80 protein-coding genes and 1 pseudogene are annotated in these 91647 nt (G+C 70.0%); 46 read left to right on the top strand and 35 right to left on the bottom strand.

Features of this window, described 5'->3' with window-relative positions:
• Positions 1 to 61: 61 nt before the first annotated feature.
• Both AW273_RS20385 and AW273_RS37970 read right to left on the bottom strand, forming a co-directional pair.
• Positions 62 to 1177, bottom strand: a complete 1116-nt coding sequence (locus AW273_RS20385; protein ID WP_062350105.1) for a PP2C family protein-serine/threonine phosphatase — start codon at positions 1175 to 1177, stop codon at positions 62 to 64.
• A gap of 130 nt (positions 1178 to 1307) precedes the next feature.
• Positions 1308 to 2867, bottom strand: coding sequence for a trypsin-like serine peptidase (locus AW273_RS37970; RefSeq protein WP_063910035.1), 1560 nt, complete (start codon positions 2865 to 2867; stop codon positions 1308 to 1310).
• Positions 2868 to 3171: 304 nt separating this feature from the next.
• Between AW273_RS37970 and AW273_RS20375 the strand changes: the two genes are divergently transcribed.
• Positions 3172 to 3597 (top strand): ATP-binding protein, encoded by a 426-nt coding sequence (locus AW273_RS20375; RefSeq protein WP_157555973.1) that lies wholly within the window; start codon positions 3172 to 3174, stop codon positions 3595 to 3597.
• 75 nt (positions 3598 to 3672) lie between these two features.
• Here the strand turns inward: AW273_RS20375 and AW273_RS20370 are convergent, their stop codons facing one another.
• A complete protein-coding gene (locus tag AW273_RS20370) occupies positions 3673 to 4179 on the bottom strand; it encodes a shikimate kinase (RefSeq protein ID WP_062350100.1) in 507 nt (168 codons plus the stop codon).
• 90 nt (positions 4180 to 4269) lie between these two features.
• Between AW273_RS20370 and AW273_RS20365 the strand changes: the two genes are divergently transcribed.
• Positions 4270 to 4533 (top strand): DUF6458 family protein, encoded by a 264-nt coding sequence (locus tag AW273_RS20365; protein WP_062350098.1) that lies wholly within the window; start codon positions 4270 to 4272, stop codon positions 4531 to 4533.
• Between the two features lie 147 nt (positions 4534 to 4680).
• On the opposite strand, the gene AW273_RS20360 is transcribed toward AW273_RS20365, so the two are convergent.
• Entirely contained in the window at positions 4681 to 5187 is a 507-nt protein-coding gene (locus AW273_RS20360) for an RICIN domain-containing protein (RefSeq protein WP_083949888.1), read from the bottom strand.
• A gap of 175 nt (positions 5188 to 5362) precedes the next feature.
• On the opposite strand from AW273_RS20360, the gene AW273_RS20355 reads away from it, so the two are divergent.
• A complete protein-coding gene (locus tag AW273_RS20355; RefSeq protein WP_062350093.1) occupies positions 5363 to 5887 on the top strand; it encodes a hypothetical protein in 525 nt (174 codons plus the stop codon).
• Between the two features lie 131 nt (positions 5888 to 6018).
• Here the strand turns inward: AW273_RS20355 and AW273_RS20350 are convergent, their stop codons facing one another.
• Both AW273_RS20350 and AW273_RS20345 read right to left on the bottom strand, forming a co-directional pair.
• Positions 6019 to 6285, bottom strand: a complete 267-nt coding sequence (locus AW273_RS20350; RefSeq protein WP_062350091.1) for a hypothetical protein — start codon at positions 6283 to 6285, stop codon at positions 6019 to 6021.
• A 30-nt stretch (positions 6286 to 6315) separates the two neighbouring features.
• The gene (locus tag AW273_RS20345; protein WP_198168253.1) at positions 6316 to 7620 is read right to left on the bottom strand and encodes a PfkB family carbohydrate kinase; all 1305 of its coding nucleotides are present in this window, start codon (positions 7618 to 7620) and stop codon (positions 6316 to 6318) included.
• 130 nt (positions 7621 to 7750) lie between these two features.
• Between AW273_RS20345 and AW273_RS20340 the strand changes: the two genes are divergently transcribed.
• Complete coding sequence (locus AW273_RS20340) at positions 7751 to 8758, top strand: glycosyltransferase family 9 protein (protein ID WP_062350080.1); 1008 nt, start codon at positions 7751 to 7753, stop codon at positions 8756 to 8758.
• On the opposite strand, the gene AW273_RS20335 is transcribed toward AW273_RS20340, so the two are convergent.
• A complete protein-coding gene (locus AW273_RS20335) occupies positions 8748 to 9671 on the bottom strand; it encodes a glycosyltransferase family 9 protein (protein WP_062350078.1) in 924 nt (307 codons plus the stop codon). The genes AW273_RS20340 and AW273_RS20335 overlap by 11 nt on opposite strands.
• On the bottom strand, positions 9668 to 10864 hold the full coding sequence (locus AW273_RS20330; RefSeq protein ID WP_062350075.1) for a glycosyltransferase: 1197 nt from the start codon (positions 10862 to 10864) through the stop codon (positions 9668 to 9670). The genes AW273_RS20335 and AW273_RS20330 overlap by 4 nt, the downstream gene beginning before the upstream one ends.
• A 275-nt stretch (positions 10865 to 11139) precedes the next feature.
• Between AW273_RS20330 and AW273_RS20325 the strand changes: the two genes are divergently transcribed.
• Together AW273_RS20325 and AW273_RS20320 are read left to right on the top strand one after the other, a co-directional pair.
• Positions 11140 to 11385 carry a BON domain-containing protein gene (locus tag AW273_RS20325; protein ID WP_062350073.1) on the top strand — a complete coding sequence of 82 codons (246 nt, stop codon included), beginning with the start codon at positions 11140 to 11142 and terminating at the stop codon, positions 11383 to 11385.
• Positions 11382 to 12101, top strand: a complete 720-nt coding sequence (locus AW273_RS20320; protein ID WP_198168252.1) for a metallophosphoesterase family protein — start codon at positions 11382 to 11384, stop codon at positions 12099 to 12101. Before AW273_RS20325 ends, AW273_RS20320 begins: the two co-directional genes overlap by 4 nt.
• 54 nt (positions 12102 to 12155) lie before the next feature.
• Here AW273_RS20320 and AW273_RS37965 read toward each other — a convergent pair whose 3' ends face one another.
• Complete coding sequence (locus AW273_RS37965) at positions 12156 to 12305, bottom strand: GPGG-motif small membrane protein (RefSeq protein ID WP_169807523.1); 150 nt, start codon at positions 12303 to 12305, stop codon at positions 12156 to 12158.
• Positions 12306 to 12367: 62 nt separating this feature from the next.
• Between AW273_RS37965 and AW273_RS20310 the strand changes: the two genes are divergently transcribed.
• Entirely contained in the window at positions 12368 to 13315 is a 948-nt protein-coding gene (locus AW273_RS20310) for a TIGR03557 family F420-dependent LLM class oxidoreductase (RefSeq protein WP_062350071.1), read from the top strand.
• Here AW273_RS20310 and AW273_RS20305 read toward each other — a convergent pair.
• Both AW273_RS20305 and AW273_RS20300 read right to left on the bottom strand, forming a co-directional pair.
• Complete coding sequence (locus tag AW273_RS20305) at positions 13282 to 13788, bottom strand: DUF6328 family protein (RefSeq protein WP_062350069.1); 507 nt, start codon at positions 13786 to 13788, stop codon at positions 13282 to 13284. The two genes, AW273_RS20310 and AW273_RS20305, sit on opposite strands and share 34 nt — an antisense overlap.
• Positions 13785 to 14279, bottom strand: coding sequence for a DUF1360 domain-containing protein (locus tag AW273_RS20300; RefSeq protein WP_062350067.1), 495 nt, complete (start codon positions 14277 to 14279; stop codon positions 13785 to 13787). Before AW273_RS20300 ends, AW273_RS20305 begins: the two co-directional genes overlap by 4 nt.
• A gap of 58 nt (positions 14280 to 14337) precedes the next feature.
• Here AW273_RS20300 and AW273_RS20295 point away from each other — a divergent pair, with 58 nt between their 5' ends.
• Positions 14338 to 14934 carry a nucleotidyltransferase family protein gene (locus tag AW273_RS20295; RefSeq protein WP_062350065.1) on the top strand — a complete coding sequence of 199 codons (597 nt, stop codon included), beginning with the start codon at positions 14338 to 14340 and terminating at the stop codon, positions 14932 to 14934.
• Between the two features lie 47 nt (positions 14935 to 14981).
• Here the strand turns inward: AW273_RS20295 and AW273_RS20290 are convergent, their stop codons facing one another.
• Both AW273_RS20290 and AW273_RS20285 read right to left on the bottom strand, forming a co-directional pair.
• The gene (locus AW273_RS20290; RefSeq protein WP_062350063.1) at positions 14982 to 15242 is read right to left on the bottom strand and encodes a ribosome maturation factor RimM; all 261 of its coding nucleotides are present in this window, start codon (positions 15240 to 15242) and stop codon (positions 14982 to 14984) included.
• A gap of 9 nt (positions 15243 to 15251) precedes the next feature.
• On the bottom strand, positions 15252 to 16142 hold the full coding sequence (locus tag AW273_RS20285) for an NADP-dependent oxidoreductase (protein WP_369409075.1): 891 nt from the start codon (positions 16140 to 16142) through the stop codon (positions 15252 to 15254).
• Between the two features lie 54 nt (positions 16143 to 16196).
• On the opposite strand from AW273_RS20285, the gene soxR reads away from it, so the two are divergent.
• Together soxR and AW273_RS20275 are read left to right on the top strand one after the other, a co-directional pair.
• A complete protein-coding gene (gene soxR, locus AW273_RS20280) occupies positions 16197 to 16637 on the top strand; it encodes a redox-sensitive transcriptional activator SoxR (protein WP_062350134.1) in 441 nt (146 codons plus the stop codon).
• Positions 16638 to 16706: 69 nt separating this feature from the next.
• Complete coding sequence (locus tag AW273_RS20275) at positions 16707 to 17930, top strand: cytochrome P450 family protein (protein WP_062350060.1); 1224 nt, start codon at positions 16707 to 16709, stop codon at positions 17928 to 17930.
• Here AW273_RS20275 and AW273_RS20270 read toward each other — a convergent pair.
• A complete protein-coding gene (locus AW273_RS20270; RefSeq protein ID WP_157555969.1) occupies positions 17898 to 18311 on the bottom strand; it encodes a hypothetical protein in 414 nt (137 codons plus the stop codon). The genes AW273_RS20275 and AW273_RS20270 overlap by 33 nt on opposite strands.
• Positions 18312 to 18358: 47 nt before the next feature.
• Positions 18359 to 19786 (bottom strand): alpha/beta hydrolase, encoded by a 1428-nt coding sequence (locus AW273_RS20265; protein WP_062350057.1) that lies wholly within the window; start codon positions 19784 to 19786, stop codon positions 18359 to 18361.
• A gap of 161 nt (positions 19787 to 19947) precedes the next feature.
• Here AW273_RS20265 and AW273_RS20260 point away from each other — a divergent pair, with 161 nt between their 5' ends.
• A complete protein-coding gene (locus AW273_RS20260) occupies positions 19948 to 20679 on the top strand; it encodes a hypothetical protein (RefSeq protein WP_062350055.1) in 732 nt (243 codons plus the stop codon).
• Here the strand turns inward: AW273_RS20260 and AW273_RS20255 are convergent.
• From AW273_RS20255 to AW273_RS20245, 3 genes are read right to left on the bottom strand one after another with little or no spacing between them, the layout of a single operon-like run.
• Positions 20576 to 21160 carry a hypothetical protein gene (locus AW273_RS20255; RefSeq protein WP_062350053.1) on the bottom strand — a complete coding sequence of 195 codons (585 nt, stop codon included), beginning with the start codon at positions 21158 to 21160 and terminating at the stop codon, positions 20576 to 20578. The two genes, AW273_RS20260 and AW273_RS20255, sit on opposite strands and share 104 nt — an antisense overlap.
• A complete protein-coding gene (locus tag AW273_RS20250; protein WP_062350051.1) occupies positions 21157 to 21858 on the bottom strand; it encodes a helix-turn-helix domain-containing protein in 702 nt (233 codons plus the stop codon). Before AW273_RS20250 ends, AW273_RS20255 begins: the two co-directional genes overlap by 4 nt.
• Positions 21859 to 21881: 23 nt before the next feature.
• Positions 21882 to 22352 (bottom strand): Lrp/AsnC family transcriptional regulator, encoded by a 471-nt coding sequence (locus AW273_RS20245; protein ID WP_198168251.1) that lies wholly within the window; start codon positions 22350 to 22352, stop codon positions 21882 to 21884.
• A gap of 104 nt (positions 22353 to 22456) precedes the next feature.
• On the opposite strand from AW273_RS20245, the gene AW273_RS20240 reads away from it, so the two are divergent.
• Complete coding sequence (locus tag AW273_RS20240; protein WP_232327515.1) at positions 22457 to 22858, top strand: DUF2000 domain-containing protein; 402 nt, start codon at positions 22457 to 22459, stop codon at positions 22856 to 22858.
• Here AW273_RS20240 and AW273_RS20235 read toward each other — a convergent pair.
• From AW273_RS20235 to AW273_RS20215, 5 genes are all read right to left on the bottom strand, one after another.
• Positions 22855 to 24012, bottom strand: a complete 1158-nt coding sequence (locus AW273_RS20235; protein WP_062350045.1) for an alginate lyase family protein — start codon at positions 24010 to 24012, stop codon at positions 22855 to 22857. The two genes, AW273_RS20240 and AW273_RS20235, sit on opposite strands and share 4 nt — an antisense overlap.
• A gap of 198 nt (positions 24013 to 24210) precedes the next feature.
• Positions 24211 to 24705 (bottom strand): FBP domain-containing protein, encoded by a 495-nt coding sequence (locus AW273_RS20230; RefSeq protein WP_062350043.1) that lies wholly within the window; start codon positions 24703 to 24705, stop codon positions 24211 to 24213.
• Positions 24706 to 24748: 43 nt separating this feature from the next.
• The gene (locus AW273_RS20225; protein WP_062350041.1) at positions 24749 to 25156 is read right to left on the bottom strand and encodes a hypothetical protein; all 408 of its coding nucleotides are present in this window, start codon (positions 25154 to 25156) and stop codon (positions 24749 to 24751) included.
• Positions 25153 to 25797, bottom strand: a complete 645-nt coding sequence (locus tag AW273_RS20220) for a response regulator (RefSeq protein ID WP_062341250.1) — start codon at positions 25795 to 25797, stop codon at positions 25153 to 25155. Before AW273_RS20220 ends, AW273_RS20225 begins: the two co-directional genes overlap by 4 nt.
• Entirely contained in the window at positions 25788 to 27032 is a 1245-nt protein-coding gene (locus AW273_RS20215) for a sensor histidine kinase (RefSeq protein WP_062350038.1), read from the bottom strand. The genes AW273_RS20220 and AW273_RS20215 overlap by 10 nt, the downstream gene beginning before the upstream one ends.
• A gap of 128 nt (positions 27033 to 27160) precedes the next feature.
• Between AW273_RS20215 and AW273_RS36400 the strand changes: the two genes are divergently transcribed.
• Positions 27161 to 27685, top strand: coding sequence for an STAS domain-containing protein (locus AW273_RS36400; protein WP_062350036.1), 525 nt, complete (start codon positions 27161 to 27163; stop codon positions 27683 to 27685).
• 188 nt (positions 27686 to 27873) lie between these two features.
• On the opposite strand, the gene AW273_RS20205 is transcribed toward AW273_RS36400, so the two are convergent.
• Positions 27874 to 28752, bottom strand: a complete 879-nt coding sequence (locus AW273_RS20205) for an alpha/beta hydrolase family protein (protein WP_083949884.1) — start codon at positions 28750 to 28752, stop codon at positions 27874 to 27876.
• A gap of 240 nt (positions 28753 to 28992) precedes the next feature.
• Between AW273_RS20205 and AW273_RS20200 the strand changes: the two genes are divergently transcribed.
• Both AW273_RS20200 and AW273_RS20195 read left to right on the top strand, forming a co-directional pair.
• On the top strand, positions 28993 to 31107 hold the full coding sequence (locus tag AW273_RS20200) for a HelD family protein (protein WP_232327514.1): 2115 nt from the start codon (positions 28993 to 28995) through the stop codon (positions 31105 to 31107).
• A 32-nt stretch (positions 31108 to 31139) separates the two neighbouring features.
• Positions 31140 to 32447 carry a lanthionine synthetase LanC family protein gene (locus AW273_RS20195; RefSeq protein ID WP_062350033.1) on the top strand — a complete coding sequence of 436 codons (1308 nt, stop codon included), beginning with the start codon at positions 31140 to 31142 and terminating at the stop codon, positions 32445 to 32447.
• 66 nt (positions 32448 to 32513) lie between these two features.
• Here AW273_RS20195 and AW273_RS20190 read toward each other — a convergent pair whose 3' ends face one another.
• Positions 32514 to 35375, bottom strand: coding sequence for a galactose-binding domain-containing protein (locus AW273_RS20190; protein WP_062350031.1), 2862 nt, complete (start codon positions 35373 to 35375; stop codon positions 32514 to 32516).
• Positions 35376 to 35940: 565 nt separating this feature from the next.
• Between AW273_RS20190 and AW273_RS20185 the strand changes: the two genes are divergently transcribed.
• From AW273_RS20185 to AW273_RS20155, 7 genes are all read left to right on the top strand, one after another.
• Positions 35941 to 36945 (top strand): LacI family DNA-binding transcriptional regulator, encoded by a 1005-nt coding sequence (locus AW273_RS20185; RefSeq protein WP_062350028.1) that lies wholly within the window; start codon positions 35941 to 35943, stop codon positions 36943 to 36945.
• Positions 36946 to 37417: 472 nt separating this feature from the next.
• The gene (locus tag AW273_RS20180) at positions 37418 to 38803 is read left to right on the top strand and encodes an ABC transporter substrate-binding protein (protein WP_062350027.1); all 1386 of its coding nucleotides are present in this window, start codon (positions 37418 to 37420) and stop codon (positions 38801 to 38803) included.
• A 68-nt stretch (positions 38804 to 38871) separates the two neighbouring features.
• Entirely contained in the window at positions 38872 to 39795 is a 924-nt protein-coding gene (locus tag AW273_RS20175) for a carbohydrate ABC transporter permease (RefSeq protein WP_062350025.1), read from the top strand.
• Between the two features lie 28 nt (positions 39796 to 39823).
• Positions 39824 to 40798, top strand: coding sequence for a carbohydrate ABC transporter permease (locus tag AW273_RS20170; protein WP_083949881.1), 975 nt, complete (start codon positions 39824 to 39826; stop codon positions 40796 to 40798).
• A 44-nt stretch (positions 40799 to 40842) separates the two neighbouring features.
• On the top strand, positions 40843 to 42378 hold the full coding sequence (locus AW273_RS20165; protein WP_062350023.1) for a glycoside hydrolase family 13 protein: 1536 nt from the start codon (positions 40843 to 40845) through the stop codon (positions 42376 to 42378).
• Positions 42379 to 42441: 63 nt separating this feature from the next.
• Complete coding sequence (locus AW273_RS20160) at positions 42442 to 43359, top strand: ABC transporter ATP-binding protein (protein WP_062350021.1); 918 nt, start codon at positions 42442 to 42444, stop codon at positions 43357 to 43359.
• 34 nt (positions 43360 to 43393) lie between these two features.
• Positions 43394 to 43612, top strand: coding sequence for a hypothetical protein (locus AW273_RS20155; RefSeq protein WP_062350018.1), 219 nt, complete (start codon positions 43394 to 43396; stop codon positions 43610 to 43612).
• Between the two features lie 217 nt (positions 43613 to 43829).
• Here the strand turns inward: AW273_RS20155 and AW273_RS20150 are convergent, their stop codons facing one another.
• The 3 genes from AW273_RS20150 to AW273_RS35805 all read right to left on the bottom strand — a co-directional run bounded on the left by AW273_RS20150 (position 43830) and on the right by AW273_RS35805 (position 52781).
• Entirely contained in the window at positions 43830 to 44444 is a 615-nt protein-coding gene (locus AW273_RS20150; protein WP_157555967.1) for a hypothetical protein, read from the bottom strand.
• A gap of 39 nt (positions 44445 to 44483) precedes the next feature.
• Positions 44484 to 49253, bottom strand: coding sequence for an Ig-like domain-containing protein (locus AW273_RS20145; protein WP_157555965.1), 4770 nt, complete (start codon positions 49251 to 49253; stop codon positions 44484 to 44486).
• A gap of 495 nt (positions 49254 to 49748) precedes the next feature.
• Positions 49749 to 52781: an AMP-binding protein gene (locus AW273_RS35805; protein ID WP_063910034.1), complete on the bottom strand. Its 3033-nt coding sequence runs from the start codon at positions 52779 to 52781 to the stop codon at positions 49749 to 49751.
• 134 nt (positions 52782 to 52915) lie between these two features.
• On the opposite strand from AW273_RS35805, the gene AW273_RS20135 reads away from it, so the two are divergent.
• From AW273_RS20135 to AW273_RS20090, 10 genes are all read left to right on the top strand, one after another.
• The gene (locus tag AW273_RS20135; RefSeq protein WP_062350012.1) at positions 52916 to 55963 is read left to right on the top strand and encodes a non-ribosomal peptide synthetase; all 3048 of its coding nucleotides are present in this window, start codon (positions 52916 to 52918) and stop codon (positions 55961 to 55963) included.
• The gene (locus AW273_RS20130) at positions 55960 to 58878 is read left to right on the top strand and encodes a non-ribosomal peptide synthetase (protein WP_062350009.1); all 2919 of its coding nucleotides are present in this window, start codon (positions 55960 to 55962) and stop codon (positions 58876 to 58878) included. The genes AW273_RS20135 and AW273_RS20130 overlap by 4 nt, the downstream gene beginning before the upstream one ends.
• Positions 58878 to 60164: an FAD-dependent oxidoreductase gene (locus AW273_RS20125; protein ID WP_062350007.1), complete on the top strand. Its 1287-nt coding sequence runs from the start codon at positions 58878 to 58880 to the stop codon at positions 60162 to 60164. Before AW273_RS20130 ends, AW273_RS20125 begins: the two co-directional genes overlap by 1 nt.
• Positions 60161 to 60808, top strand: a complete 648-nt coding sequence (locus AW273_RS20120; RefSeq protein WP_062350005.1) for a DUF6875 domain-containing protein — start codon at positions 60161 to 60163, stop codon at positions 60806 to 60808. The genes AW273_RS20125 and AW273_RS20120 overlap by 4 nt, the downstream gene beginning before the upstream one ends.
• Positions 60805 to 64851 carry a non-ribosomal peptide synthetase gene (locus AW273_RS37960; protein ID WP_198168250.1) on the top strand — a complete coding sequence of 1349 codons (4047 nt, stop codon included), beginning with the start codon at positions 60805 to 60807 and terminating at the stop codon, positions 64849 to 64851. The genes AW273_RS20120 and AW273_RS37960 overlap by 4 nt, the downstream gene beginning before the upstream one ends.
• Positions 64836 to 66140 (top strand): MFS transporter, encoded by a 1305-nt coding sequence (locus AW273_RS20110; protein ID WP_062350001.1) that lies wholly within the window; start codon positions 64836 to 64838, stop codon positions 66138 to 66140. Before AW273_RS37960 ends, AW273_RS20110 begins: the two co-directional genes overlap by 16 nt.
• 10 nt (positions 66141 to 66150) lie before the next feature.
• Positions 66151 to 67056: a methyltransferase gene (locus tag AW273_RS20105; protein ID WP_062349999.1), complete on the top strand. Its 906-nt coding sequence runs from the start codon at positions 66151 to 66153 to the stop codon at positions 67054 to 67056.
• On the top strand, positions 67053 to 67226 hold the full coding sequence (locus AW273_RS20100; RefSeq protein ID WP_062341273.1) for an MbtH family protein: 174 nt from the start codon (positions 67053 to 67055) through the stop codon (positions 67224 to 67226). Before AW273_RS20105 ends, AW273_RS20100 begins: the two co-directional genes overlap by 4 nt.
• A 349-nt stretch (positions 67227 to 67575) precedes the next feature.
• Complete coding sequence (locus tag AW273_RS20095) at positions 67576 to 68787, top strand: AAA family ATPase (protein WP_062349996.1); 1212 nt, start codon at positions 67576 to 67578, stop codon at positions 68785 to 68787.
• 49 nt (positions 68788 to 68836) lie between these two features.
• On the top strand, positions 68837 to 69418 hold the full coding sequence (locus tag AW273_RS20090; protein WP_198168249.1) for an RloB family protein: 582 nt from the start codon (positions 68837 to 68839) through the stop codon (positions 69416 to 69418).
• A gap of 18 nt (positions 69419 to 69436) precedes the next feature.
• Here AW273_RS20090 and AW273_RS20085 read toward each other — a convergent pair whose 3' ends face one another.
• Positions 69437 to 70174 (bottom strand): endonuclease/exonuclease/phosphatase family protein, encoded by a 738-nt coding sequence (locus AW273_RS20085; RefSeq protein ID WP_062349992.1) that lies wholly within the window; start codon positions 70172 to 70174, stop codon positions 69437 to 69439.
• Between the two features lie 226 nt (positions 70175 to 70400).
• On the opposite strand from AW273_RS20085, the gene AW273_RS20080 reads away from it, so the two are divergent.
• The 5 genes from AW273_RS20080 (at position 70401) to AW273_RS20060 (ending at position 74189) form a co-directional block, all read left to right on the top strand.
• Positions 70401 to 71036, top strand: coding sequence for a GntR family transcriptional regulator (locus AW273_RS20080; protein ID WP_198168248.1), 636 nt, complete (start codon positions 70401 to 70403; stop codon positions 71034 to 71036).
• Between the two features lie 117 nt (positions 71037 to 71153).
• Positions 71154 to 71813: a cysteine hydrolase family protein gene (locus AW273_RS20075; RefSeq protein ID WP_062349990.1), complete on the top strand. Its 660-nt coding sequence runs from the start codon at positions 71154 to 71156 to the stop codon at positions 71811 to 71813.
• Positions 71813 to 73360: a hypothetical protein gene (locus tag AW273_RS20070; RefSeq protein WP_062349988.1), complete on the top strand. Its 1548-nt coding sequence runs from the start codon at positions 71813 to 71815 to the stop codon at positions 73358 to 73360. Before AW273_RS20075 ends, AW273_RS20070 begins: the two co-directional genes overlap by 1 nt.
• A 149-nt stretch (positions 73361 to 73509) precedes the next feature.
• Positions 73510 to 73782, top strand: a complete 273-nt coding sequence (locus AW273_RS20065) for a type II toxin-antitoxin system Phd/YefM family antitoxin (protein ID WP_062349986.1) — start codon at positions 73510 to 73512, stop codon at positions 73780 to 73782.
• Positions 73779 to 74189, top strand: coding sequence for a type II toxin-antitoxin system VapC family toxin (locus AW273_RS20060; protein WP_062349984.1), 411 nt, complete (start codon positions 73779 to 73781; stop codon positions 74187 to 74189). The genes AW273_RS20065 and AW273_RS20060 overlap by 4 nt, the downstream gene beginning before the upstream one ends.
• A 56-nt stretch (positions 74190 to 74245) precedes the next feature.
• Here AW273_RS20060 and AW273_RS20055 read toward each other — a convergent pair whose 3' ends face one another.
• A complete protein-coding gene (locus AW273_RS20055; RefSeq protein WP_062349982.1) occupies positions 74246 to 75052 on the bottom strand; it encodes a DUF1206 domain-containing protein in 807 nt (268 codons plus the stop codon).
• 561 nt (positions 75053 to 75613) lie between these two features.
• On the opposite strand from AW273_RS20055, the pseudogene AW273_RS20050 reads away from it, so the two are divergent.
• Positions 75614 to 76015 (top strand): annotated as a pseudogene (locus AW273_RS20050) (hypothetical protein); the annotation flags it as partial.
• A gap of 924 nt (positions 76016 to 76939) precedes the next feature.
• Here the strand turns inward: AW273_RS20050 and secA2 are convergent.
• Entirely contained in the window at positions 76940 to 79174 is a 2235-nt protein-coding gene (secA2, locus tag AW273_RS20040) for an accessory Sec system translocase SecA2 (RefSeq protein ID WP_062349978.1), read from the bottom strand.
• Between the two features lie 145 nt (positions 79175 to 79319).
• On the opposite strand from secA2, the gene AW273_RS20035 reads away from it, so the two are divergent.
• Positions 79320 to 80894, top strand: coding sequence for a phytoene desaturase family protein (locus tag AW273_RS20035; protein ID WP_062349976.1), 1575 nt, complete (start codon positions 79320 to 79322; stop codon positions 80892 to 80894).
• A 45-nt stretch (positions 80895 to 80939) separates the two neighbouring features.
• Positions 80940 to 81800, top strand: a complete 861-nt coding sequence (locus AW273_RS20030) for a DMT family transporter (RefSeq protein ID WP_062350126.1) — start codon at positions 80940 to 80942, stop codon at positions 81798 to 81800.
• On the opposite strand, the gene AW273_RS20025 is transcribed toward AW273_RS20030, so the two are convergent.
• Positions 81790 to 82899 (bottom strand): FAD-dependent monooxygenase, encoded by a 1110-nt coding sequence (locus AW273_RS20025; protein WP_062349974.1) that lies wholly within the window; start codon positions 82897 to 82899, stop codon positions 81790 to 81792. The genes AW273_RS20030 and AW273_RS20025 overlap by 11 nt on opposite strands.
• Before the next feature lie 58 nt (positions 82900 to 82957).
• Between AW273_RS20025 and AW273_RS20020 the strand changes: the two genes are divergently transcribed.
• Positions 82958 to 83542, top strand: coding sequence for a TetR/AcrR family transcriptional regulator (locus tag AW273_RS20020; protein WP_062349972.1), 585 nt, complete (start codon positions 82958 to 82960; stop codon positions 83540 to 83542).
• Here the strand turns inward: AW273_RS20020 and AW273_RS20015 are convergent.
• Positions 83520 to 84095 carry a YdeI/OmpD-associated family protein gene (locus AW273_RS20015; protein ID WP_062349970.1) on the bottom strand — a complete coding sequence of 192 codons (576 nt, stop codon included), beginning with the start codon at positions 84093 to 84095 and terminating at the stop codon, positions 83520 to 83522. The genes AW273_RS20020 and AW273_RS20015 overlap by 23 nt on opposite strands.
• Before the next feature lie 156 nt (positions 84096 to 84251).
• Here AW273_RS20015 and AW273_RS20010 point away from each other — a divergent pair, with 156 nt between their 5' ends.
• The 4 genes from AW273_RS20010 (at position 84252) to AW273_RS19995 (ending at position 88778) form a co-directional block, all read left to right on the top strand.
• The gene (locus AW273_RS20010) at positions 84252 to 85196 is read left to right on the top strand and encodes a phosphotransferase family protein (protein WP_062349968.1); all 945 of its coding nucleotides are present in this window, start codon (positions 84252 to 84254) and stop codon (positions 85194 to 85196) included.
• A gap of 3 nt (positions 85197 to 85199) precedes the next feature.
• A complete protein-coding gene (locus AW273_RS20005; RefSeq protein WP_062349967.1) occupies positions 85200 to 86393 on the top strand; it encodes an acyl-CoA dehydrogenase family protein in 1194 nt (397 codons plus the stop codon).
• Between the two features lie 73 nt (positions 86394 to 86466).
• The gene (locus tag AW273_RS20000; protein WP_198168256.1) at positions 86467 to 87636 is read left to right on the top strand and encodes an acyl-CoA dehydrogenase family protein; all 1170 of its coding nucleotides are present in this window, start codon (positions 86467 to 86469) and stop codon (positions 87634 to 87636) included.
• Entirely contained in the window at positions 87633 to 88778 is a 1146-nt protein-coding gene (locus AW273_RS19995; RefSeq protein ID WP_062349963.1) for an acyl-CoA dehydrogenase family protein, read from the top strand. Before AW273_RS20000 ends, AW273_RS19995 begins: the two co-directional genes overlap by 4 nt.
• 26 nt (positions 88779 to 88804) lie before the next feature.
• On the opposite strand, the gene AW273_RS19990 is transcribed toward AW273_RS19995, so the two are convergent.
• A complete protein-coding gene (locus AW273_RS19990; protein ID WP_062349961.1) occupies positions 88805 to 89404 on the bottom strand; it encodes a TetR/AcrR family transcriptional regulator in 600 nt (199 codons plus the stop codon).
• Between the two features lie 164 nt (positions 89405 to 89568).
• Between AW273_RS19990 and AW273_RS19985 the strand changes: the two genes are divergently transcribed.
• Positions 89569 to 90336, top strand: coding sequence for a nuclease-related domain-containing protein (locus tag AW273_RS19985; RefSeq protein ID WP_062349959.1), 768 nt, complete (start codon positions 89569 to 89571; stop codon positions 90334 to 90336).
• Here AW273_RS19985 and AW273_RS19980 read toward each other — a convergent pair.
• A complete protein-coding gene (locus tag AW273_RS19980) occupies positions 90292 to 91482 on the bottom strand; it encodes a low temperature requirement protein A (protein ID WP_062349958.1) in 1191 nt (396 codons plus the stop codon). The two genes, AW273_RS19985 and AW273_RS19980, sit on opposite strands and share 45 nt — an antisense overlap.
• Positions 91483 to 91647: the final 165 nt, after the last annotated feature.

Genomic DNA, 91647 nt, shown 5'->3' with positions numbered 1-91647 from the left:
GCTAGCCCCGAACGTCGTGGTCCCGCCGAGGTTGGGGGTCCTCCTCGGCGGGACCACGGCCCTACAGATCGAGACCGGGTTCCCGGCAGCGCATCAGCAGCATGGCCGCGTCGTCGGTCGGCGGGCCGTCGATGTGCGCGATCAGGTCGCGGCGCAGGGACTCCAGCGCCGCCTCCGGGTCGTCCTCCTTGAGCAGCGGAACCCGGTCGGCCAGCGGATAGAAGCGGCCCAGGGCGTCGCGGGCCTCGATGACACCGTCGGTGTAGAAGAGGATCTGGTCGCCCGGTTCGAAGGTGATCGAGTAAGGCGCCGGCCCCTCGGGCCCCAGGACCGCCAGCCCCAGCGGGGGCACGTGGTCGTCGGGGTCGGCGAACTCGATCTCCCCGCCCGCCCTGACCACCAGCGGCGCGGGGTGGCCGTAGTTGAGGAGCGTCATGGTCGTCTCCTCGATGCTGAACTCCGCCAGCACGGCGGTGACGAACTCCTCACCGGAAAGACGCCGGTTGAGCGCCTTCTCCAGCCGGGCGCTGACCCCTTCGAGGTCCTTCTCGTCGTGGGCCGCCTCACGGAAGGCCCCCAGGACCAGCGCGGCCGTCTCGACCGCCTCCAGGCCCTTGCCCTGGACGTCGCCCACGATGACCCTGACGCCGGTGGGGGCGGTGACGACCTCGTACAGATCACCGCCGATGTGCGCCTCGGCCATGGCCGAGGTGTAGGAGACGGCCACGCGCATGTGCCCGGCCCGCCGCGGCACCGGCCGCAGCAGCACCCGCTGCGCGACCTCGGCCACCGACCTGACCTGGGCCAGTTCCTGTTCCCTGCGGCGGCGGCCGACCGTCGCCAGGGCGCTCGCCGCCGTCACTCCGGCGATCGAGCCCATGGTGATGTACGCCCGGCGCAACTCAAGCTGGTTGTAGGCCGCCAGCCCCACCGCCAGCACCAGCGCGGTCACCCCGACGAGCATGGTCCGCCGGATGCCGCCGGTGAGCGAGGCGAAGGCCGGGCCGACCGCGAGCAGGGGCAGGAACCCGATCTCAGGGCCCGTGCTCAGATCGAGCACCGACACGAGGAGCATCATCAGGAACGGCAACACCGCCAGAGCGAGCGCCGTGCGGGCCCCGGCCGCCCGGCGCCGCCCCTTGCCCGGACGGAACGTTCCGGTGAGGCGCAACGGCATCCGGCGAATCCCCTCTAATCCCGTCTGGTACGCGCTTGCGACCATACTTCACGATCCCGCCTGGGATGCGAAGTCACAAAAACGAGAGGCGCCCGCATCCCCCTGGATACGGGCGCCTCTTTGAAGGTGGCTAGAGGATCGAGCCGGACCAGACGTTGGCCGCCTGCTTGTAGACGCCGTAGGTCTCGCCGTCGAAGTAGGCCGAGACCGAGGTGTCGATGCGCTTGTTGCCGTCACGGTCGGAGACCGCGATGGTCACGCCGTTCAGGTAGCCGAGGCGGCGGGTGTTCTTGTAGCCGGCCAGCCACGAGGAGCCGATGGCGCCCTGGCCGGTGAACGACGACTTGATGCCGACGAGCTCGTCACCCTTGATCGCCGACGCCTTGGCGGCGAAGGTCTTCCCGTACGACCACTTCAGGGTGTTGCCGGAGAAGACGCGGTTGCCGTCGGGGTGGGCGCCGCTCGGGTAGCCGAACACGTAGTGGGCCTTGCCGAGCTTCTGGTTGTAGGCCAGGCCCTGGCCGCCGACGTTGTCGCCGAGGCGGCCGACGTTCTCGAGGCCGCGGACGATGTAGTGGTCCTTGAAGTAGGCCTCCGGCACGGAGGTCTTCACCCACTTCTTCACGAACCATTCCTTCTTGAAGAACTGGTTCTGCTCGGTCTTGCGCAGCACACCCTTGAAGGCGGTGTCGGCCTTCAGCTTGTTGTAGGTGGCCTCGTCGATCGGGTATTCCTTGCCCGAGTCGGGCCCGCACCACGTCGGGCACTTCTCGCCGTTCTTCATGGCGTTGGTGCCGTTGGGGGCGGCGTTGTAGGCGGCCTGGGTGACCGACTCGGTGGTCAGCTTCACGCCGTCGACGCCGTCGGTGTAGTACTTCTCGGCCTCGGCCTGGGTGAACGACGCCTTCGGCGGGTCGACCGGAGCGGTCACGGGCGCGAGGGTCTTCTTCCAGTAGGGGCCGCCCTCGGTGTACTTGGCCTCGAACTCCTCTTTGGTGACCACCTCGGAGAGGATCTTCTTCTGACCCTTCCACTTGTCGTAGGTCTTCTTGTCGACCTCTTTGTCACCCGTGAGCTTGACGCCGTTGTAGACGGTGACGAACGCGTAGTTGCGGTCGCCGTCCTCGTAGACGTCGAAGTCGTAGTGGGTGTAGGCGGTCTTGCCGACGTAGATGCCCCAGGGGGTCTTGCCCTGGTAGTAGCCGGGCACGAAGACCCAGTTGTTCAGGACGGGCTTGTTGCTGACCGTGTCGTACACACACTGGCCGGCGGTCGCCACGAGGTTGCGGTACTTCGACTGCAGCGAGGTGCCCGAGCACCAGTGGGGCTTGCCGTCGGCGCCCATGAAGAAGACCTTGCCGCTCGTGCGGGGCAGGTTCACGTTCTTCGAGGTGGAGGTCGACTTCTTCTCGTCGCCGATCGCGGGGACGGTGCCCGCCTTGGTGTCGGCGGTGGGGCCGCCCGTGGACACGTGCTTGGCCGCGACCGTCGTCTCGACGTTGTAGGGGGTCGCGTCCTGCAGCTGCGCCTTGTCCCAGAAGTAGGCGATGGCCTGCGCCTCGCTGGAACCGGCCAGCACCTCCTTCTCGATGTACTGGGGGGCGGCTGCGGCGGGGCTCGCGACCAGCGCTGCGGCCAGCAGTCCGATGGATCCGGCGAAGGTGCTGCCGATGGTGAGGGTGCGCTGCACTGCGGGGTCTCCCTTGCTCTGCCGTGGGACGTCACTCGCGCCCCATCCGTCAGTAAATGGATTGGCAAGGACGTTACATGTGACGATTCGGATAGAACCCCCAGGTCGTTATAACTGTGACCCAGATCACATTATTTTCCGGGAACCGGATTCGATTGGACGCCGTCCAATTCGCCTGTCCAGCGGTAGATCGTCGCGGCATGTAACAAGTTCGACGCCCCTGGTTCACATGAGAGGCGGGGTGTCGTACCGTGGTATGTAAGTGGGAGCGCTCCCAACTTGGACGGTGAAGGAGGACGCGGGCATGAGTGTCCCTTTCGCCGTCACGGCGCTCGACGGGCTCGACGACTTCGAGACCTGGTCGGCCGAATGTCTCCTCCCGGCCGTCGGCGCCAGCGTCGCCGAGGCCCGCCGGCTGGTCCGGCGTGAACTGACCAGCCGGGGCTGCGCCTCCTTCGTCGACGATTGCCAGCTCATCGTCAGCGAGCTCGTCACCAACGCCGTCCGCCACGCCGGTACCGCCTTCGCGCTCCGGCTGCGCGGCACCCGCGAATGGGTCTACGGCGAGGTCTTCGACACCGGCGCCACCCCGCCCCGCCCGCGCGAACCGCGCCCCGACGCCACCGACGGCCGCGGTCTGCTGATCGTGGGCACGCTGGCCGCGTCGTGGGGCTTCGCGCCGGGCGCGCGCGGCGGCAAGATCGTCTGGTTCGTGCTGGGAGATTCCTAGTTACGGCTCCGCCCACCCCGGCACCGCCCGCCGCCCCCGGCCCGCGCCGCATCCGGCGCCGCCCGGCCGCGCGGGCTAGCCGCGGAACGCCGCCAGCACTCCCGTCGTGATCTCGTGGGGGGTCAGCGTCGCGTCGGCCACGTGGTCGGCGACCTCCAGGAACTTCCGCCGCCGCTTGTCCCGCTGCGTCTTCAGCATGTGCACCAGGTCGGGCTCGAAGTGCGGCCGGTGGCTGCCCGAGGCCATCCGTTCGGCCAGCACCTCCGGCGGCCCGTCCAGGAAGACCACGAACGACGAGGTCAACGCGTCGCGGGCGGCGGGGTCCTCGACCGTGCTTGCGGCGGCGGCCACGACCACGGCGGGCCGGGCGGCCACGGCGTCGAGCAGGACGTCGGTCTCGCGGTCGTGCAGCACGTCGGTGCCGACGGTCTCGTTCATGCGGGCGGCCGTCTGCCCGTAGCGGGCCTCCAGGTCGCCGTCGCTGTCGCGCATCTCGCGGCCGAGCGCCTCGGCGACCAGGCGCGCGACCGTGCTCTTGCCGGCGCCCATCAAGCCCATGATCACGACGGGGGTCTCGTTCATGACGGGCATTCTGCCCGCGTGGTGCGGTTTTGCTCCCCCCGCGTTTGAGATTCGCTCACGGGATAGTGCACCGGTCGAAGGAGGAACGCCATGACCATCGCCGGAAGCATCATCCTGATCATGTTGGGCGCCATTCTCACCTGGGCGGTCGAATTCACCCTCGCGGGGCTCGACATCCAGGTCATCGGGGTCATCCTCATGGTGGGCGGCCTGGCGGGGCTGCTGTTCGGCCTCTACCGGCTGAGCGCCGTCCGCCGCGCGTCCACCACCGTGACCCCGGTGGCCCCCGTGGACGAGGTGCACACCACCCAGCGTCGCGTCTACGAGGAACGCCGCTACGACGACCCCATCTGAGCCACCCCGAAACACGAGGAGCCGGACGTCCCGAGGCCTTCAGGCCTCCGACCCGGCTCCTTCGTGTCATGGGCTTCGTGTCATGGCCGGGAACGAGGGCCGCGACCGGGTCGCCCGGCCCGGCCCTCGATCATCGGCCGCTCCGGATCAGGCCAGAGTGTCCTTGACCTTGATCTGGCCGGCGTCGATCACGAACTTCTGGTTGGGGTGGTCGAGGCAGGTCCACAGGCGGACCTTGGAGTTGTTGGCCCGGCTGTTGGTGGTGTCGAGGCAGACCTCCCTGGCGGTGCCGATGGTGTCCTTGACCTTGATCTGGCCGGCGTCGATCACGAACTTCTGGTTGGGGTGGTCGAGGCAGGTCCACAGGCGGACCTTGGAGTTGTTGGCCCGGCTGTTGGTGGTGTCGAGGCAGACCTCCCTGGCGGTGCCGATGGTGTCCTTGACCTTGATCTGCCCGGCGTCGATCACGAACCGCTGGTTGGCGTGGTCGAGGCACGCCCACAGGCGGACCTCGGTGTTGTTCGCCCGGCTGTTCGTGGTGTCGACGCAGACGGGGCCGGCGACCTGGGCGGAAGCCGAGACGGGGAGGGCGACGCCCGCGCTGACGGTGGTGGCCAGGACGACGCCGGACAACATGCGGCGAATAGAAGACATGGTTCGCTTCCTTCGGAGAGGGTCGATCAGAGCATGATCACCATTCCTCACTTGAAGTAGTAGATCAAGCACTCAACGTGACTGTGTCAAAGAGCCCTTCCGTTACGGCTCCGCCTCGTCAAAGCCCGCGCGTGGCCATGGGTCTCCGCGGCCGGGCCGCGATGACGATGAGGCCATGCGTTCACTCCTGTGGTCCGCCGTCGCCCTGGCCGCCGGCCTCGCCCTCACACCGCTCCAGCCGGCCGCCGCCGACGACATCGGCGGCGTCAGTTGTCTGGCCGGCAACCTGCACCTGCGGTACACTCCCGGGCTGACGTTCACCGAGAAGACCATCCGCGTGCGGGGCACCGGCGACCTGAGCTCCTGCCAGTCGGCCAGGCATCCGCGGATCACCGGGGGAGTCGTCCGGGTCAGGGCCACCGTGACGGGCAAGTGCCCGGGGCCGATCGACCCCGCCTCGGCCAAGGTCACGATCACCTGGAACGACGGCAGCCGGTCGACGATCACGGAGTCGGCCTTCAGCCGCGTGGGCAAGGCCCTCCAGGTCGAGGGAGACGTCGCCGCCGGGGCCTTCAAGGGCGGGGTCGCCCACGCCGACGGCCGGGCCACCGGCAACTTCATCGCGGCGGCCGCAGCCTGCCTGACCGGCGGGTTCACCCGCAGCTCGGTCGTGGTCGAGCGATTCTCGATCACCGCCTGAGAGCCGGGCCGTGAAACCGGCTCGTGGGACCCGGCTCGTGGGACCCGGCTCGTGAAACCGGGCCGAGTAACCGGGCCGGGAAAAGCCGAGGGCCGGGACGCGACGTCCCGGCCCGGTCCCTCCCCGGCCGGTCAGCCGGCCTCGGCGCGCGGGCCGCCGCCCAGCGAGCGCTGGCGGCGGGTCGCGACGTACATGTCGACGCCGATGCCGACCGCGGCCACGATGCCGATGATCATCAGCCACCACACGCCGCTGAGGCCGGCGATCACCGCCACGGCGATCGCGATCACCAGGCCGAAGGACCCGAGCCTGACGTGGACGACGTCGCGCGGCGTCGCCGGCACCATGGGCTTGCCCCGGGCGTCGACCTGTTCTTCGGTCTTTCTCGGCTCTGTCATGATTTATCCCCTACCCTCCGATTTCGTGCGTTATCGCCGTTCGACGACGTGGACCTCGCCGCCGAGCTCCCGCACCAGGCGGGCCTCCGGCAGCAGGTCGGGGTGGCCGCCGCCGCCCTTGACGTAGACGTCGGGGCGGATGAGCTTCAGCAGGGACGCCGGGGTGTCGTCCTCGATCAGCGTGATGTAGTCGACCGAGCCCAGCCCGGCCAGCACGGCCGCCCGGTCCTCGGCGGTGTTGACCACCCGGTCGGGGGCCTTCCTGCGGGCGGCGCTGCGGTCGTCCCGCACCCCCACGACCAGCACGTCGCCGAACCGGCGGGCCTGCTCCAGGCAGGTCACGTGACCGGGGTGCAGGACGTCGAAGCAGCCGTCGGTGAAGACGATGCGGCGGCCCTGCTCCCGTTCGACGGCGACCCGTTCGGCCAGGACCTTGGCCGGCATTGCCGGGCGCGGGCGGCCCAGCTCGGCGAGCAGGTCGGCCGCGTCGCAGACCGCCGTGCCGGGGCGGCGGGAGACGACGTCGGCCCCCGCCTGGGCCAGGTCGGCGGCGGTCGCCGGATCGGCCCCAGCGGCCAGGGCCAGCGCGAAGACCGCGGTGAAGGTGTCGCCGGCCCCCGCGCCCACGAGGTCGCCGGAGGCCGGTCTGGTCCGGTAGGGCGGGCGGCCCTCCCGGTGGACGACCGCGCCGTCGCCCTCGTCGGAGACCACTATGGGGGCGCAGTCGTCCGCGAGGAGGTCGCAGGCGTCATGCCTGGCCAGCACGGCGGCCGGTCCGGCGTCGCGCCAGAGTTCGGGGTCGTAGGCGTCCACGACCAGCATCGGCAGGTCCGAGAGGGCCCGGCGGACCTCCTCGGTGCAGACGCCCGCGCCCGAGTCGCAGACGATGACCACGTGGGCCACGTCGGCCAGCTCGCGGATCTGGGCGACCAGTTCGCCCTCGACCTGAGGGGAGATGGGGGAACGGTCCTCCTCGTCGTACCGTGCCACGATCTGCCCGCCCGACATGACCCGCCGCTTCACGGCGGTCCGGCGGCTGCGGGTGACGATGGGCCCGTCCACCTCGTGGCGAAGGAGGGCTCCGATAAGCGCCGTCCCCGCGGGGTCGGCGCCGGCGACGCCGACCAGGTGCACGCGGGCACCGAGCGCGGCGAGATTGGCGGCGGTGTTGGCCGCGCCCCCGGGGGCGTGCTCGATCTGCTCGACGCTGACCACCGGCACCGGCGCCTCCTGCGCCATCCGGCTGGCCTGGCCCTGGAGCCACGAGTCGAGCATCACGTCCCCGACGACCACGGCCGTGAGGCCGGGGAAGCGGCGCACTGTCTCTTCCGTCATGGGCATCTCTGCTGCCCGGGGGCGTGCGGGGAAAACCGCAGCGTGTTTGCTCATGGACCCCTCGGGTAACCGGGCCGGGGTACCGAAACCGAACCGATCGAAGCGAATCTGCCGCAAAGAAGGTCCTGCGATGAACCTCATCGTCGAGAGCGTCGAGCGGATCGCCGTTCTGCGGGCCACGGCCCTGGGTGACCTGCTGCTGATCCTCCCCGCCGTGGAGGCGCTGCGCCGTGCCTATCCCGCCGCGAGAATCACCCTGCTCGGCCGGGAGTGGCAGGTGCCGTTCCTGCGCGGCCGTCCCGGCCCGGTCGACGACGTCGTGCCCGTGCCGCCCATGGAGGAGTCACCGGGCGCGCCGCCGGAACTCGTCGGCCGCTTCGACCTGGCACTCCAGATGCACGGCGACGGGCACCACGCCAACGCCTTCGTCAACGGCCTGGGCGCCCGGGTGACCGCCGGGCTGCGCGGCGACGACGCCCAGCCGCTCGACCGCTGGGTGCCCTACGTCCCCTACCAGCACGAGACCCTGCGGTTCCTGGAGGTGGCGGGCCTGGTCGGGGCGAGCGCCGACGACGTCGAGCCGCGCATGCGGGTGACCCGCGACGACTACGCCGAGTTGCGGTCGGTCCTGGGGGAGCTCCCGCGCGGCCTCATCGCGGTGCACCCGGGGGGCCGCGACGCCCGCCGCCGCTGGCCCGCCTCCTGTTTCGCCGAGGCCGCCGCCCGGCTGGGGCGACCGGTCGCGGTGACCGGCGGGGAGCACGAACGCGACCTGGTGGAGAAGGTCGCCGCGCTGATCCCCCGGTCGATCCCGGTCGTCGGCGCGTTGTCGGCGGGCGGCCTGGCGGCCCTCTACACGGCCTGCGACGTGGTGATCGCCAACGACAGCGGCCCCCGGCGGCTGGCCGCCGCGACGGGCACGCCGACCGTCGGGGTCTACTGGTGCGGCGACCTGATCAACGCCGGACCGCTCACCCGCAGCCACCACCGCCCCCTCATCTCGTGGACGACGGCCTGCCCGACCTGCGGAGGGGTGGGCCTCCGCGAACCGGGCGGCTGCGACCACCCGGTGTCGTGGCTGACCGACGTGGGCGCGGAGGCGGTCGCCGCCCAGGCCGGCGAACTGCTCAGCGCCTGACCAGGCCGTCGTTCAGGACCGCCGAAGCGGCCCTCAGCACGTCCGCGGTGGTCACGCTCGCCGGGTCGGCGCCATCGCGCAGGGCCTGATGGCGGGGCCGTTCCCGTGGCGGGCCCCAGCGCTCGGGCCGCTCCGGGCCGAAGATCGTCACCGACGGGGTGCCGTAGGCCGTCGCGAGCTGGGACACCCCCGTGTCGGAGCTGATCACCAGCCGCGCCCCGGCCACGACCGCGCACAACTCCCGCAGCGACGTCCGGCCCGCCAGCACGATCTGCGGCGGCAGCACCGCCTGCGTCGCCACCAGCAGCGCCAGCGGGCGCTCCTTGCGCGAACCGGTCACGACGACCGGCAGGTCCTCTCCGGCCATCGCCCGCGCCACCTCGGCGAACCGTTCCGGCGGCCAGCGCCGCGACAGGCCCGTCCCGCCCGGGTGGATCACCACCGCGCCGGCCGCCGGGCTCGGTGTCATCGGCGGGGGCAGCAGCAGGTCGCGGGGGTCGGCCTTCAGGCCGTACCACTCGACCAGGCGGCACCAGCGCCGCGTCTCGTGCTCGTCGTCGTCCCACTTCGGCCCGGGGGGATAGGCCTCCTCCGCGTACGCCCACAACCTCCGGGGCCGCAGGTCGGCCAGCAACTCCGTGGACCTCGGCCCCCGGCCGTGCAGGTTCACCGCGATCTCGGGGAAGAAGGGCAGGTCGGAGCCGCGGTCGGTGAGCCCCGGCCACATGATCGGCTCCAGGCCGTACGCCGGGATGAGCCGGTCGACCACCCCGGTCAGGGCGGCCAGTTCGCTCAGCTCCGGCGGGCAGGCCAGGGCGATCCTGATGCCACTGCGGCGCAGGGCGCGCAGGGCCGGCACGGCCGTCAGCAGATGGCCGATGCCCTGCGCGCGCAGCACGAGTGCGGTCGTCATGCGGTCGCCCCCAACCGGACGCCGACCTCTCGATAGGCGGCGACCGTCTCCGTCGCGATCCTGTTCCAGCCGTAACGCGCCCTGGCCCGGTCGGCCCCGGCGATGCCGAACGCGCTCATCCGCACCGGGTCGGCCAGCAACCGCTGCACCGCCCTGGCCAGCGCGCTGGGCCGGCGCGGCGGCACCAGCACGCCGGTGATCCCGTTGACCACGGTCTCCTTCTGGCCCCCCACGCACGACGCGACCACCGGCACCCCGCAGGCCATCGCCTCAAGCGCGACCATGCCGAAGGGCTCGTACCAGGGCACGCTGACGACGGCGGCGGCCGAGCGCATCAGCGCGGGCACGTCCTGACGGCCGACCTGGCCGGTGAAGGTGACCCGGTCGGCCACCCCGTTCCGCTGGGCCAGCCAGCGCAGCCGGGTCACCTCGGGGTCGTGGTGCAGCGAGTGGGCGGGCGGCCCGCCGGCCACCACGAGCTCCACGCCCTTGATCCCGCGGAGCGCCTCGATGATCGTCGCCACGCCCTTGCGGGGCACCAGGCGGCTGATCGACACCAGCCGGGGCCGGGCCGTGGCCGGTGCCGGGACGTGCGGGTTGAACCGGGCCAGGTCGACGCCGCACGGCACGACCCGGGCCCGCCGCCGGCTGATCCCCATCCGGCGCAGTTCGTCGACCTCGTCGGTGCAGGTCGCGACGATGGCGTCGGCCTCGCGGCCGATCCGGGTCTCGGCCTCGATCCGGTCGGCCGGGCTGGTGTCCTCGGCGCCCTGGTGCCGCCGCTTGACCGAGCCGAGCGCGTGGTAGGTGTGCAGGACCGGGATCCCGAGGTCCCGGGCCGCGCCGAGGGCGGCCAGGCCGCTCATCCAGAAGTGGCTGTGCACCACGTCGGGCCGGTCGAACAACCACTGCTCCCGCAGCCACTTCGCGAAGTGCGGCACCCACGGGAGGATGTCGTCCTTCGGGATCTTCCTGGCCGGACCGGCCGGCACGTGGACGACGGTGACGCGGGGCGCGATCCGCACCCTCTCGGGCGCCTTCTCGTCGTCGCGGCGGGTGTAGACGACGACCTCGTGACCGAGTGCCGCGACCGCTCTGGCCAGGGCGTCCACGTGGACGTTCTGGCCTCCGGCGTCAGTGGTGCCGACGCAGGCGAGCGGGCTGGCGTGCTCCGAGATCATGGCGATCTTCATGGGGTTACCTCCGGGAACGGCTGGTCCCGCTCGCGGGCGGGATCGCGAGCGAACGGGTGGCCCGAGTCCGGGGTCACGGGAGCCGGGAGGAGAGCACGCCGGTTAGACGCGGCGAAATGGGGGGAATGTGCGGTGAGCAAGGGACCTCCGGGACGGCATGCGTCAGCGAGGGAGGTGCCTGCTTCCTAGGCACAAGATTGCCTCCACTTTAACCTATGAAGCCGTCCAGCAAACATCCTGTTTCGCCGGAAAAGCGGCGGGCAGGCGTTTTCTCTATGGACACACCGCAATATGTGGCCGCCCGCGTGCAGCAAGCCATCGCGGAGGACGGCCGGACGAACGAACTCGGCATCCGGGTCGACGTGCGCGGAGACCAGGTCTTCCTGCGGGGTCAGGTGACCGGTGACGACCAGCGTCATCTGCTGACCGAGGTGGCCCGGGAGGCCGCCCCGGGCCTGACCGTCCACAACGAGGTGACCTGCGTGGAGGTCCGTGACCCCGGGGAGGAGGAGCAACTGTGAGCATCCGTGTCGCGGCCGTCGCCGACATCCACCTGGGAGAGGCCCAGCGGGGCGGCTACCGGCCCCACCTGGAGGGCATCGAGGAGCGAGCCGACGTCCTGCTGGTCGGCGGCGACCTGACCCGTCACGGCACCCTCGACGAAGGCAAGATCGTCGCGGAGGAGTTCCGCGGCCTGCCGGTGCCCGTCGTCTTCGTGCTGGGCAACCACGACTACCACTCCGACGCCGAGCAGGAGATCGTCGCCGTGCTGCGGGAGGCCGGCGGGATCGTCCTCGACGACAGCGCCGAGACGATCCTCGGCGGGCGGCTCGGCGTCGCCGGGGGCAAGGGCTTCGGCGGTGGCTTCGCCGGCAAGTCGGCCAGCGAGTTCGGGGAGCCCGAGACCAAGGCGTTCGTCCGGCACACGCGGGAGATCGCCGACCGGTGGCGCATCGCGCTGAAGAGCCTCGACACCGAATACCGGGTCGTGCTCAGCCACTATTCGCCGGTCAAGGAGACGCTGGCCGGGGAGCCGCCGGAGATCTACCCCTTCCTCGGCAGCTATCTGCTCGCCGAGGCGGTCGACGCGGAGGGCGCCGACCTGATCGTCCACGGCCACGCCCACGCGGGCACCGAGAAGGGCATGACCCCGGGCGGCATCCGGGTCAGGAACGTGGCGCTGCCGGTGCTGAGCCGGGCCTACGCCACCTACTGCCTCGGTGCGGAAGAGTGTTAGAACACGTGATGGCGGCCGGACGTTCCGGCCGCCATCGTCGTGTTTTCATGATCGCTATACGTTGAAGATACTGACGCCGCCGGGCCCCACGAGGAACCCGAGGACGATGAGGACGATCCCCCAGAGGATGTCCCGGCGAGCGAGGATCACGTAGATCCCGGCGATGACGAGTACGACCGCGATGATCCAGAGCAAAGTAGCCATGAAGCTCGACTGCCCTCCCGAAGCGGTCATTAACGCCAGGGAACATGGGCAGGGGAGATTTCATGACACGTTTTGGTTACTTCCTCAGTTCCGAAGAGCACAGCCCGAAAGAGCTGGTCAGACAGGCCGTGCTCGCCGAACAGGCGGGGTTCGAGGGCCTGTGGATCTCCGACCATTTCCACCCCTGGATCGACGAGCAGGGCGAGAGCTCCTTCGTCTGGTCGGTGATCGGCGCGCTCTCCCAGGTGGTCTCCCTGCCGGTGACGACGGCGGTGACCTGTCCGCTGGTCCGTATCCATCCGGCGATCGTGGCGCAGGCCGCGGCGACCGCGCAGGTCCTGCTCGACGGCCGCTTCCACCTCGGTGTCGGCACGGGCGAAGCCCTCAACGAGCACATCTTCGGCGACCCGTGGCCCCCGTCCGGCGACCGGCAGCGCATGCTGGAGGAGGCCGTGGGGATCATCCGCGAACTGTGGGAGGGCGGCCTGGTCACCCATCACGGCGAGTTCTACGACGTCGAGAACGCGCGGCTCTACACGCTGCCCGACGAGCCACCGCCCGTCTACGTCTCGGGCTTCGGCCCCGGCTCGGCGGAGCTCGCGGGCCGGATCGGCGACGGGTTCGTGTCGGTGATGCCGGACGCGGAACTGCTGGAGGCGTACCGGAAGGCCGGGGGCGCGGGGAAGCCGGCGCAGGCGGGCCTGAAGGTCTGCTGGGGCACCGACGAGGAGGACGCCCGCCGGCTGGCCCACCGCCTGTGGCCCACCGAGGGCATCCAGGGGGAGGCCAACCAGCTCCTTCCGCTGCCGCGCCACTTCGAGCAGCTCGCCACGCTGGTCCGGCCCGACGACCTGACCCTGCCGGCCGGTCCCGATCCCGAGGTGCACATCGCCGCGATCCAGCAGTTCGTCGACGCCGGATACGACGAGATCTACATCTCCCAGATCGGGCCCGAGCAGGAGGGCTTCTTCGAGTTCTACGAGTCGGCGGTCCTGCCGCGGTTCCGCTGAAGGGTCACCAGCGGCTGCACGAACCACAACCAGGAGCTGAGTGACACCACTCCGGCCGCGATCAGAATGGCCGGGGTGGCGCCCAGGTAGACCTCGACGACCAGCCCGGTCGAGCAGGTCATCGACACCGCCAGGGCGATCCCCCCGACCACCGCCAGCTCGTTGGCCCGGTGGAGCATGATCTCCTTCAGCCCCGACCGGAACAGGATCCGGTTCTGCACCGCGGGGGCCAGCAGGCAGATCGAGGCCACCGCCGCCGACACCAGGGCGGCGTAGAAGAGCCACTTGCCGAACTCGTCGACCCGGCTGAACCCGGCGGAGAAGGGGAGCGTGAGCAGGAACGCGAACAGCACCTGCACCCCGGTCGACTGGACCCGCAGGCCCTGGAGGAGTTCGTTCAGCTCACGGTCGACCCGTTCCTTGGGGTTCTCCTCGGGGTTGGTCAACAGGATCCTGGGCTCTTGTTCCGTCATTTCGCCACCTTGATCATTTTTGCGTACGCGAGCTGTAACCAGTCGGACACCGCCACCGCCGTCATCGTCGCGCCCACCAGGCGGGTCACCCGGGGGGCGAAGACCATTCCGGCCGCGTAGCCGGTCGCGATCCACTGGGCCAGGCAGAACGGGCAGCTCAGGAGCTCGCCCACGGCGTGGCGGTGACCGTCGCCGCGGACCTCCTCCTTCAGTTCGGAGGGCCCGGAGACCCCGACGTACCGCGTGAAGGGCGCCCTGAGCGGGCTGGTGACGGTGTCCTTCGCGATCGTGCGGGACAGGCGGTGGGTGGCCGCCGACATCAGGGCGAGGTCCATGGGCGTCACCCGGTCGGGGGCCGCGTGCCCGGTGAGCCTTCCGGCGGCCAGGAGGGCGGCGACGGCGGTGCCGTACACACCGAGGACCCTGGCGTAAGAAGCCAAGGGGCGCTCCTTGGAGTACGCGTCGTTGATCTCTCTGAGGGTCTCGGTCATGGCGCGACGTAGTACCCCGGATTGTTTGGGTCGAACGTTCCGGGGCAAACGGTGCGGCGTGGGTAGTCACAGTCACGAGGTAACCGACGCCATCCTGGACACGCTGAAGCGGGCGGGGTCCGGTCTCAAAGAGGTGGGCGTGCGCTTCGCCCTGGCCGGCGGCTGCGGCGGGTATGCGAGGGGAGCGGCCCCCTCACTCCACGACGTCGACTTCGCGCTGGTCGAAGAGGACGTCCCGTTGGCACTGAAGACGCTGGGGAACCTGGGCTTCCGGACCGAACGCCCACCGGAGGACTGGCTGGTCAAGGCCTTCGACGAAGAGGGCGTGCTGGTCGACCTGATCTTCCAGTTGGCCGACCGGCCCGTCACCCCCGAGATGATCGGGCGCGCCACGATGATCAACACCGCGGCGCTGAGCCTGCCGGTGCTGGAGGCGACCGACCTGGTGATCTCGTGGATCCTGCCGCTGTCGGAGCACAGTTGCGACTACTCGGGCCTGCTGCCGACCGTGCGGGCGATGCGGGAGCAGGTCGACTGGGACCGCGTGGCCGGGGTGGTCGAGTCGTCGCCCTACGCCTCGACGTTCCTGGTGCTGCTGGAACGCCTCGGAGTGATCGAGAAGCCGTCCCCGGTGCGGGTCGAACGCTGGCCGTGAACGACGGAAGGCCCCGCCCCATCGATGGGGCGGGGCCTTCGTCCTTTTCAGGGGGCCATGTTGAAGTCGGGCGCGTCGCTGATCTCCTTCCGGGTCCGGTCGACGTAGATCTTCCGATGCGACGCGTCGACCTGCGTGATCACGCCGGCGGGCAGCATGACCCGGTGTCCGAAGATCCACGGTCCGGTGTCGACGACGAGGTGGCCCTCGCCGATCTCGCCGCTGACGGCGTCGACGGTTCCGATCCGGCCGTCGACGGCCTCGACCTGACAGCCGATGAGGTTCACGGTGAGTGCGTTTCCGTCCATCGGCCTCCCCTACCCGACAATCAGCACGACCTTCCCCCGCCCGTGCCCCGATTCCACGTCGGCGTGCGCCTTCCAGGCCTCTTCGAGCGGGTACGCCGCCCTGACGGTCACCCGCAGTTCGCCGTGGGCGACCAGGTCGAGCAGCTCGGCGAGTCTGGCCTGGTTCCGGTCGCTGCCGATCCACAGGCAGCCGAGCTCCCTGGCGAGCTCCCAGTCGACGATCGAGCCGATCCGCGACCGGTCGGCGACGAGCTCCACGTCGGTGCGCAGGTTCCCGCGTCCGGCCGCGTCGAGCACGGCGTCGAACGGCCCGGCCTCCCTGAGCCGGTCGGGCTCCCCGTCGCCGTACACGACCGGGACCGCCCCGAGGCCGCGCAGATGGTCCTGGTTGGCGGCGCTCGCCGTGCCGACGACCCGGACGCCCCTCCGCACGGCGAGCTGCGTGATCATCGTCCCCACCCCGCCGGCCGCGCCGTGCACGAGCAGGGTCTCGCCCTTCCGGACGTCCAGGCGTTCCAGGGCGGTGTGCGCCGTCTGGCCCGAGGCCGACAGCGCCCCCGCCTCGGCCCAGCCGACCCCTTCGGGCTTCGGCACGATCTGCGTCTCCGGGACCACCACGTACTCCGCGTAGCACCGCATCACCCGGAACCCGGCGACCTCCTCGCCGGTGCCCTCGACGACCCCCGCGAACTCGTTGCCGGGCACGACGGGGAACTCCGCCGGCGGCGCCCCCGGCGGCAGCCACCCCGACCGCACCGCCACGTCGGCCGGCTGCACCCCGGCCGCCCGCACCCGGACCAGCACCTCACCCGGCCCCGGCTCCGGCCGGGGCACCGCCACGATCCGAAGCCGATCCGCCGCCCCGAACTCGGCCACTCCGGCCGCCCGCATCATTGCCATGGGTAGAGTCCACTTCATCAAGCGCACTTGACGTCAACGGGGAGACGCAGGGTGATCGATCCCGACGCGGTCTGGCTCCGGCCCGGCCAGGTCGCCGAACGCGCCGGTGTGGCCGTCTCGGCCCTCCACTACTACGAGAGCCTCGGCCTCATCCAGAGCCGCCGCACGGCAGGCAACCGGCGGGAATACCGCCGCGACGTGCTGCGGGTGATCGCCTTCATCCGGGTGGCCCAGCGGGTCGGCGTCTCCCTGGAGCGCATCAAGGAGGCCCTCGACCGCCTCCCGGCCGATGGTCTGCCCGGCAAGCGCGACTGGGCCAGGATCAGCCGCGAGTGGCACGACGACCTGACCAGGCGCATCGAGGAGCTGACCGCCCTGCGCGACAACTTCTCCAACTGCATCGGCTGCGGCTGCCTGTCTCTGGTGTCGTGCCCCTACTCGAACCCCGGCGACGTCCTCGGCCGGAAAGGTCCCGGTCCGCACCGTTTCCCGTAAAAGCTCGGCCCGATCGGCGTCGCGGCCGGGCCGGCGGGCCATGACTACGGGTGGGGAAAGGAGCCTCGCGTGTCCCATGGTCTGCCCGAGCTCGGTGACGACTACCTGCGGGATCCTCACAGCGCCTACCACGCGCTCCGCGCCGAGGGGCCGGTCGTCCAGGTCGTGATGCCCAACGGGATCCGCATGTGGCTGATCACCCGCTACGACGACGCCCGCGAGGCGCTGGCCGATCCCCGCCTCCGCAAGGACGCCGCCACCCTCCGCGAAGCCCTCCAGCGCGCCGTCACCACGCCGGACGCCCGCGTCCAGCCCGCCGAGCTGGCCTCGCACATGCTCAACAGCGACCCGCCCGACCACACCCGGCTGCGGCGGCTGGTCAGCAAGGCGTTCACGCCCCGGGCGGTCGAACGGCTCCGGCCCCGCGTCGAGGAGATCGCCGCCGGGCTGCTCGACCGGATGGACGGCGACGTCGACCTGATCGACGTCTTCGCCTATCCGCTGCCGATGACGGTCATCTGCGAGCTCCTCGGGGTGCCCGAGCGCGACCGCGACGACCTGCGGGCGCACCTGCGGGGCCTGCTGGAGCGGCCCTTCCGCGCCGGAGACGACCCCACCGAGCGCGACCGCCGCATCGCGGGCCTGGTCGAGCGGTTCTCGGCGCTCATCGAGGAGAAGCGGGCCGCGCCGGGCGACGACATCCTGACCGGGCTGGTGCAGGCCCGCGACCATGAGGACAAGCTCGACGACGTCGAGCTCGTCTCGACCTGCTTCCTGCTGTTCCTGGCCGGGCACGAGACCACGGTCAACCTGATCGGCAACGCCGTCCTCGCCCTGCTCACCCACCCCGACCAGCGGATCGAACTGCTCAAGGACCCCGACGTGATCGACAGTGCGGTCGAGGAGTTCCTCCGGTACGACGGCCCGCTCAACTTCGCGCCGCAGCGGGTGACCGGGGAGGAGGTCACGATCGCCGGGGTGACCATCCCGAAGGGCGAGCTGGTCGCGGTGGCCCTCTCGGCGGCAGACCGCGACCCGGCGGAGTTCCCCCAGCCCGACCGGCTCGACCTCACCCGCGACGACGGCCCCCACCTGGCCTTCGGGCACGGCATCCACTACTGCCTGGGGGCGCCGCTGGCCCGGCTGGAGGCGCGGATCGCACTGTCGCGGCTGTTCGAGCGGTTCCCGGAGATGAGCCTGGCCGTGCCGGCGGAGGAGCTCCGATGGCGGCCGCTGCCGCTTCTGCGCGCCCTCGACCGGCTACCGGTACGACTCCGGCCAGACGCAGGGTGAGGTCGCGGCCAGATAGATGTGGTCGCCGGAACCCCAGGTCAGCGCGAGGATGAACTTGTCGGGCTCGGTGAGCCCGCTGAGGTCGGGGTTGTCGGGCTGGGCGTTCCTGGCGATGACCTGGAAACCCTGCTCCTTCCAGTAGTCGGCGACCTGGCGGGAGACCACCATGTGCTGGTTGCGGTCGACGCCCCGCAGCCAGTAGGCGCGGCTGACCACGATCTTCTGCAGCGACTCGCTCTTGTCGAGGCAGGCGGTCGGGGTCACCGACACCGGGATGAGTTCGAGCTGGGGCTGCGGCGTCAGCGCCCCGGCCGTGTCGCGGACCAGCTTCTCCACCCGGTCGGTCGCCCGGTTCTGGGTCAGTTCTTCGTCGTCCGACATGCCACATCCCGTGAGCGTGAGAAGGAACCAGAACACGAGGGCGGTCTTCATCGGGGCCTCGATCCGTTGACGATGGTGGCCACGTCGCGGAGGGCGGCCGACTCCGGCCGCCAGTCACCGTCGCCCTGTTCGAGGAGGATCACGTCGTCGGCCAGCCCGTCGCGCCCGGCCAGGGCCCGGTGCACGGTCAGCGCGCCGTCGCCGTGCCCGATCAGCACGCTCCTGGCCGTATCCGACGGCATGTGCGCGGCCCGCAGGCCCAGGCAGAACGCGGTCAGCGCGCGGCCGCCGAGGTCGGCGTCGCGATCGGGGGCGAAGGCGCCGAAGTCGACCAGCGGGGCGCCGTAGCCGTCCCAGGTGACGCAGGCGACCGGGGTGCCGGCCATGGTCGAGGCCTGCCGCCACAGGAGCTGCGCGCGGGTGACACTGGTCGTCGCGTCGGCGAGGCCGGTGTTCAGGCCGTGGACGAAGATCACCGTGGTCTGCGCGGTGTCGGGGTCACCCCACGAGACGGTCAGCCGTCCCTGGCCCGCGACGTCGAAGCCGAGCAGCATCGGGTCGGGGTAGCCGGGCACCGGCGCCGTCACCGATTTGATCTTCTCCAGGCGTTTGAGCTGGATGTTCACCCGGTCCCAGCTCCGCGGCAGGTCGCGGTCGGACTGCCACATCACCGACGCGCCGAGCCGGTGGAGCTCGTGGGTGAGCAGCCCGTGCTCGACCCGGAGGAACTCCCGGTTGGCGGAGTCGCGCACCACCGCCGGGAGGCCGTGCAGACCGCCGAAGGCGGGCAGGCCCAGGGAGGCCGCCCGGACCACCGGACGTTGCAGCGTCCACCACGAGTTGATCCGGGCCCCGAGACCGGGGGAGGCCCAGCGGTGCTGGAGGCCCAGCAGGGCGTCGACGGCCGCCGGATCACCGGCGGTGACCCTGGTGAGCAGCGGTTCGGCGCCGCCCTCGTCGCCGGCGTGGGCGCCGAACACGCCGTAGGCGGCCAGGGCGGCGGACAGGGTCTCGCCCGGGGGCAGTTCGACCAGCCGGGCGCGGATGTCCCTGGCCTGTTCGCCCGACCAGAACGCGATGTCGGCGATGACCCGGGCCGGGCGGTCGGACACCCCGGCCGCCGACAACTCCCGGGCCAGGAACACGGCGATCTCCTCCAGGTCTTGGGAGGCCGCGCACAATTCACCGGCGAGGGTCGGCAGCACATTCCGGGAGAAACCCGAGAACATGCCCTTCGGCCGGGAGAGCTCGGGTTTTCCGGCCGCGAGTTCGGGCGTACCGGAAAAAAGGGAAATCGATTCGGAGAGGGCCGTGTGGAGGGTGGTGCGTTGCTCGACGAGCAGTTCGGCGAATGCCGAGGCGCCACCGCCGGTCCAGGCGATGGCGTGCACCAGGCGGGTCGCCTGATCGAGTGCCGTGTGGTGCTCGGCGGCGATGGCGGTGACCCGTTCGAGGGAGGCAGTCTGGTCCACCATGACCGAGACAGGATCGCAGTCCGCTTTGCTCCTGGTCAGGCGCTTGTCGCTTCACCCACATTCATCCGAATAATCCGCGCTAAGATCGTCGCTTTGCGACCTGAAAACGGATGAATGACATGTCGAAATCGTTAGTTGCGGCAATTGTCGGCATTTATGGCGTGCTGCTGGCCTACTTCGCGATCACCGGCGAGGTCCGGGCGCTGCACGCCGTCGCGACGCTGAACGGCTGGTGGGACGACGACGCCGGAGGCTGGGCGCTGGTCCCCGGCCTGGCGGTGATCGGCGGCTTCCAGGCGTGGCTGCTCTGGGTGGTGCTGCGCATGCCGCCGCTGACGGTGCACCGAGGGCTGCGGCAGGCCCTCATCGCGAAGGCGTTGTGCGACACCGTCCTGCGGACGGTGCTGATGGAACTGCCAGAGCTCCTGGTCATGCTCGTGTACCTCCTCCTGATCGCCGTCATCACGATCCTGCTGCCGGGGGTGTTCGCGGAGTGGCCCGTTCCCGCGCGGAACGTGGTGGCGGCCCTCGGCCTGATCGGGCTGCTCATGTCCCCGCCCCTGGGGGTCGTGCTGATCGTCTGGTGGGGGCTGATGCTGACGCTCCAGTTCTCCGACGGGCGATGGAGCACCGCCACTCTGGTGGCGGGCCTGGTCGCCGCGGGAACGCACCTGGCGGGGCTGGTCGTGCCGATGCCGCCGGAGCTTCTCGTCGGCGGCGACCCTCACTGGGCGGCCTACGAGGTCCTGCTCGACGCCTCGGTCGTGGCCGACGCGCTCTGGATGGTGCTCACCGCCCGGGAGCTGACGACGCTCTCCCCGCTGGAACCGGTGGTGACTCCGCATAGAAGTCGATCACTCGCACCGAGGCCCGCCTTCCGAGCGGCCGCGTGACGGTGATCGGTTCGCGCAGGGTGACGCGGGTGTTGGTCTGCGATCCGACCGGCACGATCAGCCGATCGCCGTCGACCTTGAGCGACGAGTCGTAGCCGCGGACCGTGCCGGTGCTCTCGATCAGCTCGGTCGGCACGCGCACGTCGAGGTAGTGGCCGAGCCGGACGCGGAGCTCGGCGTCGCTCACCACATGGGGCCTGACCACGCCCGACGCGATCATGCCGGCCACCATGACCGACCCGTAGACGCCCAGGGCCAGCAGCGGGGTGCGCACCACCTCGGGCACGCCCAGCCCCCGCAGCAGCAGCTCCACGCCGACCGTCTCGACGACCTGGATGACGAGGAAGACCGTGAGGAGCATGTTCTGCGCCTTCGCGTACGGCACCGCCACCGCCCCGGCCGGCACGTCCGGCCGCCTCAGCAGCCACCGGCCGACCGACGCGAGCCCGTCGACCTCGAACCGCAACAGCCGCACGATCATCGTTTCCGCTCCCTCGACGCGTTCATGACCTGGTGGAACACCGCCGCCTGGGCGGGGGAGACCTCGACGCCGAGTTCGTCGAGCCAGCGTTCGCCGGCCTCCTCGCCGAGCCCGCCGAGCATCGACTCGGGCAGCAGGCCCGCGAGGTCGGCGGCCAGCGCGGCCACCCGGGGGTCGTCGGGCGCGGCGTCGTGGAGGGCGTCGAGGCGGGCGTAGAGGCCGGCCGCGCCCTCGACCATCGGGCCCAGTTCGGCCAGCACGTCGGGCGGAAGCAGCGACATCATCTCCCGGTCGAACTTCGCGAAGCCCTCGCCGGGCAGGGCACGCAGCACGTCGGCCATTTCCGGAGAGACCACCTCGTCGGCGCTCAGATCACCCTCGATCGCCAGCAACACGGACAGGCGCGCTCGTTTCGCCGCGAGAGCCTGCTGCTCGCGGGCCAGGTCGGCGTCGAGCTCCAGCAGGACCTCGCGCAGCTCCCGGCCCTCGTCGTCGGCCAGCACGTCGCGGATCTCGTCGAGCGACAGGCCGAGCTCGGCCAGCCGCCGGATGCGGGCCAGCACGACGGCGTCGCGCAGCCGGTAGTCGCGGTAGCCGTTGGCCCGCCTCGTGGGCTCGGCCAGCAGGCCCATGTGGTGGTAGTGCCGGATGGCCCGGGTGGACACCCCGGCGATCTCGGCGAGTTCCCCGATCCGCATGCCTCCGATTAGAAACGTTGCCGCTACGTCATGGTCAACAGGGGCGTGATCGCGGTCGGCGCCGAGTGCTGGAAGACGACCAGGGTCCGGAAGCTGACCACCTCCTTGCGCTTGGCCAGGTGGTCGATGAGGAAGCCGTGCAGCCGCTCGTTGTCCTGGACGGCCACCCGGATCAGGAAGTCGTCGCCGCCCGCCACGACCAGGACCTCCAGGACCTCGGGCCGGGGCGCGGCCCAGTCGTGGAAGTTGTTGATGACGGTCCGGCTCAGCGGCCTGACCTGCGCCGCGATGATCGCCTGCACGCTCCGGCCGATCTTCGACAGGTCGAGCTGGGCGTGGTAGCCGGTGATGACGCCGCGTTCGTGCAGGCCGCGCACCCGCTCCAGGCAGGTCGAGGCGGCGATGCCGACCCGCCGGGCCAGTTCGCGGTTGGACTGCCGTGCGTCGAGCTGCAATTGGGCGATGATCGCCGAATCTATGTCGTCCAAATCCATGAATCGCACCCTAGCGCCGATCAAACGTTCGGTCGGAGGGCTAGACCGCCAGGTGAATGTCTAGAGTCATCGGGGTCGACCACGCGATTGAACGGAGTCAGCCGGTGCAGACCAAACTCGTCATGGTTCTCCGCGACGACCTTCCCGCGGGCCTGGCCGTGAACGCGGCCGCCGTGCTGGCCCTCAGCCTCGGCGACGCGCTGACCGGCTGGCTCGGCTCCGACGGCAAGGACGCCGACGGGAACGTCCACCCCGGCCTCAACACCCATCCGGTGCCGGTCCTGACCGCCTCCGGCGGCACGCTGCGCGAGCTCCACGACGCCGCGCCCGAGGAGGTGCGGGTGGTGGGCTTCACCGAGGTCGCCCGGCGGGCCCGCGAGTACGGCGAGTACCTGCGGACCCTGGCGGAGACCCCGGCGGCGGAGATCGACTACGTCGGCCTGGTCGTCTTCGGGCCGAAGGCGCCGGTCACGAAGCTGACCCGGCGCCTGGCCCTGATGCGTTAGTTCGGGTTCCTCGCGTGGGTCAGCGTCTCCCACGCCACGAACAGGTAGTTCGTGCCGGCCGGGCGCTGTCGCTCGGTCAGGGTCTGGGTGTTGGTCATCGCGATGCCCATGCGGGTGTTCAGCGCGTTGAAGCCGACCTCGGTGACCGGGCCGAGGCCCAGGTTGAGGGAGCCGCCGCACAACCACGAGGGGACGGCGGTGCCGAGCTGGTATTTGGCGTGGAAGCCCAGCGCGTGCCGGAGCCGGTCGGCGAGCTCGGGATAGAGGTCCTGGCCCTGGATGCGGCTGGTCTCGGCGACGTGGGAGATCGCGCTGACGCCGTAGCCGGTGTGGGTGAAGTCGCGGCAGGTCTCCTGGCTGAGGCCGTCGACGAAGGTGGTCTGGCCGTGCCAGAAGTTCACCAGCTCGCCGTAGGTGTCGACGTTCCCCACCGGCGGATACTTCGGCTGGGGGCCGTCGGCGGCGACGTACAGGAAGGCCGCCGCGCGGGCCCGGAAGCGGGCGACGGCGCGGTCGTAGACGGTCTTGTCCTCCAGGAAGACGGCGATGCCGATGGCCGCCTCCATCATCGACAACTCCCAGTTGCCGTTGCTGGACGACCCGTTGACCACCTCGGGCAGGTAGACGTCGCGCAGCATGGTCGCGAACCGCTGCACGTTGGGCCAGCCGCCGGTGTAGGTGTACCTGATGATCTCCGCGGCCCTCGGCCACGTGGAGGCCGCCCAGGCCGACTGGAGCGGGGCGTTGCTGTTGGTGTGGTCGCGCAGCACGGCCGACCAGGCGTCCATGATCGAGATGGCCTTGGTCGCGTAGCGCGCGTCACCGGTGATGTACCAGCGCAGTGCCAGCGTGTACGCGGCCAGCGCGTCCTGCCGCTCGTCGGTGCACCCGATGTTCGGGTTGGAGTAGGAGCCGCACTCCACGACCGCGCGGGGCGTCGGGTTGCGGGTCAGCGAGGCGAACGGCGAGGCCGCCATCTGGTCGAACGCGGCCTTCCACGGCTGGGCGTTCGCCGCGACCCGGCCTTTGACGAAGTCGAGCTGGGCCCGGCTGACCATGACCCCCGGGTGGGCGAACACGGCGGGCGCGGCCTGGGCGGGCGTGGCGACGAGGGTGGACAAGAGCACCAGAAGTGCGCATAACGAGCGTGCCATCGGCGGACTCCGGACAGAAGGAGACGGGTGGGACGAGCGCTCTTGAGCGCTCATCAAACACAGTCCTGACAGTCCGGGTCAATATGGTTAGGAAAGTTTCCTAAGAAATTGGGCGCATGAGAAGGCCCCGGGAGGCGTCATGCCTGCCCGGGGCCGGGTTGGAAGCGGGGCGTCCGCTTGCTCATCGTGGTCCCCTCCCTAGGCGAGCACCTTCGCGACGAAGTCGTCGAGGTTCAGCACCAACCGGGCGATCCGGTCCTCCAGCGACAGCGTCTCGGAGCCCGACAACCGGTCGGTGGCCTTACGGCCCCGGATGTAGAGCGAGCACGCCAGGTCGGAGCACAGATAGGCGCCGACCGTGTTGCCCTGCCGCCCGGCCGCCCCGACGCGGGGCGCCACGAAGAGCGCCACGCCGGTGCCCCCGTGGGAGGTCACGCAGACCGAGCAGACGGTCGTCTTGACGACACTGCGCTTGACGCCCTGCGGGAAGCGCATGACGATGCCCGTCAGCCTCCCGTTGTGCTCGGCGACCAGATAGCCCCGCTCGGGGGACTGCTGGTCGCGCCAGCCGAGGAAGTCGAGCGACTCCCATTCGAGCTCACGCAGGTCGCGCGGGAGGTTGAGGCGGGAGGCCTCACCCTTGGAACAGTTCACGAACGAGGAGCGGATCTCTCGTTCTACCAGCGGAATCACCCGGTGACGCTACCCCGCCCCGCGGGGTGTTTCACCTGATTTTTCACCGCCGGACCACCTCGGTGTGCTCGGGCAGGGTGATCCGGTAGCTGACCGAGCAGCCCAGGCAGGCGCCGGAGTCGATGGTCAGGGTCTGGCCATCCCACGACTGCGACAGGTCGGGCCGGTCACGCGCCCACGTGGTCTCGCGCTCGATGATCACCCGGTCGCCCGTGCCGTGCTGGATGTGGATCGGGACGCCGGGGCCGCTGTGGTCGACCAGCACGAACTGCCGCGTGTAGAGGAGGTATTCGTCGCGCACGGTCTCGGTCGTCTGGCTGTCGACCAGCGCCGTCGGCACACCCGGCTCGTCGAGCGCGGCCGTGGCGAAGCCCGCCGCGCCGAGCACCAGGATCGCGGTGGTCAGGAAGCCGCCGGCGACCCGCCAGCGCAGCCGCGTCGCCGCCTTCATGAGACCCTCAGGAAGCGGAGCACGGCCAGCACGCGCCGGTGGTCTTTGTCGTCGCCGGACAGGTCGAGCTTGGCGAAGATGTTGTTGATGTGCTTGCCCACGGCGCTCTCCGAGACAGACAGTGCCTCGGCGATGCCGGTGTTGGAGCGGCCCTCGGCGATCAAGGCCAGCACCTCCTTCTCTCGGCGGGTCAGACGGTCGAGCGGGTCGCTGTGGCGGCGGACCAGGAGCTGGGCGACGACCTCGGGGTCGAGGGCGGTGCCGCCCGTCGCGACCCGGCGCAGCGCGTCGAGGAACTCGGGCACGTCGGCCACCCGGTCTTTCAGCAGGTAGCCGACCCCGGTGGTGGTCGTGGAGAGCAGGGTGGCGGCGTAGCGCTCCTCGACGTACTGCGAGAGCACCACGATCGACAGGCCGGGCCACTGCCGCCGCAGCACCAGGGCGGCGCGCAGCCCCTCGTCGGTGTGGGACGGCGGCATGCGCACGTCGGTCACGACCAGGTCGGGCCGGTGCTCCTCGGCGGCGCGCAGCAGCCCTTCGGCGTCTTCGACGGCCGCCACGACCTCCATGCCGGCCGACCGGAGCACCCAGACGAGGCCCTCGCGGAGCAGCACCGAGTCTTCGGCGAGCACTACCCGCACGGCAGATCGGCCCTGATCGTCGTCGGCCCGCCCTCGGGGCTGAGGATCGTGATCACCCCGTCGACCGAACCGGCCCGCTGGATCAGGCCGCGCAGGCCCGAGCCTTCGGCGGGGTCGGCGCCGCCCCGGCCGTCATCGAGCACCTCGACGATCAGCCGGTCGCCCTCTCGCCGCACGGTCACGAACGCCTCGTGGGCCTGGGCGTGTTTGGCGACGTTGGTCAGCGCCTCGGAGACCACGAAGAACGCCACCGCCTCGATCGTCGGCGACGGCCGCCGCACGACGTCGACCGTCAGCCGGACCGGCACCGGCGACCGCGCGGCCACCCCCGACAGCGCCGCGTCGAGGCCCTGCTCGTCGAGCACCGCCGGATGGAGCCCGCGCACGAGGTCGCGCAGTTCCTTCAGCGCCAGCTTCGCCTCGTCGTGGGCCTGCGCGATCACCTGCCTGGCCGGCTCGGGCAGGTCGGTGAGGGTGGTGCGGGCCATGCCGAGGTTCATCGCCAGCCACACCAGCCGGCGCTGGGCGCCGTCGTGGAGGTCGCGCTCCATCCGGCGCCGCTCGGCGTCGGCCGCGTCGATCACCTCGGCGCGGCTCTCGCGCAGGCTCTCGACCCGCTCGGTCAGCACGTCGGCGGCGCTCGGGCCCAGCAGCGAAACGGCGGCCACCTCGTCGACCGAGCAGATCAGCCGGGCCGCCCAGGGCCCGGCCACCGCCAGCGCCGCCGCGAGCGCCAGCATCAGCCAGCCCTTGCCCTCGACGGTGCCCGGGTCGGTCCAGTAGTTGATCGCCACCGTGAGCGAGGCCAGCGCCCCCGACCAGGCCGCGATCACGGCGAACAGCCCGACCCCGGTGATGAGGGGGGCGAGCAGGTGGTAGGCGAGCTGCCGCCAGGTGCGGGGGTCGCGGATCTCGGCGTAGAGGAACCTGATGGGGTTCCTGGTGCTCGGCCTGCGCCGGGCGGCCGGGATCTCGACGGACAGGAACGCCGCGAAGCGCCCGCGCTGCAGCCCGGTCAGCCGCGGCAGCAGCCAGAACATCAGCGGCAGCGCGACGAGCGGGACCACGATCGTCCAGATGAAGATGATCGAGACGGCGGCCAGGCCGCCGATCAGGGCCAGCGCCAGCAGCGCGACCGGCGCCCCGGTCACCACGTGTGCGGTGCGCAGCCAGGCCGGGGCGGCCCAGTGAGACCGCAACCGGTCCCAGGGGGTGAGCGTCTGGGTGAGGGCCATGGGGACAACCGTAGAGACCGGGCGGGGGTGGTCACCATCCACGAGGGACCCGGGAAAAAGGTGGTGCTGGCACCACCCCCGCGCCGCCGATGTGGCGGGCGTAGGGGATGAGTGAAAGAGTGGGGAATGTGGAGGATCATCGTCGTGCCGCCGAGCGTGTCCGTCAGGACCAGCGGCAGCGCGCCGCTCACCCGGCCGAACGCCGCTACGCCGCCGCCTATCATCTGGCGCACCTGGCGGAGTGGCGCGGCGGGGTCGACCTCCGCGAGGCCGCCCGGGCCGTTCTGGAGAGAGAGCGTGAATTGACGGCGGAAGACGACGGCGAGCCCGGTCTGTCGGGCCGCACCTTCCAGGTGACCACCCACCGTCGTGAGGGCGACGTGGTCATCGTGGTCCAGGGCGAGATCGACGCCCTGGCCGAACCGGCGTTCCACGACTACGTCCGGGAGCGTTCCGGCGAGCGGGTGGTCTTCGACCTCGCGGGCCTGACCTTCATCGACAGCGGGGGCCTCCAGGTCCTCCTCGACGCCCACCGCCGGGGACCGGCCGCCTACTGCGCCCTGACCCCGCGGGTGGCCCGCCTGTTCGACCTCCTCGGCCTGCGAACCCGGCTGAAGGTCTACGACTCCGTCGACGAGGCCTTCGCCCGGTAGCGTCGCGCGTCCTGCTCCGGCAGGCCCTCGTAGGCGCGCGGCACGACGTTCCCCACCGGAGCCGCATCGGATCACGTCACAGGCATGCGAGCCGGGCGCGTCCGCCGCAGCCCGATCGCGCAGTTCCGGCGCGAAAGGGAAAGGCCCCGTGACCGCCGTCACGAGGCCTCTCCGGCCGGTCACACCGGTCACACCGGGCAGGTGCTGCGGTACTCCTCGATCGCCAGGCCGCTCGGGCCGGGGCAGATGAACTGGCTGTAGCGGGTGTCCTCGTCGACCCAGCGCTTGAGCCAGGCGACGAACTGCTTGGCGAACGGGGTGTTGGTGGTCTGGGGGAAGAAGTGGCTGGCGCCGTTCAGCTCCAGGTACGCCTTCTCCGTCTGCGTGATGCTGTTGTAGAACGGGCTGGCGTGCGTCGTCGGGGAGGCGACGCTGTCGCTCTCGCCCGCCACGATCAGGGTGGGGACACGGACCGAACCCCAGGTCTTGTCGGTGTTCCACGGCGCGATCGGCACGGCGGCCTTCAGTGACGGCCGGTCTTCGGCGGCGTGGAGGGTGCCGCCGCCGCCCATCGAGTGGCCGGCGACCGCGAGGCGGTTGCGGTCGATGCGGCTGCGTACCGTCGTGGAGCTGCTGTTGACCAGGTAGTCGAGGGCGGCCAGGAGCTGGTTGCCGCGGCTTGAGGGCTGGTCGAGGGTCGAGTTGGTCTCGATGCCGATGACGACGAAGCCGTGCGAGGCGATGCGCGGGCCTAACCACTCCAGGCTCGACCACCGGGCGGTGTAGCCGGGGGAGATGGCGATCGCGCCGAAGGTGCCCTGGCTGGTGTCGGTCGGGTAGTAGATCGTGCCGCCGCCGAAGCCGGAGACGAGCGACGAGACGCTCGTGGTGGCGACGGAGAACGGGCCGCGCGAGGCCTCCAGGATCGTGTCGGTGGGGTTCGGGCCGCGCTCGAACCCGGCGGCCTGCGCCGAGGGGGCGAAGGTGACGGCGGTCCCGGTCGCCAGGGTGAACGCGAGGGCGGCGGTGGCGACGCGGGACAGTCGGGAGGAGAAGTGGGGTCGCAAGGGGGTGTCTCCCGGTTCTCGGAAGAGCCGCTGGTGTTGCGGGCACGTTTCCGGCTCCGCACGACGGCCCTGTCGGAATTGCTGACTGCGCCATAGTCAGGAGCGAACCGGGGGTGGCGCATCGGCGAAATCACCGGTCGGGCGACGCCGGATGCGCACAAAGAAAAAGGAGCTATCCTGGTGAGTTGCGGCCCCAGGCTGCGCAAATCACATAGCTCCGTTGGAGAGGATAGCACTCGCGTGGCCAATCGTCAAGTGCTCGAATTGGAGCAGAGTCGGATCACCGAGCTCTACGACCGGCTCGACACCGTCCGGCGCCGGACGGCCGAGGCGCTCAGGGCCGAATACGCCAAGGGCACGTCGGGCGGCACCCACCAGGCGCGGGTCGAGCGCGAGGTGTCGGCCAAGGAGCACGCCCGGCGGCTGGCGCAGCTCAACGCGGTCGAGCGCGGCCTGTGCTTCGGGCGCATCGACGACGTCCTGGAGGAGACCCTCTACATCGGCCGCGTCGGCCTGCGCAACGACGACCACGAGACGATCCTGGTCGACTGGCGGGCCCCCGCCGCCCGGCCCTTCTACGCCGCCACCCCCTCCTTCCCCGGCACTCTGGTGCGCCGCCGCCACCTGCGGACCAGGGGCCGCACGGTGGTCGGCGTCGACGACGAGGTCTTCGACCTCGACCGTGAAGACGTCGACGGCGGCTTCGTCGGCGAGGCCGCCCTGCTGGCGGCACTCCGGCGCCGGCGCACCGGCCGGATGGGCGACGTCGTGGCCACCATCCAGACCGAGCAGGACCGGGTGATCCGGTCGGGCCTCCACGGCACCCTCGTCGTCGAGGGCGGCCCCGGCACCGGCAAGACCGTCGCCGCCCTCCACCGCGCCGCCTATCTCCTGTACGCCTACCGCGAGACCCTCGAACGCCGGGGTGTCCTGGTCGTCGGCCCCAACACGACCTTCCTGCGCTACATCAGCCAGGTGCTGCCCTCGCTGGGCGAGACCGACGTGGTGCTGGCCGGCGTCGGCGACCTGTTCCCCGGCGTCACCGCCACGGCCGACGACGAGCCGTTCCAGGCCGTCATCAAGGGCGACCTCGGCATGGTGGATGCGGTCGCGCGGGCGGTGGCCGACCGGCAGCGGGTGCCCGAGGGCGACCTGGAGATCCACGTCGACGGGATGGACCTGGTGGTCCCGCACCACCTCTGCGTCCAGGCCCGCGACCGGGCCCGCAGGTCGGGCCGTCCTCACAACGTGGCCCGCAAGCTGATGGTCCTCGACCTGCTGCGCGCGCTGGCGATCGACGAGACGGCCAAACTCGACCGGCCCGCCGACGACGACGAACTGGCGTACATCAGGAAGGTCCTCTGGCACGAACCCCCGGTCAGGGCGGCGATCGACGCCCTGTGGCCGGTCGTCAGCCCGCAGGAGCTCGTGCGCGGGATGCTCGGCAAGTCGCCCGGCGATCCGTGGACGACCGGTGACGTCCCCCTGCTCGACGAGGCCGCCGAACTGCTCGGCGACGAGCCGGGCCCGGCCCGGCACGACGACGACCGGGCGGAGCAGGAGCTGTTCGCCCGCGAGGTGCTCACCGTCACCGGGGTCGAGGAGGTCGAGGCGGCGCTGCTGGCCGACTGGAACGCCACCCCGGGCGAGGAGGTCACCACCGCCCAGCGGGCCGAGCGCGACCGCAAGTGGGTCTACGGCCATGTGATCGTGGACGAGGCCCAGGAGCTCTCCGCGATGGCCTGGCGCATGATCATGCGGCGCATCCCGACCCGCTCGATGACCATCGTCGGCGACATCGGCCAGACCGGCTCCCCGGCCGGCGCGACGAGCTGGGGCGAGATGCTCGACCAGTACGTCTCCTGGCGCGGGGAGCGCCTCACGGTCAACTACCGCACCCCCAAGGACGTCATGGACGCCGCCGCCGAGGTACTGAAGGAGGTCGCCCCCGACCAGGAACCCCCGATTTCGGTACGGCCCCCCGAGGGGCCGCCGCGGGTGGTCCGGACCTCCCCGGCCGGGCTGAACGACGTGCTCAGGGCGGAGATCGCCGCCGCGGCCGACGACCTGCTCGCCGACGGGGAGGGCCGCCTGGCGATCATCACGTCCGGTGAACGCCATGCGGAAGTCGCGTCGCTGGTCCCGGAAGCCGTTACGCTCGATCCGCTGGACTCCCCGGTGGCGCTGCTGACCGTGACGACCTCAAAAGGGCTCGAATTCGACGGCGTCATCGTGTTGTGGCCCGAGGAACTGGCCGGTCGCGACCTCTACGTGGCGATGACCAGGGCGACCCGCCGCCTGGTGCTGATCCATGAGCGAGAACTGCCGCCACCGCTCGCGGGACTCGCTAAATAAGACTATCCTTGTAGGAAATACCGGGAGGCGACATGGGGCGGACGGAAGCCGACACGCCGGTCACCGCGGCGATCCACGCCGCCCGGTGGATCCGCGAAGCCGCCGTCGACGACGACCACGGCCACCACTGGCTCGCCAACCCCGACCCCGGCGGACGCTCCGCCAACGCCGGCCACTCCGCCGGCCTCTATTCGGGCGCCGCCGGGATCGTCCTGTTCTACCTGGAACTGGCCGCCGCGACCGGCGACCAGTCCTACCTCGACGACGCCCTCGCCGGGGCCGACCACCTGGTCACCGTCTCGGGCACGATCACCGACCCGACCTTCTACCACGGCCTGATGGGCCTGGTCTTCGCGCTCACCGAGTCCTACTGGGCCACCGGCGACGCCACCCACCAGGTGGCGGCCGAGCGCATCGCCGAGCGGGTGCTCGCCGCGCAGCGGCCGTCCAGAGAGGGCCTGACCTGGACCGGCGACGTGTCGCAGCGCGGCGACGGCGGCATCGCCCTCGGCCTGCTCCACATCGCCGGCATGCTCGGCCGCGACGACCTCGAAGAGGTCGCCATCATGACCGGCCGCACCATCGCCGGCCAGGTCGTGCCCGGCCACCAGTTCGGCGGCGAGGGCCGCGACCTCCCGGTCGACGCGGTGACGCCCGGTTTCCTCTCCGGCACGGCCGGATCGGGCTTCCTGATGGCCCGCCTCTACGGCGTGACCGGCGACGGCATGTTCCTCGCGGCGGCCCGCCGGGCGGCCGACTTCGTCCGGATGGTCAGCTCCGTCAGCGACAAGTGCGCCCTGGTGCCCCACCACGTGCCCCACGCGCGGGCGCTCAACTACCTGGGCTTCTGCTCCGGCTCGGCCGGGGTGGCCCGGCTGTTCCACGAGCTCCACCGGGTGACCGGCGACCCCGGCGACCTCGACTGGGTCGAGCGCCTGGCCCGCGGCGTCATCAACAGCGGCGTCCCCGAGCGCCGCAGCGAGGGCTACTGGAACGTGGCATGCCAGTGTTGCGGCTCGGCCGGGCTGATCGAGTTCTTCGTCGGCCTGTGGGCGGCGACGGGCACCCGCGAATACCTCGACGTGGCGGGCGAACTGGGCGACGACCTGATCGAGCGGGCCACCCGCGACGACGGGCGGGGGATGCGCTGGTACCAGGCCTACCGGCGGCTGCGGCCCCACGAGATCACGGCCGACACGGGCTACATGGTGGGGGCGGCGGGCATCGGCGCGGCGCTGCTGCATCTCGCCGCCGCGCGCGAGGGACGGGACGCCCGGCGGGTGATCCTGCTGCCGGACAACCCGTTCCCGGCGATCCCGGTCCCGGCCGACTCCCTCTAGACACGCGTTGACGCCCGGGGGGAGGGGCGTCCTCCCTCCTCCCGGGCGCCGGTCACGTGGTCCGAGCTACGAGCCGTACACCTCGAACTCGGACAGTTGCGCCGCCGGCCAGCCGGTGTTGCCGGTGACGTTCAGGCGCAGGTAGCGCTGACTGCTCGCGGTGAACGTGATGGTCACCGTGTTGCCGCTCGCCGGGTTGAAGACCCGGCCGGCCGAGGCCGAGAGCGTGGTCCACGTCGAGTTGTCCTGCGAGCCCAGGACCGACAGGGTCTGGGTGCGGGTCGCCCAGGCCGTCGCGGGGGGCAGCTTCAGGACGACCCGGCCGACCGAGCGGTTCTGGCCGAGGTCGACGGTGATCGTCTGGGGGAAGGCGTTGTTGGTGCTCTCCCAGTAGCTGTCGGCGTTGCCGTCGACCGCGTTGCCGGGGCCGTAGTTCTGGGCGACGCCACTGGCGGTGGCCGGGCGGCCCTGCGCCAGGTTCCCCGTCGGCTGCGGCGAGGAGGAGGGTGACGGGGAGGGCGACGGTGACGGGTTCGAGCCCGGGGTGCCGTAGACCTCGACCGCCGAGAGCTGCGCGGCCGGCCAGCCGGTGTTGCCCGTCACGACGACACGCAGGTGGCGGACGGTCGCGGGGGTGGTGTTGATGGACACCGTGTTCCCCGTGGCCGGGTTGAAGGTGCGCCCCGCCGAAGCGGAGAGCGTCGTCCACGACGAGTTGTCGGTCGAGCCCTCGACGGCGATGGTCTGGGTGCGGGTGTTCCAGGCCGTCGCGGGCGGCAGCTTCAGGTCCACACGCTGGACGTTGACCGGTGCGCACAGGTCGACGGTCAGCGTCTGCGGGAAGGTGTTGTTGGTGCTCTCCCAGTACGTGTCGGCGTTCCCGTCGACCGCGTTCTGCGGCGTGAACGACTGGTTCTGGCTGGTCGCCGTGGCCGTCTTGTGCCGCGCCAGGTCACCGGTGCCGGGGTCGCAGGCCGGCGGGCTGGGGGAGGGCGACGGGCTGGTGGGGGGAGACGGGCTGGGCGAGGGGCTGGGGTTGCCCCCGCCGCCGCCCGGATAGATGTAGTTCGGGTTCGGCCAGGTCCCGGTGCAGGTCGTGCTGCTCGGGGACCAGCCCGAGTTGCCGCCCAGGTCGGTCGCCACGAACGAGCCGCCCACGCAGTTGTGGATCGCCGTCCCGGCGCCGAGGTAGGACGCGCGCACGTTCTCGAACGTCGTCCGGGCGCCGGACTGGGCCTGGATCATGTACGTGCCGGTGCCGGCGATGTTGACGTTCTTGAAGTTGACGGTCTGGGTGCTGCCCTCGATGAAGTGGATGGCGGCGTACGAGCTGTCGATGATGTCGGTGTCGGTCACGTTGATCGTGGCGTTGACCGGCTCGTTGAGGCCGGAGAACCAGATCGCGCCGACGCCGAAGCGCCAGTTGTAGTCGTTGTTGCCGGTCCGGATCAGGGTGTTCCTGGCCACCGTGTGGGTGCCCGCGACCGCGGTGCCCTGGCCGGAGTTCACGCCCGGATAGCGGTTGGCGATGTGGATGCCGCCGCCGTTGGTCAGCGTGTCGGAGACCACGTTGTCGGTGATCTTTATGTCGCGGCCGCCGTAGGTGACGATGTTGTTGGCCAGGATCGGCGCGATCACCGTGTTGAAGCTGAAGGTGTTGTTGACGTTGGCCATCCGGTCGGGCCACATGGCCAGGCCGTCGTCGCCGCTGTTGCGGACGAAGGTGTTGGTCACCGTCGAGTTGGTCACGCCGGTGTGGAAGTTCACGCCGTCGGCGATCTGGTCGACGATCCTGCTGTTGCGGATGACGAAGTTGTTCATGGGGCCGTCCATCCAGGCCCCGACCTTCGTGTTCTCCATCCAGACGTTGTCGATGACCGAGTCGGTCATCGCGCCGCCGAAGGCGTTCACCTGGTCGTCGTCCACCCGTTCGCGGATGTCGCCGTGGATGTGCAGGTCGCGGACGACCACGTTGCGGCTGGGGCCGCCGGCCTCGTGGGGGCGGATGCCGCCCTGGTAGCCGCCGCCGGTGACGTACTTGCCGTAGATGCCGACCGCGCGGTTGCGCTGGGTCGGGTGGCGGCCGGTCAGCTTGGTGTGCCAGGGGCCGGCGCCGCGCAGCGTGACCCCGTCGACCACGACGTGGTCCCAGAGGGTGTACGTGCCCTCGGGGACGTACACCTCCTTGCCCTGGGCCCGGCCCGCGTCGACCGCCGCCTGGAAGGCCGCGGTGGAGTCGGTCGACGAGTTGCGGGCGGCGCCGAACTCGTCGACCGACAGCGAGCCGGCCGGCCTCTGGATCGCCGCGGGGGCGACCTCGAAGTCGGCCACGTCCACCGTGATGGGGGTGTTCGACTGGGCCTGGACGCGGATCTTCGTGCCGGCCTGGTAGGTCTGGCCGAGAAGGGTCTGGGTCTCGTCGTAGAAGTGGTGGGGGTTGGTGTCACCCGGGTTGTTGTTGAACGGGTAGCCGCCGTAGAACCAGCTGTACACCGAGGTCAGGGAGATGTCCTTGAGCTTGGCGCCGCCGACGCGGATGTCGGCGTTGATCGTCTGGCCCTGGCCGCCGTTCGCGTCGGGGATGCTGTAGCGCACCGTCATCGCGTTGGCGGGCTTGGTCAGGGTGAACTCGACGTACTCGCCCGGCGAGTCGATCGTCACGGCCCGGCGGCCGGAGGCCTCGGAGGGGAGCGTCGTGTAGATGCGGCTGGGCCCGATGACGGTGCCGTTGTGGGCGACGTCCTCGGCCTCGAACTCGGTGAACGGGACGGTCGCGCCGCGGCCCGGGACGCCCCACACGGAGTCGGCCGAGGCGGCCGCGGCGGCGGTGCCGGAGAGACTGGGGACGGCCACCACGCCCGCCGCGATCAGGGCGGCACTCGCGAGGGCGGCGGACAGACGACGTGATCGGATTACCGATTCAGGCATCGGCGGACCCTTCTGTCAGGTGCGGGCCCGCGCCGCCGCCGGGGGGTCGGCGGGTGACACGGGCCTGAGGGGTGCTCGCCACCTCCGTCGCGATCGGTGGTGTCGAGATGAGCACACCATAGGATGGCCAACAGAAGTCCGCAATATTTCAACTTGATTTCGCAAAAGCACTCGTCGGGTGACGTCTGACAGGACCTGACCTCTGTGGTCATGCGGTCAGGGCTGCCCCACGTGCCCGTGTTTGCTCTCCGACGAGACCGCTGAGCTGGTCTTTTGGGGTCTCGGGCGGGTCCGGTACGCAAAATTTCGCCCGGCCGGTCAAAGGCCGGAGGTGTGTAACGTTCATGTGTCCCAGAGCCGGTGTAAAGAACACGTAAGCGCGCGTATCTCCTCGCAAACGATCGTTTTCCGGTCACCACCTGGCGTGTTGGTCGACGGGAGGGGATTCCATGATCGTGACCCGAGGTGTGGAAAACGCTCTCATGGCGAGTTGGCATCGGCGGAATGCAAGCAGGTTGCGTTCCTTGGGCGTATGATTTGCGCTGTGACACGTCGACTTGCAGAAGTGGCGAAGAAAGTCGGAGTCAGCGAGGCGACCGTCAGCCGAGTGCTGAACGGCAAGCCGGGCGTCTCCGACGCGACCCGCGCGGCCGTGCTGACCGCCCTTGACGTCCTCGGCTACGAGCGCCCGACGCAGCTCCGGGGAGAGCGCGCCCGCTTGGTCGGCCTGGTCCTGCCCGAACTGGGCAACCCCATATTCCCGGCCCTGGCCGAGGTCGTCGGCGGCGCCCTGGCGCAGCGCGGCTTCACCCCGGTGTTGTGCACCCGCACGGCGGGCGGGCTCTCCGAGGCCGACTACGTCGAGATGCTCCTGGAGCAGCAGGTCTCCGGAGTGGTCTTCGCGGGCGGTCACTACATGGAGGCCGACGCCCCCCACGAGCACTACCTCCGGCTGCTCGACATCGGCCTGCCGGTCGTCCTGGTGAACGCCGCGAGCGACAACCTCGACTTCCCGCGCGTCTCCACCGACGACGCGGTCGCGGTGGAACAGGCCTTCAGTCACCTGGTCTCGCTCGGCCACGAGCGGCTGGGCATAGTGCTGGGCCCCGACGACCACATCCCCTCGCGCCGCAAGCTGGCGGCGATCAACGCGGCGGCCGAGAAGGCCGGCCTCGCCGAGATCGCGGTCGAGCACGCCATGTTCTCCCTTGAGGGCGGCCAGGCCGTGACCAACCGGCTGATCCGGCTCGGCGTCACCGGCATCATCTGCGCCTCCGACCCCCTGGCGCTTGGCGCGATCCGGGCGGTCCGCCGGATGGGCATGTCGGTGCCCGAAGACGTCTCGGTGGTCGGCTTCGACGACTCCAACTTCATGAACTGCACCAACCCGCCGCTGACCACGGTCCGCCAGCCGATCGAGGCGATCGGCCGCGCCGCCGTCACGTTGCTGGTGAACCAGATCGACGGCACCCCCGTCACGGCGGAGGAACTGCTCTACGAACCGGAGCTGGTCGTCCGGGGCTCCACCGGCCCAGCCAAGATCGGCGTCGGCGTCGGCGTCGCGGTCTGACGCTCCCCGCACCGAACCACGAAGCCCCGCCTTCCTCGGAAGGCGGGGCTTTTTGCATGCTTCCCCCAGGAGAGTCGTTCCAGTTCATCTGATCGTCGACTCCATGCGTGCTGACAGGAGCTTGTTTGCGGCTGTTTCCCGATGTCTGACTGGAACGGTCATGGCTCTGTCAGGCATCATCTCAAGCATGACAGCACGCCGAGAGCGACCATCAAGGCAGGTCATCTCTGTGACCTGCGGCTTCTTGTTTCAAGGATGTTCGCTGCGTTGCACTGTCACTTTTTTGCATCTTGAGTACATGACTCTTGCTAGACCTTGTTCGTCTCTGTATGTTTCTCGCAACCGGTAACACGAAGCGGACTCGTAACTCCACCTTCATCGATCGGGCCTTCGGGGGGCTCGTTCCGGAACTTGCCAGACGGACAGGTGCTCTCAAGGTGTCGTGGTTGGCCACGGCAGGAGGGAATCATTGATGCAATCCCGTAAAATCGCGACGTTGCTGGCCGTGGCGGGGCTAGCCCTCGCCGCCGCGGCGTGTGGCTCGGAGGAGACCCCGGCCCCGGCCGCCAACCCCTCCAGCGGCGGTTCGGCCGCCCCCGCCGCCGAGAACGCTCCTGTGACGATCAGCGTCGGCTGCCAGCCTCCGAAGACGAACCCGAAGGAACGCGCGCAGTGGGACGCGGACGTCACCGCGTTCCAGGCGAAGTTCCCCTACATCACGATCGAGAGCAAGGACGCGTTCCCCTGCATCGTTCCTGAGACCTTCCAGGCCAAGCTCGCCGGCGGCCAGATGGAAGACCTGTTCTACGTCTACTACACCGACGCCGCCCGCATCATCGGGGCCGGCCAGGCCGCCGACATCACGCCCTACCTGAGCGAGGCCCCGCACATCGCGGAGGTCCGCCCCGACGTGAAGAGCGTGTTCGAGTCGGGCGGCAAGACCTACGGCGTGCCGCGCACCAACTACGCCACCGGCCTGGTCTACAACCGCGCGCTGTTCACCCAGGCGGGCCTCAACCCGGACATGCCGCCCAAGACCTGGGCCGAGGTCCAGGACGCCGCCAAGAAGATCGCCGGGCTCGGCTCCGGCTACGTCGGCTTCGGCGAGTACTCCGCCGGCAACACCGGCGGCTGGCACTTCACCTCGTCGATCTACGCCCGCGGCGGCGCGATCGTGAGCGAGGACGGCAAGACGGCCGCCTTCAACAGCGAGCAGGGCAAGGCCGTGCTGGAGAACCTCCGCAAGATGCGGTGGGACGACAACAGCATGGGCACCAAGCAGCTCCACCGCTGGGAAGACCTCATGCGGATGATGGGCTCCGGCAAGCTGGGCATGATGATCGGCGCCCCCGACGTCGTCCAGGCCGTCAACAACGACTTCAAGGGCAAGTTCGAGGACTACGGCGTGACCGCCCTCCCCGAGTCGACCCAGTCGCTGTCCGGCGGCGACGGCTACATGTTCAACGCGAAGGCCACCCCCGACCAGATCAAGGCCGGTCTGAAGTGGCTGGAGTTCAAGTTCCTCACCCCGGGCCAGGGCCAGTTCGACTACGCCCGCAACAAGGCCGACGGCCTGCCCACGGGCCTGCCCCTCACCGACCTGTACGGCAGCGCCGCCCCCGGCGCCCAGATCCAGGCCGACCGGGAGGCGAACGCGAACGTCCCGACGGAGCACTTCGCCCCGTACGTCGAGGGCACCAAGTCGGTGACCTTCAAGCTGGAGCCGCCGAAGGCCCAGGAGATCTACGCCATCCTCGACACCCCGATGTCGGCGGTCCTGACGCGCCAGGACGCCAACATCGACGAGTTGCTGGCGGACGCGGAAGAGAAGGTCAACAAGCTGCTGGCAGCGGGCTGACCTGAAGTTCGGGGGCCGGTCGCAGGGCCGGCCCCCGATAGTCACGTTGAGATTGTGAGCGCAAACCGATGACGACTCTCTCCGCGAAGGACGTCCGGCCGCCCCGGCAGCGGCCCCCCGGAGCCCTGCGACGCTCGGTGAGCCGGAACCTCACGGCCTACGGCTTCCTCTCCGGGGCGCTGATCTGCTTCGCGTTCTTCTCCTGGATCCCGATGGTCCGGGAGTTCATCCTGTCCTTCCAGAAGACCAACTTCGTGAACTCGACGGAGTGGGTCGGCCTGGACAACTTCCGCACCGTCCTGGACGACCCGGCCTTCATCTCCGCCTGGGTCAACACCGCGATCTTCACCCTGCTGGCGCTGGTCTTCGGCTACATCGTGCCGTTCGTGTTCGCGGTCGTCCTGAACGAGCTCCGGCACGCCCAGGGCTACCTCCGCCTGATCGTCTACCTGCCGGTGATGTTGCCGCCCGCCGTGGCGGTGCTGCTGTTCAAGTGGTTCTACGACCCGGGCGCCGGCCTGTTCAACCAGGCCCTCGGCGTGGTCGGCATCCCCCCGCTGAGCTGGCTCGACTCGACCACGACCGCCCTGCCCTCGCTCGTCATCGTCTCCACGTGGATGAACCTCGGGACCGGCACGCTGATCTACCTCGCGGCCCTCCAGAGCATCCCCAGCGAGCTCTACGAGGCGGCCGAGCTCGACGGCGCGGGCCTGTTCAAGCGCGTGTGGCACATCACGATCCCGCAGACGCGGCTGATCCTGCTCGTCATGCTGCTGCTCCAGATCGTGGCGACCATGCAGGTCTTCATCGAGCCCTTCCTGCTGACCGGCGGCGGCCCCGAGAACGCGACCGTGACCGTGGCCTACCTGATGTACCAGTACGCGTTCAGCTTCGGGAACTTCGGCGGCGGCGGCGCCCTCGGGCTGATGCTGATGCTCGTCCTCATCGTCTTCTCCGCCTTCTACCTGCGCGTCTCGCGCGACCGTACCTAGCCGAGACCGGCAGAGAGGAGGAACACCGATGTCGCAGAGCACCGTCCAGCGGCCCGTCAGGGCCGTGCCGGACAGCCCGCCCCCGCCGAAGCACACGCGGCGGCGCCGGAAGACGAAGGAACGGCCCCAGCAGTTCCGCGGCCTGGTGTCGCCGCACACCTTGACCACCCGGCGCGGGAAGATCGTCTACTGGACCGTCCTGACGTTCGTGATCACCGGGTTCACGCTCGCCTTCGTGTTCCCGCTGTACTGGATGGTCACCGGCGCGATGAAGTCGCCCGACGAACTCGTCGCGGTGCCGCCGAGCTTCTTCCCGGAGGAGCTGAACTTCTCGGTGTACGCCGAGGCGTGGGAACTGCTCGACCTCGGCGTGTTCCTGAAGAACACCCTGATCTACGCGGCCGGCGCCTGGTTCTTCACGCTGACCTTCGACGTGGCGGCGGCGTACGCGTTGTCGAAGCTGCGGCCGGTGTTCGGCAAGGTGGTCCTGGCGCTGGTCCTGTCGACGTTGATGATCCCGCCGATGGTGATCCTGCTGCCGGCCTACCTGAGCGTGGTGGAGCTGCCGATATTCGGGTGGAACCTGCTGAACACCCCGTGGGCGATCTGGTTGCCCGCGGCGGCCAACGGGTTCTTCATCTTCCTGCTCAAGCGGTTCTTCGACTCGATCCCGCGTGAGCTGCTCGAAGCCGCCCAGATCGACGGCGCGTCGCCGATGCGTATCCTCTGGTCGGTGGTCCTTCCGGTGTCCCGGCCGATCCTCGGGGTGGTCTCCATCCTGGCGGTGGTCAACGTCTGGAAGGACTTCGTCTGGCCGCTGCTGGTCCTGCCGGACAGCGAGAAGATGTCGATCAGCGTCGGCATCTCCTCTCTTTCGGCCCAGATGCCGCAGAACGTCCTGATCGCGGCTCTCGTCATCGCGAGCATCCCGGCGATCCTGGTGTTCCTGGTGTTCCAGCGCAGCATCATGGCCGGTCTGACGGCGGGAAGCCTAAAAGGCTGACCCCGCCGCCCACTCTCCAATAAAGCCTAAGGAGTTGTTCCAGCATGCCCGAAACGTGGTGGCGGGGGGCCGCGATCTACCAGGTCTACCTGCGCAGCTTCGCCGATGGAAACGGCGACGGCATCGGCGACCTCACCGGTCTGCGCAGCCGCCTGGCCTACCTGGCCGACCTCGGGATCAACGCCGTGTGGCTGAATCCCTGGTATCCGTCGCCGATGGCGGACGGCGGCTACGACGTGGCCGACTACCGGGCCATCGAGCCGTCGTTCGGTGACCTGGAGGAGGCGGAGAGGTTCATCGAGGAGGCCCACGAGCTGGGCATCAAGGTGATCATCGACGTCGTCCCGAACCACCACTCCGACCAGAGCGAATGGTTCAAGGCGGCGCTGGCGGCCGGGCCCGGCTCACCGGAACGGGAACGTTTCTGGTTCCGCGACGAGCCCGGCGACTGGAAGTCGATCTTCGGTGGCCCGGCGTGGACCCAGGTGCCCGACGGCCAGTGGTACCTGCACCTGTTCGCGCCCGAGCAGCCCGACTTCAACTGGACCAACCCGGAGGTCCACCAGGAGTTCCACGACGTCCTGCGGTTCTGGTTCGACCGCGGCGTCGACGGCATCCGGATCGACTCGGCGGCCGTGCTGGTCAAGAACTTCGAGGGCGGCGACCCCGACGGCTACACCGACCTGCCCGAGGTGCACGACGTCTACCGGAGCTGGCGGCGGCTGGCCGACACCGAGTACACCGACCGCATCTTCATCGGCGAGGTCTGGTTCCCCGACCAGGAGCGGTTCGCCCGCTACCTGCGCCCCGACGAGCTGCACACCGCGTTCAACTTCGACTTCCTGGCCGCGCCCTGGGAGCCCGCCGCGCTGCGCGCCTCGATCACCCAGACGCTGGAGACCCACCTGCCGCTGGGCGCGCCCCCCACGTGGGTGTTGTCGAACCACGACGTGACCCGCGTGGTGACCCGCTACGGCCGCGAGATCACCTCCTGGGACCACGGCGCCCGCCGCGACGGTTTCCCGTCGGACCTGGAACTCGGCTACCGCCGGGCCAGGGCGGCGGCGCTGCTGGCCATGGCCCTGCCCGGTGGCGTGTACGTCTACCAGGGCGAGGAACTGGGCCTGCCGGAGGTCGACGACATCCCCGGCGAGCTGCGCCAGGACCCGATGTGGATCCGCTCCGAGCACACCGTGCCGGGCCGCGACGGCTGCCGGGTGCCGCTGCCGTGGTCGGGCCAGGAGAAGCCGTTCGGGTTCGGCACGGGCGAACCGTGGCTCCCCCAGCCGGCCGACTGGAACAAGCTGACCGTCGAGGCGCAGAGCGAGGACCTCGGCTCGATGCTGACCCTCTACCGTTCCGGCCTGAGGCTGCGCCGCGAACTGCTCGGCGACGGCACCCTGACCTGGTGCGAGTCGCGCGACGACGTGCTCGCCTTCCAGCGCGAGTCGGGCCTGGTCTGCGTCGTGAACCTGGGCGCCGAACCCGCGCCGCTGCCCCCGCACACCGAGGTGCTGCTGGCCAGCGGCCCGCTGGAGGGCGACGAGCTGCCCTCCGACACGGCCGTCTGGCTGCGCTGAGAACCCGGGCCCGTGACCGCTTGTGGGAAGGCGGTCACGGGCCCGCCTCAAACGGGGGCTGACATGGCACTGATCGAGGCCGAGAGGCTGGAGAAGCGTTATCCGGGGACCGATTTCACCGCGGTCGCCGGCATCGGGTTCCGGGTCGAACGCGGGGAGGCCTTCGGCTTCCTCGGGCCGAACGGGGCCGGGAAGTCGTCGACGATGCGGATGCTGGCGTGCGTGTCGCAGCCCAGCGGCGGACGCCTGCGCATCCTCGGCGAGGACCCCGTCACCCACGGCCGGGCCTTACGGGCCCGGCTCGGCGTGGTCCCGCAGGACGACGCGCTCGACCTGCAACTGACGGTCCGCGAGAACCTGATCGTGTACGGCCTGTACTTCGGCCTCTCCCTGCGGCACATGCGGGCCAGGAGCGCCGAACTGCTGGAGTTCGCCCAGCTCGCCGACAAGGCGGGCGAGCGGGTCGAACACCTCTCCGGCGGCATGCGGCGCCGCCTCACGATCGCCCGCTCACTGGTCAACGACCCGGAGATCCTGCTGCTCGACGAGCCGACCACCGGCCTCGACCCGCAGGCCCGGCACATCCTGTGGGACCGCCTGTTCCGCCTGAAGAGCGCCGGCGTGACCCTGATCCTCACCACCCACTACATGGACGAGGCCGAGCAGCTCTGCGACCGCCTGGTCATCATGGACAAGGGCCTGATCGCCGACGAGGGCACGCCGCGCGAGCTGATCGACCGCCACGTGACGCGCGAGGTCCTGGAACTGCGCTTCCCGCCCGGGGAGCAGGAGCAGGCGGCCGGGAAACTGGGCGGCGACGTGGAGGTCCTCCCCGACCGCCTGCTGTGCTACGCCGACGACGGCGACGCCGTGCTGGCCCGCGTGACCGAGGTGGGCCTGCGCCCGCTGACCGCGCTGGTCCGGCGGGCCACGCTGGAGGACGTCTTCCTCCGCCTCACCGGCCGATCGCTGACCGACTGATGACCGGGTGCTCTGCCCAGGCGGGGGTGGGCCGATGCTCCGCGCCTTGACCTATTGGTTGTTCCGATACCGCCGGACGTTGCAGGGCACCGTCGTCGTCTCGGCGGCGAACCCGCAGCTGTTCCTGCTGGCCATCGGGGCCGGGCTCGGGTCGCCCGTGCAAGGCGACGTCGAGGGCGTGCCCTACCTGCAGTTCTTCGCGCGGGGGATGCTGGCCGCCGCGGGGTACCGGCGGATGATCTGGGCCACGTAGTTCAGCGTTGAACGCGACAAATCGACCGCGGCACGATAGAAACAGCATCCGAAGCTCCTGGTGGTGCGGATGGATTGTGGTGATCAACCCGTCTACCAGGGGCTTCGCTACGTCACGGGGCGAACTTCGGCATCGCGATCATGCTGTGGCCACCTCGCCCGCCACAGAGGATGAAAATGCTCTATGCATCCTTTGCTCGCAAATGAGACATGCGCATTTATTCGGGAATGATACCCAGCAGCCCCTGCGATGAAAACCAGTCGCGGTCGAGAAATCGCCCACTGACTCTTCCCAGGACACATAGATACTCTTCTAGCTGCCCTTCTAGTGATTTAAGGTCATATCTCAGATCCTCCCAGTGAATGCGATATTCTTCCTCATCGTAGATGGTTCCATCCCATACGCCATCGTGAATGTAAGAGAGTTCATCGATTTCTCCTATGTCGTAGATGCATGAGACATCGAAAACGCGCTGGCCGCCTAGGCTGAGGGCCTCCGGAGATGACCTGAATCCGTTGAGGTAAAGAACCAGGGACCAGCCGGGAGCAAGGCGGGTAATCCAAGCCCGCTGCGACCCCCCGGACTTATAACCGTAAAATTCCATGGCAGCCTGGAAGTCGCACGCGACTGTCGTCTCCGCTTCGATGTGCAGCCGCCGGGCCACCTCGCCGATGTCTTCGATGCTGACCCATTGGGCCATGAAGAAGCCATGGAGTCCGTGTTCAAGTAGGAGACCCTGTTGATTTTCGGCAGGAAAGGCATTCATGGAAAATATCCAGATTCTGTACGACGACGGTGAGAGAAAAGCGGGCGAGAAGTTTAACAATGCCACTTCTCGCCCGCCTCCTAGGGTGGGTTTATCTAGCGAATCTTAAGATTCGATGAGTACCCAGAATTTAGTGCCCCGCCCTACTCGAAATTGTGTATAGAACGTTTCGAGCGCCGACCCGTGGATGCTGTTTTGTCGGGCGTTTACAGCTCTCAGGGAAAAATTCCCTTGAGCATAAGCGGCTCCTTGGAGGGTTGACGCGAACGGGTACTCGTCGCAGGAGTTACCCATTCCCCTGGGTAGTTGGTCTGCCGTGTTCGGCGCACGATACTTTTCCGGCATATAGTATTTGCAGTAGTTTATGGACCAGGACTGGCGATCGCGCTCTTTCTCGCGAATCTCATATTCAACCTCGGTCGCCGGCGGGACCGATAGGGACGGCGGCAGAAGCCAGTGCATTTCCCTTGTCGTCCCCACATCCATATGCAGTTCTCTCTTGGAGAAATAATTTCTGTTGTAGTCATAAGTCGGGATTGTGCCTTCAGCGTTGGCCTCGGTCTTGGTTATGCCACGGGTCAGTGGTTTCCCTGCCGGGTTGTTGGCACCAGGAGCCCCCCAGTTGCCGGGAATCGCCTTGTTCTGCCCGCCTACTGGGAGGTATCTGCTGGGCGGATAACTTGGATCACCCCAATTATGGCCCGGCCGAAGCGGCGGAAAAGTCTGAGAGTTGCTGGGGTTCAGCGCTGCCTCAATATGCTCGATGACCTCGATGAATCTCGCGTCCCTGGACTTGGACATAACGAACACGCGCTTGGATCGAGTGTTGACACAGCCGCCGGTGTGGTCCGGGACATCGTCATTACCGGCACCGAAGGTCTTCCTGTCGCACCGGAAATTCGGCACCCATGTGAAATCATAGGGTTCTTCGCTGCCGTGGCGCCGCACGCCAATCGTCAGGCCGTCCTCGTCCTTGACCTCTTGGCTCCAGAGATTGAGGACCGTAATTCCGTCGTCTGTATGAAGCAGAAGGCTTGGCGTGAATGAACAGATCATTGTGCTGTTGGAGGGAACTGATGCGCTGATGAGGAACATCGCGTCAGGCGTGGAATACCATTCCGAAACATCCTTGTGCTTTGTTTCGTCATCAGGGTTACAATCACCATTACTGCCACTACGGGCGCCGGTCAACAGCCCTGCCGTGATGGGCAGGCCGCCCATCCTATTCCCTGAGAACTTAACCTCTCCACCGTCACTGTCATCGACGACTGCGAAGTCATCGAGACGGAGGAACATTTTCATGTTGATTGGCTTCAGGCCGCTTCCCGCGCCGTTGACCACGCTGTTGCCGGTCTTGTCGCCTAGGTAGCTATGAATAACCCATGTGGCGCGGAAGCGAAAAGCGTCGTCGTCATCGAATAGCTCCTCGACTTCCTCCCCTACATGTTCGGCGAACTTTGCGAGGACGTGGCTCCTCTTGTTCGCTTTCTTCATCTTGCCTGTCTCAGGATCGTATTCGTAGTCCTGGAGATAGAGGTAGGCGGACCAGCATGAGCTGTAAGGTAGCTCCTCGATACGAGCGTCATATTCGGCATAGTCAGTTCCGCGCGGGCTGACCCTGCAGTCCTCTAAGCTGGAGTGCTCATAGTCGAAGGTGCCGCCGGTAGTCGCGGCCGCAGTCCGATCCGCGGCCGCTCCGACCTGGGAGGGCTGGGAGTTTTCGGCCGGTGCCCGGGACAATGCCGACGCAGCTGTCCTTTGCTCCGGTTCCGCCTGGGCCTGCAGCCCGGCCGGTGCAGGACCGCCCAGGGTGAGTTTCCAGGAGTCGATTTTTCCGGTGTCGCCGGCGGCGTTGTCGTTGACGCGGAGTTTCCAGGTGCCGTTGATCGGCTCACTGGACAGGTTGACGGTATAGGTCTGATCGATGTTGTCCGTGTCGCCGCCGGTGCGGTTGTGCAGGGGGTACGTGCTGCCGTCGGGTGCGACCAGGTTGACTTGGAGGTCACCGATGTAGGTGTGGGCGATATGCACCTCCACAGTGGAGGTGGCCGAGGCGTTACCGGAGTAGCCCGACATCGTGATGGGGGATTCCACCGTGGCGTTGTCGGTGATGGAATAGTCGGTCCCATTGGTGCCGGTGGGATGGCCGATGGTAGTGAACGACCAACTGTGCGGGGCCATAATGTTGCCCGCGGCGTCCGTGGCGGCGCTCACGGCCACCGTGTACTTGGTGGCCGGGGTCCATGCCTGCGCGGGGGTAAAGGTCAGCACCTTGTTCTCGGCGTCCATCACGGCGTTACCCGCAACCAGCACATCCGCCGGATCCTTCACCGCAACCTGCGCCACCGACACTGGTTCGCTGAACGTGACCTTCACTGCGGTCGTGACCACCACCCCAGAGGACTCCGGCCCCGGAACGGTCTCGGTCACCGTCGGCGCCGTAGTGTCCGGCGGTGCCGTCGTGAACGACCAGCTATACGGGGCCGCCATCACGTTACCAGCGGCGTCCTTGGCACCGCTTACTTCAGCGGAGTACACGGTGTTCGGAGCCAGCGGCTGGCTGGGAATGAAGGTCAGGATCCTGGCGGTGCCGTCCATCGCCGATGTCCCAGGGATCGCTGCTCCCGCCGGATCCTCCAGAGTGATCTGAGCCTCAGAGATCAGTTCCCCAAAGGTCGCGCTAACCGCCGTAGTGACCGAAACGTCCGCCGCTCCCGTGGCAGGGTTCGTCGCAGTCACCGTCGGTGCCGTCGTGTCCGGCCCGCTGGTGGTGAACGACCACGTATACGGCTCCATGACGTTTTCCCACGCGTCGATCGCTTCCGACACATCAACGGTGTACCCCATGCCGGGGTGGAGCGGCTGTGTAGGGGTGAAGGTCGCGATCTTTCCGGTGCTGTCGATAGCGACGGCGCCCTGGACGTCGGCGCCCTGCACGGTCTTCACCGCGATCACGGGTTCGCCGACTTCTTCGGTGAACGTCACTTTGATCTGAGAGTCCAGGGGTACCTCGGTGGCATCGCTGGCCGGTTCGGTCGCCAGCACCCTCGGCGCTACCGTGTCTTCCCCCTCAGGATTGCTGGTGTCGCCATCGTCTTCAGCGGGATCGGGAGGAGAGAGGTTGTCGGTTCCAATGAAGGAGCCCTCACCGTCCCGATGCTGTTCGGTGGCGGTTACTTGCTCCTCGCTCATCGCCAGCGACTCAATGGACTCGGGTATCTCCGGGACGTACACCGACCTGGTGAGGGCTTCCTCGTATTCAGGAATCGAGGTGAGCGGCTCACGTGAGGAGATGACCACGGTCTCGCGGCGAAGCGGAGCCGGGGGTTCCACGAAGTCGATGGTGAGGATGGGCGGGTGGGGCTGGAACTTGCAGTCTTCCAGTGGCGACGTCCTGCAGCCGCCCGCCTCCTCCGAGGCGTAGCGCCGCCAGTTTCGCAATTCGGATTCGTTACCCGCGGTGAGCTGGATGCCGTGGTTGGTGGCACCGTTGACCCATGACTGGACGATTTCGTCGAGTGAGTGAGTCAGGTTCCAGGCATAGTTGCAGTCTTCGCTGTAGGCGCCGTACTCGGTGTCCGCGCCCGTACCGATGACGGACGGCTGGCTGTTCCAGGACAGCAGCATGTCATCCCAGGTGGAGGTGACCTGCCGCGCGGTGATGCCGGAACCGACCGACGTACCGCAGGTGTTGGACAGATGGTTCCACAGGTGCAGGTCGGCGTTGTCCACCGTGCTGCCCGCGAACTCGGCAGGGATGTTGGGGAACTTGAGGTAACCACGCCAGCGCTTGGCGACGCTGCTGGCGTAGGACTTGCCGACCACGACCTCGGGGTCGGAGAAGGTGTCCCAGCCCTCCTTGAGGTCGACATCATTGATGTAGACGTCCATGCCGGCGCCGACGCCGGTGTGGCTTTCGTACCAGTCAGAGGCCGCGGCAGTCATCGTCACCGGGTAGGTCGTCGCTGCATCAGCCAAGAACGCGGCATCCGGCGTGAATACCAGGGTCTTGCCGTCCTCGGCGAGAGTGACGGCGGCCCTGCCGATCTTGCCCGCATCGAGCGGCGCGCTCGCGTCGGCGGCCGTGGCGTCCTGCAGCAGTGTCGGCCGCACCTCGGTCAGCGTCTTGCCGTCCTTGCCCACGACGATGGGTCGGCCCGCGGCGTTCTTGCCGAAGGACATGCCCTTGGGCAGGTCGAACGGGACCCGGAAGGAGACCGAGCCGACGGGCCGTTCAGCGATGGTGATCTGCTGCCGGAACCCGGTCGCGTTCGCGATCACTACCAGGTCACGGCCCTTACCATAAGCAGACCGGTAGGTGGCGGTGTTGCCCTTCAGTGTGGGCTTGGGCAGTGTGCCGTCAGGGGCTTCGATCTCGGTGATGTCCTGAGCGGTCTTGCTCTTCAGCAGGACGGTGTCCGCGCCCGCCGACAGGGTCAGGTCACCCTGGATGGCCTTAGGTTTGATGACGCCGTCTTGCTCCACCAATGTGGTGTCGATTGGAGTGAAGCCCTCACCGCCGGCCTTCTTGACGCGCACGGGCTCGGTGGACAGCTCCACGCGCACGGTCTTGCCGTCTGGATTGGCGTAGATTGTGGTGCTCTCCGAGCGCAGCGACTCAATCTCGACGCGCCGGTTGTCCTTCTTGGCCTGCGCCAGCGCTTTGCCGATGGGGGTGGTCGGAGTAGTGGGGATGCTTGGCGGCGACGTTGCAGGGGTGGGTGTGGGCACCTGCGTGGGGATTGGGGTTGACGTGAGGCCTTGGGCGATTGCGGGCGCGCTCATCAGCGAGAGCGGCAGCGTCAGAGCCGTGATCAGGGCAGCGCGACGGCGCGTCTGAGCAGATAGGCCCGACGCTAATCGTGATGTGTTCACTCCAGCCTTTCGAACAGGCGTATGAAAACTGAATGATCATCACAGATGTCACAAGGTTATGTAAAGATTTTTCTCGATATCGAACAGATACATTGTTGTGGATCACAGTCCCCGTGCTGAGGCGCTCCAGACGGTCCACCTGGCGACCCGCGTCTTCTCGGAGTTCCGCGCTGGAGGGAAGCATGCCGTGTGGTTGTAGAGGGCTTCCTGGCTCTGGTCTCGATCGGTGATCGGCAGCACCATGAGGGCTGGAGCGCGCGGGAATCGGACAGGCCGACCAGGGAACCACGCCCAAAGTTGATCTTGCCGGGGTGCCCGAGGTCGCGTCGGTGGGCGGTCGGCACGGGGCGGGCGTCGGCGAGACGACCTCGGAAGAAGATCGTGTTCTCGCTGCCTACGCTGTTGAGCGTGGTGATCGGCCCTGAGCACTTGGCGCACCGCATCGTGCGGGTGTACTCGTGCTTGACGCTCCCGAACCGGGGCGCGCGGCAATATTCAAGCGATCCTCCGGACGAAGTCGGCGGCCAGGCCGGCGATGGCGGCGGCTTCGTAGGCGTGCCGGTTGTAGATGAGCTGGCCGCGCAGCGTCCCGTCGTGCGCCTCGCTGATCAGGATCTCCGGGGGGTGCAGGTCGGGGTCGTCGTCGGGCAGCGTCCACTCCATGATCGGCCCGGCCGGGACGGCGAACTCCTCTGACGGCACCCCCGGCAGGTGGGCCGGACGCCCCCAGCTCTCGAACCGGAAGTACGCCGGGAACGGCACCGCCGCGTGCAGGTGGCCCCAGTCGTGGAACTGCCGTTCGGCGGCGGCGAGCGACTCCCGCCGGACGTGGTCGACCACGTCGGGCAGCGCCCCCGACCCCGGGACGGTGATCAGGTTCCACCGGAACAGGCAGCCGACCGCGTTCTCGAACCCGGGCTTCGACCGCCCGCTGACCGGGGTGGCGACCACGAGTTCGGGGGCGCGGGCCCACGCGCCGAGGGTCAGCGCCCAGGCCGCCGCCAGCGTCATCGACACCGTGGCGCCCCGCGAGCGGGCCAGTTCGCGCACGTCCGGGACGTCGAAGTGGTGCGCGTCGGCCAGGTAGCGCCGGACGTCCCTGGCCCTCCCGGGCAGCCGCTCCAGCGACGCGGGAGCGTCCTTCAGGGCGGTCTCCCACCACACGCGGTGCCGTGTCCATTCGAGGCGTTCCCACGCCACCACCTCGCCGTAGGAGACGGCCGGGGGCAGCGGCGACGACGCGCCGTGCCGGAAGGCGGAGTAGAGCACGCCGAGCTCTCGCAACAGCACCGTGGCCGACCCGCCGTCGAACACCAGATGGTGGACGGAGACGACCAGCACGCACCCTTCGGGCAGCTCGATCACCTCGACCCGCAGCAGCGGCCCGTTCTCGACGTCGAACGGCGCCCGCACCCGCTCGGCCGCGAGCAGCGCCGCCTCGGCCTCGGTCGCGCGTCGATGGACGGCGATTGGAACTTCGAGAGACTCCAGCACCGGGCCGACGCCCGGGTCGCGGAAGACGGTCCGCAGGCTGTCGTGCCGCCGGACGAGCTCGGCCACCGCCCGGCCGAGGACGTCGAGGTCGAGGCCGCCGGGCACCCGCACCGCGACGTGCACGGGCGGCATGTGACGCCGCTCTCCGGAGGCGTGCATCCACCGCCACCAGTGGGCCTGCACTCCGGAGAGGGCGCCGTCCGCCAGAACCACGTCGTCGTCGCCCGCGGCGGTGGCGACGGCGTCGCGGATCTGTCCGGCCTGATGCGCCAGCACCGGCCGGTCGAAGGCGAAGGTCCCCTCGACGGGCACCCCGAACCTCTCGGCCACCCGCGCGGCGAGCTGGGCCGCCCGCAGCGAGTCCCCGCCGAGGGCGAAGAAGTCGTCGTCCGCGCTGGTCGCGGGCACCCCGAGCACCCCGGTCCACAAGCGGGCCAGGGCGCGCTCCTCGTCCGTCTCCAACGGCCGACCGGCCGGCTCGGCGACCGAGAACAACGCCCGCACCTCGGCCTTGACGACCTTGCCGAGCTCGTTGCGCGGCAACGCGTCGACGAAGACATAACGAGAGGGCACCTCATTGCGGGCGAGCCGCTGATGGAGAAAGGCACGCAGCCGGTCGGCGGTGAGAACCTGGTCACCGGAAACGAGTGCTTCCGAGGGGGCGCCGCCTGCTGTGAGCGCTTTCGGTCCGGTGTCACGTAATGCGGATGCCTTCGTGGCGTCGCCGCCTGATCTGAGCGCTTCGGCGAGCTGTTCTGTTCGTGGCGGCTTTCGGACCACCGCGCAGGCGATCATCTGGCCCATCGTGGGGTGCGGCAGCCCGACCACGGCCGCGTCGGCGACCGACGGGTGCTCGCGGACCGCCGCCTCGACCTGCGGCAGGGAGATCTTGAGGCCGCCCGACTTGACGACGTCGCTCTCCCGGCCGACCAGGTAGAGGTAGCCGTCGGCGTCCAGGCGGCCCAGGTCGCCCATCCGGGTCCAGCCGTTCCTGAAGGTCTTCGCGCTGGTCCCGGGGTCGCCGTAGTAGGTCCGCTGGGCGGCGGGGGCGCGCAGCCACACCTCGCCGACCTCACCCGGGGCCAGGGGCGTGCCCTCTTCGTCGGCGATCATCAGGTCGCCGCGGGCGGTCGCGCGGCCGACCGAGTCGGGGCGGCGGGGGTCGACGATCATCGTGGTCTGGGCGGGCACCGCCTCGGTCGAGGTGTAGTAGTTGACGATCGTGGCCTTCGGGAAGGCCTCCGGCAGGCCGGCCGCCACACGGGGCGGCAGCGCGTCGGCCGACGAGCTCAGCAGCACCACGCTCGACAGGTCGTGGCCGCGCCACGCCCCGGAGTCGAGGAGCTCGGTCGCCATCGCGGGCACCACGAACACCGTCCCGGCGCGGAACCTCTCGATGAGCCCGCAGAACCCGGCCGCGTCGAAGCGGGCCGCCACGACCGCCGCCGGATGCGCCGTCAGGGTGTTGACCAGCATCATCTGCCCGGCGTTGGTGCCGATCGGGAACGCGTGCAGGAAGTGCTCCGAGTGGCCGAAGGCCCGGAACGGGGGTCTCTCCGTGTGCCCCCAGGCCAGGTTGGCGTGGGTGGCCATGACGCCCTTCGGCGTCCCGGTCGTGCCCGAGGTGTAGAGGATCTGGGCGGGGTCGCCGGGGGAGAGGCCGACGTCGGGCACCCCCGAGCCCGACGGCGGTCCCCCCGGCGCCTCCGTCAGCACCCACCGGGCCGCGCAGTCGTCGGTCATCACCTTCAGGGTGGCGGCCGACTGCCGGGCGGACAGTGGCACGGCGACGCCACCGGCGCGCAAGACAGCCATGCAGGCGACGGCGAAATCCGCCCATCGGTCGTTATCGAAGAGCAGGCCGACCCGGTCGCCCCGTTGCAAGCCCTTGCCGAGCAGAGCATGTGCCCCGGAGTCGGCCTCCGCGTCCCATTCGCCGAACGTCAGCTCCCTGCCGTCTGCGCAGATCAGAGCAGTTCTGTCCGGTTGTTCGACGGCCCTCGCTCGAAGTAAGTGGGGGAGGGTCGCGGTCATGGGCCCACCTCTTCCGCGTCCGGCAGACGGTCGGAAGGGGAGTAAATCAGACCAGACGAATCCTCACAAGTATCTAGCAACTGAATGCAATTTCTGGTCATACTCACGAAATAAGCGAAGCGTTGGGGCGGGTAATGTCACGAGTACCACTTTCGGTGCCGCAGAGCGGCATCTGGTTCAACGAACGTCTCGGCGGCGCGGGGGCCGTCCACCACATGCCTTTCGCGATCCGGTTCTCCGGTGATCTCGATGTGGACGCGCTGCGCCACGCCTGCGCGGGCGTGGTCACCCTGCACCCCGCCCTGCGAGCGGCGGTCCGCGAGGAGGCCGGCGCTCCCTACCAGGTCGAAGGGCCGCCGGTGCCCTTCGAGGTCGTCGAGACCGATCCCGGCCGACTGGCCGGCGCGCGGCGGGAGGCGATCCTGCGGCCCTTCGACCTGGCCGCCGGGCCGCTGACCCGGATCACGCTGTTCCGGCTCGGCCCGGCCGAGCACGAACTGCTGGTGGTGGCCCACCACCTGGTCTTCGACGGGCAGTCGACCGACGTCTTCGTCGCCGACCTGGCCCGCCTCTACGCCGTCTCTCGTCACGGGCAGGCCGTCCCGGTGGATCCGCCGGAGCCGTTCGACCCGGCCGCCGAGGCCCGCCGGGTCGCCGAGGGGCTGCCGGCCGCGCGGGCCTACTGGTCGGGGCGGCCGACCGAGTTCCCCGACGTCGTGCTGCCGGGCCTCGACCGGCCCGACGACGCGGTCCAGCCGGGGGAGTCGGTCGAGTTCTTCCTGACCGAGCCGATCCTGGAGAAGGCCGCCGCCCAGCTCGGGGTGACCCGGTTCGAGCTGGTCGTGGCCTCGGTGCACGCGCTGCTGTTCCGGTACGGCAACGCCGGCCCCGTCACCGCCCTCGACCTCGGCACCCGGCAGGCCGGGGCGGCCGGGCGCGTCGGCGTCCACGTCAACGAGTTGCCGTTCGCGTCGGACCCCCGGCCCGACCTGCCGTTCACCGACTACGCCCGGCGGATCAGGGCCGGGCTGCGCGAGCTCTACCGGGTGCGCGAGGTGCCTCTCGGCCGGGCCGCCCCCGGCACCCGGCCCGGCATCGCGCTGGCCCCCGTCTCCCTCACCTACCGGCGGCGGATATCGCCTCCGGAGTTCCCCGGCCTGCGGACCGAGGTGAAGTGGGTGGAGTTCAACCACGTCGCCCGCAACGCCCTGCGGTTCCACCTGGTCGAGGGCCCCGACGGGCTCGGCGTGATGCTCCAGTTCCCGCCCGCGTCGATGCCGCGCCCGGACGCCGAACGCATCGCCGCCCACCTGCTCGACGTGCTGCGCCACGTCACCGACGAACCGGCGACGCCGCTGAACGCGCTGCCGGTGGCCGAGGAGCCGCCGGGCCTGTGGTCCAGCCGGGCCTACCCGGAGGCCGCCGCCGTCCCCGACCTAGTGGCGGCCCAGGCCACCCGGACCCCGGACGCCGTCGCGGTCGTCGGCGAACGGACACTCACCTACCGCGAGCTGATCGAGCGGGCCGACGCGGTGGCCGCCCGCCTCAGACGGGCGGGGGTGCGCCCCGGGGACCTCGTCGCCATCTCGGCGGCCCGGTCGGAGCGGCTGGTCGCGGGTGTGCTGGGCATCTGGCGGGCGGGCGCGGCCTACCTGCCGCTCGACCCGGCCTACCCGCCGGAGCGGCTCGACTACGTCCTGGCCGACAGCGGCGCGAGCGCGCTGCTGGCCGACGCGGGCGGCGACCTGCCGGGGCCGGTCAGAATGAACCTCGACGCGCCCGCAAGCGGCACCATCGGGTCGTCCGATGGTGCTCCCGGATCGTCGGGCGACGGGTCGGGGCCGGTCAGAGTAGCCCTCGGCCTGCCCGTGTCCGCAAGCGGTACCATCGGGTCGTCGGACGGATCGGGGCCGCTCGGCGAGCGGGCCTACGTCATCTATACCTCCGGGTCCACCGGCCGTCCCAAGGGCGTCGAGGTCGGGCACGCCGCGCTGACGAACCTGTTGATGTCCATCAGGGACGAGACACGTTCGGGCCCCTCGGCCACGTGGCTGGCGGTCACGTCGTGGTCGTTCGACATCTCCGGGCTGGAGCTGTGGCTGCCGCTGGTCACCGGCGGGCGGGTCGTGGTCGCGACCGAGGCCCAGGCCGCGGACGGCGGCGCGTTGCGGGCGCTCATCTCGGCCCACGGCGTCACCCACGTCCAGGCCACCCCCTCGACCTGGCGGCTGCTGGCCGACGCCGGGTTCGAGGCGCCCGTCACCGCCCTGGTCGGCGGGGAGGCGCTGCCGCTGCCGCTGGCGGCCCGGCTGCGTCCGAGGGTGGCGCGGCTGTTCAACGTCTACGGGCCGACCGAGACCACCATCTGGTCGACCATCGCGGAGGTGCCGCCCGGCCCGGCGCGGATCTCGATCGGCGGGCCGCTGGCCGCGACCGGGCTGCTGGTGCTCGACGACGACCTGCGGCCGGTGCCGACCGGGGTGCCGGGGGAGTTGTACATCACCGGCGCCGGGCTCGCCCGCGGCTACCTGGGACGGCCGGCGCTGACGGCCGAACGGTTCCTGCCGTGCCCGTTCGGCTCCGTGGGGGCCCGCATGTACCGGACCGGCGACCGCGTCCGCGTCAGGGACGGCGGGCTGGAGTTCCTCGGGCGGACCGACGACCAGGTCAAGGTGCGCGGGCACCGCATCGAGCTGGGGGAGATCGAGGCGGTGCTGCTCGGTCACGCCCAGGAGGCGGCGGTGGCCGTACACGAGGAGGAGCTCGTCGCCTACACGGTCGGCGGCGTCGGCGACCTGCGGCGGGAGGCCGCGCGGGTGCTGCCCGCCTACATGGTGCCCAGTGTGTTCGTGGCGCTGGACCGGATGCCGCTGACCCCCAACGGCAAGCTCGACCGGGCGGCGCTGCCCGCGCCCGACCTGTCTCCCGCGCCCGAGACCGGGACGGCCGCCGACGAGACGGCCGAGGTCGTGCGGGAGATCTGGGAGGAGGTGCTCGGGCTCGACCACATCGGCGACGACGAGAGCCTGTTCGAGCTCGGCGGCCACTCGCTGACCATCGCGAGGATCGCCGCGCGCATCCACGACCGGCTCGGCGTCGACGTGCCGTTCTACGTGTTCTTCGACGTGCCGACCGTGGCCGGGATCGCGGCCGACGTGGCCGATCGCCGGGCCGGCTTGTGAGTGCGCTGTCGGCCGGGCAGCGGCGGCTCTGGTTCCTGCAGCGCCTCGACCCGGCCGACGCGTCGTACAACATGCCGGTGGCCCTGCGCATCCGGGGCCGCCTCGACGACGTGGCGCTGGAGGCCGCGCTCACCGCGATCACCCGGCGGCACGACGTGCTGCGCGGCCGGTACGCCGAAGACGACGACGGGAACCCGGTCCGGCTGGTCACCCCGGCCGGGCCGCCCCTGGAGCGGATCGAGACCGCCGACCCCGCGGCGGCCGTGGCCGAACGCGCCAACCGGCCGTTCGACCTGGCCGCCGGCCCGGTCGCCCGGTTCACCCTGATCAGGGCCGCCCCCGACGACCACGTGCTCTGCCTGGTCATCCACCACATCGCGGCCGACGGCTGGTCGGTCGACGTGCTGCTGCGCGAACTCGACACCCTCTACCGGGGCGGCGTGCTCCCGCCGCTGCCCATCACCTACGCCGACCACGTGGCGCGCGGGGATCGCTCCCATCCCGGCTACTGGGACGCGGAACTGCGCGGCCTGCCGGTGCTGGACCTGCCCGGCGACCGGCCCCGGGCGACCGGGGAGGGCGGCCAGATCTTCGCCACCCTCCCGCCGGAGCTGGTCGGCGGGCTGGAGGCCCTCGCCAGGAGGGAGCGCGGCACCCTGTTCATGGTGCTGCTGGCCGCCTTCCAGGTGTTCCTGGCCCGGCACGCCGCCCAGCACGACGTCTGCGTGGCGACCCCGATGCTCGGCCGCGACCGCGTCGACACCGAAGCCCTGGTCGGCTACTTCACCGGCCTGGCGATGCTCCGCACCGACCTGGGCGACGACCCGCCGTTCACCGAGGCGCTGCGCCGGGCGCGGGGCGCGGTGCTGCGCTCGTTCGACCACGGCGATGTGCCGGGCGACGTGCCGGGCGGGGTGCGGTTCCAGGCGATGTTCCAGTACACCCGGACCACCACCGAGCGCCCCCGCCTCGGCGACCTCGACGTCGAGATCTACGACTCGGGCCTGGCCTCGGCCAAGTGTGATCTGGCCCTGGACGTCTATCAGGGCCCGGCCGAGACGGGCCTGATCCTCACCTACGATGCCGGCCGCTTCGACCGGGCGACGGCGGAACGGTTCGCGGCCCGGTTCCAGGCGCTGCTGGCCGACATCGCGGAGCGGCCCGGCGAGAGATGCGGCGATCTCGACCTGTTCTGCGACCTCGACCGGTCTGCGCCGAAAGGCGGCGCCGGCCCGGCCGGGCACGCACCCGAAGCCGACCGGCCCCCGGAGCCGGATCCCGATTCCCCCGCCGTCTCCTGTGACGGCGTCGAGCTCACCTATCGGGAGCTGGGTGAACGCGTCGCGCGGATGGCGGCCGGGCTGGCGGCCCGCGGGGTGCGGCCCGGGGACGTCGTGGGGGTGGGTCTCAAGCGGAGCCTCGATCTCGTTCCGGTCCTGCTGGCCGTCTGGCGGGCCGGGGCGGCCTATCTGCCGGTCGATCCCGGCTTCCCCGCCGCGCGTATCTTGACTTTGCTCCGCGACGGTGGCGCGCGCATTCTGGTGGGCGACGCGGCGTTCCTACCGGAAATCGCGGCGGTGCGGCCGGGGGATTTGAGCGGGCCCCTTCTGACAGAAATCTCCGACGATTCCTTACCCGCGTATGTGCTTTACACGTCGGGGTCAACCGGTCTGCCGAAAGGTGTCGTGATCGATCGCCAGAGCGTATCGGAACGCGTTTCCTGGATGCGCACGGCCTATGACCTGCAGCCCGGCGACCGCGTGGCGCAGTTTTCTGAACTGGGATTCGACGCCCACGTGGAAGAGATCTTCCCATCCTTGGAAGCGGGGGCTACGGTCGTGATGCTGCCCAATGGCGGGCGCACCCTGCCGGATTTCCTGACCACTTCCGAAGGGGCTCGAGTAACCGTGCTCGATTTGCCGACCTCCTTTTGGCATGCCCTCGTCGAGGAGATCGACGAGATCGCCTGGCCGCCGAACCTTCGGCTCGTCATCCTCGGTGGCGACCCCGTCGCGGCCTCGGCGGTCAAGCGCTGGCGCGGCCGTTTCGGCGATCGCATCCGCCTGGTCAACACCTACGGCCCGACCGAGGCCACGGTGATCGCCACCGCGACCGACCTCGGCGACGGCAAGCCGTCGATCGGCCGCCCGATCGCGGGCACCACGGTCACGATCCTCGACGCCCGGCAGCGGGAGGTGCCGCCCGGGATCCCCGGCGAACTCGCCATCGGCGGTGTCGGCGTCGCGCGGGGCTACCTGAACCGGCCGCGCCTCACCGCCGAGCGCTTCGTGCCGGCGCCGAACGGCCGCCGCTATCTCACGGGCGACAGAGCGCGCCTGAGACTCGACGGAGATCTGGAGTTCCTCGGCCGCCTCGACGACCAGGTCAAGATCAGGGGTGTACGCATAGAGCCCGCCGAGGTCGAGGCCGCGCTGACCACCTTCCCCTCGGTGCGGAGCGCCGCCGTGATCGCGCTCGACGGCTCCCTGGTCGCCTATGTGACGGGCGACCCCGCCCCCGATGACCTCCGCGCCCACCTGCGGCGCACCCTGCCCGAGCATCTGGTGCCGGGCCACATCGTGCCGCTGCCCGAGCTGCCGCTGACCCGGAACGGCAAGCTCGACCGGACGGCGCTGCCCACCCCCGGCGTGGCCGGAGAGGCGTACGTCGCCCCCCGGACCGACGCCGAGGAACTGGTCGCACAGATATTCGGCGAAGTGCTCGGGGTCCCGCGTGTGGGGGCCACCGACGACTTCTTCGCCCTCGGGGGGCATTCGCTGCTCGCCACCCGCGTGGTGGCGCGCATCCGCCGGGCCGTCGACCTGGTCGTCCCGGTGCGCACCCTGTTCGCCAGCCGTACGGTCGCCGATTTCGCGGCCGCGGTCGACGAGATCCTGGAGGAGGCCGAGCGCTGATGCGCGACGACCTGAACATCCATTTCGCGGTGGTCGGTGCGGGGCTGGCAGGTTCACTGCTGGCCGTGTACCTGGCCGGGCAGGGCCACCGCGTCGACGTCTACGAACGCCGGGCCGACCCCAGGGTCGCGCCGCCCGACGAGGGCCGTTCGATCAACCTGGGCCTGTCGGCCCGGGGCATCGGCGCCCTCCGCAAGGCCGGGTTGTGGGAGGCGGTGCGCGCCCACACCGTCCCGATGCGCGGCCGGTACGTCCACCCGAGGGAGGGCCGCCCGTTCTTCCACCCGTACGGGCGCGACCCCGGCGAGATCCTCCACTCGATCCGGCGCGACGCCCTCAGCCGGACCCTGGTCGAGCACGCGGAGAAGCTCCAGGGGGTGCGGTTCTTCTTCGGCACCCCGGTGACCGCGATCGACCGCGACGCCCCGTCGTTCCAGGCGGGCGGCGAGACGATCACCCCCGACGTGATCGTCGGCGCCGATGGAGCGTTCTCGGCGGTCCGTGCCGAACTCCTGCGCGGCCGGCCGGCCGACTTCCGGCAGGAGTTCCTGCCGTGGGGCTACAAGGAGCTGCACCTGCCGTACACCGAACGGCTGGAGGCGCTGCACGTCTGGCCCGGCGACCAGGGCCTCATGGTCGCCCACCCCAACGTCGACGGGTCGCTGACCTGCACGTTGTTCATGGACCACCACGATCTCGTGCGGCCCGACCTGGCGGCGTTCGTCAAGAGCGTGCTCCCGGCCGCCGACCTGCCCGACCTGGTGGGGCAACTCGCCCGCAACCCGGTCGGCCACCTGGTCACCGTGCGGACCTCGAAGTGGCACGAGGACGGCCGGGCGGTGCTGATCGGCGACGCCTGCCACGCCGTCTACCCCTTCTACGGGCAGGGCATGAACTCGGCGTTCGAGGACTGCGTCGTCCTCGCCGAATGCGTCGAGGCCCGGCCCGACGATCTCGGCGCGGCCTTCGCCGCGTATCAGCGGCGCAGGAAACCGCACACCGACGTGCTGGCCGACCTGTCGGCCGACAACTTCCTGGAACTCCGCGACCGGCTGCGCTCCCCGCTCCACCTGGCCCGCAAGCAGGTGGACACCGTGCTCAGCCGGCTGCTGCCCGACATGTGGCGACCGCTCTACACGATGGTCAGCCACACCACCATGCCGTACGGCGAGGCGCTGCGGCGTGCGCGAAAGCAGGACCGGATCGTCCGCGCGGGAGGGATGACGGCGGCCGTGGGGCTGGCGGCCGCCCTCCTCTGGCGCCGCGACAGGAGGCACCCGAAGTGATCACCCACCCCGACGAGCCGACCTTACGCCTGTTCGACGTCAAGGACGTCGAGAGCGGGTGCCCCCTCCACCCGCTGGGCGCCATGTACATCCGCCAGCTCCGCACGGTGACGGCGTGGGCGCGCGAGTACCTGTGCCGCCCGCACCCCGAACTGGGCCGCCGCGGTCCGGTCTGCCCCTACGCCCAGGGCTCCATCGACCGGGGGCGGTTCCTGCTCGCCATCCGCCCCGGACGGCCGGAGACCGTCGAGGAGGTGGTCGCCGCGGTGGAGCCGTACCGGAAGTGGTTCGGCGAACTCGCCCCCCGGTCGATCGCCGACTCGATGCACACGGCCGTGCTGGTGCTGTTCCCGGACGCGGCCCGGCGGCTCGACCTGATCGACGGCGCCCAGGAGATCCTCAAGGACCGGCACGTGCCCGCCGGGGTCATGGTCGGCGAGTTCCACGACGGCCCGCCGGACAAGGGCGGGTTATGGAACCCGCTGCTGCGCCCGCTGGAGGCGCCGGTCCCGATGCTGGTCGTGCGGCACATGGTCAGCACCGACCTGCCGTTCCTGACCTCGCGCGAGCAGCACGTGTCGGCGTACCGCGCGATCTTCGGCGACCGCGTCCCGGCCCATCTGCGGGACGTGGTGCCCTCGTGAGCAGACTGTCCGAACGTATGGCGCGGGTCGCGGCGCAGCGGTCCGGGATCCCGCGCCGCGACCCGGGCGCCGACGCGCCGCTGGCCCCGTCGCAGGAACGGTTGTGGTTCCTCGACCAGGCGGGGTTCGACGGCGACCGCTACCTGTGCTGGGCGGCCCACGAGCTGACCGGCGACCTCGACGTGCCCCGGATGCGCCGGGCGATCGACGCCCTGGTGGCCCGGCACGAGTCCCTGCGGACCGCGATCGTGGTCCGCGACGGGGTGCCCCGCCAGCACGTCGTCCCGTCGGCCGAGGTGCCCTTCTCGACCGAGGGCACCATCGAGGAGTTCCTCTCCCACGGGTTCGACCTCGCGCGGGCGCCGCTGATGCGGGTGCTGCTGATCCCCTACCGCGACGGGCACGTGCTGGCGATGTGCTGGCACCACATCGTGTGCGACGGCGAGACCACCGGCATCCTGTTCGACGAGGTCTACGCCCTCTACCGGGGGGAGCGCCTGCCGCCCGTCCAGGTGCAGTATCCGGACTACGCGGCGTGGCTGGCGACCCGCGACACCGACGCGGCCGACCGGGCGTTCTGGGCGCAGCGGCTCGACGGCGTCAGCGGGCTGCTCGACCTGCCCCTCGACCGGCCGCGCCCGGCCCGGCCGACCTTCGACGGCGACCGCCGGTCGGTCGTCTACCCCGACGGGTTCGCCGGGGAGTTGCGGGCCTGGGCGCAGGCCAACCGGACGACCGTGTTCATGGTGGTGCTGGCCGCGCTGAACGTCGTGCTGGCCCGGATGGCCGGCACCGACGACGTCGTCATCGGCACCCCGGTCAGCGACCGCGAACTGCCCGAGCTGGAGCGCACGGCCGGGATGTTCGTCAACACCGTCGCGCTGCGGACCCACCTCACCGGGAACCCGACGCTGCGCGAGGTGGTCCGGCTCGCCCGCGAGACCACCATGACCGCGCTCGACCATCGCACGCTGCCGTTCGACTCGGTCGTCGAGCTGACTGGCGGGCGGCGCGACCTCAGCCACAACCCGATCTTCCAGGTCATGCTGGTGACCGGGGAGCCCGGCGGGGCGATCGAGGTCGCGCCGGGGCTGACCGGCCGGGCCCACGCGCTGGCCGCGCCCCCGGCCCGGTTCGACCTGACGCTCGTGGTCGAGGGCGACGGCGTGCACCTCGACTACGCGACCGACCTGTTCGACGCCGCCTCGGTCGACGCGATCGGCCACCACATGGTCGCCGTCCTGCGCGCGACCGTCGACGACGCCGACCAGGGCGTCTGGGACGTCCCCCTCCAGACCCGCGCCCCCGGCGCCGTCCCCTACGAAGCGCCGGCCTGGAAGATCACGCCCTCCGACGAACCCGCGGTGATCACCGACACCGAGACGGTGACCTACCGCGAGCTGCTGCGCCGGGCCGCCTCCCTCGACCTGGCCGGGCTGACTCAAGGCAGCGTCATCGGGGTACGTCTCCCCGCCGGACCCGACGCCGTCGCCGCCATCGTGGGCATCCTCCAGGCGGGCTGCGCCTACCTGCCGCTCGACCCCGGCCACCCTCCGGAGAGAGTGGAACGGATGCTGGCGGCGGCCAACGCCGTGGGCGTCGTGGACCACGAGGGTTTCCACCCACGCGACCACGCCCCGGTGGAACCGAGCTCGCTCGCCTACGTCATCTTCACCTCCGGCTCGACCGGCACGCCCAAGGGCGTCGCCGTCGGCCACGACTCGCTGCGGAGGTTCACCAGGGCCTTCGTGGACGTCCACGGGTTCACGGCCGCCGACCGGGTGCTGATGATCCCGCCGCTGACCTTCGACGCGTCCGTGGGCGACCTGTTCCCGGTGCTCTCCACCGGCGGCGCGCTGGTCCTGCACGACGAACCGGCCCGCCTCGACGCCGACGCGCTGCTCGCCTTCGTCGAGCGTCACGGGATCACCGCCGTCGACACGGCGGCCTCGCTCTGGCGTCGCTGGGCCGACGAGCTGGCCGGACGCCGGATCGAATGGCCGGTCAGGCTGATGATGGTCGGCGGCGAGTCGGTGCCGGCCGCGGCGCTGGCGACCTGGCTGGCCGCGACCGGCACCCCGCTGGTCAACCACTACGGCCCGACCGAGGCGACGGTATGCGCGACCACGCACACGGCCGCGGAGCCCACGACGCCGCTGCACCTGCCCATCGGGACCGAGCTGCCGCACGTGCGGGCCTACGTCGTCGACGGCCACGGCGGGCTCGCCCCCGACAACGTCTACGGCGAGCTCCACCTCGCGGGCGACTGCCTGGCCTGGGGTTACCTCGGGCAGCCGGCGATGACCGCCGAGCGGTTCACGCCCGATCCGTTCTCCGGGGTGCCGGGGGCACGCATGTACCGGACCGGCGACCTGGTCCGGCGGCGTCTCGACGGGAGCTTCGAGTTCGCCGGCCGCAAGGACCGCCAGCTCAAGGTGCGCGGCCACCGCATCGAGCCGGGCGAGGTCGAGGCGGCGCTGACCGCGCACCCCGGCGTGCGCGACGCCCACGTGACGTCGGCGGGCGACCGCCTGGTCGCGTTCGTCGCCGGGGAGTCAGACCTGCGCTCCTACCTGCGGGAACGGCTGCCCGACCACCTCGTGCCCGACATGTTCGTCGCGCTGGAGACCGTCCCCCGCACCGGCCACGGCAAGGTCGACACGGCCGCCCTGCCCGAGGTCACGGTGTCGGCCCCCTACGAGGCCCCGCGGACCCCGACCGAACAGGCGGTCGCGGACGTCTGGTCGGTCGTCGTCGCGGGCGACCGGAGGGTCGGACGGCGGGACAACTTCTTCGAACTCGGCGGCCACTCACTGCTCGCGGCCCGCGTGCTGGCGGCCCTGAAGGACCGGCTCGGCGTCGCCCTCCCGCTGCGCGCCCTGTTCGAGACCGCCGACCTGGCCGAGCTCGCCGCCACGATCGAAGGCACCCACGCGACCTCGGACGAACCCGACCTGCTCGCCGAGGCGGTGCTGCCCGGCGACATCCGGGTGACCGTCCCGAGAGACCGGTCGGGCATAACGGTCCTGCTCACCGGCGCGACCGGCTTCCTCGGGGCACACCTCGCCGCCCGGCTGGCCCCCGTCTCGGAACTGCTCTGTCTCGTCCGGGCCGGCACCCCCGCCGCCGCCGAGGCCCGGGTGCGGGCCGCGCTGGCCGCGCAGGGGTTGCCCGAGGCCCGGGTCGTCGGCATCCCGGGCGACCTCGGCTCGCCCCGGCTGGGCCTGTCCGAGGAGGAGTTCGCCCGCCTCGCCCAACGGGTCGACGTCATCTGCCACAACGGCGGGCTGATCAACTTCGCGGAGCCGTACCACCGGCTGAAGGACGTCAACGTCGGCGGCACCCTGGCGGTCCTGCGGCTGTCGGCGCTGGGCGGGGGCGTGCCCGTCCACCACGTCTCGACGCTCGGGGTCCACCTCGGCAAGGCCTACCAGAGCCGCCGGATCACCGAGGCCGACGTGCCGGAGGACCCGACCGGCCTGGGTGGCGGCTACAACCAGACCAAATGGGTCGCCGACCGGCTCGCCGCGCAGGCGCGCGAGCGCGGCATCCCCGTCTCGATCCACCGCCCGGCCAGGATCGGCGGCGACAGCCGGACCGGATGGGGCAACGACGGCGACTACTTCAGCCGCCTGCTGGCCACGATGACGCGGCTCGGCATGGCCCCGGACATGCCCTACGACGAGGACGTCTCCCCGGTCGACCACGTGGCCGACGCGATCGTCCACCACGTGCTGCACGGCGCGGGGGACGACCACCACTACTTCAACGAGGCGACGATCACCTACGCGGAGATCGCCGAGGCCCTCGGCGTGCGGCTGGTTCCGTGGGCCGAGTGGCGGGCGGCCGTCCACGACGGGCTGCCCGACCTGCCGCTCGCGGCGTTCGTCACCGAACTGCCCGAGGAGCGGCCGGTCTTCCCCCGGCCGTGGTTCGACTGTTCGCGCACCCGGAAGGTGCTGACCGCCGCCGGGATCACCTGCCCGGCCGCCGACCGGGCGCTCATCCGGCGTTACGTGGAGGCGATGTGCCTGACCTCGTGAGATTCGGCATCGTCTGGTTGTCGTCGCTGGTCTCCGGCGTCGGATCGAGCCTGACGGGCTTCGTGCTCGGCGTCTGGGTCTACCAGAACACCCAGTCGACCACCCTGTTCGCGCTGGTCATGCTGTCGGGGCTGCTGCCCGCCATCCTGGTCGGCCCGTTCGCCGGGGTGATCGTCGACCGGTTCGACCGGCGCCGCGTCCTGATCGTCAGCGACTGCGTCGTGGCGCTCAGCACCGGCGCGCAGGCGCTGCTGCTCTACCACGACGCGCTGCAGGTGTGGCACATCTGCCTCGGCTCGTTCGTGGGCGCGATCTGCGGGACGCTGCACATGACGACCTACCAGGCGATGACCCCGCTGCTCATCCCCGAACGCCACCTCGCCCGCGCCAACGGCCTCATGCAGATCACCGTGGCCACCCAGATCGCCGCGCCGCTGGCGGCCGGGGCGCTGCTGGCCGCGATCGGGATGACCGGCGTGCTGGTGCTCGACCTGGTGACCTTCGCCCTCGCGGTGACGACGCTGCTGGTCGTGAAGCTGCCGGCGTCGGTGGTGAAGGCGCCCGGCGCCGGGTCGGCGAAGGCGCCGCTGACCGACCTGTCGTACGGATGGCACTACCTGCGGCGGCGGGGCGACCTGATGCGGCTGACGTTGACGTTCACCGCGTACAACTTCTGCTTCGCCGTGGCCGGGGTGCTGGTGCAGCCGCTGATCCTGTCGTTCGGCTCCCCGGCCGTGCTCGGCGCGCTCATGTTCGCCGGAGGGTCGGGGGTGTTCCTGGGCGGCATCGTGATGGGCCTGTGGGGCGGCCCGAAGAGGCGGGTCCGCGGCATGGGCGTGTTCATGCTGCTCGGCAGCGTCTTCCTGGTGCTGCACACCCTCCAGCCCAGCCCGTGGATCGTCGCCGGGGCGGCGGCCGCCTTCCTGTTCACGCTGCCGGTGGTGCAGGGCTCCGGCAACGCCGTGCTCCAGAGCGGCATCGAACCCGACAGCCTGGGCCGCGTGCTCGGCACCGTGCACACGATCGGCGGCATCGGCAGCCCGTTCGCCTACCTGCTGGCCGGGCCGCTGGCCGAGTTCGTCGCCGGGCCGCTGCTGCGCGACGGCGGCGCGCTGGCCGGGACCGCCGGCCGGGTGATCGGCACGGGGGAGGGGCGCGGCATCGCGTTCGTCATCCTGGTGGACGCGCTCATCCTGGCCGTCGTCGCCGTCACCGTGCTGCTGCGCAAGGAGCCCGCCCCCCGGGCGAAGGAGGAGGTGCGCGATGCCGTTGAACCCGCCACCGCATGAGACCCCGCCGATGCCGTTGCTCGACATCGTCGGCGCGATGTCGGCCCACGCGGGGTCGGCGGCCGTGCGGCTCGGCGTCTTCGAGGCGCTGCCCGGCACGGCCACCGACCTGGCCAAGGTGCTCGACGCCGACGAGGAGGGCCTGACCCTCCTGCTCGACCTGCTCGTGACGACCGGTTACCTGACCCGCGACGACGACGTGTTCGCGGCCTCGCCCGGCTGGGTCTCGGCCGGATACGGCACCCCGCTGGTCCTGTGGTCGTCGATCCTCGGCGAGTTCTGGAAGGACCTCTTCGACGGTGTCTCCAGCGGGCGGCCCCGGGCCGACTTCTATCGCTGGCTCTCCGGCCGCCCCCACGAGCTGGCCGTCTTCCACCGGCTCCAGTCGGGCCTGGCGGGCTGGCTCGCCGAAGAGGTCGTCGGCCTGATCCCGATGACCCCCGGCCGGCTCGCCGACGTCGGCGGCGGCCACGGCGTCTTCGCCAAGGCCTTCGTGGACGCCACTCCGGGCCTGGACGCGGTCGTCGTCGACCTGCCCGGCACGCCCAGCGCGCTTCCCCTGGTTGAGGCCGACCTGTCGGAGCCGCTGACGCTGGAGGGCTACGACCACGTGCTGCTGTTCAACGTCGTCCACGGCTTCTCCCGCGAACGGGCCCGGGGGCTGGTGCGGGAGGCGGTGGCGTCGGGAGCCGACGTCCACATCCTGGAGACCACGACGACCCCGCGCGGCGGCCTGGCCGACCAGGCCTTCACCGAGGGCTTCGCGCTGAACCTGTGGCTCACCCAGGGCGGCCGCCTCTACACCACGGACGAGCTCACGGGCTGGCTCCGGGAAGCCGGCGCCGCCGACATCACCACCACCGACCTGACCCGTTCCCCCACGCACACCCTCATCACCGCAAGGAGCACGTCGTGACCCACCTGGTCGTCCGCAACGACGAGGAGCAGTACTCTCTCTGGCCCGCCGGACGGGAGATCCCCGACGGCTGGCACCCGGACGGTTTCGAAGGCACCAGAGAGGAGTGCCTGGCCCACATCGAGGAGGTCTGGACGGACATGCGCCCCAAGAGCGCCCGCCCGGCCTGACGAACAACGCGTCCGGGCGAGCCTGCGCCGGCCCGCCCGGACACGTTCTTCCTAGCGAGCCGAGTGGTCGTGGCAGTGGCCGGGACCACAGGCGGCCTCGGCGCCGCAGTCGAGCTCGTGCTCGTGGTCGGCGTCCTCGTGGTCGTGATGCGGGTGGTCGTTCATCGATGTCCCCTCCGTCTGAACGATGATGGTTACGGAGAGTTATCGACGGTTCTTCCGTTGATCAAACATCTGAGCAAGTATTCAAGTATCGATTTGCGGGTAAGGCGTCGACGTAGGCTTGATTTCGTCGAGATTCGACGAATGCACGGCTATCCTCGCAGTAGATCTGCGAGAAGGGGACGTTGTGCTCATCCGATTCGAGGTCGCCAACTTCCGCTCGATCTTGGAGCCGGCCGAGCTTTCGATGGTCGCCGTCGATCGCGACCGGCCGGAGGCGCGAGCGGTCGCCAACCTGGGTGAGAGCCTCCTGCCGGTCGCCGCGATCTACGGCCCGAACGCGTCGGGCAAGTCCAACGTGGTCGCGGCCGTGCAGTGGCTGGTCGACGCGGTGGCCAACTCGCTGCGGTTCTGGGACGACGGCATCCCCGTCGACCCCTTCGCCTTCGGCGACGGCTCCGCCCCCGCTTCCGACTTCACCGCGGAGTTCGTGATCTCGGGTGTGCGGTTCGAGTACGTCGTGTCACTCGACGCCCAGGCGATCGCCTACGAGGGCCTGTTCCATTATCCGGAGAAGTATCGGCGGAGGATCTTCGAACGTGACGGCCTGAGCCTGAAACTGCAACGCGGTCTCGGCGCCCTGTCGGGCACGCGGGAGCTGCTCACCGACCGGGCTCTGGCCCTGTCGATCGCCCGTCGCTTCGACGAGCCGCTGGTCACCGCCTTCGCCGACCGTCTGCTCTCGATCCGTTCTCTAGGGGTGAGGCCGGGCCGAAGGTCCGAGGCCTCGACGGAGAGTTGGTTCGACGGATCCGAGCACCGCGCCAGGGCGCTCGCATTACTGCGGCTGGCTGATCTCGGTATCGACGACGTGCTGCTTGAGGAGATCGATCCCGCGTTCCGGCCGCGATCCCGTTCCGTATACAGGGGCCGCTATGAAGTGCGCTTGGTCCATCGCTTCGGGGAGTCGACGGCCCCGCTCGACTTCGCCGCGGAATCGGAGGGCACCCGCACGTGGTTCCGTGTCATCGGACCGGTGCTGACGGCTCTTGAGGCGGGTAGCCCGGTGCTCTTCGACGAACTCGACGCCAGCCTCCACCCGACGCTGTCCGCCCAGCTCATACGCCTGTTCGCTGACCCGGCGACCAATCCTGAAGGGGCCCAGCTCATTTTCACGACCCATGACACCAGCCTGCTGAACCATCTCAACCGCGACGAGGTGTGGCTGACCGAGAAGGGCGCGGACGGAACCACGAAGCTCGGAGCGTTGGCCGAGTTCGCCGGAGAGCGGGTCAGGAAGTCGCAGAATCTCGAACGGGCTTACCTGCACGGCAGATTCGGCGCGGTCCCCGACGTCGACAGAACCGACTTCCTCCGGTCATTGGGGCTGATCGGCTGATCGAGCGATGTCCCCCCGTCGAACGAAGGCCAAGGACCTCCGCCGCAAGGTGGCGAACCGCCCCGAGCGCAAGACCATCGTGGTGTTCTGCGAGGGGAAGGAGTCGGAGCCCGACTACATCAACGGTCTGAGGCGCCTGCCGCACATCCGTGCGGACACCGCGATCGAAATCGTGATCGACCCCGAGCCGGGCGCGCCGCTGAACCTCGTCAGACGCGCGATCGACCGAAGGTCTGATGACGAGATCGACGAATGCTGGTGCGTCTTCGACGTCGAATGGCCGAAGAATCACCCCGACCTCCGGCAGGCCGTCGACCTGGCAGGAAAACAGGGCGTCAATCTGGCGATCTCCAACCCCTGCTTCGAACTCTGGCTGATTCTTCACCTCGACGTACACACCGGATTTCTCACCACGGATCAGGCCGGCAAGAAGAGCCGCAAGCTCGACGGCAGGCAGGGCAAGAGCATCGATCCCAGCGTTTACCTGGACCACCGTGAAACGGCGGCCAACCGGGCGCGGGCATTGGCGGCCCGTCACACCGCCGACGGCACCTCCTTCCCGCACGACAATCCGTCATCGTCGATGGCCGACTTCCTGGCCTCGGTCGAAAGGCCGTCCAGCCGGCCCTGACGACTCGCCGACAGGGCCTCACATGTCATGGGATCGGGCCGAGCCGCGCAGCACGCGGTGGTCGGACACCCAGGGCCGCCAGCCTCCGCCGCTGGCCGTGAAGCCGGAGAAGTGGTCGCTGAACAGGATGTAGTCGATCTTCAGGTCCTGTTCGGGGAAGGTCACCCGCGCCAGCGGGTCGATCTCGTGGAAGCGGCGGTAGAGGTTGCGGATCGGCAGGGTTCCCGGGCTCAGGTTGAGGTCGCCGCCGATGACGAGCGGGCCGGTCCAGCCCCGGATGATCGTGTCGATGTAGTTGACGTGCATCTCCCGGTTGTGGCCCTTGTAGTCGACGTGCGTCGTGCACAGCCGGGTCGCGCGGTGGGCGAGGACGGCGTCCAGGCAGAGGAGGGCGCGGGGTTCGTCGCGGTGCGGGTTCGGCAGCGCCCAGACTCCGCGGGCCAGCACCGGGCCCTTCACGAAGACGGCGATGCCGAAACGGCGGTCGCCCCAGTTCCGGCGGCACGCCTTGTTCTTGCGGACGGTGACCACATATGCGGCGTGGTATCGGCCGGAGAGCCGGTTGCGCAGCGCGTCGAACTGCCGGCCGCACAGTTCCTGAAGGAAGAAAGCGTCGGCGTCCTGGGTCTCGCGCAGCAGGAAAGACGTCCACCTGGCCAGGGAGAAGTCGTTTTCGCACAGGCCTCCGCAGACGTTGAAGGTGAGGAACCTGAGCGGTTCGGCGGCGGGCTCGGGGTCCGGAACCGGCGTGGTCACGGGCGCCGGTGCCGGTGCGGGAGCGGGCGCCACGGGCACGGGTGGTGGCGGTGTCGGCGTCGACGCTGGAGTCGACAAAAGCCCCATTATGGTAATTACTCGTAGTATCACGCTTTACCTCCCCCAAAGGCACTTCTAATGGTACAGAAGTGCCTTTTTGGGCTGGTGGGAAGGTCTGCCCGCGAAGGCGCATGATCTGCCAGAGTTGGGGTCTGAGGAGGTGGGCGTGCTCGAAGCGACCAGTCTCGTCGAGCTGTCGATGAACCAGCTCCGCGAGGACATCCTGAGTGGTGCGCTCCAGCCGGGGGAGCGCCTGATCGAGGAGCAGCTCACGCGGCGTTTCGGCATCAGCCGGGCGCCGCTGCGCGAGGCTCTGCGGCTGCTCGACGAGCAGGGGCTCGTGGAGCATCTGCCCAGGCGCGGGGTGCGGGTGGCGCAACTGTCCGAACGCGACGTCGACGAGCTGTTCGGGCTGCGCGACGTGCTCGAACAGTACGCCGTCTCCCTCTCCACGCCCCTCGCCGAGGGCACCCACGTGGGCGAGCTGGAAGACGCGCTGAAGGCCATGGACGCCGCCGCCCGCAAGGGCGACCTCCGCGAGGAGAACGACGCCCACTGCCGGTTCCACATCGCGATGGTCGCCCTGGCCGGGCAGCGTCAGCTGCTGCTCGCCTACCGGCCCGTCATCCGCAAGCTCCAGCTCTACATGGCCGCCAACCTGCGGCGGGAGGTCGAGCACGTCGGCGACCCCGGTGACGGGGTGCGCCGGCACCGCAAGCTGCTCGACGCGGTCGTGAGCCAGGACGCGCCGACCGTGCTGGCCGCGCTGGCCTCCCACGGCGCCCGCACCTATATCGGGTAACCGGGCGTTAACGCGGCGCGGCGGTGGCGGATACATATTCTGTCGACAATCGACGAATGGACCGCCCGGCCGGTCCGGCGTCGGGGGACGTACCGGCCCTGGAATCGAGGAGCCGGCGTGCCCACTGTCGACGCGTCCCCCTATTCGTTCACGTTCGATCCCGAGTCAACCGCGCTGCTGGTCATCGACATGCAGCGCGACTTCGTCGAGCCCGGCGGTTTCGGAGAGACCCTCGGGAACGACGTCGCCAAGCTGCAGAAGGTCATCCCGCCGCTGGCCCGGCTGCTCGGCGCGGCCCGCGCGGCCGGGCTGATGGTCGTCCACACGCGGGAGGGCCACCTTCCCGACCTGTCCGACTGCCCGCCCGCGAAGCTGAACCGCGGCGCGCCGTCGATGCGCATCGGGGATCCCGGCCCGAAGGGCCGGATCCTCATCAGGGGTGAGTACGGTCACGACATCGTCGACGACCTCAAACCCCTCGGAGACGAGCCGGTCGTCGACAAACCCGGCAAGGGCTCGTTCTACGCCACCAACCTCGGCGAACTGCTGGCCGAGAAGGGCGTCACCTCGCTCGTCGTGACCGGGGTCACGACCGAGGTCTGCGTCCACACGACCGTGCGGGAGGCCAACGACCGGGGCTTCGAGTGCCTCGTGGTGTCCGACTGCGTCGGGTCGTACTTCGACGAGTTCCAGGAAGCGGGACTCGCCATGATCGCCGCGCAGGGCGGCATCTTCGGCTGGGTCGCCCCCTCCGAGAACCTGATCGAGGTGCTGTGATGACGACTCCCGCGGTGAAGGTGCCCTGGTGGGTGCCCGGCGACACCAACGCGTTCTTCGGCCTGGGCTTCAACGTCCTGGTCAACGTCCTGACCCTCACGGCCCTGTGCGTCGGCGTGGTGCACATCTCCGAGGGCGACGTGTACGGCGTGATCCTCCCGGCCCTCGGCATCCAGTTGCTGATCGGCAACGTCTACTACACCTACCTGGCCAGACGGCTGGCGAAGAAGGAGAACCGCCTCGACGTCTGCGCGATGCCGTACGGTCCGTCGGTCCCGCACATGTTCATCGTCGTGTTCGTGATCATGCTGCCGACGTACCTGGCCACCAACGACCCGATCGCCGCCTGGCAGGCCGGTCTGGCCTGGTGTTTCATCATCGGCCTGATCGTCCTGCTGGGTGCGTTCGTCGGCCCGCTGATCCGTAAGTACACCCCGCAGGCGGCCATGCTCGGCACCCTGGCGGGCATCTCGATCGCGTTCATCTCGATGCGCCCGGCCGCCCAGATGTGGGAGGCGCTCTGGATCGCGCTGCCGGTGCTGGTCATCATCCTGGTCGGCTTCTTCACCGACCTGAAGCTGCCCGGCAACATCCCGGTCGGCCTGGCCGCCCTGCTGGTCGGCTCGGCCATCGGCTGGATCGGCGGCTACATGGAGCCCGCCGCCGTCGGCGCGGCGATCAGCGACATCGCGGTCGGCCTGCCGACGTTGAAGATCGACCTGCTGGTCAGCGGTCTCAGCGAGGTCGCGCCCCTGCTGGCGACGGCGATCCCGCTGGGCATCTACAACTTCACCGAGGGCATGACCAACGTCGAGTCGGCCGCCGTGGCGGGCGACAAGTACAACCTCCGCTCGGTGCTGCTCGCCGACGGCGCGGGCGCAGTGGTGGGTTCGGCCCTGGGCTCCCCGTTCCCGCCGGCCGTCTACATCGGCCACCCCGGGTGGAAGGAGGCGGGCGGCCGGGCCGGCTACTCGATGGCCAGCGGCGTGGTGATCGCCCTGTTCTGCTTCCTGGGTCTGTTCAGCGTCCTGTCGACCCTGCTCCCGACCCCGGCGATCGTGCCGATCCTGCTCTACATCGGCCTGCTCATCGGCGCGCAGGCCTTCCAGGCCGTGCCCCGCGTCCACGCGGTCGCGGTCGTGATGGCCATCATCCCCAACATCGCCGCCTGGGCGGCCGGCCAGATGAACAACGTCATCGCGGCCTCGGGCGTGGCGGTGACGAGCGAGCAGATCGCCGCGGCGGGATCGGTCTACCACGGGACGGTCCTGCTGGGCGGCGGCGCGATCCTGGCGGGTCTGGTGCTGGGCGCGATCGTGGCGTTCATCATCGACCGCAACTTCTACTGGGCGGCCGGTTACGCCCTGTTCGGCGCGTTGTTGTCGTTCATCGGCCTGGTGCACGCGGAGAAGGTCGGCTGGAACGTCGGCGGCCAGATAGCCCTGGGCTACGTCTTCGCCGCGCTGGTCCTCGCGGGCTTCGGCCTCTGGCGCGGCCGTTCCCCGGAACCGGCCGAGGCCAAGGAGGAGACCCCGGTCGAGGCCTGACACACAGCGAGGGACCTCCCGCCGGCCGGTCGGGAGGTCCCTGTACGTCGGCATTCATCCCGATTGCGGTGCAGACAAGCGTAGTGAAGTGCAGTGAAGTGCAGTGAAGTGCATAGCAGGGCAGACGGCTGCAGGGTTAGCCTGAGCTCATGTCTGAGGCGTCACAGGAGATCTCCCAGGGCGACCTGCGAAATCGATCGGCTGAGATCATGGATGGCGTGGAGCGCGGTGAGAGCTACGCTCTGACGCGCGACGGCCACCACATCGGGGATATCATCCCGATTCGCCGCAGGCGGCGTGCGGTCTCCAGGTCCGACTTCGCCGCCGTCTCCCGTGGCATGCCTCGTCTTGATGATCGCGATTACCGTCGGGACATGAACCTTCACGTCGACGATGATCCCTTCGGGGAGTTCGGCGAGTGATCCATCCCCAAGGCCTGCTCGACACCAACATCCTGATCCTCCGGTCGGGCATCGACCCGGCCGAACTGCCCGACGAGATGATGATCAGCGCGATCACCGCGGCGGAACTCTCCGTGGGCGTGCTCGTCGCTCAGGACCCGCGGGAACTCGCCAAACGCATGAAGGTACTGCAGGCCGCCGAAGCCGAGTTCGATCCACTTCCCTTCGACGGGTGCGCGGCGCGTGAGTACGGCCAACTTTGGAGCGCCGTGGTCGCGTCCGGACGGAAACCGCGCCCGCGTACTGCCGACCTGATGATCGCCTGCGTCGCGATCGCCAACCGGCTGCCGCTGTACACCTGCAATCCCGGTGACTTCAAGGGGCTCGATTCCCTGGTCACCGTCGTGCCGGTCACCCGGCCGGCCTGACGCAGAAAAGGGACCTCCCGCCGGCCGGTCGGGAGGTCCCTTTTCTTCGCCCTGGATCAGGTCCGGTGCCAGCGGCTCTCGGCGAAGCAGTAGGCGGCGAAGAGGATCAGGCCGATCGCGACCGCCGCGAGGAGCCAGGGGCCCATCGGGGTCTCCGACAGTGACTTGAGGGCGTCGTCGATGCCGGCCGCGCGGTCGGGGTCGTAGGTCAGGGCGGCCTGGCCGACCAGGACGCCGGCGGCGATGGCGACGATGCCGCGGGAGATGTAGCCGGCCTTGCCGAGGCGGACGACCGTCGTGCGGGCCTTCGGCTCGGTCACGTGCATGTCGCGCATGAACTTCTCGGTCCAGCCCTCGTGGATCCAGTACACGCCGAGGGCCATGATGCCGAGCGCGAACAGGCCGACGAGGAACTGGCCGCCGGGCAGTTCGAACAGGGCGCGGGTGGCGTCCTGCGACTGCGAGTCGGTGCTGGTCGCCTCCTTGCCCTTCAGCAGCAGGCTCGTGATGGAGATCACCAGGGTCACGTAGACCACCGCGCGGGCGACGGACTCGACGCGCTGGCGCAACTTCGGGTTGCCCCAGATCGCCTCGCCGATCTGCCAGAGGGCCAGGCCCGCCAGGCCGACGGCCATCACCCACAGCAGCACAGAGCCGAAGGGCTGTTCGGCCACCATGTGGATCGCGCCTGACTTGTCGGCTTCTTCCCCGCTGGACCCGCCGAAGGCGATCTGCAGCGCGACCAGTCCGATCAGCGCGTAGAGGACGCCTCGGGCGGCGAATCCGACCTTCGCCAGCTTGTCGAGCAGGGGGTGCTGTACGGCCCTGCGGGCGGCGCCGCCGACCGTCTCCGTGGTCGTCATGGGAGGTCCCTTCGTTGTGGCTGGACATCCTCTTCCTGCCACGACGATCAGTAAACCCCAGGCAAAGTTTTGTCAGGTTCTCTTATGGCTTGAGGTAAATGGGGCCTAATGTCCGGTTACTCGCATGTGACCAAAGGAGATTCCCCCATTTCCCCCATCACCGACTCGCTGCTCGACGCGGCCCGGCAGGAGCTGGGCTACAGCGCGCAGGCGGGTAAGCAGAGCAAGTACGGCGCCTGGTACAGCGAAGGCAAAGACCCCGCCCTCGCCTCCGCCCCCTGGTGCGACACGTTCGTCTCGTACGCCGGCCAGTCGGCCGGGGTGCTCAAGCAGGTCGGCAGCTTCGCCGCCTCCGCCGACCACGCCGAGTGGTTCAAGTCGAAGGACGCCTGGACCTCCGAGCCCCAGCCCGGCGCGGTCGCCTTCCTCAAGGACCACGGCCAGGTCGGCGTGGTCGAGAAGACCGCCGACGGCGAGGTCACCACGATCGAGGCCCTCAACGGCTCGGTCCAGCGGGTGACCCGGCCCACGTCCGATTTCTCCGGGTATGGCGTGCCGGACCTGGTCGTCCATCCCCTGTACGAGGGCTCGACCACCGCGTCGTACTTCTGGGACGACGGTTCGGGCCGCAACGGAGACACCGGCGCCCCCGCGTCGGGCGAGCCCATGCAGAAGGGACTGGCGGCCAGTCCGAGCTGGCCCATGGGCACCGAAGGTTACGTCATGCACGACGGCAGGAAGGCCCCCTTCTTCGTCGGCGACCGAGGGCCGGGCTCGCCGTCGAGCAACGGCGTCATGCTCGACCTCGACGGCAAGACCTTCGCCGAACTCACCGGCGGCACCTGGAACGACGGCAGCCTGACCGTCGAGGGCAACGGCGGCGCAGGCCACATCGACATCGACTACGTCATCACCAAGTGGGGCGACGGCCTGGGCAAGAAGGGCGCTCCCGAGCCGTTCGCGTCCGGCGCGTACAACTCCCGCGGCGGTTCCGGCGAGGCGCCGCCCGTCACGTTCAAGGAGTCGGACGTCCAGGACGTCACCTGCACCCCCGTCGCGGCTCCCGTCGCGGCGCGGAAGGTCGTCCCCCACCAGGCGGCCCCCCAGAAGCAGGTTCCCCAGAAGAAGGCCGCGGTGCCGCCGTCGGCGGCGCCGCAGCCCAAGACCATCGCCATCCCGTCGGCGAGCCACGTGGCCGCCGACACCACGACTCCGCGGCCGGAGACGCCCGTGCCGGTCATCGCCTCCGGGCTGGTGGCCTGCGCGCTCGTCGCGGTCGGCCTGCGCTTCCTGATCGTCCGGGCCAGGAAGGGCAGGCACGAGAAGACCGGGGCATAGGGAAGAAGCGGGCCCCGAACGGCGATCCGCGCCCCGTCTCCCAGGGGGGCGCGGATCGTCTCGTGTCCGGCGCTGTATTCGCGTTGAATTTCGAGCCACTCGAAATCGTTCCGGCGATTTGCCTATCTCTGCCAAAGGCGCGTTCCACGGCCTTGGCGGCCTTGCGTGCCGCTGACCGCCGGTTGAGTATGACCGGGTAGCGGCAGTTCCCGCGCAGCCACATGAAAGGCAACACCATGAAAGTTCTGAAAAGGGCGTTCGTCGGTCTCGCCATCGCCGGAGCGGTTTTCTCCATGTCAGGGACCGCCCACGCGGAAAGCAAGTTCTACGGCGGTTACCCCGACTCTGGTAACTGCAATTACTGGCGGTCCGCCATCAAGGCGGCCGGGTGGAATGTGTCGTCGTGCACCTACTCGACCGCGAACAAGTGGCATTTCACCGCGTGGCGGTAAATCCCCGAATACGATGAAGGGTCCGGCCCGCAGGGGGCCGGGCTTTTTTCGCGCGCTTTCCGGGACGAGCCGGTCGCCCGGGTTCCCCGAAGCGGATCTAGCCCTTCTTGCGGCCGCGCAGCGCCGAGGAGACGCGCCGCAGCACCCGGTCCCAGTCGCTGCCGAACGGGTTCTCCGACACCAGATAGGTCCACGTCGCCGACGGCCGCTTCATGCCCTGTTCGGCCAGCGGCGAGGACAGGTCGAGGGCGTCGAAGCTCGCCGTCGCGCGCTTCTCGATCTCCTCCAGAAGCTTCCGGTAGGCGGGCAGCGCCTCGCGGTTGAACTCGTCGATCGGGCTGAGCCGCCCGAGAGCCCGCAGGTGGATGCCCTCGCGCAGGTCGGCGAAGTAGCCCAGGTGGTCGGTCCAGCAACGGTCGAGGTGGAACAGCACGATCTGGCGGGCCGCGGCGGCCACGGTCTCCTCCGACGACTGTTCGACCAGTTCCCGGTAGCGCTCGGGGCGGGCGTCGCGGAGGGCCTCGGCGCCGGCGTCGCCGTAGAGGATGCGGTCGCGGTGGTCGAGCAGGCGGGCGCGCTGCTCCTCCAGGACGCGGGTGTAGCGCCAGGTGTTGCGGTGGATCTCGGTGTTGACGCCCTCGGCGATGCGCTGGGCGTGGCCGACCAGGTAGGCGGCCTGCTTGTCGCGGATCCGGCCGTCTTTCTCGGCCTTCGGCAGGGTCTCGTCGGGCAGGTAGGCCTTGAGCAGGTCGTCTTCGCCGCTGACGAAGAACACCGACCGGCCCGGGTCGCCCTGGCGGCCCGACCGGCCGCGCAACTGGTCGTCGAGGCGGCTCGACGGGTGGCGGCCCGTGCCGATGACCAGCAGGCCGCCCAGTTCGGCGACCTCCGGGGAGCCGAGACGGATGTCGGTGCCGCGTCCGGCCATCTGGGTCGACACCGTCAGCGCGCCCAGCTCGCCCGCCCTGGCGATGATGGCCGCCTCCTCGGCGTCGTTCTTGGCGTTCAGCACGACCGGTTCGAGCCCGCGCGAGCGCAGTTCCTTGGCCAGGGACTCGGACTCGGCCACGTCGAGCGTGCCGATCAGGATCGGGCGGCCGGTGGCGTGCTGGGCGACGATCTCGTCGGCCAGGGCCAGTTCCTTGTCGATCAGCGACGGGTAGATGCGGTCGGGCTCGTCTTCGCGGACGCACGGCCGGTTCGGCGCGATCACGGCGACCTTGAGCTTGTAGAACTCGCGCAGGTTCTCACCGACGGCGACGGCGGTGCCGGTCATGCCACAGATCTCGGGGTAGCGCGTCAGCAGGCCCTGGATGGTGATCGAGTCGAGGATCTCGCCGGTGTCCGACGGGGCCAGCTTCTCTTTGGCCTCCACCGCCGCCTGGAGGCCGTCGGGCCAGCGCTGGAGCTGGGCGACCCGGCCGCGCGAGTGGTTCACGAGCTGCACGCGGCCGTCGCGCACGATGTAGTCGACGTCGCGCACCAGCAGCGCGTGGGCGTGGAGGGCGAGGTTGACCTCGGTGACGGTGCCGGGGTGGTCGTACAGGGAGATGCCGAGGGCGCTCTCGACCGTGTCGGTGCCCTTGGCGGTCAGGAAGACGTTGCGGCCCTCGTCGTCGATCTCGAAGTGGTAGCCGCGCGACAGGCGGCGGACCAGCGCGGCCATCTCGGGGACCGCCGCGCCCGCGTCGGTGGCGCCGGCCAGCACGAGCGGCACGCGGGCCTCGTCGACGAGCACCGAGTCGGCCTCGTCGACCAGGGCGACCTGGGGGACCGGCTGGACGGTCGACTCGGGGTCGGTGGCCAGGCGGTCGCGCAGCAGGTCGAAGCCGATCTCGCTGACGTTGGCGTAGGTGATGTCGCGGGCGTAGGCGGCGCGGCGCTCCTCGGGTGTGGACGCCTCGGCGATCCAGCCGACCGTCAGGTTCATCGCCGTGTAGAAAGGCGCCATCCACTCGGCGTCGCGGCGGGCCAGGTAGTCGTTGACCGACATGGCGTGCACCGACTTGCCGCGCAGCGCGAATCCCGCGGCCGCCAGCGCGCCCGCGAGGGTCTTGCCCTCGCCGGTGGCCATCTCGACGACGTTCCCCGACAACATGGCGAGCGTGCCGACGAGCTGCACGTCGAAGGGGCGCTCACCGAGGGTGCGGTCGGCGACCTCGCGGACCGCGGCGCAGAACTCGGCCGAGCCGACGTTCGCGGCGGCCATCTCGCGCAATTCCTCAAGGGAGAGGTCGCGCGCGCGGTCGGCGAGCGCCCCGGCGGCGGCGACGGTGCGCTCGAACGGCGCGATGTCGACGCTGCCGGGCTTCTCCAGGAAACGCCGGATCATCTGGGATAGAGAGGCCACGCCCGCTCCAACGCGCCGCACGAGTAGGTCGTTCCAGGGCACCCCGTAGGAAAAACCCCGGAATGACCGATGCTAGACCCACGGGCGGCCCTTGCGCTTTGACTGGTTATCCAGTCAGTGTTGATGGATGAACGAGATCGCCGCCCAGCTCGGCCAGGTGGGCCTCCCCGAACCCGTGAAAGACCTGGCGCGTCGCCGCTGGGACGTGGTCGTGGTCGGCGGCGGTCACAACGGCCTGACGTGCGCCGCCTACCTGGCACGGGCGGGCAAACGGGTGCTGGTGCTGGAGGCCCGCGAGCGCCTCGGCGGCGCGTGCACCCTGGAGCGCCCGTTCGAGGATCCCCGGTACGTCGTGAGCCCCTGCGCCTACGTCGTCGGGCTGCTCGACGAGACCGTCATCCGCGAACTCGGCCTGAAACGACGCGGCCTCGATTTCACGATCGCCGACCCCCAGCTCTGGATCCCCTACGACGACGGCACCGCCTTCGCCCAGTGGCTCGACCACGACAGGACCACCCGGGCGCTCGCGGATCTCGGCCTGCCCCAGAAGGAGATCGACGGCTACTTCGCCTACGAGGACCTGTTCGACCGCATGCGGATCAAGCTCCGCAAGGGCGCCAGGGACACCTGGGCCGGCGACTCGCCCACCCGCGCGGAGCTCGATGAGATCCTCGGCGACGCCTATATGTCCGACGTCCTCTTCCACGCCTCGATCGCCGACGTGATCGACGACTTCGTCACCGATCAGCGACTCAAGGACGCCCTGTTCGGCCAGGGGATCATCGGCACCTACGCCGGCCCCCGCGACCCCGGCACCGCCGCCGTCAAGCTGATGCACTTCATCGGCGAGCTCGACGGCGTCGGCGCGGTCTGGGGCTACGTCAGGGGCGGCATGGGGATGGTGAGCTTCGCCATCGCCGACGCCGCCCGCGAGGCCGGGGCCGTGCTGGCCACCGGGGTGCCGGTGGCGCGGGTGCTCCCGGGAGAAGGGGTGTGCCTCGACGACGGCACGTTCGTCGCGGCCGACCGGGTCGTCTCCAACGCCGACCCCAAACGCCTGATGACCATGGTCGGCGACGCGCCCGCCGACTACCGGCTGCGCATCGCCGAATGGGACGTGCGCAGCCCCGTGGTCAAGTTCAACGCCGCCCTGCGCCGCCTGCCCTCCTGGACGGCCGCTCCCGGCCGGACCTTCATGGCCCACGGCGTGGTCGACGTGACGACCGGTCTCGACGACGCCCAGCGCGCCTTCGAACGTTGCCAGGCCGGCGAACCGGCGGTGGCGTTCGGGGAGATCTACGTGCAGGACGGGCTGATGAGCGTCTTCGGGCAGTACGCCCCCTACGCCCTGAAGGGCGGCTGGGAGGCGCGCCGCGACGAGGTGGCCCGCCAGTTCATCGACCTCATCGGCCGGTACGCCCCCGACTTCGCCGACTGCCTGGCCCACTACGAGGTGCTCGGGCCGCCCGACATCGAGAGCCGCGTCGGGCTGACCGGGGGGCACATCTTCCAGGGCGAGGTGCGGCCGGACCAGATGTGGGACCGGCGGCTGACGCCCCGCACGCCGATGGAAGGGGTCTATCTGTGCGGCGCGGCGACCCACCCGGGAGGCAGCGTGATCGCCCTCAACGGGCGGAATGCCGCAATGGCCGTTCTGGTAGATATGGGAGACTCGACCCGGGGAACAGGAGATTGTCCCTAAGCTGAATCGGGTGACCCGCACCCTCGAATTCTCCGGAGCATGCCCATGACCTGGCTGGGGTTCACCATCGCCCTGCTGGGCGCGCTCGGATATGCGCTGGGGGCGGCCCTCCAGCAGTTCGAGGCCGTCGCCCAGGGAGCCACCCTACGGCTCGTCCGCCGGCCGCGCTGGTGGATCGGCGGGATCATCAGTTTCAGCGGGGCCTGTCTCCACGCGGTCGCGCTCAGTTTCGCGCCGCTCATCATCGTCCAGCCGATCAGCGTCGCCACGCTCGTGTTCGCGGTGCCGCTGGCGGCCTGGCTCCACGGGCGCAAGGCCAAGCGGGCCGAATATCTCGGGTCGCTGGCCGTGGCGGTCGGGTTGTTGTGGCTGATGCTGCTGGTCCCGGCCCACAACGTGAAGCCGTCGATGTCGACCGGCGAGGGCGTCGGGATGATCCTCGTCGTCGCGCTGATCGCCGCCGCCAGCCTCGTGTCGTCGCGGTTCTTCGCCGGGCCCGGCAAGGCCATCTGGATGTCGATCGGCGCGGGGGCGGTGACCGCGACCGTGTCGACGTTCGTGCGCGTCGTGGGGGCCAACTTCGACGGCGCGTGGGGCGACTTACTGCACTGGTTCGCCCTCGCCATCCCCCTCCTGCTGATCGCGGCCGTGGTGCTGCTGCAGAAGTCCTACGAGGTCGGCTACTTCGGCATCGCCTACGCGACCGTGCAGATCGTCGACCCCATCACCTCGATCACCGCCGGGACCGTCCTGCTCGGCGAACCCCTGCCGGCCGGAGTGGGCCAGGTCGTACCCGCGCTCGTCGCGACCGCCATCCTCGTCTGGGGCACCATCACGCTCAGCCGGCTGGCCCCCGACCACTCGCCCATGGCGCAGGAGAACAAGCCCGAGCCGGTCACGGTCTGACCGGCGGTTCCCAGGCGAAGACCGTGTCCATCTGACGCAGCGCCGCCGTGGTGCCGAGCCGGCCGGCGAGGCTGACCAACGAGTTCCGCGCGGCGACCGCGACCGGGTTGCGCCACGCCGTGATCCGGGCGAGGGTCCGCGACCGCTTCACGATCGGCGCCGTGCGCGGCATCCGGGCCGCCGAATAGCTCTCCAGATCATTCGTGTACGCCAGCGTGACCGCGTCTTCGATCGCCTGGCAGGCCCCCTGGCCGAGGTTCGGGGTCATGGCGTGGGCGGCGTCGCCGAGCAGGGCCACTTTGCCGGAGTGGTAGGCCGGGGGAGCGGTCTCCAGGCTGAAGATGTCGGTGCGGATGACCTTCGCCGGGTCGGTGCCGCCGAGCACCGCCGGGATGGGGTCGTGCCAGCCGGCGAACAGGCGCTTCAGGTCGGCGAGTTCGTCGGGGGACGATCCGCCGGGCGGGGCGGGGACGGTCGCGTAGGCGTAGACCTGGTCGCCGGCGAGCGGCATCACGCCGAAGACCTGGCCGTCGCCCCACGACTCCGACGGCCGCGCCCCGGCGTAGGGGGTGATCAGGCGCCAGCTCGTCACGCCCGCGTAGACCGGGCCGGGGAGCGACGGGAAGAGCTGCGCCCGGACGCGCGACCTGAGGCCGTCGGCGGCCACCACCAGGTCGGCTCTGAGCTCGCCCTTCGCGGTGGTGACCACGCCGTCGGCGGTGACCGACTCGACCGGGGTGCCGAGCTCGATCTCGGGGGCCTGCGCGGCCAGCAGGTCGACCAGCTCGGCCCGGTGCAGGAGCACGGTCGGGTCGCCGTAGCGCTCCTGGGCGGCCTCGGCGCTGGTGCGCGACAACCACTTGCCGGTCTTGGTCCTGATGCCGCCCGAGCCCTGGAAGGCCGACAACCTGCGCACCGGGTCGCCCACCCCGATCACGTCGAGCGCGCGCAGCGCGTTGGGCGCCATCGCCAGGCCCGCGCCGACCGGTTCGATCGAGGCGGCCCGTTCCAGCACGGTCACCGCCCACCCCCGCCGCCTCAGCGCGGCTGCTGCGGTCAGCCCGCCGATCCCGGCGCCGACCACCACGGCGTGTCTCATGATGCCTCCCCTGGGAAAACTACATCTGTAGTATGCACTACATGTGTAGTCTGCGAAAGTGAGCACTGAGCGGGCGCGGATCATCGGGGACGCCGCGATCGAGATCCTCGCCGACCTGGGCATGCGCGGGCTGACCCACCGCGCGGTCGACGCGGCGGCCGGGCTGCCGCCGGGCTCGACGTCGAACCTGGCCCGCAGCCGCGCCGCGCTCCTGGAGCTCGCCCTGGCCCGGCTGACCGAGCTGGAGGACGAGCACTTCGCCGCGTTGCTCACCCGGCCGCTGCCGCCCGTGGGGCGGGAGGCCATGGTCGAGCTGCTGTCGGTGTCGACGCACACGATGATCGAGGTCGACCGCCGGCGCAGCATCGCCCGCTACGAACTGGCTCTGGAGGCCACCCGCCGCCCCGAACTGCGTGCCGTCTACGACGACATCGGCCGCCGCTACCGCGACCAGGGCGTGGCGATGTTCACCGCCGCGGGCACCTCCGACCCGGTGCGGCACGGGCGGCAACTCGTCGCGTTCACCGAGGGGCTGCTGTTCGACGCCGTCGTCGGCGCCGGGGGGACCCCCACCCTCGACGACCTGCGGGCCGCCTTCGCCGAATACCTGTCGGCCGTGTTCAGGGACGGGTCACCGATTTGATGCGGCGGCCCGCTCCGGAGTCCTCGATCAGGGTGGCCAGGCGGCGCAGCCGGGTCTCCTCCTTCTTGGCGCTGATCACCCAGTAGATGGCGGTCCGGCGATACCAGGGGGCCTGGCCCTCGAACCAGTCCCAGGCGGCCTTGTCCTCCTGGAAGCGGGCGGCGTACTCCTCGGGCAGCTCGGCGGCCTGGCGCTGTTCGTAGCTGTAGATCTCCGAGCGGTCGGCGCTGCGGGACTCGAAGGCCGCCAGGCCCGACGAGTGCACGACCCCCAGCTCGATCAGTTCGCGGATGCGGTTGATGTTCACCGAGCTCCACGTGCTGCGCGGCTTCCTGGGGGTGAAGCGGATGACGTAGGACTCGGGGCCGAGGCTCTTGCGCACGCCGTCGATCCAGCCGAAGCAGAGCGCCTGGTCGACCGACTCGGGCCAGGTGAGGCTCGGCCTGCCGGTGGAACGCTTGTGGAAGCCGACCCACAACTCCGTCTCGGTGGCGTGGTTGGCGGCCAGCCAGGCGTAGAACTCGTCGGGGGTTTGGAAGAACGTCGGTTCCATGGGGAGTCACCCTAGGGTCGCGGGGGCCGGGCCGGTCAAAGCACCATGACCTCATATATCCATGTCCTGATATATCCAGAAAAGTCATCTCAGTGGCCTCTGTCACGCCTGAGTGTCGTCGACACTCATACCGGCTGGTCGGTATGCTCGCGAGCTGTGACAGTGCCCGGACTCGATCTCGACCGTCTCGCCGCCCGCCTCTCCGAGGCCGGTGTCACCCGTGGCCCGCTGACCGCCGAACTGATCGAGGGCGGCAAGTCGAACCTCACCTACGTCGTCCGCGACGCCGGCCGCACGGTCGTGGTGCGCCGCCCGCCGCTCGGCCACGTGCTGGCCACCGCCCACGACATGGGGCGGGAGTTCCGCGTGATGGGCGCCCTCCAGGACACCGACGTGCCGGTGCCGCGCATGTACCACTTCTGCGACGACGTCGAGGTGGTCGGCGCCCCCTTCTACGTCATGGAATACGTCGAGGGCACGCCCACCCGGCTCACCCCGGAGGTGGGGGCGCATCTGGTCGACGTACTGGCGCGACTCCACGTGATCGACCCGGCCGAGGTGGGGCTGGGCGACTTCGGGCGGCCCGAGGGGTTCCTCGACCGGCAGGTCAAACGCTGGAAGCGGCAACTCGACGCCTCACGCAGCCGCGAGGTCGCCGGCATCGACGAGTTGTTCGCCCGGCTGGCCGGCGACGTGCCGGCCTCGGGCCCGCCGGCGATCGTCCACGGCGACTTCAAGCTCGGCAACACGCTGATCCGCGACGGCCGGGTCGCGGCGGTGCTCGACTGGGAGATGTCGACGCTGGGCGACCCCCTCACCGACCTCGCTCTCTTCCTGCTGTACGCCGACTTCCCCCACCTCGACATCGGCGCGCTCGGCGGCGAGGTCGACGTGACCGCGCTGGCCGCCCGCTACACGGCGCGGTCGGGCCGGGACACCTCACGGCTGGGCTGGTACGTCGGCCTGGCCTGCTTCAAGCTCGCGGTCATCACCGAGGGCATCTATTTCCGCTTCACCCAGGGGCTGACCGTCGGCGACGGCTTCGCCGACATCGGGGACATCGTCGCGCCGCTGGTCGAGCGCGGCCTTCAGGAGGTCTGAGCAATGGATTTCGCCTTCGACGCGACCACGCGTGAACACCGCGAGAAGCTCGAAGCGTTCATGGCCGAGCACGTCTACCCGGCCGAACCGGTCTTCGAGGAGCAGGCCCGAGACTCGGGCTGGAGCGCTCCGCCGATCATCGAGGAGCTGAAGGCCGAGGCCCGCAGGCGCGGCCTCTGGAACCTGTTCCTGCCGGGCGAGGGCCTCTCCAACCTCCAGTACGCCCCCCTCGCCGAGATCATGGGCCGGTCTCCGGCCATCGCCCCGGCCGCCACCAACTGCGCCGCCCCCGACACCGGGAACATGGAGGTGCTGCACCAGTTCGGCACCGACGACCAGAAGAAACGGTGGCTCGAACCGCTGCTGAACGGGGAGATCCGCTCGGCGTTCGCGATGACCGAGCCCGACGTGGCCTCCTCCGACGCGACCAACATCGCCACCTCGATCGTCCGCGACGGCGACGAATACGTGATCAACGGCCGCAAGTGGTTCATCACCGGGGCGATGAACCCGAACTGCGCCGTCTTCATCGTGATGGGCAAGACCGACCCCGAGGCGCCCAAGCACCGGCAGCAGAGCCAGATCCTGGTCCCGCGCGACACCCCCGGCCTGACCGTGCGGCGCGGCATGTCGGTCTTCGGCTACACCGACAACGACCACGGCGGCCACGCCGAAGTGATCTTCGATGACGTCCGGGTCCCGGCCGCCAACCTGATCGGCGAGGAGGGCGGCGGCTTCGCCATCGCCCAGGCCCGTCTCGGCCCCGGCCGCATCCACCACTGCATGCGCCTCATCGGCATGGCCGAACGGGCCATCGAGATGATGTGCCGGCGGGCGCTGGCCCGCACGACTTTCGGCAAGCCGGTGGCACAGCAGGGGGTCGTCCAGGACTGGATCGCCGAGTCGCGGGTCAAGGTCGAGCAGTTGCGGCTGCTCGTGCTGAAGACGGCCTGGCTGATGGACACCGTGGGCAACCAGGGCGCGCACACCGAGATCCAGGCCATCAAGATCGCCACCCCGATCGCGGTCGAGTGGATCCTCGACAAGGCCATCCAGGTCCACGGCGCCGGCGGCGTCAGCCAGGACTTCCCGCTGGCCGCACTGTGGGCGGGCGCCCGCAGCCTGCGCTTCGCCGACGGGCCCGACGAGGTCCACAAGCGGTCGCTGGCGTACCGGGAGCTGAAGAAGCACACGTGATTCCACCGATACCGGACCGAAGAGCCGGTGCGGTACGACTTTGGCACGGCACGTCAGACAGGGGAACCACGTGGTGGACGCGACCACGGTCAGGCAGCGCGCGGAGGCGTTCCTGGCTGAGCACGACCCTTCGGAGCTGAGCCCGCTCGACTGGCTGAGAGCCAGGTTCGACGCCGGGCTGGCCTGGGTGCACTTTCCCGAAGGCCTGGGCGGCCTGGGCGCCCCGCGCGACCTCCAGGGGGTCGTCGACCAGCTCTTCCGGGGCACGCCCGACAACAATCCCGGCCGCATCGGCATCGGCCTCGGCATGGCCGCGCCGACGATCCTCGCCTACGGCACCGACGAGCAGAAGAGGCGTTTCCTGCGCCCGCTCTGGACCGGGGAGGAGATCTGGTGCCAGCTCTTCTCCGAGCCCGGCGCCGGTTCCGACCTGGCCGGGCTGGCGACCCGGGCGGTCCGCGACGGAGACGACTGGGTGGTCGACGGGCAGAAGGTCTGGACGTCCAGCGCCCACCTCGCCCGCTGGGGCATCCTGGTCGCCCGGCACGACCCCGACCTGCCCAAACACCGGGGCCTGACCTACTTCGTGTGTGACATGGAAGCCCCCGGCGTGGAGGTCAGGCCGCTGCGCCAGATCACCGGCGAGGCCGAGTTCAACGAGGTCTTCCTGACCGGCGTCCGGCTCGGCGACGACCTGCGGCTCGGTGAGGTCGGCGACGGCTGGCGGGTGGCCCAGACGACGCTGATGAACGAGCGGGTGGCCATCGGGGCGTCCGGGTCGCCGCGCCGGACCATGATGGGCGTCTTCACCGAGGCCTGGCAGGCCCATCCTGAGCTGCGCACCCACGACCTGCACCAGCGGGCGCTGGAGTCGTGGGTGCAGGGCGAGGTGATGCGGCTGACCGGCCAGCGCCTGCGTGAGCAACTCCTGGCCGGCGAGCCCGGCCCCGAGGGATCGGGCATGAAGTTGCTGTTCGCCCGCCACCACCAGGAGGTCTCGGCCCTGGAGGTCGAGTTCCTACGCGAAGACGGCCTGACCTACGACGACTGGACCTTCCGCCGCCCCGACGGGGTCGACTTCCTCGGCCGAGGGGCGGGCTACCGCTACCTGCGGGCCAAGGGCAACTCGATCGAGGGCGGCACCTCCGAGATCCTCCGCAACATCGTGGCCGAGCGGGTGCTCGGGCTGCCGGCGGAACCCCGAACCGACGTCGCCGCGCCCTGGAAGGACCTGCCTCGATGACCCTGCTCTACACGGAGGTCGAGGAGGAACTCCGGACCGCCGTCCGCGACCTCCTCGCCGACAAGGCCCCCGTCGCCGCCGAGGGCGAGAACACCGCCGCCTGGCACGGCCTGGCCCGCGACATCGGCGTGGCGGGCCTGCTGGTGCCCGACGACCTCGGCGGCGCGGGCGCTTCCGCGCGCGAGGCCGCGGTCGTGCTGGAGGAACTGGGCCGCGCGGTGACGTCTGTGCCGTTCCTCACCTCGTCGGTGCTGGCGACCCGGGTGCTGCTGGACGCGGGATATGCCGACATATCGCGATTGGCGTCGGGGGAGGCGACGGCCGCCCTGTGCGTGTCGCTGGCGGCCTCGCCTTATCGGGATATTCCGGTGGGCGTGCTCGCGGAGGACGGCGGGTCGGAGCCTGCGGCAGACGGTGACGAAACGGGTGTCGCGGGACCGGAGTCCGTTCTCGGAGCCGGTGTTTCCGGGGCGGGAACCGGTCTCCGGACGGGGGTGGTGAGCGGGCGGTTCACCGGGGTCGCCGGTGCCCTGGGCGCGGATCTCTTCGTGGTGCCGCTCGACGGGGGCCGGGTCGCCGTGGTGGAGAGTGGGCCGGTTCGGGTCGAGCCGGTGGTGTCTCTCGACGTGACGCGCCCGCTGGCCACGGTCACCTTCGACCGGGCTCCAGCCGTGGTGCTCGACGGCGGGTCGGTGCGTGACGCGTTGTTGTCGGCGGCCGGGTTGCTGGCGTCGGAGCAGGTGGGGCTGGCCGAGTGGTGTCTCACCACGACGGTGGCCTACCTGAGGGAGCGGCGGCAGTTCGCGCGGCCGGTCGGGTCGTTCCAGGCGCTCAAGCACCGGCTCGCCGATCTGTGGCTGGAGGTCGCCGGGGCCCGTGCGGCGGCGCGCAACGCGGCCGATCAGCTCGCCGCCGGGGGCGATGCCCGCGTGGCCGTGGCGGTCGCGGCGGCGCACTGTGGTGAGGTCGCGGTACGGGCCGCGGAGGAGGCCCTCCAGTTGCATGGAGGTATCGGGATGACCTGGGAGCACCCCATCCACCTCTACCTGAAGCGTGCCAAGGCCGACGCGATCGCCTTCGGCACCCCGGGCGACCATCGGAGCGCCTTGGCGCCGTTGGTCGGCCTGCCGGCGCCGGAGTAGCCGTCCCGGCCGGGGGAGACGGCGGGTCAGGTTGTCGGGGCGAGGGAGCGGAGGAGGAGGTCGGCGAAGTAGCGGCCGACCTCGGTGCCCGTGAGGGGGCCGTCGGGGTGGTACCAGGTGCCGAGGTGGTGGACGGAGCCGAAGAAGAAGTCGACCACCATCTCGGCCGGGACGTCGTCGCGGAACACGCCCTGCTGCTGGCCCTCGATCACGAGGTCGCGGAAGCGTTCGTGGTAGCGGCGGCGTTCGGCGCGGACGATCTTGCGGGTGTCGGGGGCCAGTTGGTGGTTGGACCTGAAAAAGATCTTCGAGTCGTCGAGGTTGTCGACTGTGGTGTTGATCACATCGGCCGCCGCGGCGTGCAGGCGCTCCGCGACGGTGCCCTCACCGTCGGCGAAACGTTGCAGGCGGTCCATCTGCATGCGCAGGACCCGGCCGTAGATCTCATGAAGAAGATCATCTTTCGAGTCGAAATAGTGGTACATCGCCCCTTTTGTGACGCCGGCGGCCGCTACGATTTCCTGGACGGAAGTGCTCTCGAAGCCCTTCTCGGCGAACAGGCGCGTCGCCGCCGACAGCAACCGCTGGCGTACCGGTTCTTCGACGGACGTGCCCAATCGCGCCATGCCGACCTCCTCTGATCGACGACCAGCATACCGACTGGTCGGTCAAGACGAGGGTCTTTCCCCGGTGGTGGCGTAAGTGTGCTAGTTCCATCACCATCGGGGATCTGGAATCCCCGATCGGGTACGCCTTAGGCAAAGCAGTCCTAACTAACCAGGAGTGCAGGGTGCCCAACGGGTCCATCTACGTCCCGCGCGACGACAAGTTCACCGGTTCGTCGCCGCAGAACCTGTACTTGACCTTCTGGCTCGCCGGCCGGAAGAACCGCCTCCGGCTCCGGGCCGCCTACGCGGTCGCCGGGCTCATCGCCGGAAGCCTCCTTGCCGGCAGATTCGGCTGGAACGTCGTCGCCACCGGGCTCCTCTTCGGCGCACTGGCCGGCGGCACCGACGCGTTCATCGCCTGGCGGTCCCACGAGCGCACCGCCGTCTGGCGGGGCAAACGCCGGGGTGAGGTCCGCACCGGCCGCCTCCTCAGGGCGATGTTGCGCCGCCGCGGCTACCACGTGATGGACGGCCGCGCCGTGCCCGGCAAGGCCTCGGTCGACCATCTGATCATCGGGCCGGGCGGCCTGTGGATCGTCGACAACGAGGCCTACTCACCCGACACGATCGTGGCCAAGCACGGCAAGCGCCTCTTCTTCGACGAGAAGTACGGCACCAGCGTCGCCAAGGGCCTCATCGGGGCCGCGACCGACCTGGCCGAGGTGCTGTCGAAGGAGACCGGCATCCCGGTCACGATCAGCCCGGTGCTCGCGTTGCACGGGTGCACGATCGCCAACAGGGCAGGCGTGGTCAGCGGCGAGGGCTTGACCGTGGCCTACCCGAGGCGCATCCCCGGCTACATCCGGCGCAACCCGACGGCGGAGCTGACGGCCGAGCAGGTCGAGCTACTCGGCCGCACGGCTGCGCGCATCCTCCGCCGGATGCGCTAGCAGCTCCTTCGCCAGCAGGGCGACCACGATCAGGGCCGTGACCAGCGCCGTCCACGGCCCACCGAGCACCGTCGCCAGCGGCGTGAGCGCGAGCACGACCACCCCGGTGACGGCGAACACGACCGGCTTCAGGTCCCGCCTGCCGTTCGCCAGGGCGTCGATGGCGGCGTACGCGAACAGGAACACCGCGACCGGAGCGGTGATCGCCAGCGCCATCCCCCATTCGGGCAGATGCACGCCGTGCCCCCCGACCGACCCGGCGACCACGGCCACCCCCGCGCCGCCGGCCGCGATGGCGGCGAGGATGAAGTAGTGGCCGTACGACCAGATGTAGGTCGTGCGGGGGTTGGTCGTCAGCGCCTTGTGGTCCAGGTAGCCGAAGTAGAGCCACCAGATCGACAACGAGATCAGCAGCGCCGCCACGGCGAGCACCAGCAGGTCGACGACGTGACCCTGCGCCGCGAACGCCCCCTGGATGGCCAGCGTCGCCGCCGTGATCGACTCGCCGATGACGATCAGAGTGAACAGCCCGAACCGTTCGGCGATGTGGTGCGCGTGGTAACCGCCCTGCTCGGCGTTCCAGCCCGAGAACCATGGCACCGACAGGTCGAGCAGGAACAACACGATGAACGCCGTGATCCGGTAGTCGTCCGGAAGCAGCAGTTGCAGCACCCACAGGACCTGCACGGCCGTGGTCCCCGCCGCCAGCTTGATCGCCAGCTTCCGGACCGCCGGATGCTCCCGCCCCGCCCGCAACCACTGGGCGACGTAGCCGATGCGCATGATGACGTAGCCGAGGACGGTCCACCGGAAGTCGAGATCGTTGAACGCCGCCGGCACCCCCGCCGCCAGCACGAGCGATCCCGCGATCTGGACGAAGGCGAGAAGGCGATAGGGCCCGTCGTCGGTGTCGAAGGCGCTGGCGAACCACGTGAACGAGATCCAGGCCCACCAGATCGCGCCGAAGAGCATCAGGTAACTGATGATCCCCTGGGCGGTGTGCCCTTCGAGGAGGGCGTGGTCGAGCTGCGCGGCGACCTGGGCGACCGCGGTCACGAAGACCAGGTCGAAGAGCAGCTCAAGGGGCGTGGCGGTACGGTGCGGTTCGGACGGGTCACGGGCGACCATCCCGGTCTTCCAGGGCATGGACGGCATCGTAGCCAGGGGCGTTCCGGCCTCATCGGTGCGGGCGTGAACCGGTCGCGGGCTCCTGGGGGCCGTTCACGTCTCAGGTGCTCGTCGCGGTGAGGAGCGGCGCGGCCGGTTGGCGCCGGTTGCGGCGGGTGGCGGAGGCGGGGGTCGGTGCGGGGG

The sequence above is a fragment of the Herbidospora yilanensis genome, from assembly GCF_001570565.1.
Classification (GTDB): Bacteria; Actinomycetota; Actinomycetes; order Streptosporangiales; family Streptosporangiaceae; genus Herbidospora; species Herbidospora yilanensis.
The sequence above is the reverse complement of the archived record's forward strand: the minus strand, read 5'-3'. Positions and strand labels throughout refer to the sequence as shown.

Bases quoted from the DNA above. Each gene is read 5' to 3' on its own strand.
- AW273_RS19990 (WP_062349961.1), bottom strand. From the start codon at position 89,404: ATGGCGCGATTGGGCACGTCCGTCGAAGAACCGGTACGCCAGCGGTTG.
- AW273_RS20125 (WP_062350007.1), top strand. From the start codon at position 58,878: ATGCGCGACGACCTGAACATCCATTTCGCGGTGGTCGGTGCGGGGCTG.
- AW273_RS20030 (WP_062350126.1), top strand. From the start codon at position 80,940: ATGACCTGGCTGGGGTTCACCATCGCCCTGCTGGGCGCGCTCGGATAT.
- AW273_RS19995 (WP_062349963.1), top strand. From the start codon at position 87,633: ATGACCCTGCTCTACACGGAGGTCGAGGAGGAACTCCGGACCGCCGTC.
- AW273_RS20265 (WP_062350057.1), bottom strand. From the start codon at position 19,786: ATGGTGGACCAGACTGCCTCCCTCGAACGGGTCACCGCCATCGCCGCC.
- AW273_RS20245 (WP_198168251.1), bottom strand. From the start codon at position 22,352: ATGGATTTGGACGACATAGATTCGGCGATCATCGCCCAATTGCAGCTC.
- AW273_RS20335 (WP_062350078.1), bottom strand. From the start codon at position 9,671: ATGACGACCGCACTCGTGCTGCGCGCGCAGGGCATCGGCCATCTGCTG.
- AW273_RS20070 (WP_062349988.1), top strand. From the start codon at position 71,813: ATGACGACTCCCGCGGTGAAGGTGCCCTGGTGGGTGCCCGGCGACACC.
- AW273_RS20165 (WP_062350023.1), top strand. From the start codon at position 40,843: ATGCCCGAAACGTGGTGGCGGGGGGCCGCGATCTACCAGGTCTACCTG.
- AW273_RS20105 (WP_062349999.1), top strand. From the start codon at position 66,151: ATGCCGTTGCTCGACATCGTCGGCGCGATGTCGGCCCACGCGGGGTCG.
- AW273_RS20325 (WP_062350073.1), top strand. From the start codon at position 11,140: ATGGACACACCGCAATATGTGGCCGCCCGCGTGCAGCAAGCCATCGCG.
- AW273_RS20305 (WP_062350069.1), bottom strand. From the start codon at position 13,788: ATGACGGAACAAGAGCCCAGGATCCTGTTGACCAACCCCGAGGAGAAC.
- AW273_RS20135 (WP_062350012.1), top strand. From the start codon at position 52,916: ATGTCACGAGTACCACTTTCGGTGCCGCAGAGCGGCATCTGGTTCAAC.
- AW273_RS20180 (WP_062350027.1), top strand. From the start codon at position 37,418: ATGCAATCCCGTAAAATCGCGACGTTGCTGGCCGTGGCGGGGCTAGCC.
- AW273_RS20170 (WP_083949881.1), top strand. From the start codon at position 39,824: ATGTCGCAGAGCACCGTCCAGCGGCCCGTCAGGGCCGTGCCGGACAGC.
- secA2 (WP_062349978.1), bottom strand. From the start codon at position 79,174: ATGATCCGGCGTTTCCTGGAGAAGCCCGGCAGCGTCGACATCGCGCCG.
- AW273_RS20035 (WP_062349976.1), top strand. From the start codon at position 79,320: ATGAACGAGATCGCCGCCCAGCTCGGCCAGGTGGGCCTCCCCGAACCC.
- AW273_RS20375 (WP_157555973.1), top strand. From the start codon at position 3,172: ATGAGTGTCCCTTTCGCCGTCACGGCGCTCGACGGGCTCGACGACTTC.
- AW273_RS20235 (WP_062350045.1), bottom strand. From the start codon at position 24,012: ATGGCACGCTCGTTATGCGCACTTCTGGTGCTCTTGTCCACCCTCGTC.
- AW273_RS20270 (WP_157555969.1), bottom strand. From the start codon at position 18,311: ATGTCGGACGACGAAGAACTGACCCAGAACCGGGCGACCGACCGGGTG.
- AW273_RS20005 (WP_062349967.1), top strand. From the start codon at position 85,200: ATGGATTTCGCCTTCGACGCGACCACGCGTGAACACCGCGAGAAGCTC.
- AW273_RS19980 (WP_062349958.1), bottom strand. From the start codon at position 91,482: ATGCCCTGGAAGACCGGGATGGTCGCCCGTGACCCGTCCGAACCGCAC.
- AW273_RS37965 (WP_169807523.1), bottom strand. From the start codon at position 12,305: ATGGCTACTTTGCTCTGGATCATCGCGGTCGTACTCGTCATCGCCGGG.
- AW273_RS20065 (WP_062349986.1), top strand. From the start codon at position 73,510: ATGTCTGAGGCGTCACAGGAGATCTCCCAGGGCGACCTGCGAAATCGA.
- AW273_RS20195 (WP_062350033.1), top strand. From the start codon at position 31,140: ATGGGGCGGACGGAAGCCGACACGCCGGTCACCGCGGCGATCCACGCC.
- AW273_RS20365 (WP_062350098.1), top strand. From the start codon at position 4,270: ATGACCATCGCCGGAAGCATCATCCTGATCATGTTGGGCGCCATTCTC.
- AW273_RS20340 (WP_062350080.1), top strand. From the start codon at position 7,751: ATGAACCTCATCGTCGAGAGCGTCGAGCGGATCGCCGTTCTGCGGGCC.
- AW273_RS20345 (WP_198168253.1), bottom strand. From the start codon at position 7,620: ATGACGGAAGAGACAGTGCGCCGCTTCCCCGGCCTCACGGCCGTGGTC.
- AW273_RS20255 (WP_062350053.1), bottom strand. From the start codon at position 21,160: ATGATCGTGCGGCTGTTGCGGTTCGAGGTCGACGGGCTCGCGTCGGTC.
- AW273_RS20360 (WP_083949888.1), bottom strand. From the start codon at position 5,187: ATGTCTTCTATTCGCCGCATGTTGTCCGGCGTCGTCCTGGCCACCACC.
- AW273_RS20155 (WP_062350018.1), top strand. From the start codon at position 43,394: ATGCTCCGCGCCTTGACCTATTGGTTGTTCCGATACCGCCGGACGTTG.
- AW273_RS20300 (WP_062350067.1), bottom strand. From the start codon at position 14,279: ATGACCGAGACCCTCAGAGAGATCAACGACGCGTACTCCAAGGAGCGC.
- AW273_RS20330 (WP_062350075.1), bottom strand. From the start codon at position 10,864: ATGAAGATCGCCATGATCTCGGAGCACGCCAGCCCGCTCGCCTGCGTC.
- AW273_RS20355 (WP_062350093.1), top strand. From the start codon at position 5,363: ATGCGTTCACTCCTGTGGTCCGCCGTCGCCCTGGCCGCCGGCCTCGCC.
- AW273_RS20310 (WP_062350071.1), top strand. From the start codon at position 12,368: ATGACACGTTTTGGTTACTTCCTCAGTTCCGAAGAGCACAGCCCGAAA.
- AW273_RS20225 (WP_062350041.1), bottom strand. From the start codon at position 25,156: ATGAAGGCGGCGACGCGGCTGCGCTGGCGGGTCGCCGGCGGCTTCCTG.
- AW273_RS20350 (WP_062350091.1), bottom strand. From the start codon at position 6,285: ATGACAGAGCCGAGAAAGACCGAAGAACAGGTCGACGCCCGGGGCAAG.
- AW273_RS20025 (WP_062349974.1), bottom strand. From the start codon at position 82,899: ATGAGACACGCCGTGGTGGTCGGCGCCGGGATCGGCGGGCTGACCGCA.
- AW273_RS35805 (WP_063910034.1), bottom strand. From the start codon at position 52,781: ATGACCGCGACCCTCCCCCACTTACTTCGAGCGAGGGCCGTCGAACAA.
- AW273_RS20250 (WP_062350051.1), bottom strand. From the start codon at position 21,858: ATGCGGATCGGGGAACTCGCCGAGATCGCCGGGGTGTCCACCCGGGCC.
- AW273_RS20370 (WP_062350100.1), bottom strand. From the start codon at position 4,179: ATGAACGAGACCCCCGTCGTGATCATGGGCTTGATGGGCGCCGGCAAG.
- AW273_RS20385 (WP_062350105.1), bottom strand. From the start codon at position 1,177: ATGCCGTTGCGCCTCACCGGAACGTTCCGTCCGGGCAAGGGGCGGCGC.
- AW273_RS20215 (WP_062350038.1), bottom strand. From the start codon at position 27,032: ATGGCCCTCACCCAGACGCTCACCCCCTGGGACCGGTTGCGGTCTCAC.
- AW273_RS20160 (WP_062350021.1), top strand. From the start codon at position 42,442: ATGGCACTGATCGAGGCCGAGAGGCTGGAGAAGCGTTATCCGGGGACC.
- AW273_RS20015 (WP_062349970.1), bottom strand. From the start codon at position 84,095: ATGGAACCGACGTTCTTCCAAACCCCCGACGAGTTCTACGCCTGGCTG.
- AW273_RS20055 (WP_062349982.1), bottom strand. From the start codon at position 75,052: ATGACGACCACGGAGACGGTCGGCGGCGCCGCCCGCAGGGCCGTACAG.
- AW273_RS20190 (WP_062350031.1), bottom strand. From the start codon at position 35,375: ATGCCTGAATCGGTAATCCGATCACGTCGTCTGTCCGCCGCCCTCGCG.
- AW273_RS20290 (WP_062350063.1), bottom strand. From the start codon at position 15,242: ATGGACGGAAACGCACTCACCGTGAACCTCATCGGCTGTCAGGTCGAG.
- AW273_RS20175 (WP_062350025.1), top strand. From the start codon at position 38,872: ATGACGACTCTCTCCGCGAAGGACGTCCGGCCGCCCCGGCAGCGGCCC.
- AW273_RS20285 (WP_369409075.1), bottom strand. From the start codon at position 16,142: ATGGCAATGATGCGGGCGGCCGGAGTGGCCGAGTTCGGGGCGGCGGAT.